The sequence below is a fragment of the Mycolicibacterium llatzerense genome (genome assembly GCF_025331195.1).
In the GTDB taxonomy this organism is placed as follows: Bacteria; Actinomycetota; Actinomycetes; order Mycobacteriales; family Mycobacteriaceae; genus Mycobacterium; species Mycobacterium llatzerense.
Genome location: NZ_LXOV01000013.1, coordinates 115343 through 228486, shown reverse-complemented (window position 1 = coordinate 228486; position 113144 = coordinate 115343). Strand labels below are relative to the sequence as shown.

Here is a 113144-nt window from a genome sequence, read left to right as displayed (position 1 = left end):
CCACACCGGTGAATCGGCTGTCAGCCAGCAGGATTCACTGATCCGCCGTTTCCTGGCGCCCCGCCACGGGTATCCCAGACCCATCCGACGGGCGGGTGGCGCCGAATCCCACTCGAAGCCGAATCGACTCGGAGGTTTCATGGGGATCGAGTACAGCAGTGTTGTCGACGCACCCCGCGACGACGTGTTCGCCTGGCACGCACGGCCGGGTGCCATCCACCGGATGCTGCCGCCGTGGCAGCCGATGAGCGTCGTCGCGGAAGCGGCGTCGCTGGCCGACGGGTGCGCGGTACTGGGCCTGCCCGGCGGGCTGCGCTGGCACGCGCAACACAATCCCGATCACTACGCCCCACCCGCCCGCTTCGTCGACGAATTGAGCCGGGGCGGATTGCGTTCGCTGCCAACGGGTCTGATCGGGCATTGGCGGCATGAACATCGTTTCGACACGGTCGGCGACGGGCGTACCCGAATCACCGATCGCGTCGACACACCGGTGCCCGGGCGGCTGCTGCGGCCGACGTTCCAGTATCGGCACCGCCAGCTGAGCGACGATCTGGCCGCCCACCGATGGGCGAGTGAGCACGGTGACCGACCCGGGTCGGTGGCGGTGACCGGGGCGTCGGGATTGATCGGCAGCGCGCTGACCGCCTTCCTGACGACTGGTGGCTACCGGGTGATAAGGCTGGTCCGCCATGAGCCGCGAGACGACACCGAACGTCGCTGGAATCCCGAGTCGCCCGCCGAGCAACTGCTCGACGGGATCGATGCCGTGGTGCACCTCGCCGGCGCGTCGATTGCCGGACGATTCACCGAAGGGCACAAGAAGACGGTGCGCGACAGCAGGATTGAGCCGACCCGGCGGCTGGCCGAGTGTGCCGCGCGGGCGACCGACGGACCGTCGGTCTTCGTCAGCGCGTCGGCGATCGGGTGGTACGGGCATGACCGGGCCGACGAGCAACTCGACGAGTCGGCACACCGGGGCGACGGATTCCTGGCCGACGTCGTCGCCGACTGGGAAGCGGCGACGGCCCCGGCGGTCGCTGCCGGACTGCGCGTGGTCACCGTCCGCACCGGGATCGTGCAGACGCCGCGCGGCGGCACGTTGCACCTGATGCGGCCGTTGTTCGCCGCGGGGCTGGGTGGACCCTTGGGGGACGGTCGGCAGTGGCTGTCGTGGATCGACATCGACGATCTGATCGACGTGTATCACCGTGCGCTCGTCGATGCGGGATTGTCCGGTGCGGTAAATGCGGTTGCGCCACAACCGGTCCGCAATGCCGACTACACGCGGTCGCTGGCCGGGGTGCTGCACCGTCCAGCCGTGCTGCCCGTGCCGGAGGCGGGCCCGGCGCTACTGCTCGGCAGTCAGGGCACCCGTGAGCTCGCCATGGCGAGCCAGCGGGTGGTTCCCGCCAAGCTCATCGATGCCGGGCACCACTTCCGGCGCCCGGACCTGGAACAGTGCCTGCGCCATCAGTTGGGAAAGGCGGCCTGATGATCGACGCACAGCGACAATTGGTGGTCGATGCGCCGGCCGACGCCGTCTTCGCGTACCTGGCGGACTTCACCACCACGCAGCAGTGGGACCCCGCCACCGTGCGCACTGAACGCATCGCCGGCGACGGCGGGGTGGGCACGCGCTACGTCAACACGTCGCGCTTCGCCGGCCGCACGTCGGAAATCACGTACGAGGTGACCAGCATGACGCCGGGGCGGTCGATCGAACTGCGCGGGGTCAACCAGTACCTGATCGCTCGGGACACCATCACCGTGACCCCGCATGCCGACGGAACTGAGGTCACCTACCGGATCAGGTTTGCGTTCCAAGGTTGGCTGCGGTGGCTCGAACCGCTGCTCCAACTGGCGGTGGCGCACCTACTCGACGACGGGGCGCGTGGCCTTCGCCGCGAACTCGCACGGATCTGATTGCGCGACAAGTCCTCACAGACCGATGGCGGCGGTGCAGTACCGCCACACCTCGTCCAGCTCCGCATCGGCGTGGTGCGTGGTGGGCAGATAGTGCGTGGGACGGATCCGGCGGTCGTGCCAGAACTGTCCCGACGGCGGCGTCGGGTCGGTCGCCGTCAGCCAGACCGCGGTGTCGGCGGCCTGCTCGGAGGTACGCAGGATCGGCCGCGTCAGCCGGCGGAACCCGGGCAGCGACTGAGCCACGCCTGGTGTGTCCGCCCAGCCGGGATGCATGGCGGCCACCATCACGCCGGACCAGCGCTGCGCCAACAGTGGAGTCAATGCGACCTGGATGCGCTTACTGCGGGCATAGGCCGTCGCGCCGCGGTAGTGCCCCTGCCGGTATTCGATGTCGTCGACCGCAAGCGGCTGGGTGTACATGCCGCCCGAGGACATCAGCACGGCGCGTGGGTCTGGCGCCGCGGCCAGCGCGGGTAGCAGGAGTTCGGTCAGCAACACCGGACCCAGCACATGGGTGGCCAACGAAAGCTCATGCCCCTCAGCGCTTTCGGTCCGGTGTTCCGGCATCACCCCGGCGTTGTGGATCACCGTGTCCAGGCGTGGACGCCGGCGCAACAGATCGCCGGCGAACGTGCGGACCGCGGCCAGGTGCGATACGTCGCACACCTCGACCACGATGTCGGCGTCCCGCACGGCGGCGAGTACGTCGCGTCGCGCGGCCTCCCCGCGGGCCCGGTCGCGCACCGTCATCAACACTGTCGCGCCGAGTCCCGCTAGTTGGGTGGAAATGGCTTTGCCGATGCCCGAATTCGCGCCGGTGACCAGCACTGTGCGGCCGGAGAGTGCGTCTGACGGCAGGCCGGGCGCCGGCCAGAACCGTTGCCGCACGGCCAAACCCACACGCGAATAGCCGAGCACCACGGTACGGTCCAGCAGCTGGTCGAACAATCCCTCAGCAGTCATGATCAGGTCAGCGAGACGACGACCACCGGTGTGCTCGTCGGTTGGCTCGATCCTGTTCCGGGCTCGACGGTCACGGCCACCTTGGCGGCCGAGTTCAGCGCCGGTATCACCTCGCCGCCGGGCGGCGGCATGGTGTCCGCGCTCATGGTGCCGGCGGACCGCGGTGCTCCGGACGCCGGGATGAACCACATCTGATAGACGTGACCTGCCGGTGGCGCAGGCACATTGGACATGGCCACGACGACGGCGTTCGCCTGTTGTGAGGCGCTGAGCGTGATGGTGCCGCCCGCGACCGCAGCGGAGAACGTGCGGATGTCGGGGTTGGCCAGCACCTGCGAAACCGTCTGCTGCGCCGGGTGATTCGTGAACCGTTCGGCGACCACCGTCGTGCCGATGACGATCGCGCAGACCGCGGCGGCGGCTGCCACCACCCGCAGGATCAGCCGCCGTTGTCGAACGCGCCTGAGCGCCAGTTCATCTGAACCGTCGCCTGCCGACTGGATACCGATCGCCTGCAGGATGCGCGTGCGCAGCTCGGGGGATGGCGGCAGGGCGTCGCCGGCGGTGACCAGTGCCATGGTCTCCTGGGCGTCGCCGACGATCCGGGCGAATTCCTGTGCGGTGTGTGGCGCGACCGCACCGAGGCGACCGGCGATATCCGAGCGTTCGGCTTCGGACACCGCATCGAGTGCGTACACGTAGGCCAGATCGAGCAATTGCTGTTCGTCGTCGGTGTAGCTGTCAGGCATCGGTGCCCACCCCCAGGCAATTCTTCAGGCGGATCAGTCCGTCGCGGATACGGGCCTTGATGGTGGGGAGCGTGACGTCGAGGTGTTCGGCGACCTCCCGGTAGGTGTTGCCGCTGTAGTACGCCAGGCCGATGGCTTCACGCTGGACGGTGGTCAGTCCATCGAGACAGTCGGCAACCTCTTGTTCGTCGAGTCGCTGTGCGACCTCGTCGGCGACGGCATCGTGTTCCCGGCCGAGGCTCGATACGCCGTAGACGTGATTGCGGTCCGCGGCCGACTGCTCGGAGCGCACCCGATCGACGCTGCGACGATGGGTCAAGGTCAGCAGCCAGCCCATCGGGCTGGCGAGCGCGGGATCGTATTGCCGCGCCGCCGTCGTCCACACCTGGAGGAACACCTCCTGTACGACGTCCTCGGCCAGCACCTGGTTACGTACGACGCGATAGGCAAGCCCATGAACGCGCGCAGAGGTCAGGTCGTAGAACTCGGTGAAAGCCGCGCCGTCGCCGTCGGCGATCGCGGCCAGGAGTGCGGCGCGGTCCGGCTCGGCCTCCATCTGGGCATCGTCGCACAGCCGCGCGGGAGTCGTGTCGGTCCTGCGCAACCTGTCGGATCCGGACGGCGTGCTCACGATCGTGCCTCCGGCTGCAGCACCAGCTGGTGCAGGTCCAGGTAACCGGAAGCGAAGCCGGCTTCGGAGTAGGCGAGGTAGAAGCGCCACATCCGCCGGAAAACCCGGTCGAACCCCAGTGCGTCGGCGCCGGCGCTGTTGGCCGTGAATCGCTGCAGCCACAGTCTCAGGGTGTGGGCGTAATGCGGCCCGAACGAATGGCGGTCGGTGATCCGGAGCGCGGTGTGCGCCGCGATCGAGCGTTCGATGAGCTTCACCGACGGCAGGAACCCGCCCGGGAAAATGTACTTGTGCACCCAGGTGTAGGTGTCGCGGGAAGCCAGCATGCGCTTGTGCGGCATGGTGATCAGCTGTAGGCCGATGCGTCCGTCGACATCGAGGAGGCTGTCGAGCGTGCGCAGGTAGGCGGGTAGGTAGCGATACCCGACGGCCTCGATCATCTCGATGGAGATGATCGCGTCATAGGTGCCGGTGATGTCGCGGTAATCGCACAACTCGACGGTGATCCGGTCCGACAGCCCTGCCGCGGCGATGCGCTCCCGGGCCAGCAGTTGTTGCTCGCGCGACAGTGTCACGGTGTGCACGTGTGCTCCACGCTGCGCGGCGCGGATCGCCAATTCGCCCCAGCCGGTGCCGATTTCGAGCAGGCGTGTGCCGAACCCGACGCCGGTGGCATCGAGCAGCCGGTCGATCTTGCGGTGCTGCGCGGACTTCAGATCGCGCCAGGCCGGCGGTGGGTCGACGGTGCCGAACAGCGCACACGAGTAGGTCAGCGTCGGATCGAGGAACATGCTGAAGAACTCGTTGGACAGGTCGTAGTGATGCGCGATGTTCGCGCGGGTGTCCGGGCGCGCCCCGCGGTGGTTGCGGGGTGTCCGGGGCAGGAGAACAGTACGCAGTCCCTGGAACATGGCCGGTACGACCGTGTCGATGCGCGACGCCAGCGCGGTCAGTACGGCGGTGAGCTCGGGCGCCGACCAGTCGCCGACCATGTACGCCTCGCCGAAGCCGATCAGACCACTGTTCGCGATCCGGCCGAAGAAATCATCGGGGCGGTGCAACAACATTCGCGGTGCAGCCGGGTCTGCCGCTCCGGCCGCACCCTGTACGGTGCCGTCCGGGTATTCGACGCGCAGCGGCAGGTCCCGTACGGCGCCCCGGAACAACGCGCGGGCGACGGGAGCACCCAGCCTGGTGCGCAGACCGCCTGGCACCTGGGCGATTTCGGTCCACCTGGCCGGCAGGAACGGATCGTACGCGGCACCGTCGTGGAGCTGATTCGTCATAGGGCGGCCTCCTGGGGGCGGGGATGCAGGGGCAGGCCGCGCGCCCAGAGGCGCAGGCCTTGCCAGCGGATGCGTGCGGCGACCAGCAGCGGCGCCAGCGGCGCTGCCAGTGCGGTGGTCAAAACGGTTGCTGGGCGGGCGGGGTGGATCGACCCTGCCCAGCTGGCGGTGAGGACGACCGCGCCGGACGTGTCGCGCAGCGTGATCGCGACGCTGAGCCGGTCATGCGAAGGCGCAGGCACCCGGAGCACGTACCGGCCACCCACCGGGTTGAACGGCGAGACGTAGAACGCCTTCGGCACGCTCGCCTCGCCGCGATGATCGACGCGCAGCAGGTACCGGTGCCGCCCGCCGTAGGTGTTGTGCACCTCGGCGACGACACAGACCAGCGCGCCGCCGGCATCGTGGCACCAGTAGAGGGTCAGCGGATTGAACACGAAGCCGAAAACCCTGGCGTTGGCCAGCATTCGGACCCGACCACCACCGAGTTCGATCCCGTGTCCGTCCAGATAGGAGTCGACGTTCTGGCGCAGTGTCCGGTGCGGATCGCCGACGTGGTCGGCGGCATGAAACCCGGCGAGCGGCCGCAGCAGCCGGGGTAGTTGGGGCACGGCGTCGAGGTCGACCAGCCAGCTGTAGCTGCGATAGGTGAACGCGTGGCGTACGGGGGCGGTGCGAGCGTGGTGGATGCTGGTCCGCACGATCTGCGGTGGGCTCATGCCACATTCCCCGCTGGACGGAGCAGCGGCGGCACCGGACCGCTCCACCTGCCGCCGAGTCGCTCCGCCGCGACGACGCCGGACACCGCGCCGTCCTCGTGAAAACCCCAGCCGTGATAGGCGCCGGCGAACGCCAGCCGATGATCGCCGAGCGTGTGCAGGCGCTGCTGTGCCGCGCGGAACGCGGGGGAGTACTGCGGATGGTCGTACAGCATGGTGGCGATGACCTGGCTCGGGTCGACCCGACTGCCGCCGCCCAGGGTCACCACGAAGCGGCGATCGGCGCTCCCGTCGAGTCGCTGCAAGCGGGTCAGGTCGTAGCTGACCAGGACCTGGTCTGCGGTCACGTCGCAGGCCGGCATCCGATAGTTCCACGACGCGCGGGCGCCGGGACGTCGGGGTAGCAGCGACGTATCGGTGTGCAGCGCAGTGTGATTGATCGAGTACCGCAGCGCGCCGAGTATCTCGATCTCGTTCGCCGTCGGTTGGTCCAGGACCGAGAGGGCCTGATTCGGATGCGTCGCGATCACTGCTGCGTCGAATTGCTCGACCCGGTCCGCGTCGTCACGCACCGTCACTCCATCCGCGTTGCGGGTGACGGTGCGCACGGGCACCCCGGAGCGCACCGACGGTAGCCGGGCGGTGATCGCCTCGACGTAGCGCGCCGACCCTCCGGTGACCGTGCGCCAGGTCGGCGAACCGAACACCGTCAACATCCCGTGGTGGTCGAGAAACGCCAGCAGGTAGCCGACCGGATAGTCGAGCGCGACGTCCGGTGGGCACGACCAGACCGCGGCCACCAACGGCACCATGAAATGCGCGATAAAATAGCTGGAAAACCCTGCTGCCGTGAGGAATTCACCGAGGGTCCGGCCGTCGGCCACCCCGGCCGCGAGTTCGGCGCGCGCGAGGCGGTGGAAGCGCGTCACCTCCGCCAGCATGCGCAGATAGCGCGGGGTGAACAGCGAGCCCGGCGCGGCGAAGAGACCGGTCAGCCCCTTTGCCCCGGCGTACTCCAGGCCGCATCCTTCGCAGCAGACCGACATCGACATGTCGGACTCCTGGGTGCGGACGCCGAGTTCGGCGAACAGGCGAAGCAGGGTCGGGTAGGTCCGGTCGTTGTGCACGATGAAGCCGGAGTCGACGCCGACGGTGCCGCTGCTGCCGTGACGAGCGGCCAATTCATGGGTGTGGGCGTGGCCACCGCATCGCGGTTGAGCCTCGAACAGCGTGACTTCGGCGTCCCGCGCGAGCACCCAGGCCGCGGTGAGCCCCGATATGCCGCTCCCGACCACTGCAATCCGCCGCACTGTGCCGTCCCTCCTGGTTGGTCACCAGGAATTCGGAGCGGGCTGCGGTGCGGATAGGTGGATTCCGGGAAAAATCTATTCGGCCGGTCCGGGACTGTTCGCCGACCACAATTCGGCGACGGACGCTCCGAGCTGGGCCAGCATCCGGCGCAGCAGCGGCAGGCTCAGCCCGATGACGTTGGAGGGATCACCGTCGATCCCGTCGATGAACCAGCTGCCCAGGCCGTCGAGTGTGAACGCGCCCGCCACCCACAGCGGTTCGCCGGTGCCGAGGTAGGCCTCCAGGTCGGCGGGGCTCGGCTCGCCGAAATGCACTGTGGTGGAACCGAGTTCACTGACCGTGGCGGTGACGTTGCCGTCGGTCAGGCGCAGCACGCAGTGACCGGTATGCAGGACGGCGCTGCGTCCGGCCATCGAATTCCATTGCTGCCGTGCCACATCGGGGGAGCCCGGCTTGCCGGTCAGTCGGCCGTCGAACTCGAGCATCGAATCGCAGCCGATCACAACGCAATCCGACGACAGCTCCGGGTCGAGTGATTCGGCGACCCGCTGTGCCTTGGCTGTGGCCAGGGCTTGCACGACGTCGCCGGGGCCGGCGTCGCCGAGAGACGCGATGATCGCGTCCTCGTCGACATCGGACACCAGCACGACCGGTTCGACACCGGCCTTGCGCAGCACGCTGAGCCGGCCGGCGGAGGCCGAGCCGAGGACGAGCCTCATCAGCGACGGATGAAGGTGCGCTCCACCAGGGTCACCAGCTGCCAGCTGGTGTACGCGTACCGCAGCTTGGAGACCGGGTGGCCCCAGTCGTTGCGGTCGCCTGCCTCGGCGGCACCGCCGCCGGAGGCCGAGGCCAGCACCGTCACCAGAGCAGCGAGCTCCTCGTCGGACGGGTTGCCCTTGACGACCTGGAACAGCGGCGCCACGGGTGCGTCTGCGGCTTCAGCTTCGGACACGTTGTCGGCGCTCACGTCTGCCAAATCGTTCGCCCCGCTCACAGTGGGATGTTCCCGTGCTTCTTCGGCGGCGTCTGGACGATCTTGCGCTCCAGCAGACGCAGCGAGTTGGCGATGTAGCCGCGGGTGTGCGACGGCGGGATGACCGCGTCGACGTAACCACGCTCGGCGGCGACGTACGGGTTCACCAGGGTGTCCTCGTACTGCTGCTGCAGCTGCAGGCGCAGGGCGTCAACATCGTCGCCGTTGGCCTCGGCGGCCTTGAGCTCGGAGCGGTAGACGAAGCCGACCGCACCGGAGGCACCCATGACGGCGATCTGGGCCGTCGGCCACGCCAGGTTGACGTCGCAACCCATGTCCTTGGAGCCCATGACGCAGTACGCGCCGCCGTAGGCCTTACGGGTGATGACGGTGATCTTGGCGACGGTGGCCTCACCGTAGGCGTACAGCAGCTTCGCGCCGCGGCGGATGATGCCGTTGTACTCCTGCTCGGTGCCCGGCAGGAAGCCCGGGACGTCCACCAGCATGATGATCGGGATGTTGAAGGCGTCGCAGGTGCGGATGAACCGCGCGGCCTTCTCCGAGGCGTTGATGTCCAGGCAGCCGGCGAACTGGGTCGGCTGGTTGGCCACGATGCCGACCGGACGGCCGTCGATGCGGCCGAAGCCGATGACGATGTTCTGCGCGTAGCCGGGCTGGACCTCGAGGAACTCGTCGTCGTCGAGGATGCGCGAGATGACCTCGTGCATGTCGTACGGCTGGTTCGGCGAATCCGGGATCAGGGTGTCGAGCTCGAGGTCCTCGTCGGTGAGGTTGTCCTCGATGGCGCCCGGGTGCGGCGGCGCGGGCAGCCGCGGCGGCTCGGCGTAGTTGTTCGGGGGCAGGTAGCTCAGCAGGTCGCGGACGTAGTCGAGGGCGTCCTGCTCGCCGGAGGCGACGTAGTGCACGGTGCCGGACTTGGCCTCATGGGTGTGGGCGCCGCCCAGCTCCTCCATGGTGACCTCTTCACCGGTGACGGTCTTGATGACGTCCGGTCCGGTGATGAACATCTGGCTGGTCTGGTCGACCATGATGATGAAGTCGGTGAGCGCGGGGGAGTAGACGTGGCCACCGGCCGCGGCACCCATGATGAGCGAAATCTGGGGGATGACACCCGACGCCAGGATGTTGTTGCGGAAGATGCGGCTGTACAGGCCGAGCGAGACCACACCCTCCTGGATGCGGGCGCCGGCGCCGTCGTTGATGCCGATCAGCGGGCGGCCGGTCTTGATGGCCAGCTCCTGGACCTTGACGATCTTCTCGCCGTAGACCTCGCCGAGGCTGCCGCCGAAGACGGTGGCGTCCTGGCTGAAGATGCAGACCTCGCGGCCGTCGATGGTGCCGTAGCCGGTCACCACGCCGTCGCCGAGCGGGTGCTTGTCGCCCAGGCCGAAGTTGGTGCTCCGGTGCTTGGCCAGCGCGTCGAGTTCGACGAACGAACCCTCGTCCAGCAGCGCCAGGATGCGCTCGCGGGCGGTGAGCTTGCCCTTCTGGTGGACCTTCTCCACGGCGGCCTCGCCGACGGGGTGCAGGGTCTCTTCGGTACGCCTACGCAGGTCTTCCAGCTTGCCTGCGGTGGTGTGGATGTCGATCGCCTTGTCCACCGTTGGCTCGGTCACGCTCGTCATGGCGACGATGTTAACGGTTCTCTAAGAAAGTTGTGAAGTTGGGGTGCCCACTCGGCGGGTCACGCCGGTTTGCGCAGGACCACTGCCGCGAAACTCGTGAGCGCCGGGACGGGGTGCTTAAGAAGGAAACGGCTCTTCGCGCGCTCGAGGGCGTCGAGCGGCGGCAGCACGCGGTAGTAGCCGTGGCCGTAGGCGCCGGACCAGGATTCGACCTCGAAGCCCACGCTTTCGTAGCGCTTGATGGCCTTCTGGGTGGGGCCGGTGGTCCAGCGGTAGTAGGCCGGGAACTTCTCGTGGTGCGGGTTCTGCAGGCGTCCCGGCTGCAGCTTGCTGATGACCGTGCGCGCCGCCTGCTCCGGGATCAGCAGGTTGACCACGAACGGGAACGCGAACAGCGTCGGGAAGAAATGCACCGAAAGTCCGCCCGGGCGAAGGAGTTTGAAGCAGTTCTCATGGAACGTCCGGGCGTCGGGCAGGTGCTCGCAGAGCATCTTGGAGAACACTAGATCGTATGCGTTCAACTCGTTGTCGATCGGTTTGCAGAGATCGGCGACGCGGGTGTGCACGCGACTGTTGGCCTTGGCCAGCTCGGTGGCCGAGATGTCGATGACGACGCGCTCGTCGGCGAAGTTCCAGTCGTCGCCGCCGATGATCGGGTTGGCGCCGCCACCGAGTTCGGCGACGGCCTTGACGCCTTCGCGCTCGGCCAGCGTGCGGACGGACTCGTCGTAGCCCTGCCACAGGGTGTCCAGGTCCTTGTAGTCGACGTCCACGTGTGTACCGCTCATCTGCGCACCGTTCATAGATTGTTCCGCCCCCGTGGCTGGCGCGTCCTGCGTCAGCAGTTTGCTGGTAGGTAAATATACACTCCGCGCGCGTGTCCCGCCCGTCACTTGGGTTGAATGCCGCTCGGGGCGCGATATTTGCTGAGCGGCCCCTGAGCGCAGCGCCGGCGGCTGCCCGCCATGGGGTGGGTAATGCCTGGTCGGGCCAGCGCGGTGTCCGCGTTGACCCGCCTGACCGTTACGCTCCGTCACCGTCCGTGAGCACTGGAATCGACTTAGCTGGACGGGTACGTCGGCTTTGCCGTAGGCACGTCCTGCGCAGGCGCGATGCATTTAGCTTGTCATTTGCGTAAGTTTGCGGTTCGATATGCGTGCCCGCTGTTTTCGGGTAGCTGACTTCACGACCGCGAAATGATCCGCCGATCGGCGCAAGGGGATATTCAACAGTGCATTCGACGCGCAAGTACGACGGAGTGGACGGGCCGAAGGTTGCGCTCGCCCACGACTATCTGACCCAGTTCGGCGGCGCGGAAAAAGTTGTGCTCTCGATGACCAAGGCGTTCCCGGACGCCCCGCTGTACACGATGCTGTACGACCCCGAGCTGACCTATCCGGAGTTTGCCGACCTGGATATCCGGGTTTCCGCGCTGAACAAGGTGGGTCTGGCCCGCAAGTACCACCGGGCCGCCCTGCCGATCTACCCGCGAGTCGCCGAGTCGATGTACATCGACGCCGACGTCGTGCTGGCGAGCTGCAGCGGCTGGTCGCACGGTTTCCGCACCAACGGCAAGAAGCTCGTCTACTGCTACAACCCGGCGCGCTGGCTGTACCAGACCGAGGCCTACCTCGGGGACCACGCGAACCCGATCAAGAGTCTGGGCCTCAAGCTCACCAAGAAGTGGTTGCTGGACTGGGACCGCCGGCAGGCGCTCGCCGCCGACAAGTACCTCGCGATCTCGACCATGATCAGCGGGTACGTCAAGAAGGCCTACGACATCGATGCCGAGGTGATGTTCGCTCCGGTGGCGATGTCGCGGTCGTACGCGGTCGAGCCCGTCGAAGAGCTCGAGGACAAGGTCGATCTGAGCGATCCGGACGGCAGCTTCTACCTGGTGGTGTGCCGACTGCTGCCGTACAAGAACGTCGACGTCATCGTGCGGGCGTTCGCGGGCAGCGACCGGCAGCTGGTGGTCGTCGGCAACGGGCCGGAGGCCGACCGCCTGCGGGCGATGAAGACCGACAACGTCACCATGCTCCACAACCTCACCGACGGTCAGATGGCCTGGCTCTACAAGAACTGCCGGGCGCTGATGTCGTCGAGTTTCGAGGACTACGGCCTGACCCCGATCGAGGCGGGGGTGTGGGGCCGGCCGAGCGTCGCCCTGCGCTTCGGCGGCTTCCTCGACACCATCGACGAGGGCGTCACCGGCCTGTATTTCGATGAACCGCAACCGGATTCGGTTCGCGAGGCGCTGGACCGATTCGAGTCGGCGACGTGGGACCAGGAGAAGATCAAGCACCACGTCTCCCAGTTCACCGAGGACGCGTTCAGCGCTCGGCTGCATGAAGCGGTCGACAAGCTGGCCGGGTACTGATGGCGCCAGACGCGACTCCGGTCGCCTCGCTGAAGGACTACCGCCTGGTGTACGTCGGGCCGGCGGACCACGAGACGGCGGTCGGCGACTACGCGGAGAACCTGACCCGCGCGCTGCGGCCACATGTCGGCGAGCTGGTCGAGCACCGCACACTGGGTCCGGGGTCGGACAGCGCGCGGGAAGTCCTGGAGCACCGGCGCGCGGTCGCGGGCCTGGTTGCGGCCGGCAAGCCGGGGCGGGTGTTGGTGCACGCGGAGCTGGCGGCCGGTGCGGTGTCGGCGTTCTGGTCGATCGCGGGGTTGCGTGGGGTGCCGGTGACGGCGACGGTTCATGATCCGCCGCAGGGCATCTGGTGGCCGGGCCGCACGAAGTTCGTGGCACGGCACAAGCTGGTGATGCATGGGCTGCACTACCCGTTGCGTCCGGTGTCACGGATGCTCGAGGGCATGGTCAATGGCGATCGGACGTTGTTCGCGCTGAGCCAGATCGGCGCGCAGTCCATTCGTGACACCTATCCGAAGACCGATGTGGCGTACGCCCCTTATCTCGTCTGCGAGCGGCCCAAGGTCCGCCCGGTGATCGAGCGGCCGAAGGCGGTCGGTTTCTTCGGGCATGTGTACCGGGGCAAGGGTTTTGAGCAGATCGCGCGGATTCGCCGGGAGTTGCCCGATGACATCGTGATCCGGGTGGCGGGCCGGGGGACCGAGGCGTTGCCGGGCGGCCCCGGCGTGGAGATCGTTGGTGCGGTCGACGGTGCGGCCGAGGATGCGTTCTTCGATTCGGTGCGGGCCGTGGTGATTCCGTACGGCAAGCGGCATTTCTACGCCGAGACCTACCCCGCGTCCTCTGTCGCGGCGCACGCCCTGGCCTACCGCACACCGGTGGTGTGTACCGACTATGGCTCCCTGGCCGAATTCGGCACCGAGACCGGCGCGGTCGTCGTGCCCATGGACTCCGACGACCCGAAGGCGCTGCCGGCCGGCTTCTCCGCGGCCATCGAAGCACTACTCAATGACGAAATCCGGCTCAAGCAACTGGAGGTGAACGCCGACCGGACCCGTCAGGAACGCTCGCCGGAGAACGTCGCCGCCGCCTACGCCGCAAAGTGGTCGGAGATGCTGGCGCGCCAGGGCCGACTGCACTGACGAGGCCGAAACACTGTGGTTAACTCGGAATCCGGGACGACGGGAGCGAACAACGTGATTGGCGAGCCGGCAACGGCAGACCCGGCAGATGTGGCACGTAAGAAAGCGGCCGCGCCGACTTTGAAATTGCCACCCGAGCCGGAATGGGAGCTCGGCGAGGACGGTCGCGTCACTTACTACAAGATGCAGGCCATGGACGTTCGCCGCAAGGCGCGCAACCGAATTGGTGAACTGCTGTTCAACATGTTCATCACGCACATCCCGTCGCACGCCATCCGCCAGGGCTTCCTGCGGCTGTTCGGCGCCACCATCGGTGAGTGGTCGACCATCATGCGCGGTACCACCATCCTCGACATCGAATTCCTGACGATCGGCAACGGCACCACCATCGGGTTCCGGTGCCTGCTCGACGCGCGCGCCGGCCTGTGGATCGGCGACAACGTCACCATCGCGAGCGATGTGCACCTGCTCGGCGGTGGTCACGACATCAATCACCCGGACTTCCTGCCGATCCCGATCCCGACGGTGATCGAGGACTACGTCTGGATCGCCAGCCGGGCCATGGTGCTGCCGGCCTTGATCGGCCGCGGCGCCGTCGTCGCCGCACAGGCGCTGGTGGTCAAAGATGTGGTCCCGCTCGACGTCGTCGGTGGTAACCCCGCCAAAGTGTTCGCCAAGCGAAATCCGGATGCCTTGGGCTACAGCGCAAAGTACCGGCCGCTGTTCTGCTGATGCCGGTCGATCTACGCGAGTACCGGTTGGTCTACATAGGGCCGGCCGAAGGCCAGACGGCCGTGGGTGACTACGCCGAGAACTTCGTCAACGCGGTACAGCCACTGTTCGGCGAGGTCGTGCAACGTCGCACCCTGGGACCCGGCGCCGAGACGGTGGCCCAGGTGCGGGGGCACCGGCGCGCGGTCGCCGAAATGGTGGCCGCCGGGAAGCCGGGGCGGGTGTTGGTGCACGCGGAGCTGGCGGCCGGTGCGGTGTCGGCGTTCTGGTCCGTTGCCGGGTTGCGTGGGGTGCCGGTGACGGCGACGGTTCATGATCCGCCGCAGGGCATCTGGTGGCCGGCGCGGACGCGGTTCGTGGCCCAACACCGGCTCGTCATGCACGGCTTGCACTACCCGTTGCGTCCGGTGTCGCGGATGGTCGAGGGTATGGTCAACGGTGATCGGACGATGATCGCGTTGAGTCAGATCGGCGCGGACTCCATCAAGGCCACGTACCCCGATTCCAACGTCGCCGCCGTGCCGCACATCATCTCCGAACGGCCGCAGTTGCGTCCGCTGACCGAGCGGCCGAAGGCGGTCGGTTTCTTCGGGCATGTGTACCGGGGCAAGGGTTTTGAGCAGATCGCCCGGATTCGCCGGCAGTTGCCCGATGACATCGTGATCCGGGTGGCGGGCCGGGGGACCGAGGCGCTGACCGGTGGCCCCGGGGTCGAGATCGTGGGCGCGGTCGACGGTGCGGCCGAGGACGGGTTCTTCGATTCGGTGCGGGCCGTGGTGATTCCGTACGGCAAGCGGCACTTCTACGCCGAGACCTACCCGGCCTCCGGCTCGGTGGCCCACTCGATGGCGTACCGCACGCCCGTGGTGTGCACCGACTACGGCGCACTGGCCGAACTGGACGAGCGCGCCGGTGCCCTCGTGGTCCCCATCGGCGACAAGGACGCCGAACAGGTCGCGGCCTCATTGGCCGAGGCCATCGTGTCCCTCGTCGACGACGATCAGCGGCTGGCCGAATTCGGCCGGCACGTCGAGGCATACCGTGCAGCCTGTTCCGGACCGCGCACCGCCGAAGCTTTCGGCCGGGTGTGGACCGACATGCTGTCCCGATCATCTGTGAGCGTGTGACCTGACTGCCACCGAAGCGCCCGGCCGTAATGTGGCGAAGACGCTCATCTCCCTGATCTGGATCTACGGCGGTCGCGGGGTGGGCCTGCTGTGGACGCTGATCATCGTCCAGCGGCTCGGCGTCTCCGAATACGGTTTGTACGCCATGGCGACGGTCCTCAACGGCATCGTCGGCAACACCATCGACAACGCCTTCGCGGTCCGGGCCATCCGGGAATCCGAAGAGCACTTCCTTCGCGAACGCACCATGCGCTACCTGCTCGCGCTGGGGCTGGTCACCGCCGGCGCGGTCACCTTCGACCTCAACTACGTCATCGGCTTCGGCCTGATGGTCGCCGGCGGTGAGATCGCCATGAACGTGGTGAAGAGCCAGTCCGCGCGAGATGGCCACCCGGACAAGGTGTATCGGCTCGACACGGCGCGGCAGTTCACCAGCGCCGGCATCGGCGCGGTGTACCTGTACACGGCGGCGCACCCGACGCTCACCCATGCGTCGCTGCTGTACTGCACGCCCTACGTGCTGGCGCTGTTGGTCGGGGCCAAGTTGGCCATCGGTCACCGACCGGCACCGCCCGGCCCGCCCCGGTTGATCGCGGCGCTCACCGGCGAAATGCTCGGCACCACCCTGTATCTGGGCGGCGACGTGCTGCTGCTCGGCACCCTCGTGGACACCAAGGCAGCCGGCTACTACCAGCTGGCGTGGGTGGTGGCGGCAGCCGTGGCAGCCGCCGGGCAGTCCTTCGGCATGACCTACCACGAGCCGCTGCGCGAGAGTGGTGGTGACCTGTCGGCGGCCCCGCCGCTGCGCAACATCCTGCGGATGGCAGCACTCGGCGGGTCGCTGCTGCTGATCATCGGCGCCTGCCTGTTCGCCTTCGGGGCGCCCACCCAGCTGGCCACGACCATGATGATCATGGGTGGCTTCGCCGCCCTGCGCATCTGCATCTTCGTGCTCCAGGTGATCCTGTACACCCAGCGTCGCGACGTCTTCCGGCTCACCATCGCGGTCGGACTGGTGCCGGTGAAGCTCGGCATGGTCGCCGCCCTGGCGACGTTGACGCCGCTCGGCGCGGTGGGCGCCGCCATCGCGGCCACCGTCGCCGACGCGATCATGCTGGCCGGGTTCACCTGGGCGGTGTACCGGCCGCGCGACGCAGTACCGACCGCCGAGCCGTCCGATCACACCCAGGAATCATGACCACACCGAAGGCCGCGTTCATCCTGTCGAAAGACCCGGTGCTCGAACACACCGGTGACGTCGCGCTGGCCCGCATGCTCATGCGGCTGGCAGCCGACTCCTTCGAGGTGTCGGCCATCGCCCTGTCGCCCGAACCCGGCACCGTCACCGCCGACCTGATTCCCGGCGGCCTGCCGCTGGAGCGGGTCCACAAGCCCGCCGTGCGCCCGCACCGGCTGCTCATCGACTCCCTGCGGCGCCGGCGCAGCTTGGTGCATGTCCGCTTCGACACCGACGAGCTGGTCCGCGCCATCGACCGCAGCGACGCCGACGTGTTCGTCGCCGAACACAGCTACATGGCCGAATCCTTCTTCCGCAGCAAGCATTTCGGCAAGAAGCGACTCGTCGTCAACACCAACGTGAGCGAGTCGCTGGTCTGGCGGGCCTCCCGCGGCGCGCTCGGGCGCATCGAGGAACCGCGGCTGATCCGCGACGAACTCCGCGTCGCGCGCGCGGCCGACGGCGTCAGCACCTACGACGCCGAGGAAGCCGGGTACTACCGCGACAACGGTGTCCGCGACGCCCGCTTCATGGACATCACGATGCCGCCGGGCACGCAGGTCGACGTCGCGGCGTCCCCGCCACGGCTGGTGTTCATGGGCACCCGCGACTGGCCACCCAACCAGGAGGGGTTCCTGCGGGCCCTCGAACTGTGGCCGCGGATTTCGGCCGGCATCGCCGGCGCCGAACTGTGCATCATCGGGGCGAAGAAGCCCGGTGCGGCCGACCCCGTCTACCCCGACGGGGTCCGCGACCTCGGATTCGTCGACGACCTCGGGGCGTTCCTCGGCACCTGCCGTGCCCTGATCGCACCGATCAGCACCGGCGGGGGAGTCCGGGTCAAGCTGCTGGACACCATCCGGATCGGGCTGCCTGCGGTGGCGACCACCGCTGCCATCGGATCACTCGGGCCGATCTTCGGGTTGCGCCCGTTGGACGACGACGCCGCGTTCATCGCCGAATGCCGCCGGCTGCTCACCGAGGTGCCGGCCGCGGTCGACCTGGGGAACCAGCTGTACGAGATCAATCGTCAGCGGTGGCAGGACCGGTTGCCGCACCGGGCGGTGGCCGACCTGCTGCGCGGCGAGAATCAGGTGTAGTAGACCTTCACGCCCACCCACGGCGCCCAGACCATGTAGCCGTGCTGGAAGTCGACGCGGTTGGTGCCGTTGACGTAGCGCTCGTCGATGGTGGCCAGCCCCAGTTGCGGCTTCCAGGCCTGTGCGAACGCGCTCGAGGCCCAGTGCGCACCGGTCTCGGGCGACCACCACACCCGGAACTGGCTGCCCCCGGAGAAGTCCTGTTGGCCGTTGGCGAACAGGCTCGCGGGCACTGAGTTGCGCGCCATCGCAATGTCGGCCACCGGGCGCGGCGACGACACGTAGCCGCTCGGCATCTCGTAGATGGTGTTGATCGTGCGTACCTGAGCCCACACCGTCTTGGTGGCCTTGAACACCGGGCTGAGGACCGAGCCGTGTGCCGGGTCGGTGATCTGCGAAAAGCGCTGGAATTCCGGTGATTTCGGCACGCCGGCGGCGATGGTCGCCGCCAGTTCTGCCGCCGCGGGCTTCGGCGTCCAGTCGCTGCGGTAGAGCCCGACGGTGGCGTCCGCCTGATTGCTTCCGGTCTTTCGGTCACGCGTGGTGTACACCATCAGCGGGCCGGTGTACGGCATCTCCTGCCACTTGGTGTAGATGTCCTTCAGGTAGGCGGCCTGGGTGGTTTCGTTGACCACCGAGGTGGGCTCGCCGTACTCGGTGGCCCAGATCCGCTTTTCCTCGTCGCCGTTGTCGATCATCACCTGGCGCATCTGAACCAATTGCAGGACAGGCGAATTCGCGATCAGCATGCCGTCGGAGAACTTCAGGTTGTAGTTGTACGGGTGAAACGACAACGCGTCGAAGTTCCCCTTGGCGCCTGCGGCGTACATCCCGGCGATGAAGCGCACGGGGTTGATCGCCCACGAGCCGAAATCCACCACCGCGCCGACGACCCCGCCGATCACCGTCGCGTCCGGATCGACGGCCTTGATCCGTGGGTAGGCCGACTTCAGCAGATCGGTGTAGCCGGCGGGATCCGGTGCGGGGCTGTAGAAGAACACCGCGTTCGGCTCGTTCCAGACCTCGTATGCGGAGATCTTCCCCTTGTAGCGGGTGGCCACCTTCGCGGTGAAATTGCCGTAGGCATCCGGGTTGGCAGGCCGGCTGCTCAGCGGCAGGCCCCCCTGCGACATGGCCCACGGTGGGGTGGCGTTGATGAACGCGATGATCGACATGTTCATGGCGGCAGCGGCATTCACCGTCTTGTCGACCAGGCTCCAGTCGAGTTGGCCGAGGACGGGCTCGACCCCGGCCCACGGAATCATCAACCTGATGGTGTTCACCCGGTTGTTGGCCATCAGGGTCAACGTCCGGTTCACGTCGTCCTGCGACAGGCCATAGATATCGGAGTCCGCGAAACCGATCGTGGTCGGCAGGGTGACGACGTTGGCCCGCTCGGCCACCCTGACCTGCTGCGGGGCGTCGCCCGGGATGCCGGTCAGGGCGATGAGGGTGCACACCATGGTGCCGGCGATCGTCGATGCCACGCTGGTGAAGCGGCGGGCAGATCCTGTGGGGCGCTTCCCGGGCATCATGCAACCGCCCTTCACCTATGAAGTGCGTCGCAGGGAGCAAACGCGCACTCAGTGTGCAGCAGTAATGGGCATTTGCTGTGAATCTGCTTGGGCGTGTCGCAGCCGTATCTCTTCTCGGCGTTGTCGGTCTATATGCACCAGGAATGCCAGCAAAATCGAGAATTTGAGGGTGGCCGGCGGGATACCGACCACCGGGTGATCGAGTTGGAGCGCGACAACGCAGAATCCGATGAAGATGCCGCCGTACACCGCCCACGGAAATGAATTGGAGCGGATGGCCCGGTAGCTCATGATGCAACCGATCAGCATGATCGCAAAGAACGCCAGGCCGGTGAAGATGCCGCCGCGGTAAATCGTCAGCAATGGCGCGTTCGACACGTGGTTCAGCACAAACGCGTAGTTGCCGTCCCGGAATTCGAGTCGGTTCCAGCCTTTTCCGAACAACCAGTAGCCGGCCATGGTATCGGGGAATTCGCGGATGGCATCAATTCGTGAAGTGGAGCCGACGTCGTCACTGCTGAAGGAATGCATGAACCTGGTGCGCACTTCGGGTATCGCCGCCGCGAGGCCCAGGGCGGCCACCATGGCGGCGATGGCGAGCGCGCGATCCTTCGACCGCATGGTGTGGAAGGCCAGCACCAGCAGCGTCCCGGCGACGACGGTGAACATGCCGGCCCGACTCAGCGTGAGCAGCAACGCGACCGCGAAGACGCCGGTGATCGCGATGCGCTGCCAGCCGGCAAATACGACCAGGGCGACGGCGATCGCGACCACGAGCGCGATGCCTTCGGCGTTGGGATCGACCGACGTGCCGCCGAGTCGCATGGAGCGGGCCATGCCGCCGTCGGTAAAGGCGAAACGGGTGGCGGTGTATTCCGCGGCATAGCCGAAGACTCGCAGGTATCGGAACGAGGTCTGATTGGGGTCGAAAGCCACGATGTACAAGCCGAATACGGCGTTGAACAACGTCCCGTAGACGAATATCCGGCCGAATTTCTCCAGATGCTCGGTGGTCAGGCTGCTCAGTGCGATCGCGACGAGGGTCACGACGGACCACCGGACGATCTGGATGACGTCGCCCATGCCGACGCCGGTTACCGCGACGGAGGCGATCGAGGTCAGCACCAGCGCGATGATCGACCATTCCATCGGGTGGATCGGTCGGGCCAGTCGGGGGTGCACGAACAAAGCGACCACTGCACCGAATGCGAACGGCAGATATAAGGGGACGTGAACGCCAGGGAAATACCCGAATGGCAGAGCGCCGGTGACGAGCGCCAATCCGTACAAGAACCACAGTGGATGTCGCAAACCGACATAGATGCCGGCGACCAGTGCGGCAATAGCGACAATGCCCAACAAAGTGAGCTGGCCGAAAGACGTCGCCAACCAGACCAAGCCCATGATCCCAGCCAGAATCCCGGCCGATGATTTAAGATTGCCGAGTTGACCCAAACGGGCGTTCATGCCGACTATGTTCTCAGCTCAACCAGCTAAGCTCAAGCAGGTTGCCCGGACCCGTGGCGAGTCTGAATGGTCGGTCCGGTTCCCAGCCGTTAATCTGTGAGCTGTCGCATTGCTGAAATAAGGGGCACGACCTTGGAGATCAAAGAGTACCTGCGGATATTCGGCCGGTACTGGTGGGCGATCGTGGCGCTCGCGGTTGTCGGGGGTGTCGCGGGCTGGTCGTGGTGGGAATTCGGCGATCGCGAGTACCAGTCCAGCGCGACGCTGTTCGTGGCGACCCAGAACGGCACCTCGGTCACCGAGGCCTACCAGAACAACCTGTTCTCCCAGGACCGCGTGAACTCCTACGCCACGCTCGCCATGAGCGAGCAGGTGGCCGCCCGTGCGGTGGACCAGCTCAAGGCCACCATCTCCGCCAACGAGCTGCGGGCCAAGATCACCGCCGTCCCGTTGCCGAAGACGGTGTTGCTGCAGGTCTCGGTGACTGACAAGGATCCGGGCCAGGCGCAGACCTATGCCAGCGCGGTTGCCGATCAGCTCGCCGGACTGGTCGGGGAGCTGGAGACCTCCCGCCGCGGAGGCAGCCCCGCCGCGGGCGCCATCGTGGTGGACGAGGCCGGTTATCCGACCAAGCCCCTTGGCTATTCGATGATCACCCGGATCGGGATGGGCATCGCAGGCGGCGCGGTTCTCGGTCTGCTGGCCGCGATCGCGCTCGGCATCATCGACCGCCGGGTGCGTGGCCGCGAGCGCGTGGCCGACGCCAGTGGTTCGCTGCTCATGGGCGCGTTGCCCGCGGACTCGGCGCGAAGCCACGCGCCGGTGGTCGACCTGGCCGCCGAGGGGGCCTACCCCGAGGCCCTGCGCGAGCTCCGGAACAATTTGCGGTTCGCCGTGCCGGCAAACCGGGACAAAGCCGCTCGGGTGATCGCGGTGGCCAGCCCGTCGCCGTCCGACGGACGTACGACCGTGGCGATCGACCTGGCCGCGGCACTCGCCGAGACCGGCAAGCGCGTCGTGCTGGTGGACGGTGACCTGCGCAACCCGGCGGTGGCGCAGCGATTGGACCTGACGCCGGCGGCCCGTCAAGGCGCAGCCGATCGCGGCCTGACCACCGTGCTGGTCGGCGAGAACACCCTCGCCGAAGGCCTGATCCCCGAGGTTCCCGTTGGCCAGCACCGGATCGCGGTGTTGCCGGCCGGCCCCGCCACCACCCGTCCGGGGGAGCTGTGGGCGGGCGACCACACCTCGAACCTGTTCGCCGAACTGTCCGCCCAGTTCGACTACGTCGTCGTCGATACCCCGCCCCTGGGCAAGTACAACGACGGTGCCGTCGCCGCCGCACTGTCTGACGGTGCGCTGCTGGTCGGCCGCATCCGGCACACCACGAGCAGCGCGCTCACCCGCGCCGTGCAGACCCTGAAGTCCGCCAACGCGGTGCTGATCGGCTCGGTCGCCACCGACGAACCGGTCGAGTTCAAGATCCACATCGGCGGGTCCGACGGCGCCAAGTCGGCTGGGACAAAGTCCGGCGGCGGCAAGAAGGCGGCCAAGCCCAAGGCCGCACCGAACGCGGCACCCGAGGCAGCGTCCCAGTCCGAGGCCAAGACGGCGGCGCACCAGAAGCCGTGATGCGACGTCGGGTTGAGCTGCGGCGCACCGTACTGGCACTGGCTGCGGTGCTGGTCACCGTCGCTGCGTGCGGCCAGTCGGGCCCGGTGCCGCCCCGATCGGGTGACGACGCGCGTCCCACCCGGGAGCTGACGCCGATGTTCCCGGGCGCCGAGGCTCTCCCGGCTCCCGACCTCACCGACGACGGCCCGGGCTCGCTGGTCGAGTTGAAGCCCGTCAAAGGTGACCGGAGCTTCGACGAGGCCGGCGCCACCGCGGCGCGCATCGTCTACCGCTCGACCAGCGGCGTGGACGGCCGTCCCATCCAGGTCAGCGCCCTGATCGCAGTGCCCGCGGGCCCGGCGCCGAAGGGCGGCTGGCCGATCATCTCGTTCGGACACGACACCACCGGGCTGCTGCCCAAGTGCGCGCCGACCCTCGCCCCGCAGTTCTGGGGCTATTCGACCGGGATGTCGGTCTATCTGCGGCGCGGCTTCGCCATCGCCCTGTCCGACTATCAGGGGCTGGGCATCGACCCGGGTGCCAGCGCCCGCCAGCACTCCATCCTGGATACGGCCAGCCTCGGGAACAGCATCATCGACGCCGCCCGCGCGATCCATCGCGCCGTACCGTCCACCAGCACCAACTGGGGCGCCCTCGGCGCCGGCGAAGGCGGCCTGGCCGCATGGGCCGCGGCAGAACGCAACGGGGCCTACGGCGCGGGCATGAACATGGTGGGCGCGGTGGCCGTCAACCCGATCGCCGATCTGGCGCCGCTGGCCGACCCGGACCGCACGGCCGCGCTGGCGACGGCCGACCAGTATCGGCTGCAGATTCGGATGCTGCAGAGCCTGGAAACCATGCAGCCCGATTTCGATCTCGACGCGCACCGCTCGGCGAAACTCAAAGACCAGTGGGACGTGTTGGTCGACTGCGCCCCGCGTGACGTCGCGTCCGCCCAGTTGGCGCTGAACCAGTTGACGCCCAACGATTTCCAGGCCAAGGATGCGGCCGCGGCCGCAGACCTCAAGCGCCGCCTCGGCGCCGTCGCACTGCCCGGTGCCGCTGCCGGACCCGCTGATCCGCCGGTGCTGGTGGCATTCGGCACGGCCGACACGGTCAATCCGCCGGCCGGCGTGCTGGCGGCCACCGGGGCCGCCTGCGCCCGCGGCCAGCAGATCGTGGTGATGCGCGGCGTCGGCGACAGCGGCCAGATCAACGATCAGACGATGCAGAACGCGCTGGCCTGGCTGCAGGCGCGGTTCGACGGCGAGCGCGTCGCCGACGTCTGCGTGGGGGCGACATGATCACCCCGGCCGCGGTGCCGCGGGTGCGCGACTACGTGCTGTTCGTCAAGAACAGTTGGGTGCTCGTGCTGATCACCACCATCGCCAGCGCGCTGGTGGGTTGGGTCGGCTGGGACAACGCCAAGCCCGAATACCAGTCGACCGCATCGGTGTTCGTCAGGACCGAGGGCAGTGCCTCGCCGCTGGACGCCTACTACGGCGACGCCGACATGCTCGGCCTGATGGAGACCTACCGGCAGTTGGCCACCAGCTCGCAGATCACCGCGCCGATCATCCAGAAGCTGGGCCTGATCGAGTCCGACAAGGAACTCGCCGCCCGGATCGTCATATTGCCCAGTGCCACAGCGATGTTGAACGTCACGGTCACCGGCGGTGACGCCGACCAGACCACGCAGATCGCGCACGAGGTCGTGAACGACATGGTCGCGGTGGGGACCCGGCTGGCCCTGGTCGCCGGTACCAGTGCGACGCTCGTCGTCATCGACGACGCGAGCCCCGCGGAGCGCGTGGGCGGGGTGTGGTCCTACGTGATGACCGGGACGGTGCTCGGTTTCGCGCTGTGCGTCCTCGCGGTGATCGCGCGGGCGCTGATCCTGGACCGGGTACAGAGTCGCCGGCACCTCGAACGAGTGGTCGGTGACGCGAGCGCCGGGACGCCGGGATGAACTCGCGGCGGCTGCGGCGCGCGGTCTCGGCGGGTCTGCTCGCCGTGGTGTGCCTGACCGCACCGGCCTGCCAGAGTGATTCATCCCCGAAAAAGGCCGGGCCCGTTACGGTTCCGGGGATCGATCTCAAACCGGACACCAAGGGCGCCGGTCAGGTACCCGGCGCACTGGTGTCGGCGTCGACGTTCCCCACGCTGGACCTGCGGCTGAAATCGGCGGTGTCGCTGGCGGCCCGCATCGCCTACACGTCGACGTCGGGCATCACCGGTGAGCGCACCGAGGTGTCGGGTTCGGTGTTCGTGCCGAACGGGACGCCGCCGCCGGGCGGCTGGCCGATCGTCGTCTTCGGCCACGCCACGTCCGGCATGCAACCGGAGTGCGGGCCGTCCGGGTCGTCGACGCTGCTCGGTCTCTCGCCGACGGTCACCGCGTTGGTCAAGGCCGGCTACCTGGTGAGCCTGCCGGACTATCAGGGCCTCGGGCCGGGCACCGCTGGCCATCCGTACGCCGACGCCACCACGGTGGGCTACAACGTCATCGACTCCGCGCGGGCGGCGCACCGGCTGGTGCCGGAATCCGCGGACCGCTGGCTGGCCGTCGGGGTATCCCAGGGCGGCCAAGCCACCTGGGCCGCAAACGAACTCGCCGCCCGCTACGGCACCGGGCTGACGCTCGTCGGCACCGTCAGCCTGTCGCCGGCCACCGATCTCACCGGCCTGGCCGCCGGGGCCGCGGCCGGCAGCCTGTCGAAAGAGCAGGGCGCCATCCTGCAGCTGATCCTCGCCGCCCTGGCCAAAGAGAATCCGTCGCTGAAACTGCAGGACTATCGCCGCGGCGACGTCGCCGAGCACTGGAACGTCCTCGCGTCGTGCCGCACCGAGGACGCCACCGCCCGGGCCGCGGCGATCGACAAGATCACGCCGGAGGACCTGCGGCCCGCGAGCCCGCAGGCCGAAGCGACCCTGCAGGACCTGCTGGCCAAGCGGAGCCTGCCCAAGGACCCGACATCCGCGCCGATGCTGGTGCTGTACGGGGGTCAGGACACGCTGCTGCTGCCGGACTGGACGAACAAGGCGCTCTCCGCCGCGTGCCGGCTCGGCGACGTCATCGACATCATGTTCCAGCCGACCAAGGGGCACGCCGACATCGACGTGGCCATGTCCTCCGACTGGATCAAGGACCGCTTCGACGGCGTCCCCGCGCCCAACAGTTGTCCGTCATTCGAATCCACCCAGGGAGCAGGACAGTGAACGCGCCGACATCGGCACCGGTCCGGACCCGGGCCCGCATCATCGGGCTGGACGGCGCCCGCGGGCTGTCGTGCCTCGGCGTCGCCGTCATGCACGTCACCGGCCACTACTCACCGCACACCGCGGCCCACTGGAAGACGAACCTGGTCGGGCTGTCGCTGATCTTCTTCTACGCGCTCAGCGGGTTCCTGCTGTTCCTGCCGTACGTGCGCAACCTGATCGAGCAGCGCGAACAGCCGAGCACCGCGAATTTCGCCGTCCACCGCATCGCCCGGATTCTGCCCGGCTACCTGGTGATCTTCCTGCTGTGCAACTACCTGCTGCAGATCGTCTACGTGCAGAACGCGTCGCTGCAGCCGACCCGTACCGAAGACGGCACCGGCATGATCACCGACCCGTGGCAGTTGATCGCCAACCTGACCCTGACCCAGTCGTACTTCCCGAAGTACTTCCAGACGGGCCTGAACCCGTCGTGGTCGCTGACGCTGGAATACGCCTTCTACCTGTCGATCCCGCTGCTGGGCATGCTGCTGTTCGCCCTCGGCCGGCGCTCGAACCTGCGGCCGTGGCTGATCGTGACGCTCGGGCCGGCGCTGCTGATCGCGCTCGGGTTCATCGGCCGGGCATTCGTGCCGTGGATGATCTCGGCGCTGCATCTGACCGACCCGACGCAGATCAACTGGGGCGCCAACTGGGTCGCGGTCTACACCAAGACCTTCCTGACCAACTCGGACACCTTCGCGTTCGGCATGGCGGCCGCGGTCCTGGTCGTGGCCATGGAGCACAAGGTGATTCGCGAGAAGCTCAGCCGCCGCGTCCGGCTGTACAGCTTCCTGGCGATGTTCCCGGTGGGCGTGGTCATGCTCGGGCTGATCGCGCTGGCCAACCCGTACGCCACCTCGGCCCTGGCCGTGCTGTGCGCGCTCGGCATCCTGGTGATCGTCGCGCCGCTGTTCCGCGGCGAGCGGTCCGGGCTGGCCGAGCTGCTCGACACCGCGCCGTTCCGGTTCGTCGGTAAGGTCTCGCTGTCGGCGTACCTCTGGCACTTCCCACTCATGCTGTTGATGGGACGCTGGGGTCTGATGGCCGGCGACTCCGTGCCCGGCATGCTGCGCAACGTCGCGCTCGTCCTGGCGGTGACACTGGTGGTCTCGGCCGTCACGTACTACGCGGTGGAAGAGCCCGTCATGAAATTCGCCAAGCGGTACCGGACCAGGTGGTCCTGAATGCGTCGTGCGATCCAGTGGGGTGCCGCGATCGCCGCAGTGCTCCTGATCGCGGCGTCGTTGCCGGTGATGTGGCAGGTCGGTAGCTGGGCGCTGGACAAGCTGCGGCACGGCGGCGTCGGTAACCCCGTGCCGATCCGCACCGCCGACCTCACGGCCTCCGGCCCGGGCAGCCTGATCAGTGCGATGACCATGCCCACGGTGACCAACTCGGTGGAAGGCAAGGACCTGCAGGCCGCCCGCGTGGTCTACCGGTCCACCTCCGGCGACACCGACGCGCCGACGGTGGTGTCGGGATCGGTGTTCACGCCCATGGGCAAGGCGCCCGACGGCGGCTGGCCGGTGATCGCGCTGGCGCACGGCACCACCGGCATCGACCAGCCCTGTGCGCCGTCGCTGTCGGCGAATCTGCTCGGCAACGTGGTGTTCGTGCAGGGCTTCGTCCACCTGGGTTTCGCCGTCGCCCTCGCCGACTACCAAGGGCTGGGTGCGCCCGGCGTCCATCCGTACACCGACAGCCGCACCGCGGGCCGCAACGTCATCGACTCCGTGCGGGCCCTGCGCCACACCTTCCGCGACATCTCCAACCGCTGGGCCGTGTTCGGCGGCTCGCAGGGCGGCGGTGCGGCGTGGGCCGCCGACGAACAGGCACGGACGTACGCGCCCGAACTCGACCTGATCGGCGCGGCGGCCAGCGTGCCGTCGGCCGATGTGGCGGGCATCGTCGACAAGGCCGGCATCTTCGACCAGGGCAGGGCCGGCACCATGACCAAGGACCAGCAAGCGGCGTTCCAGGCGATCGTCGAGTCGCTGGCCCGGCTGCATCCCGACCTGAACCGCGACGACTACCGCAGGGGCGCGGCGACCAGGTACTGGAAGGTGCTGTCGGCGTGCTCAGGTCCCGACGTCGCCTACCGCGCCGCCGCCATCGACGAGATCGGACCGGCCGACCTGGCGCCGGTCGACGCGGCGGCCGCCGACCGGCTGCGGCGCTACCTGCAGGACTGGGCGTTGCCGCAGCAGCCGTTGTCGGCACCCATGTCGGTGGTCTACGGCGGCAAGGACAGCTTCCTCGACCCGGCGTGGACGAAGGCCGCCATCTCCCGGGCGTGTTCGCTGGGCGGTACGGTGGTCTGGAATTTCCAGCCGGATGGCGGGCACGCGGACATCGACGGTCCGGGTCAATTGCGGTGGCTGGCAGAACGATTCAGGGGAGGCGAGGCGGTCAATGACTGTCCTGCGCAGGGAACCACGTAATCCCGACGGCGACAGCCCGATTCATCAGCAGTTGCTGATCGAGGCGAAGTGCATCGTGAAGCGACTGATCGCGCCGCGCGGCACCACCGTCGGCGCGACCGAACGGCCGTACCTGATCCTGCCCATCCTGGGGCAGTCCAACGCGTTCGGCATGGGGCTGCCCGTCGAGCCCGACGGGTTGGACCGGCCGCATCCGCTGGTGCACCAGTGGGCCATGTGCGGGCCGTCCAAAGGCACCGCGGTGTTGGCGACGCAGCCACTGCTGCACGAAATACCGTGCAAATACGTCGGTTTCGGCCCGACCTTCGCCAAACAACTCGCCGAGGCCACCGGGCGCCCGGTGCTGCTGATCCCCGGAGCGCGGGGCGACACCTCGTTCACCCCGAAGAACGGGCACACCTGGGATCCGGCCGACCGCAAGACCCGGGTGAACCTGTACCGCCGGGCGGTGGCGGCCATCGATGCGGCACTGGCGCGGTTTCCCGGCAGTGAGATCGCCACCGTGCTGTGGCACCAGGGCGAGACCGACGTGCCGCTGATCTCGGGCGCGCAGTACCAGACCAAGTTCGACTCGCTGATCGGCGACCTGCGCGCGCGGTACGGCGCCGACCTGCCGTTCGTCCTGGGGCAGATGGTGCCCGAGGAGATGGAGCTGAGCGGCAAGCCCTACGCGGCGATCGACGCCGTGCACGCCGACACCCCGAACCGGTGGCCGCTGAGCACCTTCGTGCCGGGACCGCGGGATTCGTACAACAGCCCGGACGACCGGCACTACAGCGCCGCCGGGCAGCGCGAGCTGGGTCGCCGCATGTGGCAGCAGTACCGCGAGATGTGTGGGGAACAACTTGCGGACCATGCCGCGCGCTGAACTCGGCCGGGTCATTCGTCGGGTCATCGCCGTGGTCACGGTCGTGGTGCTCGTCGATGTGGGGCTCGCCGGGGTGGCGCTGTTCGCCAACGCCAAATCCGATCAACTGCAGCGGGCCGACGCCATCATCGTGCTGGCCGGCGAACACGACGGTCGCGAACAGTACGGACTGAGCCTGGCCCGGCAGGGCTGGGCGCGCACCGTCGTGCTGTCCAATCCGTATCTGCCGGGCGACCCGCAGATGAAGAGCGCCTGCGCGCCGGCGACGGACATCGAGGTGATCTGCCGGAAGCCGGAGATCCTGACGACCCGCGGCGAGGCCATGATGATGCGCGAACTTTCCGAGGGCCGCGCCTGGCACCGGATCATCGTGGTCAGCTGGCGGTATCACCTGCCGCGTGCCCGCTTGGTCTTCCGGCAGTGCTATTCGACGAATCAGGGTTCAGTGGTTGCGGTGGCGCTGCCCAGGGACTATGACTTTTCGCCGATCGGGTGGGAATTGACGTTCTTCTATCAGTTTGCCGGGTTCGCTAAGGCTGCTCTGCAGGGACACTGTGGTTGACCTGCCTATTTTTCCGATCGGTGGTAATTTCGAGCAAACGATGCGATAGTAGTCGCAGTTCGCTGAGCGGGGGCTATAGCGAACTTCCAGCAAATGGGAGGGAGCAGGCGTCAGTGTCAGTGGCAGAAGAACTCTTCGTTCCAAAGGCTTCTCCCGCGCCTCCCGTACGGGCCGTCGCACCTTTAGCTGACCGGGCCTGGCAATCGCGCTACCGGTGGTGCCTGATCGCATTCGATCTGCTCGTCGTGGTGTTGGCCCTGGCGAGTGCCCAGTTCGTCAAGCTCGGTACACCGAATGCGTCACTGGAATTCACTTCGACGTACCTGCACGTCTTCTCGTACTACTCGGTGCTGTCCCTTTTCGTCGCCGTGATCTGGCTCGCCATGCTGGCCGCGTACCGGACCCGTTCGCCGCGCATCGTCGGCGCCGGTGTCGAGGAGTACCGCCGGGTCTTCTCCGCGACGCTGGCCACCGTCGGCATCATCGCCGTCGCACTGATGATCTTCCGCCCTGATTACGCCCGCGGCTACTTGGCCGTCGCGCTGCCGCTCGGCCTGGTCGGTCTGGTGGTCGGCCGGACCGTCTGCCGCCGGGTGCTGGCGCGGCTGCGCCGGCGCAACAAGTGCGTCTCCTCGGTGCTGGCGGTCGGTGACCCGCGCGCCGTGAGCAATCTGGTGCAGTCCCTGCACCGCGAGTGGTGGTACGGCTACTCCGTCGCCGGCGTCTGCCTCACCGGACGCCCGGCGGGTGGCACCTTCGAGGTGGCCGGGGTCGGCGAGTTGCCGGTGCTCGGCAACGAGTCCCAGGTCTCCGATGCCATCACCAAGGCCGCTTTCGACGCCGTCGCCCTGACCACGACCGATCATCTCGGGCCGGAAGGGATGCGCGAGCTGTCCTGGGAGCTGGACAAGCTGGGCATCGACATGGTCGTGTCGCCGAGCGTCATCGACGTCGCCGGCCCTCGGCTCACCATGCGTCCCGTCGCCGGACTGCCGCTGATCCACGTCGAGCGTCCGCAGTACAGCGGAACCAAGAAACTCCAGAAGCGCGCCTTCGACATCTTCGTCGCGCTGTTCGCGCTCACGGTGACCTCGCCGCTGATGGTGCTGTCGGCCATCGCCATCAAGCTCACCAGCCGCGGCCCCGTCTTCTACCGCTCCGAGCGAATCGGCCTGGACGGCAAGCCTTTCCAGATGACGAAGTTCCGCACCATGGTGCAGGGTGCCGACCGGATGGTCGACGACCTGATCAGCCTGGATCTCAACGAGAGCGGCAGCGGCGTGCTGTTCAAGATCCACGAGGACCCGCGGGTCACGCTCGTCGGAAAGTACCTGCGGCGCTACAGCATCGACGAGCTCCCGCAGTTCTTCAACGTCCTGTGCCGCGACATGAGCGTGGTCGGTCCGCGGCCGCCGCTGCGCCGGGAATTCGACACCTACAACGAGCAGGTGCGCCGCCGGCTGCTGGTGCTCCCCGGGATCACCGGGCTGTGGCAGGTGAGTGGCCGGGCCGATCTGTCGTGGGAGGACTCGGTGCGACTCGACTTGTCCTACGTCGAGAACTGGTCCATCACCAACGATCTGCTGATCGCGGCCAAGACGTTCCGCACGATCATCGGCGGTTCCGGCGCCTACTGAACCCGTTCGGGCGACCGCCGGTGAATAATCCCCTTTGATGCGTAAAGCCCTGCCGTGGATCGTGGTCGCCGTACTCGTCGTCGGTGGACTCACCGCCGCGACCTACCTGCGGCCACTGGTGCTGATCGGGACCTCGAAGGTCCTGGACATGTTCATCCCGCTGTCGGGCGCTCCGGAGTCGATCGGTTCGGCCGATCTCACCGGCTCCGGTCCGGGCAGCCTGCTGTCGGCGACCACCATGCCGGGGGTCACCAGCACCTTCAACGGCCAGGGGATTCGCGCCGCGCGGGTGGTGTACCGCTCCACCTCGGGTGACACCGGTGCGCAGACCGTCGTCTCGGGTGCGGTGCTCACCCCGCTGGGCCAGGCGCCCAAGGGCGGCTGGCCGGTGGTGGCCCTCGGCCACGGCACCCTGGGCATCGACAACAATTGCGGGCCGTCGCTGTCACCGACGCTGATGAACCTGCTGCCCATCGCGAAAGTGGTGATCAATCTCGGGTACGCCGTCGCGCTGCCCGACTACCAGGGCCTCGGCGTCAAGGGCATCCACCCGTACTCCGACGCCCGCACCGCCGGTCTCAACCTGATCGATGCGGTCCGTGCGGCGCGCCATGTGTTCGGTGACGTCGGGACGACGTGGGCGGCCTTCGGTGACTCGCAGGGCGGTGCCGCGGCATGGGCCGCCGACGAACAGGCCGAGCCCTACGCCCCGGAGCTCACGCTGGTCGGTGCCGTCGCCGTCGCTCCCGCCGCCGACGTCAGTGGCCTGGTGTCGAAATCGCAGACGGGCACGTTGACCAGCGAGCAGCGGCCGGTGCTGCAGGCGCTGATCGAATCGCTGGCCCGGCTGCACACCGACCTGAATCGGGACGACTACCGGCACGGCGGGGCGGCGCGCTACTGGAATGTGCTGACGGACTGCAGCGCGGACGCGGCCTACAAGCGCGCCGTCGCCTCCGGGCAGCTCGGGCCGCGCGACTTCCTCCCGGTCTCGCCGGATGCCGCCGAGCGGCTGCAGAATCTGTTGCAGGCGTGGGCGATTCCGCAGCGACGGCTGACGGCGCCGCTGTATGTCTGGTACGGCGGTCAGGACCCCTTCATCGATGCCGGCTGGACCAAGGCCGCGATCGGGCGGGCCTGCTCGCTCGGTGGCACGGTGACCGCACAGTTCGATCCGCGGGGTGGACACAACCCGCCCGCGGCGCAGGAGATGCTCGACTGGATGGCGGATCGGTTCGCCGGGAAGAAGGTAACCAATGACTGCTGACCGGCTGCCACTGGACGCGGCGGCGATCCAGGCGGAGTCCGGCGACCGCTGGCGCGTCGAGGTGGTGGCCGAAACCGGTTCCACCAACGCTGATCTCGCGGCCCGGGCGCAGGCCGGTGAGAAGGTCGCCGGGGTGGCCCTGTTCACCGAGGATCAGATCGCGGGCCGGGGACGCCAGGGCCGCACCTGGACGGCCGTGCCGCGCTCACAGATTCTGGTGTCGGTCGGCGTGGACGCCACCGACGTGCCGAGCGAAACCTGGGGACTGCTGTCGCTGGCGGCCGGTGTTGCCGTCGTCGAGGCGGTGGCCGAGGTGGCCGGTGTGCAGGCCGCACTCAAGTGGCCCAACGACGTCTTGGTTGGCACCGGAAAGCTGGCCGGGATCCTCGCCGAGGTCGCGGCACCGGGTGGCGGGTCGCCCGTCATCGTCGTCGGTATCGGCCTGAACGTGTCGCTCGCCGCTGACGAACTGCCCGACCCGGTGGCCGTGTCTTTGTTGAGTCTCGGTGTGGCGCAACCGGATCGGCAGCGGCTGGCCGTGGCGCTGCTGAATCGTCTGCACGCCAGGATCGCCGAATGGCGCGCGGGCGGAAACGTCGAGCTGCTGGCTGTCTACCGCGACCACAGCAGCACGCTGGGGCAGTCGGTGCGGGCCGAGCTGCCCGGCGGGCGCGAGGTGGTCGGACAGGCGACCGACATCGACGTCAACGGTTCATTGGTGATCGACTCGGCCGACGGTGTCGTCGCCGTCTCTGCCGGCGACGTCGTCCATTTGCGGCCCAGCACCACCTAGAGTCTGGGTATGGGTTACCCGGACAACGTGCTGGCCGCCGACGAACACGTCGTGCTGCATCGGCACCCGCACTGGAAACGGCTGATCGGCCCGGTTGTGGTGCTCCTGGCCGGGACGGCGCTGGCCGCGTTCGTCGCGGCGGTGGTCAACCACACCAACTGGGACAGCAATGCCAAGAACATCATCTTCGCGGTGATCGGGGTGATCTGGCTGGTGGTGGTCGGCTGGCTGACCGTCTGGCCGTTCCTGAACTGGCGCTCAACGCATTTCGTGATCACCGACCGCCGGGTGATGTTCCGGCGCGGGGTGCTGACCCGCTCGGGCATCGACATTCCGCTGGCCCGCATCAACAGTGTGGAGTTCCGGCACCAACTACTCGACCGGATACTGCGCACCGGCACCCTGATCATCGAGTCGGCATCGCAGGATCCGCTGGAATTCCATGACATTCCGCGAGTGGAGCAGGTCCACTCGCTGCTGTATCACGAAGTCTTCGACACCCTGGGGTCGGAGGAGTCGCCCAGCTGAGGATCGTCCGAGAGCCCGTCGTAGGCCTCGGCGAAACCGCCGGCGGTCATGGTCGCCTCGAGCGTCATGTCGGGTGCGTGCTGCGCCATCTCGTCGGGGAACACCCAGCGCCGGAACGCCCAGAACCGGAACGCCATCTGCAGCAGGTTGCCGATGATGTACGCCGACACGAAGTCCGCGATGTTCTCGACGGTCAGCGACACATTGGGCACGCGCAACTGCAGCATGTAGCTGGACACCCACAGCGGGGCCATGCTGAGCAGCACGCCGACGCCACTGACCGCGAAGAACAGCAGGGCCTCGTGATGACGCTCGCGCCCGCCGCGGTTCTGGAAGCTCCATTCGCGGTTCAGCACGTACGACGCGATCACCGCGACGATGCCGGCGATGATCTTCGCGGTCACCGGCTTGGGCTCGAGCACGGTGAGCTTGAGCGTGTAGAAGATGCCCGAGTCGATGACGAACGTGGTGGCGCCGACGATCGCGAACTTGATGAGCTCGTGATGCCGTTCGGCAAACGGCCTGATCACTCGCGGGAGCCGCGCGATTGTGGCCTCGGTGAACGACATAATCGGGCAGTTTACGGAAAGTACCTGCATTTCACGTACCCGTGCAGGTAGCGGGCGGTAGCTAGGCGGCATAGGCAGATTCGGGGGACATCCGTGGTGCGTGACAAACTAGGCGCCGTGACGCAACCCCCCGTCGTGGCAATGATCGGTGGCGGCCAGCTGGCCCGCATGACCCACCAGGCAGCCATCGCGCTCGGCCAGACCCTGCGGGTGCTGGCGGTCTCCGCCGACGAGCCGGCCGCCCAGGTGAGTCCGGCGGTGGTGCTGGGCTCGCACACAGACCTCGCCGCGCTGCGTGCGGTGGCGGCCGGTGCGTCGGCCCTGACGTTCGATCACGAGCACGTCCCCACCGAGCTGCTGGAGGCCCTCGTCGCGGACGGGGTCAATGTGGCCCCGCCGCCGTCGGCGCTGGTGCACGCGCAGGACAAGCTGGTGATGCGCCGCCGGCTGGCCGAACTCGGTGCGCCGGTGCCGCGCTACCGGGAGGTGGCGTCGGCCGCCGATCTCGATGCCATCGACGAACTCGCCGCTGAGGTCGGCGGCGGGCTCGTCGTCAAGGCCAGCCGTGGTGGCTACGACGGCAAGGGCGTCACCCTGACCGACGACGTGGCGCAGGCCCGCGCCGCCGCCGAGGGCTACCTGGCCGACGGCGTCGCCGTCCTGGTCGAGGAGAAGGTCGCCATGCGCCGCGAGCTGGCCGCGCTGGTTGCGCGCTCGCCGTTCGGACAGGGCGCGGCCTGGCCCGTGGTGCACACAGTCCAGGAGGACGGCATCTGCGTCGAGGTGATCGCGCCTGCGGCGCGGTTGGATGCCGGAGTGGCCACCGCGGCCGAACAGCTCGCCCTGCGGATCGCCGACGAGCTCGGTGTGGTCGGCGTGCTGGCGGTCGAGCTCTTCGAGACCGTCGACGGGGCGTTGGTGGTCAACGAGCTGGCCATGCGGCCGCACAACTCCGGGCACTGGACCATGGACGGCGCGACGACCAGCCAGTTCGAGCAGCACCTGCGGGCAGTGCTGGACTACCCGCTGGGGTCGACGGCACCGCTGGCCCCGGTGACGGTGATGGCCAACGTGCTGGGCGCGCCGACGCAGCCGGAGATGACCATGGACGAGCGGCTGCATCACCTGTTCGGCCGGCTGCCCGAGGCCCGGGTGCACCTATACGGCAAGGGGGAGCGGCCCGGCCGCAAGATCGGGCACGTCAACATCGTCGGCGCGCCGGGCGGCTCGCTCGACGACGAGGACTACGTGGCAGACGTGCGCGAGCGGGCAGTACGGGCCGCGCATTGGTTGTCGCACGCTGAGTGGACGGACGGATGGAGTGGACATGAGTGAGCACGTGGCCGGACAGGCTGGACCGCGGGTCGGCCTGATCATGGGCAGTGACAGCGACTGGTCGGTGATGGAGGACGCCGCCACCGCGCTCGCCGAGTTCGAGGTGCCGTTCGAGGTCGGCGTGGTGTCGGCGCACCGCACCCCGCAGCGCATGCTCGACTACGCCAAGTCCGCCGCGGACCGGGGCGTCGAGGTGATCATCGCCGGCGCCGGCGGTGCCGCGCACCTGCCCGGGATGGTGGCGTCGGCCACCCCGCTGCCGGTGATCGGCGTGCCGGTGCCGCTGGCCCGGCTCGACGGCATGGACTCGTTGCTGTCGATCGTGCAGATGCCCGCCGGTGTGCCGGTGGCCACGGTGTCGATCGGTGGCGCGCGCAACGCGGGCCTGCTGGCGGTACGCATCCTGGGGTCGGCCGATGCCGGATTGCGTGCCCGGATGCAGCGCTTCCAGGCGGACCTGGAGCAGATGGTGCTCGCCAAGGACGAGGCGCTACGGAATCGGTTGCTGGGCAAGTAAGCTCACGATCGATGAAATCTTCATTCGCGCGGTACCGCAGCGTCGGCCACAAGCTCGTCACGGGATTCATGGAGCCAGAGGTGCTCCTGGTCGCGGGGGCGCTGGACGAGGCCCAGCGGGCCAGGTCCGTCGCCGGCGCGGTCGCAGAGATCGGCGTGCACCACGGCAAGCTGTTCATCGGCCTGAACCTGTTGCAGCGAGACGACGAAAAGTCCGTTGCCATCGACATTTTCGGCGACCAGGACCTCAACATCGACGGTTCCGGGGCCGGTGACCTGGCGAAGTTCACCAGCAACGTCGACGTGTGGTCGTCGATGGACGGCGTGGTGATCCACCAGGGCGACTCCACCAAGCTGGCACCCGAGGTGCTGCTGGAGGAGGCGGGTGGGCCGATCCGGTTCTTCAGCGTCGACGGTGGGCACACCGAGGAGATCGTCTACAGCGACATGCAGCTGGCCGAGGCCACGCTGGCCGACGGCGGCGTCGTCATCGCCGACGACGTCTTCAACGAATTCTGGCCCGGCGTCGCGGTCGGCACACTCAAGTACCTCGACGACGGAGCCGGGCTGGCCCCGTTCGCGATCGGGTTCAACAAGGTGTTCTTCACCCAGCCGGAGTACTGCGACTACTACCAGGCCGAATTGGAGTCGGCGGCGCACCGCTCCGCCCGCATGCAGCACACCACCTCGGTTTTCGCCGGGCATCCGGTGCTGCTGCTCGGCCCGGTGACGGCCGTCGACGTGCTGCGCCGTAGCGAGACGCTGCGCACCGTCTATCACCGCACCTACCGCGAGTTGGTCCGTGGTCTGCAGAAGGTGTCGGGCCAGGGGCGGTAAAGTTACCGGCGAGTAGCAACAACCCGTATCTCGCCACATGGGCAGGCAAGGAGCCATCAATGTCTCTCGGTAACCCGTCATTCGATCTGTTTCAGCTGCCGGAAGAGCATCAGGAACTTCGGGCCGCGATCCGGGCCCTGGCCGAGAAGGAAATCGCTCCGTACGCCGCCGACGTCGACGAGCACGCCCGCTTCCCGCAGGAGGCCAGTGACGCGCTGACCGCGTCGGGCTTCAACGCCGTCCACGTGCCGGAGGAGTTCGGCGGCCAGGGCGCCGACTCGGTCGCCGCGTGCATCGTCATCGAGGAAGTGGCCCGGGTCGACGTCTCGGCGTCGCTGATCCCCGCGGTCAACAAGCTCGGCACCATGGGCCTGATTCTGAGCGGCTCCGACGACCTCAAGCGCAAGGTGCTGCCCGACCTCGTCGACGGCAAGCTGGCGTCGTACGCGCTGTCCGAGCGCGAGGCCGGTAGCGACGCCGCCGCCATGCGCACCCGCGCCAAGGCCGACGGCGACGACTGGATCCTCAACGGCGCCAAGGCGTGGATCACCAACGGTGGCAAGTCGACCTGGTACACCGTGATGGCCGTGACCGACCCCGACAAGGGCGCCAACGGCATCTCGGCGTTCATGGTGCACCTCGACGACGAGGGCTTCACCATCGGCCCGAAGGAGCGCAAGCTCGGCATCAAGGGCTCGCCGACCGTCGAGCTGTACTTCGAGAACTGCCGCATCCCCGGCGACCGGATCATCGGCGAGCCGGGCACCGGCTTCAAGACCGCCCTGGCGACGCTCGACCACACCCGTCCCACGATCGGTGCGCAGGCCGTCGGGGTGGCGCAGGGTGCGCTGGACGCGGCCATCGCCTACACCAAGGACCGCAAGCAGTTCGGCAAGTCGATCAGCCAGTTCCAGGGCGTCGAGTTCATGATCGCGGACATGGCGATGAAGACCGAGGCGGCCCGGCTGATGGTCTACAGCGCCGCGGCCCGCGCCGAGCGTGGTGAAGGCAACCTGGGCTTCATCTCGGCGGCGTCGAAGTGTTTCGCCTCGGATGTCGCGATGGAGGTCACCACCAACGCCGTGCAGCTGTTCGGTGGCGCCGGCTACACCGTCGACTTCCCGGTGGAGCGCATGATGCGCGACGCCAAGATCACCCAGATCTACGAGGGCACCAACCAGATTCAGCGGGTCGTCATGTCCCGCGCTCTGCTGCGCTGACGCGTCGGGCTAGAGGTCTTGGGTGACCTTCTCCGTCGCGCGGCGCCGCTCCAGTGCGCCCGCGTCGGGGTTGGCCACCTGCACCAGGGAGGCGCCGCCGGCGAAGACTGCCAGCAGGTTGGCCACGAGTTCGTCGGCGGTACCCCAGGCGGCGGTCGACAGCAGCCGGGTGCCTGCGGTGAATCCCTTTGCCGCAGCACCGTTCTGGGCTTCTGCGAGCACGTCGTCGACCGAGCGGCCGGCCAGTGCCGGACCGGGCGCGCGTTCGGGCACGATCTGATCGCCGTGCACCCGCACGGCGGTCGCGTAGTCGGTGACCCCGATCGGCAGGTCGCGGACGGACTTGCCGAACGGGTCGAGTGACAGCACCACGACCTCGGCGGCGCCGGTCTCGTCGGCCGCGTCGAGGAGGTCGGCCGTGCACAGCGCGACATCACAGTCCGTCGGAAGTGATTCGCCGGCAACAACTTCCGCGCCGATGTACCAGATTCCGAACAACACGCCGGCCGTCTGCCAGTGCGCGGGCAGCAGCACCGCGACCCGGCTGCCCGGCCCGGCGCCCAGTTCGTCGCGCAGCAGGTTGGCGGTCTTGGCGGCCCAGTTGCCCAGCGTCACCGCAGACAGCTCGATGCGCTCGCCGGTGGCGTCGTCGTAGTAGGTGATGCGCGGCCCGACCGGGTCGGCGCGCAGCAACGGGTCGAGGATCGCGCTGGACAGATTGGTCACGGTCAGTCGACGCACTTCGGATCGGAGGTACCCGCCGTGATGATCGGGGACGGCGGCACCGGCGTGGCCGCGCCGGAATCGGTGGTGTCGGCGGCGGATTGCGTCACGGTGTGTGTTCCGCCCTCCAGGCCGGAGCCGGGGCCCGCGTAGTCGTGCGCCAGCACCACCCGCACCGCACCGCTCGGCACCGAGGCGTTCTCCACCACGGGCAGATTGCCCAGTTGCTGGGCGATGGCCTGCGCCCCGAGGTCGTCCGACTTCGCGGCCTGGATCTGGCTCGATGTCACGTGGTCGGCCTCGTTGTTGCCGATCTTGCCTGCGACGAAGCCCTTTGCGGTGAGTGCCTCCGACACCGCCGCGGCCAGTCCGTTGATGTCACTGTCGTTGACCACGTCGACGGTGGTGTTGCCGGGCGTGTAGGCCAGCTTCTCGGTCTTGCCGTCGGCCTGGTCCTTGAGCAGACCGGCCACCCACTCCTGCACCTCCGAGGGATCGACCCGCACGACGCTCTGGGTGCCGTCGTCGCTCCAGCCGTCCTCGGCCAGCACCGGGATGGTGGCGAATGCCACGTTGCCGCCCGCCAGCTTCTGCATCTGCTGGACGAAATCCATGATGTCCCAACCGTCGGACAGCACCACGGACCGCTGCACGGCCTGGCGCAGCCGGCTCAGGGTGCTGGGGCTGGACAGGGTCTGCCCGGAGATGATGTCGTGTGCCAGCGACGCCATGAACACCTGCTGACGGGTCACCCGGTCCAGGTCGCCGCGGGGCAGATCGTGGCGCTGCCGCACGAAGCTCAGGGCCTGAGGGCCGTTGAGCTTCTGCCAGCCGGCCGGGAAGTTGGCCCCCGACAACGGTTCGTCGACGGCGTTCTTGAGACACACGTTGACGCCGCCGAGCGCGTCGGTGATCAAGGCGAAGCCCAGCAACCCGACCTCGGCGTAGTGATCGACGGTGACGCCTGTGAGCTTTGCCACGGTTTTGATCAGCGCTTCGCGTCCGGCCTCGACGGCCTTCGGTTCCGCGGTGGCCGCGTCCTCGCCCTGCTGCTCGACGAGTTCCTTCATCTTCTCGAGCTTCACCTGACCGAAGACGCCGTTGATCTTGGTCTTGCCCAGACCCGGCGACTGCACATAGGAGTCGCGCGGGATGGAGATGGCGGTGGCCGAGCGCCCGTTGTTGGGGATGCGCACCAGGATGATGGTGTCGGTGTTGGTGGACACGTCGTCGCCGGCCCGCAGCGTCGCGAGTTCGTCCTCTGACAAGGGGTTTCCGTGCGCGTCGGTGCGGCTGTCCATGCCCACCAGCAGGATGTCGACGGCACCGTCGTCGCCCCCACCGCCGAGGGCCGCGGCACTGATGCGGTTGATGCCCGATTCCAGCGAACGCAGGCTGCTCCAGGCCAAGCCGGTGCCCACCGTCACGAGCACCGTCATCATGACGGCGAGGATGCGGAACAGTCGACCTGGCACCAGGACAGGCTACTGGTGAGCGGTTGCCGTGGCCGGTAGCCCGGGGTTCGGCGGGTCACACCGTGGTGCGGGTACGGCCGTCGGCCCGCTAACCTCTAGCCCGTGATCGAGGAGCCTTCCGGACCGCCGAGGACGCAGTCCGACAGATCACCTGTGCCGGACCGCCCGCTGCTCGTGGTGACGGTGACCTATTCACCCGGCCCGCATCTGGACCGTTTCCTGAAGACGCTGGCGCACGCAACCGAACGCAAGCTGCTGGTGGTGATGGCCGACAACGGATCGACCGACGGTGCCCCCGAGGCGGCCCTGCACCGGTATGCCGATGTCGAGTTGTTCCGTACCGGCGGCAACCTCGGCTACGGCACCGCGGTGAACCGCGCGGTGGCGGCCTACCTGGACACGCCCGACAGCGTCGTCGACCAGGAGTTCTTCGTGGTGGTCAACCCGGACGTGCAATGGGGCCCGCACAGCATCGACGAGCTGTTCGCCGGTGCGGCGCGATGGCCGGCAGCCGGCTCGGTGGGACCGCTGATCCGCGACCCCGACGGCTCGGTCTACCCATCGGCCCGGCATCAGCCGAGCCTGATCCGCGGCGGCATGCATGCCGTGGTCGGTCCGTTCTGGAAATCCAACCCGTGGACGGCGGCCTACCGCCAGGACCGGCTGGAGCCGAGCGAACGCGCGGTCGGCTGGTTGTCGGGTTCGTGTCTGTTGTTGCGCACCAAGGCGTTCCGGCAGATCGGCGGATTCGACGAGAACTACTTCATGTACATGGAGGACGTCGACCTGGGCGACCGGCTGGCACGTGGGGGCTGGCAGAACGTGTACGTCCCGGCCGCCGAAATCCTGCACGACAAGGGACATTCCACCGGACGTGACCCGGCCCGCAACCTGGCCGCGCACCACCGCAGCACCTATACATTCCTGGCCGACCGGCATCCGCGCTGGTGGCAGGCCCCGCTGCGATGGACCATCAAATCGGCCCTCGGTGCCCGCGAACGCGCAGTGGTGGGCAATTCCAGGCGTAAGCGCCGTCGGGCAAACTAGGCTACCTGCGACGACCGATGGTGGCGGGGGCTTGCATCGGCGCAAACATCTTCAGTCATGGTGAAAGGACGCGAGTTGAGTGACGCGGTGAATCCGGTTGACGTCGACGCGGTCATCCTGGTGGGTGGGCAGGGCACCCGGCTGCGCCCGCTGACCCTCTCGGCGCCCAAGCCGATGCTGCCGACCGCTGGTGTGCCGTTCCTGTCCCACCTGCTCGCGCGGATCGCTGCCGCGGGCATCCGCCACGTGGTGCTGGGCACCTCCTACAAGGCGGAGGTGTTCGAGGAGGAATTCGGCGACGGTTCCAAGCTGGGCCTCGAGATCGAGTACGTGGTGGAGGAGGAGGCCCGGGGCACCGGTGGCGGTATCGCCAACGTCGCGCCCAAGCTGCGCCACCGGACCGCCATGGTGTTCAACGGTGACGTGCTCTCCGGCCTGGACCTCCGCGCGATGCTGACCAGCCACCTCGAGCGGCAGGCCGATGTCACGCTGCACCTGGTGCGGGTGAGTGACCCGCGGGCGTTCGGTTGTGTGCCAACCGATTCCGACGGTGTGGTGACGGCGTTCCTGGAGAAGACGCAGGACCCGCCGACCGACCAGATCAACGCGGGCTGCTACCTGTTCCAGCGTGAGGTGATCGACGAGATCCCCACCGGCCGTGAGGTGTCGGTGGAACGTGAGGTGTTCCCCAAGCTGCTGTCCGACGGTTTCAAGGTGTGCGGTTACGTCGACGCCAGCTACTGGCGTGACATGGGTACGCCCGACGACTTCGTCCGTGGCTCAGCGGATCTGGTGCGCGGTATCGCGCCGTCGCCGGTGCTCGACGGGCACCGCGGCGAGAGCCTGGTGCACGAGGGTGCCGCGGTGGCGCCCGGTGCGTTGTTGATCGGCGGGACCGTGGTGGGCCGCGGCGCCGAGATCGGCGCCGGTGCCCGGCTGGACGGTGCGGTGATCTTCGACGGCGTCAAGATCGAGGCCGGGTCGGTGATTGAGCGGTCCATCATCGGGTTCGGCGCCCGGATCGGCCCGCGGGCGCTGATCCGCGACGGCGTGATCGGTGACGGTGCCAACATCGGCGCCCGGTGCGAGCTGCTGCGCGGTGCGCGGGTGTGGCCGGGGGTCACCATCCCCGACGGCGGTATTCGTTACTCGACGGACGTCTGAGCGGCCCGCGCGAGCCGTTCCAGGCCGGGGTCGGGGTCCGGGAGCGCGTCCAGGGGCCACCACCGCAGATCCAGTGATTCGTCACTGCAATGAATTTCGGCGTGCTCTGGCGCGACGGCCAGGTACTGCACGTCGAGATGCCGGGTCGGGACGCCCAGTGAGCAGGTCAGCGCATGCACGTGCAGCGCGGCGGGCAACTCGGCGATCGCCAATCCGGTGATGCCGGACTCTTCGGTGGCCTCACGCAGTGCGGCGGCCCGGATGTCGGTGTCGACGTCCTCGCAATGGCCGCCGAGTTGCACCCAGCGGCCCAACCGCGGGTGCAGGGTGAGCAGGGCCTTGGTCCGGGTGTGATCGAGCACCAGCGCCGACGCGGTGATGTGCCCGGGCTCGCAGGCCCGCCGGCAGGCGTCGGGCCGGGCTGCGACGAACGCCGCGACAGCGTGCCGCAACGTGTCCTGGTCAGCATCCGGGGCCGGCCAGTCGCGCAGCGCTGCCACAACGGAGGCGCGCAGGGTGTCGCTCATCGGCGGATCAAGAGCTCGTCGGTGGATACCGGCTCCCGCGGTGCCCGTGGCTCGTCGGTCTCCGGCAGATGGCCGATGGCGATGGCGCCAAGCGGTTCCCAGTCGGCCGGCAGGTCGAGCTCGGCGCGCACCAGGTCGGCGGCGAAGATCGTCGACCCGATCCAGCAGCTGCCGACATCCCGCGCGGCCAGGGCCACCAGCAGCCCCTGCACCGCGGCGCCCACCGCGACGGTGAACATGGTGTGCTCGGCGTCGGTGCGGGCCGCGTCCGGATAGCTGTGTGCGCCATCGGGAACCAGGAACGGGATGACGAGTTCCGGTGCGTCGTAGAGGATCTGGCCGCGTCCCACGCGCCGGTCGACCGAATCGGCGGGCCGGCCATCGCCGGTCAGGTCGGTACGCCACTTGTCCTTCATGCGGTCCAGCAACCGGATCCGCGTGTCGTGGTCCTGCACCCAGACGAAGCGGACCGGGCGGGTGTGGTGCGGTGCGGGCGCGGTCAGGGCCTCGGCGACGGATTCCTCGATGAGTTCCGGTGCGACCGGCTCGGCGCTGAACGTGCGCACCGAACGACGCATCAGCTGAGCCTGCCTGCGGCCCAACGCCAGTGCTTCCTCGGTGCCCAGCCAGAACAGGTCGTCCTGACCGGCGCGCACCAGGGTCCGGCCGTTCGAGCCGTCGTCGCGCGGCGACAGGCCCCGCACGACGGCGACGGGGATACCGGTGAGCTTGCCCTTGACCAGGTCGGCGGCGGCCGCGATCTCGTCCGCGATGGCGACCTCCGTCACCAGTAATTCGTTGCCATGGGTGTCCTGGACACCGGAATAGCCGTGCAGCACAGCCAGTCCCGCCGCGCCGATGGCGGCATCGATCTGACCGTTGCGCCAGGCCCGGCCCATGGTGTCGGTGACGACGACGGCGACGGTGACGCCGAGCCGCTCGGCCAGGCCGGTGCGCAGCCGGGCCGCGCTGCCGTCCGGGTCGACCGGCAGCAGGGCCAATTCGGTTGTGCTGACATTGGATCCGTCGACACCGGCGGCGGCCTGGACCAGGCCGATGGCGTTCTCGGTGATCAGGGTGCGGCCCTTGCGGGCCAGTACGCGCACGGCCTCGTCGTCGATCAGCCTGCGCCGCAGGGCGTCCCGCTCGTCGGGGTCGGTCGGTGCGGCGACGATGCGGCCCTCGGACTTGGAGAGCACCTTGCTGGTGACGACCAGCACGTCGTCGTCGCGCAGCCAGGGGGCGGCGGCGGCGATGACGGCGGCCACATCGTCACCCGGGCGGAATTCGGGCAGCCCTGGCACGGGCAGGATTTCGATGGCGGCCGCGGCGCCGTGTTCACTCACTTCGGCGCGTTCGGTCACAGCTGGATTCCGGCGAGTTGCAGTCCGGCCCGGACCATCTCGGCCGTGGCCGACGGGTCGGTCATCAACAGCGGCACGGCTTTGACGTTGACGCCTTCGATCTCGGCGTGGTCGCCCTCGTCGATCAGCCAGCCGTCGAGGATGCCGGTCGTACCGCGGGCGCCGTAGTGCGTGCCCACGGCTTCCGAGGTGCTGTCGACGCCGATCACCTTGAGGCAGTCATCGGCCATCCCGCGCAACGGTTTTCCGGCCACGATCGGGGAGTACCCGATCACCTGTGCGGGCGTGGACCGCAGCGCGCGGCGCAGGCCGGGCACGGCGAGGATCGAACCGATGCTGACGACCGGATTCGAGGGGGCCAGCAGCACCACGTCGGCACCGGCGATGGCGTCGGCGACTCCCGGTGCGGCGGTGGCCTTCTCGGTGCCGATGAACGCGAAGCTGTGGGTGGGGATTTGGGCGCGGTAGCGAACCCACCACTCCTGGAAGTGGATGGCGCGCTGGTTGCCGGTTTCGGGATCGGTTACCACCACGTGGGTTTCGCTGCGGTCGTCGCTGGCCGGCAGCAGCCGGGCGCCGGGCTGCCAGCGGTCGCACAAGGCCTCGGTCACCTGGGACAGCGGATAGCCGGCCCGCAACATCTGGGTGCGCACCAGGTGGGTGGCCAGGTCGCGGTCGCCGAGCCCGAACCAGTCCGGCTGCACGCCGTACGCGGCGAGCTCTTCCTTGGCGTGCCAGGTCTCGTCGCGGTGGCCCCAGCCGCGTTCGGGGTCGATGCCGCCGCCGAGGGTGTACATGCACGTGTCGAGGTCGGGGCAGATGCGGACGCCGTACATCCAGGCGTCGTCACCGACGTTGACGATCGCGGTGAGCTCGTGGGGCGAGGGGTCCGAGGAGTTTGTGCCGGGTTCGGCGAATTGACCCAACCCCAGAAGTTTCTGGACGCCGAGCAGAAAACGAGCGCCGCCGACGCCACCGACCAGAACCGTCACCTTCACGTCGACTCACCCTAGGCGATGACGGCCGGGTGGAATGACGCGCCCGGAAAGGCAATTTGGCGCGCAGCAAACTTTAAACCTCAGTATTCACTTGAGTAACAGGCGTATCGGCTATCGCAATTTTCAAGTGCGTTGTGCGGCAGCGTGTTATTGGTCACTATCGCGACACGCCGCGATAACGACGCGCCGTAAACAGGTCACAAGATGGTAGGAAATGCGCTTCATCCGCTTGACCATGGCAGCTAACCCGTGTGTAATCACACCAGTGTCATTCCCGGTTTGTTTACCGGTTCCGGTGCAGCAGACTGAGATTCGACCGTATGTTCGAATTTTGAGCGCCACTGACGGCACGCAGGGCAAGTAGTTGGACTCCGTTTTGAAAACTACGTAAAGCAGGGGAGGAGGCGGCAAATGTCTTACGAACACGCTGATTTCGATCATGTCGTTCAATTCGATGGGCGGATGCTCGGCTCTGTTGGGACCGCACCGCACACGAACACCGGACCTGTCCAGCACGTCGTCGCCGGACGGCCGCAGCTGAGTCTGGTGCCCGAACACATCGACAACGAGCCCGAGCTCACGGAAGACCAGTGGCAGGAGCGTGCCCTGTGCGCGCAAACTGACCCTGAAGCGTTCTTCCCCGAGAAGGGTGGCTCGACCCGGGAAGCCAAGCGCATCTGCCTGGGCTGCGAGGTGCGCGACGCGTGCCTCGAGTACGCCCTGGCGCATGACGAGCGCTTCGGCATCTGGGGCGGTCTGTCGGAGCGCGAGCGCCGGCGGATCAAGCGCGGCGTCATCTGACGCACCGCGCTCGCGGGTAGGTCGACCGGCCTGTCAGTCGTCCAGCATGGTCGGGTCGATCACCGATGGTTCAACGCCGAGATACGTGGCTACCTGCGCCACGAGAATTTCGTGCAACAGGTCGGCGAGGTCAACGGAGTCCTTCGCCCTCCGCTCAATGGGCTTGCGGAACAACACAACTCGCGCCCGTGTCGAATTCCCCCGAACATCCACCCCGGCCGGGATGAGCCGCGCCAGCGCCACCGGCCCGTCGGCGATCACCTCGGGCGGCCACTGGATGGCATCGGGATCCTTGGGGGAGATCCGCGGAATCTCATCGACTGCGACATCGAGCCCGGACACCCGGCTGCTCCAGCGGCGCTCGATGGGTTCGTAGGCCTCCAGCACCGCCATGTCGAATCGTTCGGCGCGACTGCGCCATCCGGGAACGGTCGGGGGGAGTAGCGGGCCGCGCATGCCGCGACGGCGGCGCACACGCGAGTGGGCCATCGGCCGATAGTAACGGTTGGAGATCGACGTACCCACGACGCGCGTGTCCGGCAGTGGGCGCGTCGGCGGCGCGATAATCTCGCCGAGTGAATGTTCCCCGTCGCTGCTGCCGGCCAGGTTGCCCGCACTACGCCGTGGCGACGCTGACATTTGTCTATTCGGATTCCACGGCAGTCGTAGGTCCGTTGGCGACCGTGTCGGAGCCGCATTCGTGGGACCTGTGTGTGTCGCACGCCAGCCGCATCACCGCGCCCCGCGGGTGGGAGTTGGTCCGCCATGCGGGTCCGCTGCCCACGCCTTCGGACGATGACGACCTCGTCGCGCTCGCCGACGCGGTGCGCGAAGGTCGCGACTCGCCGTCTCGCGGCGGTATCCCAACAGGTTTCAGCGATCCGCCCCCCGGCAGCCACGCCGGAGCGCAGGGTGGCGCGGTCATGGCACCGCCCGCCCCGCGCACGCAGCACGGCGGGCAACCCAATGGACGACGCCGCGGCCATCTGCGAGTGTTGCCGGACCCTCCTGAGGGTTAGCGCCCCAACTCCTGCCGAACCCCACCGACCGTCCCCGGGCAGATGCGCCAGCCGATAGGCTGACTGTCACAGACCCTCGGTATGCAGTGGTCTGCAAACGATGAGATCGGGAGGGCTATGTCTCGGCCTGCTGCCTCTGTACAGCGCGTTATCAAGGCATATGACGTACGCGGGCTGGTCGGCGAGGAGATCGACGAGTCGTTTGTCGCCGACGTCGGCGGTGCGTTCGCCCGGCTGATGCGTGCCGAGGGCGCCACCCGCGTGGCGGTCGGTTACGACATGCGGCCCAGCTCACCGTCATTGGCCGCGGCGTTCGCCAGCGGGGTCACCGCGCAGGGTCTGGACGTGGTCCGGATCGGGTTGGCGTCGACCGATCAGCTCTACTTCGCCTCGGGCCTGCTCGACTGCCCGGGCGCCATGTTCACGGCCAGCCACAACCCGGCGGCCTACAACGGCATCAAGCTGTGCCGCGCCGGGGCGAAGCCCGTCGGCAAGGACACTGGTCTGACGGACATCAGCGATGAGGTCATCGGCGGCGTGCCCGGTCACGACGGCGCCGCCGGCACGGTTGAGGATCGCGACGTGCTCGCCGAGTACGGCACCTTCTTGCGTTCGCTGGTCGACGTCTCGGGGCTGCGTCCGCTGCGGGTCTCGGTCGACGCCGGAAACGGCATGGGCGGGCACACCACTCCGGAGGTGCTGGGCACCGTCGCGTCGATCGCCTTGTTGCCGTTGTACTTCGAACTCGACGGCACGTTCCCCAACCACGAGGCCAACCCGCTGGACCCGGCCAACCTGGTGGACCTGCAGAAGCACGTCATCGACAACGGCGCCGACATCGGTCTGGCCTTCGACGGTGACGCCGACCGCTGCTTCGTCGTCGACGAGAAGGGCGACCCGGTGTCGCCGTCGGCCGTGACGGCGCTGGTCGCCGATCGCGAGCTGACCCGCGAGGCCGGCGCGACCGTCATCCACAACCTCATCACCTCGCGTGCGGTGCCCGAACTGATCGCCGAGCGCGGCGGTAAGGCAGTGCGCTCGCGCGTCGGCCACTCGTACATCAAGGCCCTGATGGCCGAGAGCAACGCGATCTTCGGCGGCGAGCATTCGGCGCACTACTACTTCCGCGATTTCTGGGGTGCCGACTCCGGCATGCTCGCCGCACTGCACGTGCTGGCCGCCCTCGGGGAGCAGGACCGTCCGCTGTCCGAGCTGATGGCCAAGTACCAGCGGTACGAGGCGTCCGGCGAGATCAACTTCACCGTCGCCGACGCACCGGCGTGCGTCCAGGCGGTCATCACCTCGTACGGCAGCGAGATCGTGTCGACCGACGAACTCGACGGCGTGACCGTCGACCTCGGCGACGGGCGCTGGTTCAACCTGCGCACCTCCAACACCGAACCGCTGCTGCGGCTCAACGTCGAATCCCGCACCGGCGCGGAGGTCGACCAGATCGTCGAGCACATCGCGGCACAGATCAAGGCGGTCAGCGGGCGCACCGGCGAGTCGACGCCATGAGTGCCGCCCCGGCGACCCTGGACCTCGACGATGTCGACGGCCTGATCGCGGCCGACCGCGACGGCCTGCTGCGGGCGGCGTCGATGGCCGGCGCGCAGACCCGCGCGGTCGCCGCGGCACTCACTGAAGGCGAACTCGACGAGCTGCGCTCCGATCAACGTCCGCGCACCGTCACCTGGGTGTGCGGACGCGGTGCGTCCGGAGCACCCGGCGCGGCCGGGGCCGTGCTGGCCGCGGCACTGGGGGCGACGTCGTCGATCCCGCTGGTGGTCACCCCGGATGTGCCGCCATGGATCGGCGCACTCGACGTCGTGATCGTGGCGGGCGACGATGCGGCCGACCCGGCGCTGGTGACCGCAGTCGCGACCGGCGTGCGCCGCGGTGCCCGCGTGATCGTGGTGGCGCCCAACGACGGTCCGTTGCGCGACGCCGCCGCCGGCCGTGCGGTGGTGCTGCCGCCGCGGCTGTCGGTGCCCGACGACTTCGGCCTCACCCGGTACCTGGCCGCGGGGCTCGCGACCATGATGGTCGTCGACCCGGCACTGCGCATCGATCTGGATGCCCTGGCCGACGAGTTGGACGCCGAGGCCCTGCGCAACAGCGCGGCCCGCGAGATCTTCACCAACCCGGCCAAGAACCTGGCCGAGCGGATGTCCGGCCGGCAGGTGGTGCTGGCCGGGGAGGGCGCGGCCATGCTGGCGCTGGTCCGCCATGCCGCGACGGTGCTGCTGCGGGTCGCCCATCAACTGGTGACCGCGACCGGCGGCGCCGACGCGCTGGTGGCGTTGCACGGCGGGCTCGGCCGGCAGACCGTCGAAATGTCTTACGAGGACTCGCTTTTCCACGATCCCGAGATCGACGGGCCCGTGCCGGCCCGGGTCCGCACCGTGGTGCTGTGTGCCGACGAGGAGCGCCCCGGCGTGATCGCCCGGATGGACGCCCTCGGTGGTGACGTCGACGTGCTCAGCGCCGACGACGTGCCCGACGCGGGGCTGCAGGTGCCGGGTAGCCGCTTGGAACAACAGATCGCGATGCTGGCGGTACGGCTCGAGATGACGGCCGTGTACCTGAAACTGGTTCGAGGTTAGACATAGTGCATCTGCTACGAGGCGCGGTCAGGAACTACGCCTGGGGGTCGCGTACCGCCTTGGCCGATTTCGCTGGAAGGCCCAGTCCCACAGCGCATCCCGAGGCTGAACTGTGGTTGGGTGCGAACCCGGGGGACCCGGCGCGGCTGGAGACCGCCGACGGCGAGGTGTCGCTGCTCGACGTCATCCGGGCCGATCCCGGCGGCGAGCTGGGGCCTGAGGTCCGGGCCCGGTTCGGTGAGGTGTTGCCGTTCCTGGCGAAGGTGCTGGCCGCAGACGAACCGCTGTCGCTGCAAGCGCACCCCAGTGCCGAGCAGGCCGCCGAGGGCTTCAATCGTGAAGAGCGCCAAGGTATTGCCGTCAACGCGCGTAATCGCAACTACCGGGACCGCAGCCACAAACCCGAGTTGATCGTGGCCCTTGGCCCGTTCGAGGCGCTCGCCGGATTCCGGCCGGTGGTCCGCACCGTCGAGTTGATGCGGGCACTGGCGGTGTCGGACCTCGATCCGTACATCAACCTGCTGGCCGGCCAGTCGGACGGGGCCGGGCTGCGGGCCGTGTTCACCACCTGGATCACCTTGCCACAGCCCGATCTCGACGTGCTGGTGCCGGCCGTGCTCGACGGCGCGGTGAACTACATCCGTTCGGGGGCAACGGAATTCGCGGCCGAGGCCAAGACCGTACTCGAACTCGGCGAGCGGTACCCGGGCGATGCCGGAGTGCTGGCCGCCATGCTGCTCAACCGCATCAGCCTGGTCGAGGGGGAGGGCATCTATCTGCCTGCCGGCAATCTGCACGCCTATCTGCACGGCCTGGGGTTCGAGGTCATGGCCAACTCCGACAACGTGTTACGCGGTGGCCTGACACCCAAGCACGTGGATGTGCCCGAACTTCTTCGCGTACTCGACTTCACCCCGACCGATGGTCGGCCGATCCGCCCGCGGCCGGCCGAGCATGGCTCGACCGCCGGCGTCGAGGAGGTGTTCGACACGCCCGCACCGGAGTTCGCGGTGTCGATCCTGCGGATCGGCGACGACCGGGTGGGCAGTGCGGTCGAGGTGCCCAAGGAGCACGCCGGCCCGCAGATTCTGCTGGGCACGCAGGGCCGGGTGCAGGTGCATTCCGCGGGTGGTGAGCTGACCCTGAACCAGGGGGCCGCCGCCTGGATCGCCGCCGGGGAGGGACCTGTGCGGCTGGTGGCCGAAGAGCCGTCGACGGTGTTCCGTGCGACGGTAGGGATCTAAAAAACCTACGAAAGGGCAGGTCATGTCGGCCTCGGGGAGTGCGCGCGCGATTGTCGCGGCGCTGTTGGCCAATGCCGGGATCGCGGCGGCGAAGTTCGTCGGCTTTCTGATCACCGGTAGTTCGTCGATGCTCGCGGAGTCGGTGCACTCGCTGGCGGACACGTCCAACCAGGGGCTGCTGCTGTGGGGGCAGCGGCAGGCGCGCAAGGATGCCGACCATCTGCATCCGTTCGGTTATGGCCGCAGCCGCTACTTCTATTCGTTCGTGGTGGCGCTGGTGCTGTTCAGCCTCGGTGCCATGTTCGCGCTGTACGAGGGCTATCACAAGATCAGCCACCCCGAGCCGCTGTCCTCGCCGATCGTCGCCGTCGCCATCCTGGTCGTCGCGATCGGGCTCGAGGGTTTCAGCTTCTACACGGCGGTGAAGGAATCGCGTCCGCTCAAGGGGTCCGGCAGCTGGTGGCGGTTCATCCGGACCTCGCGTAACCCGGAGCTGCCGGTGGTGCTGCTGGAGGACACCGGCGCGCTGATTGGTCTGGTGCTGGCCCTGGGCGGCGTCGGCTTGTCGATGCTGACGGGCGACCCGGTGTGGGACGGCATCGGCACGGCGGCCATCGGTGTGCTGCTCGGCATCATCGCGGTGGTGCTGATGGTCGAGATGAAGAGCCTGCTGATCGGTGAAGGCGCGACCGTCGACGAGACCGGCAGCATCCGCAGCGCGCTGGAGCAGACGGCGCACATCGACCGCGTCATCCACCTGCGGACCCAGTACCTGGGGCCGGAGGAGATGCTCGTCGGTGTGAAGGTCGCGCTGGCCCCGGAGACCGACCTGGAGACCGTCGCCACGACGATCGACGCCGCCGAGGTCGCGATCCGCGCTGCGGTCCCCAACGCTCGCATAATCTACATCGAGCCCGACCTGTACCGCGGCTGACGCCGACAAAACCCGCAGTCACCTGCAGCGGTGACGGCTGCCACAAGTCGTTTTACAAAATCGCCTCTAATGTCTAGACCGGCGACAAACTGCGGTCTATAGTCAAGATCACAAGTTGTCGGCAAACCAATGGAGGTGGACCCGTGTCAGTCGAGGTATCCGACGTCAACGTTGAGCAGTGGCGTGATCGCAAGCGTCATCTGTGGCTCATGGGCCTGATCGCGCCCACGGCGCTGTTCGTGATGCTCCCGCTGATCTGGGCACTGAACCAGGCGGGATGGCACGCGTTGGCGCAGGTGCCGCTGTGGATCGGCCCCGGCCTGCTCTATGTGCTGCTGCCGATCCTCGACCTGAAGTTCGGGCCCGACGGGGAGAACCCGCCCGACGAGATGATGGACCAGCTGGCGAACGACAAGTACTACCGCTACTGCACTTACGTCTACATCCCGTTCCAGTACGCCAGCGTCATCATGGGCGCGTACCTGTTCACCGCCAAGGACCTGAGCTGGCTCGGCTTCGAAGGCGGGCTGGCCTGGTGGGCCAAGCTCGGCGTCGCACTGTCGGTCGGCGTGCTCGGTGGCGTCGGTATCAACACCGCGCACGAGATGGGGCACAAGAAGGAGAACCTGGAGCGCTGGCTGGCCAAGATCACCCTGGCCCAGACGTTCTACGGCCACTTCTACATCGAGCACAACCGCGGTCACCACGTCCGCGTCGCCACCCCGGAAGACCCCGCGTCGGCCCGCTTCGGTGAGACCTTCTGGGAGTTCCTGCCGCGCACGGTGTGGGGTGCCCTGAAGTCCTCGGTCGAGCTGGAGGCCCAGCGCATCCGTCGCCTCGGACGCAGCCCGTGGGATCCCCGCACCTACCTCAAGAACGACGTCCTCAACGCGTGGCTCATGTCGCTGGTGTTCTTCGGCGTCCTGATCGCGGTGTTCGGCCCGGCGCTCATCCCGTTCGTCCTGATCCAGGGCATCTACGGATTCAGCCTGCTGGAGTCGGTCAACTACCTGGAGCACTACGGCCTGCTGCGGCAGAAGACCGAGAGCGGACGCTACGAGCGCTGCGCGCCGGTGCACAGCTGGAACTCCGACCACATCGTCACCAACCTGTTCCTGTACCACCTGCAGCGGCACAGTGACCACCACGCCAACCCGACGCGTCGCTACCAGACGCTGCGCAGCATCGACGGCGCCCCGAACCTGCCCAGTGGCTACGCCACTCTGATCGGCCTGACCTACATCCCGCCGCTGTGGCGCCGGATGATGGACCACCGGGTCATCGAGCACTACGACGGCGACATCACCAAGGTCAACGTCCACCCGCGGGTGCGGAACAAGGTGATGGCCAAGTACGGGGTGGCCTGAGTATGAGTTCATACGCTTGCCCGGGCTGTGGTTATGTCTATGACGAGGCCAAAGGGGCTCCGCGTGAAGGGTTTCCGGCCGGCACGGCGTGGGATGATGTCCCCGACGAGTGGTGCTGCCCCGACTGTGCGGTCCGCGAGAAGGTCGATTTCGAACAGGTGGGAGTGAACCAATGAGTGAGCCGTTCAAGAAGTTCGTCTGCCTGCAGTGCGGCTTCGAGTACGACGAGGAGAAGGGCTGGCCGGAGGACGGCATCGCGCCCGGCACCCGCTGGGCCGACATCCCCGAAGACTGGAGCTGCCCGGACTGCGGCGCCGCCAAGGCCGATTTCGACATGGTGGAGGTCGTGGCGTCGTGACCGCCGCCGCCGCAGTACCCGACGGACCCGAGGTGCCGCGCCCCGCGGCACCTCGCGTGCCGTACGCCGAGGCCTCGCGGGTCCTGCTGCGGCACTCGATCCTGGACGGCATGCGAGAGCTGTTGCTGGCCAAGGACTGGTCGTCCATCACGCTCTCCGACGTCGCCCGCGCCGCCGGCATCAGTCGGCAGACCATCTACAACGAGTTCGGCTCGCGTCAGGGCCTGGCCGAGGGTTACGCGATGCGCCTCGCCGACCGCCTGGTCGACGCTGTCGAGCACTCCATCTACGCCAACGTCGGTGACATCCACGCGGCGTTCCTGCAGGGCTTCCGGATGTTTTTCACCGAGTCGGCGTCCGACCCGCTGGTCATCTCGTTGCTGACCGGCGTCGCCAAGCCGGACCTGCTGCAGATCATCACCACCGACAGCGCGCCGATCATTTCGCATTGTTCTGCGCGCCTGACCGAGATTTTCCGCAGTAGCTGGGTGCGGACTTCCGACGAAGACGCCGGGGTGCTGGCCCGGGCGATCGTCCGGCTGGCGATCAGTTACGTGTCAATGCCGCCGGAAGCGGACCACGATGTGGCCGCTGACCTGGCCCGGCTCATGACGCCGTTCGCCGACCGTTACGGTAGTACGGATACTCCGTAGCCGTCAGCGCGCCATGCGAGCAGTTTTCTTGGTGCCTGTCCCGCGAGCCCGCAGGCCATGGGGTCACTCCGGTGCGCTTTGGCGCACGCACAGGCAACTGACGAATGAATGGGGCTCTAATCCATGACGGAATTGAAGGCAGACGTCCGTAACGGCATCGACTACAAGGTCGCCGACCTGTCCGAAGCCGAGTTCGGCCGCAAGGAGATTCGCCTCGCCGAGCACGAGATGCCCGGCTTGATGGCGCTGCGTCGCGAGTACCACGACGTGCAGCCGCTCAAGGGCGCACGCATCTCCGGCTCGCTGCACATGACCGTGCAGACCGCGGTGCTCATCGAGACGCTGACCGCGCTCGGCGCAGAGGTCCGCTGGGCGTCGTGCAACATCTTCTCCACCCAGGACCATGCCGCCGCGGCCATCGTCGTCGGCCCGCACGGCACCCCCGAGGAGCCCCAGGGCACCCCGGTCTTCGCCTGGAAGGGCGAGACGCTGGAGGAGTACTGGTGGTGCGCCGAGCAGATGCTCACCTGGGACGGCGAGCCCTGCAACATGATCCTGGACGACGGCGGCGACGCCACCATGCTGGTGCTGCGCGGTGCGCAGTACGAGAAGGCCGGCGTCGTGCCGCCCGCTGAAGAAGACGACTCGGCCGAGTGGAAGGTCTTCCTCGAGCTGGTGCGCAACGGCTTCGAGAACGACAAGACCAAGTGGACCAAGATCGCCGAGTCGGTCAAGGGTGTCACCGAGGAGACCACCACCGGCGTGCTGCGCCTGTACCAGTTCGCCGCCGCGGGTGAGCTGGTCTTCCCGGCCATCAACGTCAACGACTCGGTCACCAAGAGCAAGTTCGACAACAAGTACGGCACCCGCCACTCGCTGATCGACGGCATCAACCGCGGCACCGACGTGCTGATCGGTGGCAAGAAGGTGCTGATCTGTGGCTACGGCGACGTCGGCAAGGGCTGTGCGGAGTCGATGGCCGGACAGGGCGCGCGCGTCGCGGTCACCGAGATCGACCCGATCAACGCGCTGCAGGCGCTGATGGACGGCTTCGACGTCGTCACCGTCGAGCAGGGCATCGCCCAGGCCGACATCGTCATCACCGCGACGGGCAACTACGACATCATCCTGCTCGACCACATGAAGGCCATGAAGAACCAGGCCATCCTGGGCAACATCGGCCACTTCGACAACGAGATCGACATGGCAGCGCTCGAGAAGTCCGGCGCCACCAAGCTGAACATCAAGCCGCAGGTCGACCTGTGGACCTTCGGTGAGACCGGCAAGTCGATCATCGTGCTGTCCGAGGGGCGTCTGCTGAACCTGGGCAACGCGACCGGCCACCCGTCGTTCGTGATGTCGAACTCGTTCTCCAACCAGGTCATCGCCCAGATCGAGCTGTGGACCAAGAACGACGAGTACGACAACGAGGTCTACCGCCTGGCCAAGCACCTCGACGAGAAGGTCGCGCGCATCCACGTCGAGGCTCTCGGCGGCACGCTGACCAAGCTGTCGAAGGACCAGGCCGAGTACATCGGCGTGGACGTCGAAGGCCCGTACAAGCCGGAGCACTACCGCTACTAAGTAGCCTTCGCGGCACGAGCAAACGCGAAAGCCCCCAATTCTCAAGGGAATTGGGGGCTTTTGCGTGCCCGCGAAAGGTGTGACGTAATCGCCTGGGGGCGGATGGGTGTGAGATTAGCTGAGGCGTGCGCCTGCGGTGGCGGCTTATATTGCAATGCGCGATAATTACGATTCCGGCGACGCGCTGAAGTGTTTGCTGAAGAACTGCTGATCAGCGGGTTTCAGAGTTAGAATTTCCGCACATCAGGGCACCCTCGTGATGGGAGGTCGAGGCATGCGATACAACCCGGTGGGAAGGCTCGTCGCGTTGCTGGCCCTGGTCGGGGTGGCGTTGACCGGCTGCGACGGCGTGAATCTGGGCAGCCTCGACTTCTTCGGCGGCACGTCGCAGCCCGTCAAGGGCCCGCCGGTACCGCCGGGGATGGTCCGGCACGACGTCCAGCAATTGGTCTGGCAGTTCCCGCAACTGCACAAGCCCGACGAAGCTGTGTGGGTCACCTGGAACAACAGCGGCGATCCCAGCCTGACCGGCAAGGTGAACTGGATCGACGCGGTGGTCAAACTGTCGCCTGCGGAGACCACCCGGCTGTTGGCGGAGTACCACCCGGTCGCCACCGACCGGCAACCGATGGTGCAGAAGATTCTGCAGTCGGAGCTGCCCGATGGTCCGTACCTGTCGGGCCCCGAGCTGAACAAGCTCTTCTCCAGCCCCACCATGGCGACCCAGGCGTTCCTGGACCGGGACCAGAACGTCCTGGTGCTGACGACGACGTCGGGCGGCCGCGGGCTTCCGTAACCGTCCGCGCACACGCGATTTCGGCGACGCACTAGCGTGGGAGCGTGCGCGCTTTGATCCGCGGTGCGGTGTTCGCGATGATGCTGGTGCTGTTGGCCGCCTGTGGTGCGGACCGCCCGCCGGGCTCGCTGTTTCCTGCTGCCGCGGGCCGAGGGCCGTGCGCGGTCGATACGCAACGCGACGTCGGCGCCACCATGCGCGACGGCGTCGTCCTGCGCGCTGACGTCTACCGCCCGAAGACCGCTGACCCCGTACCGGTGCTGCTCATGCGCACGCAGTACGGAAAGGCGGGGGCGCAGACCTCGCCGGAGCGCTACCAGCCGCCGGACTGGTTCGCCTCGCACTGCTATCTCGTTGTCATTCAAGATGTTCGGGGTCAGGGCAGTTCCGGCGGTGTGTTCAGTGAGTTCACCAACGACATGGCCGACGGCTACGACACCGTCGAATGGGCAGCCGGACTGCCCGGGGCCAACGGCAAGGTCGCCATGTACGGGTCGTCGTATGTCGGTGCGACGCAGTGGCTTGCGGCGGTGACGGCGCCGCCGCATCTGGTGACCATCGCGCCGGCCAACACGGCGTCCGACTACTACGACGGCTGGACCTACGAGGGCGGCGAGTTCCGGCTGGGGTTCGTGCAGCCGTGGGCCATCGATTCGATCGCCCTCGGGGCCGCGCAGAACCGCCGGGACACCGAGGCGGAGCGGCTGTTGCGGGATGCTGCAGCCGACCCGACCCGCTGGCTGAATTTCCTTCCGCAACAAGACCTTCCGCCGATGCAGCCGCACAACCCGGCGGTGGCGCCGTGGTATTTCGACTGGGTCCGGCACAACACGCGTGACGCCTTCTGGCAGCAGCTCAGCATCCGCGACCGGTATCCGGCAGTGCGCATTCCGGTGCTGCACTTCGAGGGTTGGTACGACGCCTTCCTGGCCGGGGGAGTGGAGAACTTCGCCGGGATGGTCGCCCACGGTGGCAATGACGTTGCGCGTGCGAACCAGCGCTTGGTGATCGGGCCGTGGGACCACGTGGCCTGGGGCCGCCCCGATTCCGAACCTGCACCGATGCTCAAAGACATTGGGGCAGTGGGCAACAGCCCGATCAATGAGCTGATGTTGGCCTGGTTCGACCACTTCCTCAAGGGAGTCGACAATGGTGTGGCCGGCAAGCCGCGCGTCGACTACTTCACCATGGGCTCCAACACCTGGCAGACGGCCACCAATTGGCCACTGCCACAGACCCAATGGATCAACTACTTCCTATCCGGCGCCGGCGGAATCGCCGACCGCGAGGGGAAGCTGCAGCCCGTCCTGCCCGGACCGCAGCCGCCCGACACCTACACCTACGACCCGCTGAACCCGGCTCCGAGCCTGGGCGGGCACTCGTGCTGCGGTGCGCGTTCCGGTCCGCAAGGACCCTATGATCAGACACCCGTGGAGCAGCGCTCCGACGTTCTCGTCTATACCGGCGACCCGGTGCCTCACGCCACCGAGATCACCGGGGCGGCCACCGTCACGCTGTGGGCCCAATCATCTGCGGTGGACACCGATTTCACGGCCAAGCTGGTGGTGGTCAAGCCCGACGGGACGGCCGTCAATCTGAACAACGGGATTCTGCGGGCGTCGTTCCGGGACTCGCTGTCAGCGCCGACGCCCATCGTGCCCGGCCAGCCGTACCAGTACCGCATCCAAATCTGGCCCACCAGTTACCAACTCAGCGCCGGGGACCGGGTGCGGGTGGAGATTTCCAGCAGCGACTACCCGCAGTTCGCACCGAACCCCAACACTGGGGCGCCATTCGGGCGCGACGCGGCGACCGTCGTGGCGACGCAGACCATCCTGCACGACCCGGCGCATCCGTCGTCGATCACGTTGCCGGTCATCGCGCACTGAGCCCGCGCTACTTGCTGCAATCCAGCGACACGGTGATGGTCCGGCGGACCACCACGCGGATGACCTGATCCCGGTTGCCGGGACCGTCCACCCGAATGAGCCTGGTCTGCTCCTGCGGGTTGCGGACGCTGGTCACCACACACTGATCGAGCGGCCCGCTGCCGACCCGGTCGACGTTGACGTGGAATCCTTCGGCCTCCAACTGGCCGATCGTGACGATGGCTGACTCGGCCGCTGCCGGCGCGGCGGGGGCAAGAACGGCGGCAGTGGCGGCGAGAGTAATGAGAGTTATTAGTGCAGTACGCATCTCAGGGTCCTTCCGGTCCTATACCCGTTGACACGTAGGGCGCGCGGAAATCGTTCAATGCGGTGTAGGGGCTGCCCGCCGGACTATTTTTATAGTATCGTTCAGTTATGAGTGAGGCTACAAAAATGGTACTGGCGGCTGCCGTCCAGACCGAGGCGAAGGTCGGTGACATCGACTACAACCTCGAGGACTGCGAGCGTCTCGTGAACCGGGCCGCCGGTGACGGCGCGAGCTGGGTGGTACTGCCCGAGTTCTTCGCCACCGGCGTCGGTTTTCTTCCTGAGTTGACCGAGAACGCGCCACCGGCCGACGGCGAGCCGACCAAACTCCTTGCGCGCCTTGCACAGTCACACGGCATCCATGTCGGCGGCTCCGTCATTGTTCGCGACAGCGATGGCGAGACCCGCAACGCGTTCTTCCTCTACGGTCCCGGCGGCGACCTCGTCGGCCGCCATGACAAGGACCTCCCCACGATGTGGGAGAGCGCTCTCTACACCGGCGGCACCGACCCCGGCCGCTTCGAGGCCGGTGAACATTCCATCGGCGTGGCCATGTGTTGGGAACTCATGCGCTCGCAGACCGTCGCCCGACTCGGCGGGCAGATCGACCTGGTCGTCGGCGGTTCGGGCTGGTGGAGCCTGCCGACCAACTGGCCGTTGCTCACCCGTCTCGAAGCCGGCAACCAGGTTCGTGCGACCCGGGCGCCCGCGACCTTCGCCCGCCACGTCGGCGCAGCGGTCATCCACGCCGCCCACGCCGGAACCGTTGAGTGCCGCTTCCTCGGAACCCCGTTCACGTATCGAGGCCACTTCGAGGGCGGCGCTCAGATCGTCGACAAGACCGGCCGCGTCCTCGCCCGTCGAAGCCGTGAGCAAGGTGAAGGCATCGCCATGGCTCAGGTCGAGTTGGGCCGCACGACCGAGACGTATGCCAGCGACCGGTTCTGGCTCCAGCAGCGCGGAACCATCGCCGCCGCGGCGTGGAGCTACCAGAACCTGGTCGGTCGCCGCTTCTACGACCGCGCGCAGGCCGCGCGGCGCAAGGAGGTCAACGCGTGAGCGCGCGTCCCTCCGGGCTCGTCACCTCCGGTGTCGTCGAGCTCGCCGCCGCAGCCCTGTCCGGGTGGGTCTACACCCTCGCGATGACCGACAAAGAAAAGGCCGAGCGCCTGGGCATCGTCAGTGCCGAGCGCGTGCGGCAATGGCACCTTGATCTGGTCATGCTCGGGACCTGCACCGTGGCTCTCGGGCTTGCGGTCCCTGACGCCCCGAAGATCGTCCAGCGCTCGCTGGCCACCGGTGCGTGGAGCAACGCGATGTTGTTCCTGCCGCTGGCGTTCGAGCCAAAGCTCTTTCAGGACAAGAAGTATCAGGCAGCGGCGGGGGTTTCGTTCGTGTCGACGACCGTCGGGTTCGTCGGGATCGCTGTTACGGCCGTGCGCCGTCGACGCGCAGCGCGTCACTGAGGAGTCGCAGGCCCACGTTGAGGGTCTGTTCGAGCTCGGCGTCGTCAACGCGTAGGCGATCCTGACGCAACGCCAAAGCGATGACGCCGTTCCATGCACCCCAGACGAAGCGCATCACGCGGGCGAGGTCCAGATCGTCGCGGATCTCGCCCGCCTTCGCTGCCAGCACCAGGTCGGCATGTACGGCACCGACAAGGGCTTCGACGCGATCGGCAATGCGACTCTCCACCTCCGGGTCGTCCTGGCCCGAGCCCGGCTCGAGGACGCGCAACGCAATCATCTGGAACGCCCCCGGCTCCTCGAGGTGGAACCGCAGATACGCCTCACCCGCCGCAAGGACCCGCTCGAGCGGGCTTGCGATGTTCTGCTCGGCAACACGAGCCATCGCCTTCTCGTTCAAGTCCAAGGCCCGTTCGACCAGTGCCAAATACAGGCCTGACTTGTTCTTGAAGTGCACGTAGACAGACCCGACCGAGACGTCGGCCTGTTCGGCCACGTCGTCAATCGTGGTGGCCCGAACGCCACGCTCACGAAAGAGCACCTCGGCGGCATCCAGGATCGCGGCATAGGTTCGCGCTTTTTTCCGCGAACCCCGCGACTCCTCGACCCCGGTCATGCGCGCCAACCTACCGTCTGGTGTGCCCCCGATTCAGGCAGCGTGGATTCTGACGACGTGGATGTCGCTGGTGAGTACCCGGGCACCGGTGGGGGTCGGTGGCGCGGTGCTGCGGTAGGTCCGGCCGGTAGGTGTGATGACCTCGGTCGTGTGCCGGCCGTATTGGTCATAGATGGTTCTGGTCTGCCACCCGGGCTGTTCCTTGGTGTAGTTGCACCTCTCGCAGAGTCCTTGGCCATTGTGGGCACTGGTGGCGCCATGGGCGGCGTGTGGGTTGACGTGGTCGATGTGGCGGATGGGGGCGTCGCAGTAAGGGGTGCGGCAGGTTTGGTCGCGCAGTTTGATGAGCCACTTGAGGCCCTTCGGGAATGCGCGCGCCCGTGATTCCATCGCGACGAGGTTGCCGGTGGCCGGGTTGGCGTACAGCCTGCGCACCGCGGCGTCGGTATCCGGGTCGACCACCGTGGCCCAGATCATCTGGCGCGCCACGGCCGCTGGGATGGGGCCGTAGCCGTCGAGGATCGCGGGTTCGGTGCCCTGGGCCAGCAGGCTTTCGTCGGACAGCACCAGATTGATGGTGATGGGGACGGCGGCGCCGACGTCGCGACCGGTGGTGCGGCGGTAGAACGCGTCGGCCAACAGCTGTCCGCGGCTGCCGAGTCCGCCGCCGCTGGCGATAGATTCGGCGGCTGCGTCGGCCGCATCCTGTTGCAGTGCCTGCTGCACGGCACAGGCTTCGGCGGCGGTGAGTAGTGCGGTGACATATGCCATGCCGTGCGGCGCGGGACGCACGGTGACGGCGCGGTCGCATTGGTGGCGACTCATGGCGGCCAGGACGGCCTCGCTGTCGAGCCGGAAGGCGATGCGCCCGGCGTCGGCGTGGATCTTCTTGTCGCCCTTGCCTTCTAGCTTGGCCGGGTCGGCGCACAGTTCGGCGTCGAGTGCCCGCCGGTTCTCGGGTGACAGGCACTCCGCGTGGCCGGCGATGATCATGGCCCGGTGCTCGGTGAGCATTCCGCGGGCCAGTGCGGCCATCGTGTGAGGCATGTCGTCGACCAGGATGCGGGACATCTTCAGGTACCTGGCGCCGTGCCACGGCGAGGCTTGGCGAGCCAGCCCGATTTCGGTGGCGAGGCCCTTGCCGCGCTGAGACACCGGCACGTGCTCGGCGTCTTCGCGTGCTTTGCGCTTGGCTTGCAGCAGTGCGGTCACTTGGGCCTGGGCTGCCGCGATGCTGGAGGTGGCGCGGCTCATCGCGGCGAGTTGATCGACCAACGCCGCCTCGGTGGCGTCGGGATCGATCGCGAACACCGCCTCGCACATATGTTCGATACTACTCGCGTCGCGAGGTGTGGCGCAACCCTGAAATCGCGTGAACTATCCTATGGTGCAACATGATTCGGGCCATCGGCGCAGCATTCAGCGACCGGCCTCCGCCCACGTTCATGACGGTACCGCCTGCCACCGACAAAGAAATTCGTGTCAGGAGCCCTCCGGTTTCGCCCTTACGTTGGATGGCGTGGATGAAGCGTCGTTGGTACCCCCGACAATCGGTAAGGGCAAGTTCGAGGCCGCGGTGGTTGCGGCACGGATCATCACGCTCGCCGAAATCCTGTACATCCCCGGCTTCACCGAGCTGACCCCCGAGCAGATGTCTCGAGTGGCCTACACGCCGTTCAACATGCAGTGGGTATCGCGTCCGGTGTACTGGATGCAGAGCGGCCGCAGCGCTCAGTGGCTGCGTGGCGTCGACCGCGACTATCAAGCCAATCAGATGGCGCTGGAGGAAGGCGTGCGCGCCAAGTTGCACCACGTGGTGTCCACGGCGGCTGCCGGGGACACCACTGCGCTCGACCAACTCGATTACGGGGTGCCGTCGACGGTCACCGGGCCGCGCAAGCTGGCGGAGCTGTGTGCCGCCGACGAGGTGGCGGTGTTCGAGTCCCCGGTCCCGGACATGGCGGGTCCGTTCGGGGCGATCGCGTTATCTGGCGATCCTGCCGAGCGTGTGCAGCTGGCACTGGCCCGGTGGAATGCCGATTTCCTGGCCATGGTGCCGGGTTTCGCCGACGCACTGCGAACGCGGCTGCGCGACGTGCGCGTCAGCTTCTGGCGTGAGGATGGCGTCGCGCTGCTGTACTACTTCGAAGGAGCCGACGGTGATCCGCTCATCTGGGTGGGTTGGGATCCGCGGTTCAACACCGGACCGACGCCGCCGTATTGGGAATCCCTGCCAGCTGCGGTGCGCACGTTCCTCACCGACGTGCACCCCGGTTTCACGATGCTCGACGGTGAGTCCTACGGACTGGCGCAGCCGTCGTACATGTCCACATTCGCCGCGTGGGCGGGCTTTCCCGATTTTCCCGACGGCATCCCGGACTGGAACACCGAGGACCGCATTGCGTCGACGCAGATGCTGTGGCTGACCACCAACGGCGGCGACACCGCCTGGTGCACCTCACCGGAACTGGAGGTCGGCCAGGTGGCGGTGAACTTCGAAGGGGACTTCAGCGTTTCAGAACTCGGCCCGGAGCTCGATCAGCTGATGCTGCGGCCGTTGGGGTTGTGACCGTGGGCGCCAGGGCATACGCCCGGGCGCCAATTACGCTCCTACCGTGCTGATCGCAATCGAAGGCGTCGATGGTGCGGGGAAGAACACCCTGACCCAGGGGCTGCGGGCGCAGTTCGAATCCCGCGGCAAGTCGGTGACCACCGTGGCGTTCCCGCGGTACGGCCGCTCCGTCGAGGCGGACATCGCCGCTGAGGCGCTCCATGGTCAGCACGGCGACCTCGCCGAGTCGGTGTATGCCATGGCGATGCTGTTCGCGCTCGACCGCGCGGGCGCCAAAGCCGAGATCGCAGCGATGAACGACGCGCACGATGTTGTGATCCTCGATCGGTACGTCGCCTCCAACGCCGCGTACAGCGCGGCCCGGCTGCACCAGGACGCGGACGGGGACGTCGTCGCCTGGGTGCGGCAGCTGGAGTTCGAGCGATTGGCGCTGCCGGTGCCGGACTGGCAGCTTTATCTGAATGTGCCGACGGAGTTGGCCGCTGAGCGGGCGGCGCGCCGGGAGGCCCAGGACTCTGCCCGGACCCGCGACGCCTACGAGCGCGACGGGGGCCTGCAGGGTCGCACGGGCGCGGTGTACACCGCGCTGGCGGCCGAAAATTGGGTCGGGCGTTGGGCTTTGGTCGCGCCCGACGTCGACCCGGGGGAGTTGGCCGGCCGACTCCTGGGCTGACCCGGCTGCGCCGTTTACCAGCAAGTTGTCAGGTAAGAAGCAAAACACCCATCGGAGATCACAGCTTTATCGCGATCTGGTGACACCATGGACGCCATGAGGCAACGCATTCTGGTCGTCGACGACGACCCATCTCTGGCCGAGATGCTCACCATCGTGCTGCGCGGTGAAGGCTTCGACACCGCCGTCATCGGTGACGGCAGCCAGGCGCTGACTGCGGTCCGCGAGCTGCGCCCTGATCTGGTGCTGTTGGACCTCATGCTGCCTGGAATGAACGGCATCGACGTGTGCCGTGTGCTGCGCGCCGACTCGGGCGTGCCCATCGTCATGCTGACCGCCAAGACCGACACGGTCGACGTGGTGCTTGGCCTGGAGTCCGGCGCCGACGACTACGTCATGAAGCCGTTCAAGCCGAAGGAGCTCGTGGCGCGGGTGCGGGCGCGGTTGCGCCGCAACGACGACGAGCCGGCAGAGATGCTGTCCATCGCCGATGTCGACATCGACGTGCCGGCCCACAAGGTGACCCGTCAGGGTGAGCAGATTTCGCTGACTCCGTTGGAGTTCGACCTGCTCGTCGCCCTCGCGCGGAAGCCTCGCCAGGTGTTTACTCGTGACGTGCTGCTCGAACAGGTGTGGGGCTACCGCCACCCGGCAGACACCCGTCTGGTGAACGTCCACGTGCAGCGGCTGCGGGCCAAGGTCGAGAAGGACCCGGAGAACCCGCAGGTGGTGCTGACCGTTCGAGGAGTGGGATACAAGGCCGGACCGCCGTGATCGGTCGGCTCGTCAAGCCCGAGCCTGAGACCGTAGGGCGCCGGTGATCTGGGGATCCCGACGGCGTATCCGTGGCGGTTTCGGCTCGGGCGCTTTCGTGCGTGGGTTGGGTGCTGTCGGCCGGGTGGTCGGGTACGCCTGGCGCCGCTCGTTGCAACTGCGCGTGGTGTCCCTGACTCTGGGGTTGTCCCTGGCTGTCATCCTCGTGCTGGGTTTTGTGCTGACCAGTCAGATCACCGACCGCATCCTGGAAGCCAAGGTCCGCGCCGGCACCGAAGAGGTCGAGCACGCCCGAACCACCGTTAGTGGCATCGTCGGCGGCGAGGAGACGCGCTCGCTGGGCAGCAGCCTGCAGTTGGCGCGCAACACCCTCATCGACCGCAAGGTCGATTCGGGCTCCCGCCTGGCCGGTGCCTTCGACGCGGTTCTGGTGGTCCCCGGCGACGGTCCGCGCGCGGCCACGTCGGCCGGCCCGGTGGGGGAAATCCCGAATTCCTTGCGCGACTTCGTCAAAGCAGGACAGGTCAGCTACCAGTACGCCACCGTCCACACCGACGGCTTCTCCGGTCCCGCGCTGATCGTCGGTAGCCCGACGTCGTCGCAGGTCACCAATCTCGAGCTGTACCTGATCTTTCCGCTGAGCAACGAAGAGAGCACGATCGCGCTGGTGCGCGGCACCATGGCCACCGGTGGCATCGTGCTGCTGGGTCTGCTCGCGGCCATCGCGCTGCTGGTGGCCCGGCAGATCGTGCTGCCGGTGCGGTCAGCGTCGCGCATCGCCGAGCGGTTCGCCGAGGGCCACCTCACCGAGCGCATGCCCGTGCGCGGCGAGGACGACATGGCGCGCTTGGCGGTGTCGTTCAACGACATGGCCGAAAGCCTGCACAAGCAGATCACCCAGCTCGAAGAGTTCGGAAACCTGCAGCGCCGCTTCACCTCTGACGTCAGTCACGAACTGCGGACGCCGTTGACCACCGTGCGCATGGCGGCGGACCTGATCTACGACCACAGCGAGGACCTCGAGCCGGCGCTGCGGCGCTCGACCGAGTTGATGGTCAACGAGCTCGACCGCTTCGAGACGCTGCTGGCCGATCTGCTGGAAATCTCCCGGCACGACGCCGGTGTGGCTGAACTGTCGGTGGAGTCGGTCGACTTGCGCGACACCGTGCAGAGCGCGCTCGACAACGTCGGGCACCTGGCCGACGACGCGAATATCAAACTCGCCGTGCATCTTCCGGACGAGGCCGTCATCGCTGAGGTGGATCCCCGCCGCGTCGAGCGCATCCTGCGCAACCTCATCGCCAACGCGATCGACCATGCCGAGAAGAAGCCAGTGCAGATCAAGATGGCGGCCGACGTGGATACCGTGGCAGTGACGGTCCGCGATTTCGGCGTGGGTTTGCGACCGGGCGAGGAGAAGATGGTGTTCAGCCGGTTCTGGCGGTCCGACCCCTCGCGGGTGCGCCGCTCCGGTGGCACCGGCCTCGGCCTGGCCATCAGCATCGAGGATGCCCGCCTGCACCAGGGCCGGTTGGAGGCCTGGGGCGAACCCGGCCACGGCGCTTGCTTCCGGCTCACGCTGCCGCTGGTGCGGGGCCACAAGGTGACCACCAGCCCGCTGCCGCTCAAACCTGCTGGGCCCAAATCGGTTACGGCCCTGTCTGCCGGGGAACTGCCCGCCGTGGAGACCTCGTGAAAGGGGCATTGGCGGTCTGCGCCGTGCTGCTGCTGGTGTTGACGGGGTGCGCTGGGGTGCCCAGTTCGTCCGCGCCGCAGGCTGTGGGTACGGTCGACCGGCCGGCGCCGCGCAATCTGCCGACACCGTCGCCGGGCATGGACCCGGACCTGCTGCTGCGCGAATTCCTCAAGGCCACCGCCGATCCCGCGAATCGGCACCTGGCCGCGCGTCAGTTCCTCACCGAATCTGCGTCCCGCTCCTGGGATGACGCCGGCAGCGCCCTGTTGATCGACCGCGTCGTGTTCGTGGAAACCCGTGGCACGGACAAGGTTTCGGTGACCATGCACGCCGACATCCTGGGCTCGCTGTCGGACGTCGGGGTGTTCGAGACGGGGGAGGGCGCGCTGCCCGACCCCGGCCCCATCGACCTGGTGAAGACGCCGCGGGGCTGGCGCATCGACAAGCTGCCCAACGGGGTTTTCCTGGATTGGCAACAGTTCCAGTCCACCTACAAGCGGGACACGCTCTACTTCGTCGACCCGACCGGCAAGACCGTCGTGCCGGACCCGCGCTACGTCGCAGTGTCCGACCCTGACCAGTTGGCCACCGAACTGGTCACCAAGCTGCTGTCCGGACCGCGGCCCGAGATGGCCAGCAGCGTCCGGAATCTGATGGCCGCACCGCTGCGGCTGCGTGGTCCGGTGACCCGGGCCGACGGGGGCAAGACCGGTGTCGGGCGCGGGTATGGCGGCGCCAGGATCGACCTCGAGAGCCTGTCGACCACCGACCCGCACAGCCGGCAATTGCTTGCGGCGCAGATCATCTGGACGCTGTTCCGGGCCGGGGTCAACGGCCCGTACGTGATCAACGCCGACGGCGCTGCCCTCGACGACCGGTTCGCCGAAGGCTGGAACACCTCCGATGTCGCGGCCACCGATCCGGGTGCCGACCCCGGCGCCGCGGCGGGGCTGCATGCCCTGGCCGGAGGATCGCTGGTGTCCCTGGAAGGCGACAACGCGCCGCGGGTGGGCGGGGCCTTCGGGCAGCTGCCGGGCCAGACCTCGGCCGCGCTGTCGCGCAGCGGGCAGGAAGTCGCCTCGGTGGTGACGTTGCGGCCCGGTGCCCCGGACATGGCGCAGTCGTTGTGGGTGGGCCCGGTCAACGGCGACGCCGCGCAGGCGCTCGATGCGCACACCCTGTCGCGTCCCAGTTGGTCGCTCGATGACGCAATCTGGATCGTGGTCGACGGCACCAATGTCGTGCGGGCGATCCAGGAGGCGGCGTCGGGCCAACCCGCCCGCATCCCCGTCGACTCGTCGGCCGTGGCCACCAAGTTCCCCGGCCCGATCAGCGGGCTGCAGTTGTCCCGGGACGCCACGCGAGCCGCAATGGTGATCAACGGCCAGGTGATCCTGGCCAGTGTCGAGCAGGGCCAGGGCGGTCAACTCGCGCTCACCTACCCGCGCCGACTCGGTTACGGCCTGGGCAACACGGCGCTGTCGCTGTCCTGGCGCACCGGCGACGACATCGTGGTGACCCGTACCGACGGCGCGCATCCCGTCTCCTACGTCAACCTCGACGGCGTGAATTCCGATGGGCCAACACGGAATCTGGTGGTTCCGGTGTCCACCGTGGCGGCCAACACCTCGACGGTGTACATCGCCGACCAGCGCGGCGTCCTGCAGCTGTCTGGCTCAGCAGCGGACAACAACCTGATGTGGACCGATGTCCGGCCGCTGATGGTCGCCGGCGCGCTACCCGTGCTTCCTGGCTAGCAAGTTGCTTTGAACCTTCTGTGACGCTGCTCCGTTGTTCCGGTTGAGTCGGCCAATCGTTAACTGGAATTGGCCGAATATCTCACCGAATCTGATGAACGGGTGTCCCAACGGGTGGATCATTGTTGCCATCGGGTTCACAGCCGATGAGGAGCAAACATGAAGGTAACCGGTCCACTCGTCACCCTGGGCGCGGTCGCCGCCCTCGGCGTCGGGATCTACGCGGTGAATGTTTCCAAGGAGTCAGGGCCCGCGGCACCGACCACCGCTCCGGCGACATCGACCAGTCAGGCCGCACCGGCCACGTCGGCCGCGGCGCCGCCGAGCACCGCGCCCGCCGCGGTGCCGTTCCCGGCGGCCGCTGACTATCAGGGCAAGGTCGAGACGAAAACCGGCGTCATCACGCTGGACATTTCGGTCAAGGGTGCGACAGCCCGCGCCTACGCGTGCGATGGCAAGGCCATCGAAACCTGGCTGAGTGGACCGGCAGAGGCCGGCACCGTCACCCTGACGAGCAAGGACAAGACCAGCCGCCTCGAGGGCCGACATGACGGCAAGAATGTGGCCGGCACGCTGTCGATCGGCGAACAGAGTTGGCCCTTCACGGCTTCCGCCGTTCAGCCCCCGGCCGGCCTGTACGTGAGCCAGGACAACGGTGTGCGCAACAGCTGGATCGTCGGCGAGGACAAGTCGGTGACGGGCGTGCAGCGCGCGGCCGACGGTGCGACATCGCCAGCCCCTCCGCTGACCCCGGACGCCAAGCGCGTGGAAGGCGACAGCGATGGCGTTTGATCCGTCGGCCGACGCCCCTACGCAGCGCGCGCCAATCCCTTCGGGCGGCGCGGGTTTCGTCGTCGTCACCCTGATGGTCGGGGCACTGGTTGCGGTCGGCCTCGGGGTGTTCGGGTCGGTCCACGAGCCGAAGTTCTTCTCGGTCAACTTCGCCGGCTTCTCCAGCGGGCTGTATGCGAAGGCGTGGCTGGCCACGTTGTCCGCCAGTCTTGGGCTGTTCCAAGTTTTCTCGGCCCTGGTGCTGTACGGCAAGGTACCGGTGAAGGCGCCGACGTGGATCGGTGCCGCGCATGTGTGGTCGGGTCGGCTGGCCGTCTTGGCCAGTGTCCCGGTCGCGGTGCACTGCCTGTATGCCGTGGGGTTCCAGACCGCCGATCTCCGGGTGCTCACCCATTCACTGCTGGGTTGCTTCTTCTACGGTGCGTTCGTCGCGAAGATGCTGATGTTGACGCGCAAGGGTGTTCCAGGCTGGGCGCTTCCGGTGCTCGGCGGTGCCGTGTTCACCAGCCTGGTCTACCTCTGGCTGACCTCGGCGTTGTGGCTCTTCGTCGGAGAGGGGTTGAAGTTCTGATGTCCGAAAACCTGGGCCGGCGGGATGTGCTCGCCTACACGGGAATCGCCTTGGGCGTCACCGCGGTAGCGGGTTGCCAGACCTACGGCAAGCCGCCCGCCGCAGCCAGTCAGGCGCCGCCCCCGGCGCCTGACGGCGGGGCCAAGACAGATGGTGGGCCGGCCAAAACTGACGGCGGGCTGGTCAAGACGTCCGCGGTGCCGGTGGGCTCGGGGGTGATCGTCGGCGAAGTGGTGGTGACGCAGCCGACGGCGGGCGTGTTCAAGGGATTCTCGACGACCTGCACGCATCAGGGCTGCGCGGTGACCACGGTCGCGGACGGCACCATCAACTGCCCGTGCCACGGCAGCAAGTTCAACCTCGACGGCACGGTGGTGCAGGGGCCGGCCAAGAAGCCGCTGGCGGTCAAAGCTGTTCAGGTGCAGGGGGACTCGATCGTCCTGGGCTGAGTGTCGGTGCCCGCGGCCATGATGGCTTCATGCTCGACCTGGTCCTGCCTGTCGAATGCGGTGGCTGCGGTGCACCGTCGATCCGCTGGTGTGCCGCCTGCGCGGCGGAACTGACCGTCCGCCCCGACGAGCCGCACGTGGTCACGCCGCGCGCGGACCCGGGGGTGCCGGTCTTCGCGCTCGGTCGCTACGCCGGGGCCAGAAGACGCGCGATCGTGGGACTCAAAGAGCACGGCCGCACCGATCTCGTCCCGCCACTGGCGGATGCGGTCGGCGCGGCCCTGCGGACGCTGATCGCGTGGGGCCTGATCGTGCCGCCGCTCACGGTGGTGCCTGCACCGACCCGGAGCCTGGCCGCCCGGCGCCGCGGCGGCGACCCCGTCGCGAAGATCGCGCGCGGCGCGGCAGCGGGTCTGCCGGGTGTCGCGGTCGAGCCGGCGCTGGCCATGCGGGCCTTTACGCGCGACTCGGTCGGCTTGTCCAGCGCACAGCGCCAACGCAACATCAGCGGCCGGGTCCGGCAGCGGACTCCGGTGGCGGGTGAGGCCGTCGTGTTCGACGATGTGGTGACGACGGGCGCGACTGCGGCTGAGGCGGTTCGGGTCCTGCAAATTTCCGGAGCGCAGGTGTCAGCGGTGCTGGCCATGGCACACGCCTGAGGATCGTATATATACACCGGTACAGCGCCGTAGCCCGCGATTAACGGCCAGGCAACGAGTGCGCCCTAACTTCGGCGGATGACGACGACCATCGACCCGCCGAAGAGCGAGATGATTCGGCTGGCCAACAAACCGCCTTGGTATACCTCACTTTTCGTCCAGCTTCTCGTCGCGATTGTCGCCGGCATTCTGGTGGGCTGGGTGTGGCCCGATATCGGCGCTGGCTGCAAACCGTTGGCCGACGGCTTCATCAAGCTGATCAAGATGCTGATCGCACCGATCATCTTTTGCACCGTTGTGCTGGGCATCGCCCATGTCGGTGACCTGAAATCGGTGGGCCGGATCGGTGTCAAGGCACTGGTCTATTTCGAGGCCGTGACCACCTTCGCGCTGATATTCGGACTCATCATCGGGAACCTCGTCAAGCCCGGTGCCGGGTTCCACATCGACCCGCAGACCCTGGCGACGGGCGCGGACGCGATCGCGAAGAAAACGAATAAGGGCGAGTTGCCGCACACCGTCGAATTCCTGATGAACATCATCCCGCACTCCGTCATTTCGGCGTTTGCGGAGAACGCGCTGCTGCAGGTGTTGTTCTTCGCCGTGCTCTTCGGCCTGGCGTTGGCCAAGTTCGGGGAGACGGGCCCGCCGGTGATCCTCGAATTCGTCGACCACATGAGCCACGTCTTCTTCACGATCATCGGCTGGATCATGCGGCTGGCGCCGTTCGGCGCGTTCGGCGCGATGGCCTACATCATCGGCCAATACGGGATTTCGTCGCTGGGCAGCTTCGGCAAGCTGATCTTGTGCTGTTACTTGGCCGCCGCGCGGTTCATCCTGATCTTGGGGGCCGTCACGAAGGTCTTCGCCGGGGTCAACCTGTGGAAATTCGTCGTCTACATCAAGGATGAGCTGTTCCTGGCGCTGGGCACGGCGTCCACCGAGGTGGTACTGCCCCGGATCATGGTCAAGCTGACCAATGCCGGCTGCTCGCGGACCACCACCGGTCTGGTGGTCCCGACCGGGTACTCATTCAACCTCGACGGCGCCACCCTCTACCTGTCGATCTGCATGCTGTTCCTGGCGCAGGCCCTCGGTGTCGACCTCACCCTGGGTGAGCAGATCACCGCCGTCCTGATCCTGATGCTGACCTCGAAGGGCATGGCCGGAGTACCTGGGTCGTCCTTCCTGGCGTTGTCGGCGACCGTCGCGGCGATCGGCCACGGTGCCATCCCGGTGGCCGCGGTGGCGCTGCTGCTGGGTGCGGACCGCATCATGGACTCGATGCGGGTTTCGGTGAACCTGCTCGGCAACTGCGTGGCCACGTTCGTCGTCGCCAACTGGGAGGGTCAGCTCGACAAGGACCGGATGCAGAAGGTGCTCGACGGCGACGAAGTGCCCCCGCTGGAGGACTCCGATCCGATGAGCGGGGCAACCGTTGCCGCGCCCGAACAGGATGCGGTGGCCATCGGGCTGCGCGAGTAAGCGAGCACCCGCGCACGGACGCGATCAGCGCGACATCAACTCGATATGAAGTTCTCAAAACCGGTATGCGAAATCGGTGGCACGACTAGGTGAACTCGGACTACCGTCGGCTGCAACGACCCGTGAAGCCTCACGGCGGTACCGGCATATTCACTCGGTACCAAAATCGCTGACAGCGGTAGGAGGTGAGTACTTCAACACCTCGCGCCGGGCTGCGGCGACTTGCAGACCCGCTCGGCGCGTAGTTCAGACCGTGTGCAAGAAGCGCACACGCACACTGCGAGAGAGAAGCGAGTTGCCAAGCATGTCAACCCAATCCGTGGATTCTGCCCGCTCGACCATGTTTGCCGACGACACAGAGCCTGCGCCCGAACCGCACGCCGACGTTGTCGTCAAGGGCCGTAACGTCGAAGTCCCCGAACATTTCCGCATCTACGTTTCCGAGAAACTCTCCCGATTGGAGCGTTTCGATCGCACCATCTATCTGTTCGACGTCGAACTCGACCACGAGAAGAACCGACGCCAGCGCAAGAACTGCCAGCACGTGGAGATCACCGCCCGTGGCCGTGGACCGGTCGTACGTGGCGAAGGGTGCGCGGACAGCTTCTACGCGGCGCTCGAATCGGCCGTCGGCAAACTCGAGAACCGGCTCAGGCGCAGCAAGGACCGCCGCAAGATTCACTACGGCGACAAGACCCCGGTAGGGCTGGCGGAGGCGACGTCCATCGTCCCGCCCGAGGACCTGCCCGAAACGCCGAGCCAGGCCGCCTCCGCCGACCTCGATGACCACGTTCCGGGTCAGGTGGTCCGCGTCAAGGAGCACCCGGCGAACCCGATGACGGTCGACGACGCGCTCTACGAGATGGAGCTGGTCGGACACGACTTCTTCCTGTTCCACGACAAGGAGAGCGATCGGCCGACGGTGGTCTACCGCCGACACGCCTACGACTACGGATTGATCCGACTGGGTCAGTAGCCCGACTAGTGCGCCCCCGGCCGAACCGCCGGGGGCGCACTCTTATCTGCGGATTCCCCCGGTCACCTACGATGGTCACGTCTAACCCGCTGACGTATATCCGTTCCAGACCCACAGGGGAAATAGCGTGCTGTCGAAGTTGCTCCGCATCGGTGAAGGTCGCATGGTCAAGCGCCTGCAAAAGGTCGCCGCCTATGTCAACACCTTGTCCGATGACGTCGAGAAGCTGTCGGACGACGAGCTGCGCGGCAAGACCGACGAGTTCAAGAAGCGCATCGCCGACGGCGAGTCGCTCGACGACCTGCTGCCCGAAGCCTTCGCCGTCGCCCGCGAGGCGGCCTGGCGCGTGCTGGACCAGCGCCACTTCGACGTCCAGGTGATGGGCGGCGCCGCGCTGCACTACGGGAATGTCGCCGAGATGAAGACCGGTGAGGGCAAGACCCTGACCTGTGTGTTGCCGGCCTACCTCAACGCGCTCGCCGGCAAGGGCGTGCACGTCGTCACCGTCAACGACTACCTGGCCAAGCGTGACAGCGAGTGGATGGGCCGCGTGCACCGCTTCCTCGGCCTGGAGGTCGGGGTGATCCTGTCGCAGATGACGCCGGAGGAGCGCCGCGCCGCGTACAACGCCGACATCACGTACGGCACCAACAACGAGTTCGGCTTCGACTACCTGCGCGACAACATGGCGCACTCGACCGACGACATGGTGCAGCGGGGCCACAACTTCGCCATCGTCGACGAGGTCGACTCGATCCTCATCGATGAGGCCCGTACCCCGCTGATCATCTCGGGCCCGGCCGACGGTGCGTCGAACTGGTACACCGAGTTCGCGCGTATCGCGCCGCTCATGGAGAAGGACGTCCACTACGAGGTCGACATCCGCAAGCGCACCATCGGTGTGCACGAGGCCGGTGTCGAGTTCGTCGAGAACCAGCTGGGCATCGACAACCTCTACGAGGCCGCCAACTCGCCGTTGGTCAGTTACCTGAACAACGCCGTCAAGGCCAAGGAACTGTTCCAGCGCGACAAGGACTACATCGTCCGTGACGGCGAGGTCGTCATCGTCGACGAGTTCACCGGCCGCGTGCTGGTCGGTCGCCGCTACAACGAAGGCATGCACCAGGCCATCGAGGCCAAGGAGCACGTCGAGATCAAGGCCGAGAACCAGACGCTGGCCACCATCACGCTGCAGAACTACTTCCGCCTCTACGACAAGTTGTCCGGCATGACCGGTACCGCCGAGACCGAGGCCGCCGAGCTGCACGAGATCTACAAGCTCGGTGTGGTGCAGATTCCGACCAACCGCGAGATGGTGCGGCAGGACCAGTCCGACCTCATCTACAAGACCGAAGAGGCCAAGTACATCGCCGTCGTCGACGACGTGCAGGAGCGCTACGAGAAGGGCCAGCCGGTCCTGATCGGTACCACCAGCGTGGAGCGGTCCGAGTACCTGTCCAAGCAGTTCACCAAGCGCCGCATCCCGCACAACGTGCTCAACGCTAAGTACCACGAGCAGGAAGCGAGCATCATCGCCGAGGCCGGCCGGCTGAAGGCCATCACCGTCGCCACCAACATGGCCGGTCGCGGTACCGACATCGTGTTGGGCGGCAACGTCGACTTCATCGCCGACGCGCGCCTGCGCAAGCGCGGTCTGGACCCCGTCGAAACCCCCGAAGAGTACGAAGCGGCCTGGCACGAGGAGCTGCCGAAGGTCAAGGAGCTGGTCGAGGAAGAGGCCAAGAAGGTCCGCGAGGTCGGCGGCCTGTACGTGCTGGGCACCGAGCGCCACGAGTCCCGTCGTATCGACAACCAGCTGCGCGGTCGCTCCGGCCGTCAGGGCGACCCGGGCGAGTCTCGGTTCTTCCTGTCGCTGTCCGACGAGCTGATGCGCCGCTTCAACGGTGCCACCCTCGAGGCGCTGCTGACCCGGCTGAACCTGCCGGACGATGTGCCGATCGAGGCCAAGATGGTGACCCGCGCGATCAAGAGCGCGCAGACCCAGGTCGAGGGGCAGAACTTCGAGGTCCGCAAGAACGTCCTCAAGTACGACGAGGTGATGAACCAGCAGCGCAAGGTCATCTACCGCGAGCGCAAGATGATCCTGGAGGGCGACGACCTTTCCGGCGAGGCGCACCAGATGCTGGTCGACGTCATCACCGCGTACGTCGACGGCGCCACCGCCGAGGGCTACGCCGAGGATTGGGACCTGGCCAAGCTGTGGGAAGCGCTCAAGACGCTGTACCCGGTCGGCCTGGACCACCACGACCTGGTCGACTCCGACGCGATCGGCGAGCCGGGCGAGCTGACCCAGGACGAGCTGCGCGACGCCCTGATCGCCGACGCCGAAAATGCTTACGCCAAGCGCGAAGCCGACCTGGAGGCCATCGCCGGACCGGGTGCCATGCGCCAGCTCGAGCGCAGCGTCCTGCTCAACGTCATCGACCGCAAGTGGCGTGAGCACCTCTACGAGATGGACTACCTCAAGGAAGGCATCGGCCTGCGTGCCATGGCGCAGCGCGACCCGCTGGTCGAGTACCAGCGCGAGGGCTTCGACATGTTCACCGGCATGCTCGACGGGCTGAAAGAAGAGTCGGTCGGGTTCCTGTTCAACGTGCAGGTCGAGGCACAGCAATCGCCGCAGGTGGCCCCGGTCGCCGCGCCGCAGGGGCTGGCGCAGTTCGCCGCCGAGGCCGAGCAGAGCGCTGCTGAAGAGCAGGCTGCACCGGCTGCGTTGCGCGCCAAGGGAATCGAGAACAAGGCGCCGGCCATGACGTACACCGGTCCGGGTGAGGACGGGTCCGCCGAGGTCCGCCGTGAGGGCGGCCGGCACGCGGCCGGTCCGGGTTCGCGTCGGGAGCGCCGGGATGCCGCGCGCAAGCAGAAGCGCCGCTGACCAACCGGCTAACCCAGCTGCAGGGCCACGAATTGCCAACGCCCGCCGACGATTTCGATGCGGCCGGCGGCGGCGTGCAGTCGTGGCCCGCGGCTGAAGGTGGCGAACACTTCGACCGCCGTGGCCAGCCCGTCCTGTTCGCGGGCGGTGCGTAGCCGTACCCGTCGCAGCACTGCCACGCCGTCGGTCCGGGTGTGGCGGGGCCAGGACGACATGGCGTCGAACAGCGTCGCGGTGACCAGTGGCCGCAGCTGCGCCATCGGCCGGCGCCGGTCGCTGACCTCCAGGACCCGGCGCAGCACGGTATCGGCGAACACCAGCGCGGCTGCGGGCGGCGCTGCCTCGAGCTGACATTCGACGACGGATTCGGCAGTGCAGTCCGGTCCTCGACCGGACACCACACGCAGCCGGTTGACGGCACGATCCGTCGAGCCCGTCTCGATCGGCGCTGGCTCGTAATCGACGATCGGCGCCGTCGGATCGATGTCGATGCGGGTCGATGCGGTCATGACGATCTCTCCAGCGATAGGTCCGGTGTGTGCGGCGCATCTGCTGGAGAGTTGCAGACCGCTAAATCATCGCACCGGTTTCACCTGGCGCTCGACGCCAATTCGCCAGTCCGGTGCTGCGCGGGACAGGCCCCGGGGATACCGTGACGGAGTCCTGCCGGAGGTGTGAGGAGGAGCGGGCTGCATGGTGACCCGGTTGTCGGCGTCAGACGCGTCGTTCTACGGGCTAGAAGACTCATCGACACCCATGTATGTCGGGACGCTGTCCATCCTGCGGCGGCCGCGGGCCGGCCTGAGCTACGAGACCCTGCTGGCGAACGTCGAGGCCAGACTCCCGCAGATCCCGCGCTACCGGCAGAAGGTCCGCGAGGTCACGCTCGGACTGGCCCGGCCGGTCTGGGTCGACGACCGAGACTTCGACATCACCTACCACATCCGGCGTTCGGCGCTGCCGTCTCCGGGCAGCGATGCCCAGCTCCACGACCTGGTGGCCCGGCTGGGGTCGCGGCCGCTGGACAAGACCCGGCCGCTATGGGAGATGTGCCTGGTCGAGGGGCTCTCCGACAACCGCCTCGCGATCTACACCAAGACCCACCAGGCCCTCGTCAACGGCATGACGGCGCTGGAGGTCGGGCACGTCATCGCCGACCGGACCCAGAAGCCGCCCGAGTTCGGCGAGGACATCTGGATCCCGGGACGCGAGCCCAGCGACGTCTCGCTCCTGCTGGGCGCCATTGGTGAGTGGATCACCCGGCCGACAGCCCAGTTGGCCGCGGTGCAGTCCGCAGCGGCGGACATGATCTCCAGCACCGAACAGTTCGTCGAGGCCGGCCGGCGGGTCATCGACATGGCCCGCACGATGGTGCGGGGCACCGCCCCGAGCAGCCCGTTGAACGCCACCGTCTCCCGCAACCGGCGGTTCACCGTCGCCAAGCACGAGCTGGAGGAGTATCGCCAGCTGCGGACCCGCTTCGACTGCGACGTCAACGACGTGGTGCTGTCGGTGGTGACCGGCGCGCTGCGCAACTGGTTGATGTCCCGCGGTCAATCGGTATCGACGGGTCTGACGGTGCGGGCCATGGCGCCGATGTCGGTGTACCCCGAGACCGACCACCTGGAGTCCGCAGGCCCGGGCCAGGCGATCAGCGAGGTGACGCCCTTCCTGGTGGACCTGCCGGTGGGGGAGAACAACGCGCTGGTCCGGCTGTCCCAGATCGCGCACGCCACCGAGACCCAGGCCACCACGACCACCCCGGTCGACGCGCGCACCATCGTCACGCTGTCGGGTTTCGCGCCGCCGACACTGCACGCCATGGGCACCCGCGTCGCGACGAGCTTCCCGGCGCGCCAGTTCAACCTGTTGATCACCAACGTGCCGGGCGCACAGAAGCAGATGTACGTCGCGGGCACCAAGCTGCTGGACACCTACGCGGTGCCGCCGCTGCTGAACAATCAGGTGCTGGCGCTCGGCATCACGTCCTACAACGGCAGCCTCTACTACGGCATCAACGCCGACCGCGAGGCCATGAGCGACGTCGACGTGTTCCCCAGTCTGCTGCGCGAAGCACTCGACGAGCTGCGGGAAACCGCGCGCTGATTCCACGAAGGGGGTAGGGGTGGCCAAGGAAGGCAAGGACCGGAAGCGCGCCAAGAAGGCCCGCAAGATCCCGAATGACGTCTACGAAGCCGAGATTTTCCGGCTGCAGACCGAGTTGGTGAAGCTGCAGGAGTGGGTGCGCGCCACCGGCGCGCGCGTCGTGATCGTCTTCGAAGGCCGCGACGCCGCGGGCAAGGGCGGCACGATCAAGCGCGCCACCGAATACCTCAGTCCCCGCATCGCACGGGTCGCGGCGCTGCCGGCGCCCAGTGACCGGGAACGCGGCGAGTGGTATTACCAGCGCTACATCGCGCACCTACCGGCCAAAGGCGAGATCGTGCTGTTCGACCGGTCCTGGTACAACCGGGCCGGCGTGGAAAAGGTCATGGGGTTCTGCACCCCGCAGGAACACGCGCTGTTCCTGCGGCAGACCCCGATCTTCGAGCAGATGCTGATCGACGACGGGATCATGCTGCGCAAGTACTGGTTCTCGGTGTCGGACGGGGAGCAGCTCAAGCGGTTCCGGTCGCGCATGAACGACCCGGTGCGGCAGTGGAAGCTGTCGCCGATGGACCTGGAGTCGGTGTACCGCTGGGAGGACTACTCGCGGGCGAAGGACGAGATGATGGTCCATTGCGACACCCCGCAGAGTCCGTGGTTCGTCGTCGAATCGGATATCAAGAAGCACGCGCGGCTGAACATGATCGCGCATCTGCTGTCCACGATCCCGTACACCGCGGTCGACCACGCGAAGGTGGAGCTGCCCGAGCGGCCGGTGGTGACGGGCACGTACGTCCGGCCGTCGCGTGAGCTCACCACCTATGTGCCAGATCACGTGGCCGAGCTGATGGGCGATCCCGAGAGATCCCTTTAGAGTGCCCTGGTGCGCGTCTACATTCCGGCGACCCTGGCCATGCTCTCGCAACTCGTGGCCGACGGGGCGATGCCGGCCCGCAGCGGCACCGCGTTCGCGGTGACGCCGACCCTGCGTGAGGCGTACTCGCACGGAGACGAGGACGAGCTCGGCGAGATCGCGCTGCAGGAAGCGGCGCTGGCATCGCTACGGCTGCTCGCCGGCGAGGGCGTGGGCGAGGCCGGTGGGGAAGACGAGGAAGGCGGGTTGCCGCCGCGGCGCGCGGTGCTGGTGGCCGAGGCCGACGGGGCCACCGTGCGCCCCGATCTGGACGACGCGGTGGTACGGCTGGCCGGGCCGATCGCGCTGGCCGACGTGATCGCGGTGTACGTCGACAACTCGACGGCCGAGCCGGCGGTGCTTGCTGCGGTGGCCGCTGTCGACGCTGCCGACCTTGGTGACGAGGACGCCGAGCTCACTGTCGGAGATGCTCAGGATCATGATCTGGCGTGGTACGCCGCTCAAGAGTTACCGTTCTTGTTGGAGCTGCTGTAGCCCTCGGATGTGGCCGGCAGGGGTAGCTACTTGCGCGTAGGTTACGGTACCGTAGGTTAGGACGAGCTGGTCGGGACGCGACCAGTGGTGACCACCTGAGCGGGAGTGAACGTGGCCAAGAACGACATCAAGATCTCGGCCAACGTCGTCAATACGGTGCGGCCCACGGTGGCGGGCGCCAAGGAACGGCCGGGCTGGCACGCACTGCGCACCATCGTCGCGCGCATCACCACACCGCTGCTGCCGGACGACTATCTCAAGCTGGTCAATCCGCTGTGGTCGGCGCGCGAGCTGCGCGGCAAGGTCGTCGACGTCCGGCAGGAAACCGAGGATTCGGCGACCCTGGTGATCAAGCCGGGCTGGGGCTTCTCGTTCGACTACCACCCGGGCCAGTACATCGGCATCGGCCTGCTCATGGACGGCCGGTGGCGCTGGCGTTCGTACTCGCTGACCTCGAGCCCGGTGGAGTCGCACAGCGACCACACCATCACCATCACGGTGAAGGCCATGCCCGAGGGGTTCCTGTCGACCCACCTGGTCGGTGGCGTGGCGCCCGGGACCATCGTGCGGCTGGCGGCGCCGCAGGGCGAGTTCGTCATGCCGGACCCCGCGCCCGGCAAGGTGCTGTTCCTGACCGCCGGCTCGGGCATCACCCCGGTGATGTCGATGCTGCGCACCCTGGCGCGCCGGGACCAGATCACCGACATCGTCCACCTGCACTCGGCCCCGACCGAGGCCGACGTCATCTTCGCCGACGAATTGGCGCAGCTGGCCAAGGATCACCCGAGCTACCAGCTGCGGGTGCGGGCCACGCGTACCGAGGGGCGCCTGGACCTGACCAAGCTGGACGACGAGGTTGCCGATTGGCGGACGCGGGAAGCGTGGGCGTGTGGTCCGGAGGCCATGCTCCACGACGCCGAGCGTGAGTTCGAAGCGGCGGGGCTCGGGGTGCGGCTGCACCTGGAGCGTTTCGCGGCGTCGCGCGCTGCGGTCGACGGCACCGGCGGTTCGGTGACGTTCGAGCGCAGCGGCAAGACCGTCGTCGCCGATGCGGCGACGTCGCTGATGGAGGCCGGTGAACAGGCCGGCGTTCGGATGCCCTTTGGCTGCCGGATGGGCATCTGCCAGTCGTGTGTGGTGAGTTTGCTGGACGGTCACGCGCGCGATCTGCGCACGGGTGAGGAACGAGAGCCCGGAAGTCGAGTCCAGACCTGCATTTCGGCTGCGGCCGGCGACTGTGTGTTGGATATTTAACCCAGCAGCAGAATTGGGAAATCTAGAGTTAGCTGGCTAGAAACCTACTGTGCCGTAGGTTACGCTAGCGTAGGTATTTGGGAAGGAGGTCGACAATGGCAGTGACTGATGTACCGGAATTCGTGCACCTGACCGAAGCTGATATCGAGGCTTTGGGCAATGAGCTCGACGCGATCCGCCAAGATATCGAGGAATCCCGCGGCGTCCGCGACGCGCGATACATCCGCCGCACCATCGCGGCACAGCGTGCTCTCGAGGTAGCCGGGCGCCTGCTGTTGTTGCGCAGCTCGAAGCGGTCGTTCTGGTGGGCCGGGGCGAGCACGCTGGGCGTGGCCAAGATCGTCGAGAACATGGAGATCGGCCACAACGTCATGCACGGCCAGTGGGACTGGATGAACGATCCCGAGATTCACTCCTCGACGTGGGAGTGGGACATGAGCGGCGCGTCCAAGCACTGGCGGTTCACCCATAACTTCATGCACCACAAGTACACAAACATCTTGGGCATGGACGACGATGTGGGCTACGGCGTCATCCGGGTCACCCGCGATGCGAAGTGGCGGCCGTTCAATCTCTACGGCAACCTGCTCTTCAACACGCTGCTGGCGATCGGTTTCGAGTGGGGCGTCGGCCTGCAGCACCTGGAGCTCGGCAAGATCTTCAAGGGCCGCGACGACCGCAAGGCCACGATGGTTCGGGTGCGGGAATTCGGCGTCAAGGCTGCGCAGCAGCTGACCAAGGACTACGTCGCGTACCCCGCGATCACGTCACTGTCGCCGGGTGCCACGTTCAAGTCGACGCTCAGGGCCAACGCGGTGGCCAACGTCATCCGCAACGTGTGGTCGAACGCGGTGATCTTCTGCGGTCATTTCCCGGACGGCGCAGAGAAATTCACCAAGACCGACATGGTGGGTGAATCGCGCGGCCAGTGGTACCTGCGCCAGATGCTGGGCAGTGCCAACTTCAACTCCGGTCCGGTGCTGCGCTTCATGAGCGGCAACCTGAGCCACCAGATCGAGCATCACCTGTTTCCGGATCTGCCGAGCAATCGGTACGCCGAGATCTCGATCCGGGTGCGGGCGCTGTGCGAGAAGTACGACCTGCCCTACACCACCGGGCCGTTCCTGGTGCAGTACGCCAAGACCTGGCGCACCATCGCCAAGCTGTCGTTGCCGGACAAGTTCCTGCAGGACACCTCGGACGATGCGCCGGAGACCCGCAGCGAGCGGATGTTCGTCGAGCTCGACGAGAGCTTCGGCGCCGTCGACCCGGCGACCGGCAACAAGCGCGGTCTGAAGACGGCCATCCGCACCGTGCGCAGCCGTCGTGCGGCCAAGCGCATGGCTGCGGCCTAGCAACGCGAGTGAAAACCCCCAAAACCACCCGGTTTTGGGGGTTTTCGCGTTTCCTCGTGGTGGTGCTCGGGGCGGTGCTCGCCGTCGGCTGCTCGCCAGGACAAGCGCGGCCCGACACGGCATCCGCGCAACTCGGCCATGAGTTCGTCCTCGGCGGTGGGCAGGAAGCGGTGCTCGACGGCGCCGGACTGCGGCTGAAATTCGATCGGGTGCTTGATGATTCGCGCTGCCCCAAGCGGGTGTCGTGTGTGTGGACGGGCGCGGCCCGCATCGCGATGATCGTCACGCCCGACGGTCAGCCGCCGACCACGCTGGAGTTCAACACGAACCCGGCACCGGGCCAGACTCACCTGACCGAGACGGTCGGCGGGTACACCGTCGAATTGCGTTCGCTGGACCCGTATCCCGAGATCCCGGGGACCATACCGCTGCCGGATTACCGAGCGAAGATGCTGGTGGTCCGCTGAGCTAGTACGTCGGTTCGTTGAGTACGGCGAGCAGGCTCCGGGCGGCGACGACGCGGTCGACGGCCGGGCCGGTGAGCGCGTCCAGTGCGCATTCCGGATCGGCGGGCGGGCCCATGTGCCCGCAGCCGCGCGGGCAGTCCTCGATGGCCTCGGCGAGGTCGGAGAACGCCAGCAGCACGTCGTCGGGCTTGATGTGCGCGAGGCCGAAGGACCGGATGCCCGGGGTGTCGACTACCCAGCCGTCATCGAGCGGCAGCGCCACCGACTGCGTCGAGGTGTGCTTGCCCTTGCCGACGCCCGACACCTCACCGATGGCCCGATCTGCGTGTGGCACAAGGCGGTTCACCAATGTGGACTTGCCGACGCCGGAATGTCCGAGCAGCACCGTGACGTGGCCTTCGAGCATCGGTGCCACCACATCGAGGGGGTCGTCGCGCCCGGCGGTGATGATCGTCAGGTCCAGGCCGGCGAACTCGGCGGCGAACGGTTCGGCCGGCGCCAGATCGTTCTTGGTCAGGCACAGGATCGGCCGCAGCCCGCCGGTGTAGGCGGCGATCAGGGCGCGCTGCACGAGCCCGGCGCGCGGCGGCGGATCGGCCAGGGCGACCACCATCAACAACTGGTCGGCGTTGGCGACCACCACGCGTTCGGTCGGGTCGGTGTCATCGGCGGTGCGGCGCAACACGGTTCGGCGTTCGTCGCGGCGGACGATGCGGGCCAGGGTGTCGGGCTTGCCCGACAGGTCGCCGACGATGCCCACCGAGTCGCCGACGACGATCGGCGTGCGGCCCAGTTCGCGGGCGCGCATCGCGGTGACGATGTGGTCGGGATTGCCGTCGAGCGCACAGCCCCAGCGGCCGCGGTCGACGGTGACGACCATGGCCGCTTCGGCGTCGGCGTGCGTCGGCCGGTTCTTGGTGCGGGGACGCGAACCTTTGCCCGAGCGCACCCGGACATCTGATTCGTCGTACTCCCGCAAGCTATTTCCCGGCCAGCAGGTCTGCCCACATACCCGGGAAGTCGGGCAGCGTCTTGGCTGTGGTGCCGATGTCCTCCACCTGCACACCGGGTACGCGCAGCCCGATGATCGCGCCGGCGGTGGCCATGCGGTGGTCGGCGTAGGACCGCCAAAGGCCTTCGTGCAGTGGCACGGCCGTGATCACCAGACCGTCGTCGGTCTCGCGGCACTGGCCGCCCAGTCCGTTGATCTCGTTGGTCAGCGCGGCCAGCCGGTCGGTCTCGTGCCCGCGCAGATGCGCGATGCCCGAGAGCGTCGACACCGAACCCGGGCTGGCGAGCGCGGCCAGCGCGGCCATCGACGGCGCCAGCTCGCCAACGGCCTTCAGGTTGGCCTCGAAGCCCGGGTAGCTCCGCGCACCCCGGACCTCCAGATGCGAATCGACAACCTGGACAACGGTATTCAGCTTGCCGAGGAGCTCCAGGATGTCGCCGGACGGCTGCACGCTCTGGGTCGGCCAGTGGGCCAGCCGCACCGTGCCACCCGTCACTGCGGCGGCGGCCAGGAATGGCACCGAGTTCGACAGATCGGGCTCGATGGCCCAGGTCCGCGCCGCGATCGGGCCGGCCGACACATGCCAGCGGTTCGGCTCGCTGTCGTCGACCTCGACACCCGCGTCGCGCAGCATCGTGATGGTCATTTCGATGTGCGGCTGCGACGGCACCGTCTCACCGGTGTGGATGACCGTCAGTCCCGAGCGGAAAGTGGCTCCCGACAACAAGAGTCCGGACACGAACTGCGACGACGACGATGCGTCGATCCGCACCTCGCCGCCGGCCACCGATCCGGTGCCGGACACCGTGAACGGCATGCCGTCGCCGTCGATGTCGACGCCGAGACCGCGCATCGCGTCCAGTAGCGGGGTGATGGGGCGGGTCTTGGCCTGCTCGTCGCCGTCAAAGACAACGTGTCCCGTGCCCTGCGCCGCCACCGGCGGGACGAACCGCAGCACGGTGCCGGCCAGCCCGCAGTCGATGCGCACGTCCCCGGCGGGGGCGATGGCACCGCCGACGGTCAGCTCGGTGCCGTCTCCGGTGATCGTCACGCCCAGCGCCTGCAGCGCCCCGATCATCAGGTTGGTGTCGCGGCTGCGCAGTGCGCCGCTGATGGTCGAGGTGCCCTGCGGGGTGGCCAGGGCCGCCAGGATCAGCGCCCGGTTGGTCTGCGACTTCGATCCCGGCACGGTGACAGTGGCCTGCACCGGACCGGTCACCGACGGTGCGGGCCAGGTTTCCATGCCCCTATCCTGCCTGGTATGTGCGGGCGATTTGCAGTCACCACCGACCCGGCGCTGCTGGCGGCGAAAATCCAGGCTTTGGACGAGAGCGTCGCCAAGGTGTCCGAACCGGCGAAAGACGGCGGTGAGCAGGGCAGCACCCTGCCTTCGGCCAACTACAACGTGGCGCCCACCACGACCATCAGCAGCGTCGTGCGGCGGCATTCCGAGCCCGACGATGAGCCCACCCGGCGGGTCCGGTCGATGCGCTGGGGCCTGATCCCGCCGTGGGTCAAGACCACGGCCGATGGTTCGCCCGACACCAAGGGGCCGCTGTTGATCAACGCGCGCGCCGAGACGCTGACCACGTCGCCGGCGTTCCGCGGTTCGGCGAAATCGAAGCGCTGCCTCATCCCGATGGATGGCTGGTACGAATGGCGGCCCAACCCCGCGGCCGAGGGCAAGAAAGCCACGAAGACGCCGTTCTACATGCACGCTGCCGACGACGAGCTGCTGTTCATGGGCGGACTGTGGACGACGTGGCGGCCGGCCGGGGCATCCCGGGAGGACGCGCCACTGGTCAGCTGCACCATCATCACGACGGAGTCGGTCGGGCCGCTGGCCGGCATCCACGACCGCATGCCGCTGACCATCAGCGCCGGCGATTGGGACCGCTGGCTCGATCCCGACGCGCCCATCGACGAAGGGCTGCTGCGCGGGCATGGCGACCTGGACCGCATCGTCACCCGGGAGGTGTCCAAGCTGGTCAACAGCATTCGCAACAATGGCCCGGAACTGATCGAGCCCGCCGACTCCGAACCCGAAGGAACGCTGTTTTGACCGCCCTGGATCCCTTGCTCGTGGAAGCTCTCGGCGCTGACCTGCGCTCTGCCGGGTACACCACCGACGGGGTGGCCGAACTGCTCGGTGACGACGCCAATGCGGCCCTCGGCCGGGGTGCGTGGTGGCCGGCGCTGCGTGCCACCGCGGACGGCGGCCGGCTGGCCACGCTGATCCGGCTGTTCCTGCTCGGCTCCGACGAACCGGCCGAGCAGGTGCAGGCTGCGTTCCCCTCGACCAGCCTGGCCGAGCTGGCGGCAGCCGGCGTGCTGGAGGTGACGGACACGGTCCGGGCTGCCCTCGACATTCGTCCGCACTCAGACGGGGAACGCGACTTCTACGTCGTCTCCGACCAGGACGCCGCCCTCCGTGGGGGACCCGTGGAGCACGAGCATGTCCTCGGCATCGGGGGCGCGTCGATGTCGTTGGCGCGGGCCGTGATTCGGACTCCGGTGCAGCGGGCACTCGATCTGGGCACCGGCTGCGGCATCCAGGCGCTGCATCTGAACGGTCACTGCGCCGACATCGTGGGCACCGACACCAACCCGCGCGCGTTGGTGCTGGCGCAGGCCACTGCCGGGCTCAACGGGATGTCCTGGGATCTGCGGCCCGGCAGTCTCTTCGATCCCGTGGCGGGGGAGCGCTTCGACCTCATCGTGTCCAACCCGCCCTTCGTGGTGGGCGCGGGCGCCCAGGACTACATCTACCGCGATTCGGGCGTCGCCGGCGATGGGTTGTGCCGCACCATCATCGAGAACGTCGGCAGTTACCTGACTCCCGGCGGCACCGCCCAGATCATGGCCAATTGGATTGTCCGGGAAGATGACTGGCGGACCCGGGTGCAGGACTGGCTGGCCGGCACCGGGCTGCACGCCTGGGTGGTGCAGCGGGAACTGGCCGACCCGGTCAGCTATGTGTCGTTGTGGCTGGCCGACGCCGGCGAGTCTGCGGAACAGATCGCGCAGCGCGGGGCGGCCTGGCTGGACTGGTTCGACGCCGAAGGCATCACCGGAATCGGCATGGGTCTGATCTCACTGCGCGTGCCGCGCCCCGGCGAAGAGCCCGAGCAGATCCTCGAGGAGATCACCGACGAACCCATCACGGGCGCCGAGGTGGAAGCGTTCTTCGCCCGCCGGGCCTACCTGCGCGACACCTCGGACGACGAGCTGCTCGCTGCCCGCCTCTCCACCGCGCCGGTGCTGCTGGAGCAGCATTCGCTGCCCGGACCGGACGGCTGGCAGGAGATCGGTTGTGCGGTCCGTCGTCCCGGCGGTGCGGGTGCGGTGCTCGGTGTGGACGAAGTGCTGACGGCCCTGCTGGCCGGGTGCCGGGGCGAGGTGCCGTTGGGCACGCTCATCGGGCTGCTGGCCACCCATCACGGTGTTGACGCCGACGCTCTTGCCGAGGCGGCGATGCCGGAAATCCGTGAAGCGATCGGCCGCGGAATCCTCTACCAGGCCAACTGAGTTCAGCGGCAGCCCTCAACGGCGATGCGCCGTGATCACCGCGTACGGCGCGTCGAAAGCGACCGTCCCATCGGGTGCTTCGTGGGCCGTGAACGCCGCGGCGAACGCGTCGACGAGCCGGGCGCGGGTGGCGTCGTCGAGGTGGCTGAAGATGTTGACATGAACCGGGGACTCGTCGGTGACGAACCGCAGCCCGTCGGCCAATGATCCGAATCGCCAAATGAGTGTTCGGTTTTCGATGTCCACATCGGCGAAGTCGGTATCCAACCGGGCGTGGACCAGCTCGGGCACGCCCCACTGATCGGGCGAGTGCGGGCCGGGTTCCGGCTGGCCCAGCACCCCGACGATCGGGGTGAAGAATGGATTGTCCACGGCCTTGACCCAGGTCGAAAATCCCAGCACGCCACCGGGTTTGAGCAGCCGGGCCAGCTCGGCGACCATAGTGGACGGTTCGACGAAGATGGTGCCCATGTTCGACACCGCGGCGTCGAAGGCCGCGTCGGGCAGTCCCGTCGCGGACGCGTCGGCGGCCACCCATTCGACCGCATCGCCGCCGGGCTTGGCAGCGGCGAAGGCCAGCAACTCCGGCGTGATGTCGACACCGGTGACGTGTGCGCCCAGGCCGGCGGCGTGCAGCGCGGCACTGCCGGTCCCGCAGGCCAGATCGACCAGCGCGGTGCCGGGCCCGGCGGACACCGCGGCGACGACCTCGATGGCGATGGGCGCGATGAATTCGGCGACGGCCTCGTACCGTCCGACTGACCAGGTCGACATGCGGCCACTGTAGGCCTCCCGAAGCGGCTTTCCGGCTGTTGCCATGCGGGTTACGGTGAAATCAACATGACCGACAACGACGAGCCCGCCCGCGGCATTTTCAGTTTCGAGATGACGATCGCCGAGTGGCTGGGCACCGCCGCCATGCTGGCGGCGCCGTATCTGGTGCTCGGCGTCCTATGGGCGGTTACCCACACCGGCTCGTTCGAGGCGGCGCACGGCGTGGACCGCGTGCTGGTCTTCGTGCGAACCGTGGTGTTCTGGCCGATGCTGCTGCTGACGAGCATGTGCCTGCCATGACCGGCGAAACCCCGGCATTGGCCCTCGCGGACTGCCGCATCCAGATTCGGCGCCGCACCGCACGGTGGGACGAGTACCCGGTGACGATTGCCGATGCCGCCGATTTCTGGGGTGCGGCGGCCAGCGCAGCCAACGTCATCATGCAGTTGTCGTGGCCGGGTGTCGGGTACGGCGTGGTGGAGAGCAAGGTCGATTCGGGGAACCTGCTCAAGCATCCGTGGAAGCGGGCCCGCACCACATTTCAGTACCTGGCGGTGGCCATCCTCGGTACTGACGAGGACCGTGCGGCCATGCGCAAGGCCGTCGACTCGGCGCACCGCCAGGTGCAGTCCGGCCCGGACAGCCCGGTGCGCTACAACGCTTTTGACCGCGATCTGCAGATGTGGGTCGCCGCATGCCTGTTCGTCGGCATGGAGGACGTCTATCAACTGTTGCGCGGCGAGCTGACACCTGAGCTGGCCGAACAATTCTACCGGTCCGCCGCGCCGCTGGGCACCACGCTGCAGGTCACCGCCGACCAGTGGCCCGCCGGCCGCGCCGAGTTCGACGATTACTGGACCGCGGCCTGCGCCAAGGTGGCCATCGATGACACCGTCCGTGGGTACCTCACCGAACTGGTGCGGTTGCGGATGATCAATCCCGTTCTGGCCCTGCCGTTTCGGCCCCTGTTGGCGTTCCTGACCGCAGGTTTCCTGGCGCCGGTCTTCCGGGACGCGATGGGCATGTCGTGGGGCGCCGGCCGTCAGTATCTGTTCGAAACGCTGTTCCGGCTGGTCGCTTTCGTCAACCGGTTCCTGCCGCTGTTCATCCGGCAGGCCGGCAGCTACGTGCTGTTGGCCTACGTGCGCAGGCAGATTCGCCGCGATGGGGAGTTGATCTGATGCGCCGGTTGCTGAGCCGCCGGGTCAGCGTCGGCGCGATGGCCGAATTCCTGCTGTGGTTGGCGCTGCCGTACCTGCTGGTGGGGATGGCGTGGACGTTTATGCACCCGCATGCGGTGGAACAGGTGCAGAAGCAGTGGGACCGGGCGTTTCCCGCTGTCGCGCCGCTGGCCGCACTCGTGGAGGTGACGGTGGCGTGGCCACCGATGGTCACGGGTGTGGAGATCTGCCCGGCGGCTGATTAGCGCCGGGCAGATCGGCCGACCGGACTACGGGCCGGTGTATCCCGGCGGGTTGGGGGTGTCGACCCAGAGATCGACGCCGAGGTCGGCGTTGGGGGTGCAGTTGTACACCGACAGGTCGGTGACGCCGGACTCGAGCAGCACGTCCTCGCACAGCAGGCTCTGCCCGGTGTATTCGCGGGCGGGCTTGTTGAAGATCGCGTAGGCGGCGTCGGAGTACACCTCGGGGCGGCGGGCCTTGGCCATCGCCTCGTCACCGCCGAGCAGGTTCTGCACCGCGGCGGTGGCGACCAGGGTGCGCGGCCACAGCGTGTTCGAGGCGATACCGGCCTCGCGCATCTCCTCGGCGATGCCCAACGCGCACAACGTCATTCCGTACTTCGCCATCATGTAGGCGGTCGGCTTCAGCCACTCGGATTCCATCCGGATCGGCGGCGACAGGGTCAGGATGTGCGGGTTCTCGCGGCCCTTCATATGGGGGATACAGGCCTGCGAGACGGCGTAGGTGCCGCGGATCTGGATGCCGTTCATCAGGTCGAAGCGCTTCATCGGCACTTCCTCGATGGAGCCGAGGTTGATGGCCGAGGCGTTGTTGACGCAGATGTCGATGGCACCGAACTGCTCGACGGCCTGGGCCACCGCCGCGGTGACCGAGTCGGGGTCGCGGACGTCGCCGACGATCGGCAGCGCCTGGCCGCCGGCCTCTTCGATCTCCTTGGCCGCCGTGTAGACGGTGCCGTCGAGCTTGGGATGGGGCTCGGCGGTCTTTGCGAGCAGCGCGACGTTGGCGCCGTCGGCCGCGAACTTCTTCGCGATGGCCAAACCGATGCCACGGCTGGCACCGGAGATGAACATGGTCTTCCCGGACAGTGTCATGCGCACACCCTATGCCGCCGGAGTTACCGCGGAGTACATATCTCGGCGGTCACCGCTGAAGTGGCGGTCACCAGGTCGGCCGGGGCCAGCACGATGTCCAGCCCGCGCTTGCCCGCACTGCACAGCACCCGGTCCCAGTCCAGCGCCGACTCGTCGACGACTGTCGGCAGCGACTTGCGTTGTCCCAGTGGGGAAATGCCGCCCACGACGTATCCCGTGGTGCGTTGTGCCGCTGCCTGCTCGGCCATCTCCGCCTTCGGCACGCCGAGCGCCGCCGCCGCGGCCTTGAACGACAGCTTGTCGGGCACCGGGAGCACCGCGATGGCCAGGCCGCCGGGGACCGCCAGCACCAGCGTCTTGAAAATCTGCGCCGCGACGAACCCTTCTGCCGCGAGTTCGTTGACGGCCTCGTCGCCGAACGACGTCGCCCGCGGGTCGTGCCGGAACTGCCGAATTTCGTAGCTGATCCCGGCGGCCTGCAGGGCCTTGATCGCCGGGGTTGCCGCGCTCGCCATGGCAGGCAAGCCTAGAGGCCGGGAACAAGTGCACGGTGCAGCGCTGTTACTCCCGTCAGCATGGTCAATTAATGGCTGGCGAACTTGTCGGTCGCAGCCTCTAGGATCGGACGGAAGGGGACACAGGTGCCAACGGCATGTCTGGAACGTCCGGTCGAGTTGCCGGACCTGTTGCGTGGCGCCGCGACAGAAGGGACGGTCTCGACCACGATGACCGACATCGACGGACTGGGTTCCGCAGTGACGGAGCATGAGTCCGGGGGACAGGCGCACGAGAGCGATGCGGAACTGACGGCGCGCTTCGAGCGCGACGCGATTCCGCTGCTGGATCAGCTCTACGGCGGCGCGCTGCGCATGACGCGCAATCCCGCGGACGCCGAGGATTTGGTGCAGGAAACCATGGTCAAGGCCTATTCGGCCTTCCATTCGTTCCGCGAGGGCACCAACCTCAAAGCGTGGCTGTACCGGATCATGACCAACACGTACATCAACAGCTACCGCAAGAAGCAGCGGCAGCCGGCTGAATACCCGACCGACGAGATCACCGACTGGCAGCTGGCGGCCAACGCCGAGCACTCGTCGACCGGTCTGCGTTCGGCCGAGGTTGAGGCGCTCGAGGCGCTGCCGGACACTGAAATCAAGGCGGCGCTGCAAGCGCTGCCGGAGGAGTTCCGGATGGCGGTGTACTACGCCGACGTCGAGGGCTTCCCGTACAAGGAGATCGCCGAAATCATGGATACCCCGATCGGGACGGTGATGTCCCGCCTGCACCGTGGTCGCAAGCAGCTGCGTGAACTGTTGAGCGGCGTCGCCCGGGACCGAGGATTCCTCCGTGGCGAGAGCCTCGACACCCAGGAGGTGTCCTGATGGGCGAGGAGTTCACCCGTCCCGACGGGCACACGTTCGAGCCGCCGCTCGGCCCGATCGACCCTGATCATCCCGAATGCGCCGCGGTGATCGCCGAGGTATGGACCCTGCTCGACGGGGAATGCACCACGGAGACGCGCGACAAGTTGCGGTTCCACTTGGAGGAATGCCCCACCTGCCTACGTCAGTACGGTGTGGAGGAGCGGGTGAAGGCGTTGATCGCCACCAAGTGCAGCGGCGAGAAGGCCCCTGAGGGCCTCCGTGCCAGGCTCAAGCTCGAGATCAGCCGCACCACCATCGTTCGCGGCTGAACGCCCGTCCTGGGCGCTTCCGGACAGACGAAAACCGCCCGGTTCCGTTACGGAGCCGGGCGGTCAGGAAGGCAGCAGGTCAGGCGTTGGGACGCCGACCGTGGTTCGCCTTCGAGTGCTTACGGTCACGCTTCTTGCGGCCACGCTTGGCCATGATGGTCCTCCAAAGGTTCGATTGCTCGCCCTACAGTGTCGCACGGCCACGCCACCCAATTGCAAACCGTGGTGCTGTGGTGCAATAGAGGCCGCAGGCACCGCCTGCGCAAAGACACGGAGACGAGTGGGGTGAAGATGGCCGAGGACGTTCGCGCTGAAATCGTGGCCAGTGTGCTCGAGGTCGTGGTTCGCGAGGGCGACCAGATCGGTGAGGGTGACACGGTGGTGCTCCTCGAGTCGATGAAGATGGAGATTCCGGTGCTGGCCGAGGTTGGCGGCACGGTGACTTCCGTCAACGTGGCCGTCGGCGACGTCATCCAGGCCGGCGATCTGATTGCCGTCATCGGCTAGGTGACCTCCTACCGGATAGCGCGCCATGTCCACCCTCGGTGATCTGCTCGCCGAGCACACTGTCCTACCCGGCAATGCCGTCGACCACCTGCATGCCGTGGTCGGAGAATGGCAGTTGCTCGCCGACTTGTCGTTCGCCGACTACCTCATGTGGGTCCGTCGCGATGACGGTGCGCTCGTGTGCGTCGCCCAGATCCGGCCCAACACCGCGCTGACGGTGCTGTTCACCGATGCGGTCGGGACGATCAATTCCGCTGCGGACATGCCGGCCGTCTCGGCGGCCTTCGAGACCGGGCTCATTGGTCGCGGCAAGGAAAACACTGCGGCACAAGGTGATTCGCGGCTGAACCTGGAGGCCGTGCCGGTCCGCTACGGCAACCACGTGGTCGCGGTCCTCACCCACCAGACCGCACTTGCCGACCGTCGTAAGGTGGCGCCGCTCGAGCGGGCCTATCTGGACTGCGCCCGGGACCTGCTCCGCATGCTGGCCGAGGGCACGTTCCCGAACGTCGGCGATGTGCCGATGTCGCGGTCCAGCCCCCGCGTCGGCGACGGCTTGATCCGGCTCGACGTCGACGGGGTGGTGGCCTTCGCCAGCCCCAACGCCATCTCGGCGTATCACCGGATGGGGCTGGCCACCGAGCTCGACGGCCAGAACCTGATCAGCGTCACCCGTCCGCTGATCTCCGATCCCTTCGACGCGCAGGAGCTGGCGAACCACGTCCGCGACCTACTGGCGGGCGGCTCCAGCATGCGCATGGAGATCGACGCCGGCGGCGCCGCGGTGCTGCTGCGGACCATCCCGCTGTCCGTGGGGGGTCAGGCAGTCGGGGCGGCGGTTCTGGTCCGCGACGTCACCGAGATCAAGCGCCGGGACCGCGCGCTGCTGTCCAAGGACGCCACGATCCGCGAGATTCACCACCGGGTGAAGAACAACCTGCAGACGGTGGCGGCGCTGCTGCGGCTGCAGTCCCGCCGGATGAACAATGCCGAGGCGCGAGAGGCGCTGCTGGATTCGGTGCGCCGGGTGTCGTCGATCGCGCTGGTGCACGACGCGCTGTCGCTGTCGGTGGACGAGGAAGTCAACCTCGATGAGGTGATCGACCGCATCCTGCCGATGATGAACGACCTGGCGTCGCTGGGCGCACCGATCCGGGTGCGCCGGGAGGGCGATCTGGGCGTGCTGGACGCCGACCGGGCGCATGCGCTGATCATGGTCATCACCGAGCTGGTGCAGAACGCGATCGAGCACGCTTTCGATCCGACCACCGCGCAGGGCAGCGTGACCATCAAGTCCGACCGGTCTGCGCGCTGGCTCGACGTCGTGGTGCACGACGACGGACACGGACTGCCCGATGGGTTCACTCTCGAGAACTCGGACCGGCTGGGGCTGCAGATCGTGCAGACGCAGGTGTCGTCGGTGCTGGACGGCACGCTGGCGATGGAAGCCGCGCCGGGCGGCGGTACCGATGTGGTGCTGCGTGTGCCGATCGGCCGCCGCGGCCGAGCCGCGTACTAGGCCTGAGCGGCCGAGCCGCACAACATCTTTCGCCGCTCAGTGGCCACTTGTGGCACGACCTTGCGTGATTTCCGTGCGGTAGCCGGCCACTCGGCCTGGCTGCTCGGCACAAAAAATGACCCCGGCGAATCGCCGGGGTCATTTTTGAATGCCGTGGTGGCTAGACGCCGGTGCGAGCCTTGGTGCGCGCGTTGCGGCGCTTCAGCGCGCGACGCTCGTCTTCGCTCATACCGCCCCAGACGCCGGCGTCCTGGCCGGACTCCAACGCCCAGCTCAGGCACTCGGTGGTCACCGGGCAGCGGTTGCACACGAGCTTCGCGTCAGCAATCTGGGCGATGGCCGGGCCGCTGTTTCCCACCGGGAAGAACAGTTCCGGATCCTCGTCGCGACAGACCGCCTTGTGGCGCCAATCCATGGTCAACACTCCTCACTGGGCGCGCAGCAAAGCGCGCAAGGTTTTTTCACTTCGGCTGTTAACTGGTGCACACGAAATGTTTCTGCACTGTTGCATCTGATGTTTTCACAGGCTGGACAGATGTCAATAGCGACGCGTTAACTCGTGGGCAATGTCACTGCGGACCCAGGTTGGCAGGCCCCTAAACCAGTTGTACTACACTTGGGCCACCTGCGCCCTAAATTTGGCAAACTGTAATCAAGATCGCTGGTCACTGAGTTTTTGCTGGGGGCGCGACCACGTTGAGTGCCTCCGGGACCGCGGTGAACGTCACACTTTCGCGCAGGCCAACGAAATCCCCGTCGATCTGGCACGCGACAGGTGTGTCACTTGTCACCCGCAGCCAGGGCAGATCGTCGTCGCGGATCAGATGCGGCCCCTCGATCTGTGGTGTGCGCGACAGCATCCGCCGCAGCAATCGAAGGTTGGCCCCGATGCCCATGCTGGTGGTTGCGAAGACGCCCAGTCCGGTCTCGAACGTCGTCGTGGGGTTCGTCCAGACCGGACGGCTGTTGGCGTAGGTCCACGGGCTGGCGTTCGAGACGAAAGCGAAGTGCACGCCGGAGATCGGCTCGTGGTCCGGTAGGTGCAACGTCAACCGCGGGGGTTTCCGGGCGCTGCCGACAGCCTCGCGGATGGCCACCCGGATGTACCGCGACGCGGTCACCTTGCGGCCCTTGGCCCGCTGCGCCTCGACGGCAGCCACCACCTCACCGTCGAGCCCCAGGCCGGCGGTGAACACCGACCAGCGGTCGCCGCAGTCCATCAGCCCAATCCGCCGCCAGGGCACGCCCCTGCGGTATTCGCTGAGCTGGTCGACGAGCTGATTGGTTGCCTGCAGCGGGTCCGGGCTGATGCCGAGGGCCCTGGCGAAGACGTTCGCCGAGCCGCCCGGCACCACGCCGACAGCGGTGCTGGACGCCCCCGGCACGCCGTTGGCATGCCCCAAGATGCCGTTGACCACCTCGTTCACCGTGCCGTCGCCGCCGTGCACGATCACCACATCGGTGCCGTCAGCGGCGGCCTGGTGCCCGATCTCGATGGCGTGGCCCCGGTGGTCGGTATGTGCGACGGTCAGGTCGACGCGGCTTTCCAGCGCATGGGCCAGTAGGTCCCGGCCTGCCGGGGTTGTCGAGGTCGCGTTCGGATTCACGATCAGCACGGCACGCACGGGTCCCGAGCCTATCTGCGCCACGACCGTCGGCAACTCGATCGCCCGGCGGCCGGGATGGTGGGCGGCGGGCCGGCGGCGCTAGTCCACGAAATCGCCGTCGACGTACAGCCATCGGCCGTCGCGGTCGCGGGTGAAGCGGCTGCGCTCGTGCAGGATGTGCCGGCCGCCGTCGCGCACGTACTGGGCGCGGAACTGCACCACGCCGGTCGGCTCGTGTTCGCCGCCGGCCTCGGTGTCGACGATCTGCAGCCGGCGCCAGAGCACCTCGGCGTCGAGATCGAGGTCTGCCGGGCGGGTGCTCGGATGCCACGTCGCCAGCAGGTAATCGACGTCGCCGAGGGCGAACGCGGTGAACCGCGAACGCATCAGCGCGACGGCGGTGGCGGCGGGCCGCTCGCCGCGGTGCAGGGGGCCGCAGCAGGCGGCGAACTCCATCCCGGTATCGCAGCGACACGGTTGACTGTTGGTCGGCACCGGACAATTCTGCCTGTTCGCAGCCGGTACCGTGGTCGGGTGACCGATCGCCGCCTGCTCCTCGTCAACGGGCCCAACCTGAATCTGTTGGGGACTCGCCAGCCGGAAATCTACGGCTCGACCACCCTGGCGCAGATCGAGCAGGCCGTCACCGACCTGGCGGCACAGCTCGGCTTCTCCGTGCGTGCGGTGCAGAGCAACCACGAAGGTGAACTGGTCGACGCGATTCAGGCGGCGCGCACCGACTGCGTCGGCATCGTGATCAACCCGGCCGCCTACAGCCACACGTCGGTGGCCATCGCGGACGCACTCACCGCGGCCGAATTGCCGGTTGCCGAAGTGCATTTGAGCAACATCCACAAACGCGAGGCCTTCCGGCACCACTCCTACGTGTCGGCGGTGGCCGAGACCGTGATCGCCGGCGCGGGACCCATCGGCTACGAGCTGGCGGTGCGGTACCTGGCAGATCGGTTGTCGCGGTGAGTGATCCGACCATCCATCCGCCGGCCGTCCGCCGGGCCGGGTTCCTGGTGGCCGCCGAAGGTGTGCTCGGTTTGATCGGGGCAGCGGTGTACGTGGTGCGCGGGCTGGCCGGCGCCGATCAGCACATCGTCAGCGGATACGGCAACGCGCTCTGGCTGGTGTGCATCTGCGGTGGTGTGCTTGCCGGCGGCTGGGCGCTGATCACCGGGCGACGCTGGGGCCGCGGTATCGGCGTGTTCGCCAATCTGCTGCTGCTCGGAGTCGCGTGGTACGTCTTCCAGTCCGGCCAGTTGCAGTACGCCATCGTCGTCGGGCTGGTGGCGATCGTCACGCTCGGGTTGTTGTTCAGCCCGTCGACCGTGCACTGGATCTCGAAGCAGGACTGAAGGTTTCAGTCGGCGCTCAGCGCGCGCTGGGCGTGGGCCCGGCGGTCTTCGATGACACGACCGAATTCCTGTAGCAGCACCGGATTTCGCTGCACCACCGTCTCGATGCAGTCTCGTTCGACATGCACCAGGGTCACTTCGTCGAGCGCCTGCGCGCTGCCGATGACCGGCTGGCGCGTCAGCGTGCTCTGACCGAGATAGCCGCCCTCGTCGAGGATTCCGATCACCGCGCCCGGCTCGTCCGCGGTGCCGGTGGTCAGCTGGATGCGACCGGACACGATGAATCTCATCCCCTCCGGCACCTCGCCGGCGCGCTGGATCGTCTCGCCGATTGCGTAGCGTTGCAACGTTGCGGCCGGGGCCAGGTCGGTCTGCTGCTCGGCGCTCAGCTGCAACGTCGGCGCGATGACCCGGCTGACGGCCTCCGCGAGCCGTTCGGGCGTCGAGAACTCGTCCTCGGCTTCGTCCAGGTGCAGGCCCATCCGCCGGGAGGCGTACCAGACCCATTGCAGGAACAGTGTTTTCGCCTCGCCGTCGTCGGCGGGGGAGTGCAGCGGAATGGTGGTCTGATACTCGAGTCCTCCCGCGGGCGTTGCCGACGCGGTGCCTTCCCGGCGCCGCATCGGTAGGTCGCCGGCCAGCCGGGTCAGCATCGCGCACACCTGGTTCGGTGGGTCGTCGAGCGAGAAGATCGTGGTCACGGTGATCGAATGTGCGCTGGCCGGCCGGCTCAGATTGGTGAACGACGCCCCGGCCAGGACCGAGTTCGGCGTGATCCGCAACCCGGAGCCGGTCTCCAGATGTACTGCGCGCCAGTTGACTTCGACCACCCGCCCTCGTGCGGCGGTGGTATCCAGCCAGTCGCCGATCTGAAACGGCTGCTCGAACAACATCAGCAGGCCCGAGATGATCTGGCCCACCGAGTTCTGCAGCGTCAGGCCGATGACGATCGAGGTGATCCCCAGCGCGGTGAACAGGCCACGGACGTTCGCGCCCCAGATGTACGAGAAGATCACCGCGAGCCCGACCGCGATGAGCACGAACCGGGCGACGTCGACGAAGATCGTCGGCACCCGCTTGCGCCAGGTCCCGGCCGGGGCGCCCTGGAACAGTGCGGCGTTCACCCCGGACAGCAGCAGGACCAGCACGACGAACGCGAAAAGCGTTGCGACGGTGCGCACCGAGGTGGATCCCGCCGGGACCTGCCGGGCCTCGGTCAGCAGGAGCAGCAGTGCACCGATCGGCAGCAGGTAGTTGCGCAATACGGTCACCGGCCGGAGCAGGAAGCTCTGCTTGCGACGCAGCGCGTGCTGCCATTCGGTGAGCGCGACCAGCCCGATCGGCAATCCGATTGCGATGCCAACGGCCCAGTAGAACCAGGCCGAGGTGAACACGTCGGCGATCACCGCGGTTCCACCAGTCGCCAGATCGGCTCGTCGTGTCCGTCAACCGATATCGTGCCGACGGACGTGAAGGTCATGGTGGCCTGCAGCGCCTGATACACCCGGTCGGTGACGTCGATTCCCGGTTGCGGTGAACCGCTCTTGACCTGGTACGCGACGTTGACCGCCGCGCCCCACATGTCGTAGACCACCGAGTGCTGACCGCCGAGGCCACTGCTGACGGTGCCCGTGTCGATGCCGGCCCGCAGGCTCAGGTGATTGCCCGTTTCACTGTTGAACCGGTCGATGATCCGTTCGCATTCCAGGGCGAAGTCGACGGTCCGCCGGACGTTGTCCAGTCTCGGTACGTTGAGACCGCAGCTGCCCAGGTAGCCGTTGCGGATCGGGCGGCCGCGCTCGATGCCGAGACTGTCTGCGGCCGCGTCGAATTGGCGCTCGATCTCGTTGACCACCGAGAGCGAGCCCTGTGACGTCAGCTGCGCCTGCAGCCGGTCCAGCCCCATGATCTCGGTGAAGATCACCGTGACGTTCTGGTGCTCCTCGGCGACGATCTCCTCGCCCTGCTGGTAGCGCTCGGCGACCGGTTCGGGCATCAGCAGCGCCAAGAGCTTCGCGTTCTCCTTGCGCTGCTCGACGAGGAGCTCTTCCTTGACGGTCAGGCTTCGGCTCATCTCGTTGAAAGCCTCTGTCAGCTCGCCGATTTCGTCTCGCGTCTCGACGGGGACGGTGACGTCGTAGTCGCCCGCGCTGATCCGCTGCGCGCCCGCTTCGAGCCGCCGGAGTGGCCGGACGAAAAGCTGGGCCAGGAACATCGCCGCGATGCAGACGGCGAAGATGATCCCGACGGTCGTCAACACCATGGTCCTGGTGAATGCGGTCTCCCGCTGGAAGGCCTCCGAGGTGTCGATCTTGCCGATGATGGTCCAGTGCAGTTCGGCGTCGGGAATCACAATGGGCGCGTAGGCCAGTAACACCTCGTGGCCCAGGTAGTCGGTGGCCAGTCGGGTTCCCGATTCACCCCGCAGGGCCTGCCGGTTGGTGTCCGGCGGCACGGGCTGCACCAGGGTGGTGCCGCCCAATTGGATTGCCCGAGCGGCGACGTCGGCCGGCGTGCCCGCCGCGACGACGTCGCGCTTGTAGGCCTGCGGATCCTGCAGGAACATCCGGGAGTCCGAACGCATCAGATCGTCAGGACCGACCAGGAAGACCTCGCCGGTATTGCCCAGGCCAGATTCGTTCCAGCGCTTGTCGAACGTCATCAGGCGGTTGATCTTCGAAACGGGGAACTGCAGGGCCAGCACGCCCATCGCGCGCCCCGCGGCCACGATCGGCGTGACCATCCAGGCGGTGGGTTCGTTCTCCGCCGGCTGGTACACCTCGAAATCGGTGATGCCGACGTAGTCGACGGCGTTGGCGGACATCGCTTTCTCGTATGCGCCACGGAGTTTGGAGCCGCTGTACGGTCCGGTCAGGATGTTGGTGCCCAGGTCGACGTCCTTGTACGCGGTGTAGACCATGTTGCCGCGGTTGTCGAGCAGGATGGCGTCCTGAAATTCGAAGCGGTTGACGATCTCCCGGAAGAAGTCCTGATACCGGGCATTGGCCGCCGACCAGGTGCTGCCGTCGCGGGCGTCGTCGACCTTGATTGCCGTGTCGTCGTTCTTCCGGACGGCGGTGTAGTTCGCCTGCAGATACCGCTGGGGGTTCTCTCGCGGGAGCAGTTGATCGACGTTCAGCTTGGCGCCGCTGGACTGCTGCACCTGGTTGAGAAAGGTGTTGGTGTAGTAGTCGGTGATCGCCTGGGACTGGGCCGGACTGATGGGCTTGTCGGCCAGTGCGTCGAAGCCCGCGGTGAAGTCCGCCAGCGCGGCTTGGGTGTGGGTGCCGCGCGCGTAGATGATCATCGAGTTCCTCAGATCAGTCAGCTGATCCTTGAGCTCGCGGGACTGGGACTGCCGAAGTTCGGTGAGCCGGTTCAAGACCGAGTCCCGCAGCGAGGCGCGGCCGGCCCAGAACCCGATGACGCCGACGACGGTCGCTGCCACGATGGTGCACAGCACCAGCATCACGACGAGCTTGGACTGGATGCTCACCTTGGACAGCAGTTGCCGACGCTGGAATCGCATTGCCGTCCCTCCGGTTGACCCGGGCGCAGATTAACACCGTTGTGGCGGGTGTGACCCTGGTGTTTGAAAGGTCAGCCCTGGGCCAATGCGGTCAGCTCCGGGCCGGACACCCGGTAGGTCGTCCACTCGGACTGCGGTTTGCCGCCGACCTCGTCGTACAGGGCGATGGCGTTGACATTCCAGTTCAGCACCGCCCACTGCAGCCGCGTGTACCCGCGCTCGACGCATTCGGCCGCCAGCGTCGACAGCAGCTTGCGGGCCAGGCCGCGGCGCCGGAAGTCGGGGCGCACGAACAGGTCTTCGAGGTAGATGCCGGAGACGCCGTCCCACGTGGAGAAGTTCAGGAACCACAGGGCGAATGCCGCCGGCCGGCCGTCGACCTCGACGAAATGACCCGAAACGGCGGCCTGCCCCGACTCGGCGCCGCCGAACAACGCGGTCCGAATCTGGGCTTCGGTCACCGTGCACTGATCGGCGGCCTTCTCGAAGGCGGCCAGTTCGTGGATCATCGCGGTGATCTCGACTTCGTCGCCCGGTTGGACTGGGCGGATGATCGTTGTCATAGCGGTACTCCCAACGCGGTCAGCATCGTCCTGAATTTTGTTGTGGTCTCGGTGACTTCGTCATCGGGGTCGGACTCGGCGACGATACCGCCGCCGGCGCGGGCGTCGATGGACAGCCGGTCCGCGGCCAGCTGGCCGCACCGGATCGACACCACCCACCGGCCGTCGCCGGCACTGTCGCACCAGCCGACCGCGCCGGCGTAGAACCCGCGGTCGCCCTCCAACTCGGTGATCAGCCGGGCCGCCGCCGCGGTGGGGACCCCGCCGACAGCCGGTGTCGGGTGCAGCGCGATAGCCAAATCCAGTGCGGTGGTGGAGGGTTCGCGCAGACGTCCCACGATGGGTGTGCTCAGATGCCAGACGGCCGTGGTGGCGCTGACCTGTGGCTCGGCGGCGATGTCGAGTTCACTGCACAGCGGTTCGAGCGCCTCGCGCATGATGTCGACCACCAGCTGATGCTCATGCCGGTTCTTGGCCGACGCCGCGAGCGCGGCGCCGTTGGCGGCGTCAGTCTCGGGGTCGGGGGACCGCGGCGCCGACCCGGCGAACGGCTTGCACGTCACCACGTCGCCGCGGCGGGCCACCAACAGCTCCGGGCTCGCGCCGAGCAGCGCGGTGCCGGAGTACGGCGGACCGGCCGCGCTGAGATCGGTGAAAAATGCTGTGGCGCTGCGATCTTCGGCGAGACGGGCCAGCACCGCATACGGATCCAGCGCGTCCTCGGCGACCAATTGCAGCGCCCGGGCCAGCACCACCTTGTGCAGGCCTGTCGACGGATCGCGCAGGGCCTGCACCGCGGCGGCCACGCGGGCCCGGTGCTCATCGGGCGACGGCAGGCTGGCCGCGATCCGGACCGCCGGCAGCCGGTCGGCGGTGAAGGGCAGGGCATCGGCATAGGTGACGGCGGCCGGCGCCATCAACGCGGCCGGGGCACCCAGGTCAAACGGCAAGGCGCCCACCAGAATCGGCACGTCGTCGTCGGCCAGCGCCTGCCGTGCGTCGTCCAGATCCGAGAGCGCCTCGGCAGGCCCCTCGGCCAGCATGACCCCATCGGGACCCGCCAGTACAAAGACCGGGTTCACTCGGGCAGGCACGGGTTGGGGTGGCCGGTCAGACCGAGCGCGACGAGCTGGCGCACGCCATGCTCGAAGCCGCACACCGAGATCGAGGCCGCCGCCATGGAGATCCGGATGCCGTCCGTGATCGGAAGCTCCATCCAGCGGGTCATCACCGCGCGCGAGAAGTGACCGTGCCCGACGAACACGACGTCGCGCGTCGCCAGGTGTTCCAGGGCCAGCGCCACAGCACGGTCGGCGCGGGCGCTGACGTCGGCCAGGCTCTCACCGCCGGGGCAGCCGTGCGTCCACACCAGCCAGTCGGGGACCTGCTCGCGAATCTGCGGGGTGGTGAGGCCCTCGTAGTCGCCGTAGTCCCACTCGGCCAGTAGTTCGGTGGTCTCGGCGACGTCCAGCCCGGCCAGTTCGGCGGTGACGACGGCGCGTTGGCGCGGGCTGCTGATCACCAGCGGATCGTCGAGCTTCAGCTCGGCCAGTGCCGAGGCGGCGCTGCGGGCCTGCTGCCGGCCTTCCTCGGTCAGCTCCAGGTCGGTGCGTCCGGTGTGCCGGCCGCTGCGCGACCATTCGGTCTGCCCGTGGCGAAGCAGGAGCAGCCGGTGTTTTGACGGGTCGGCTGCGGTACTCACGCCCGAGATTCTGCCCCACGGTGAGCGGCGCCACATGGCCGCGTGTCAGGATGGGCACCGTGACGCGGGTACTTGCGGTCGCCAACCAAAAGGGTGGCGTCGCAAAAACGACAACAGTGGCTTCTCTGGGTGCAGCGCTGACCGAGGAAGGCCAGCGGGTTCTGCTTGTCGACCTCGATCCGCAGGGCTGTCTGACCTTCTCCCTCGGCCAGGATCCGGACAAGCTGCCGGTATCGGTGCACGAGGTGCTGCTCGGTGACGTGGAACCCGACACTGCGCTGGTCTCGACCGCCGAAGGCATGACGCTGCTGCCGGCCAACATCGACCTGGCCGGCGCCGAGGCCATGCTGCTGATGCGGGCCGGCCGGGAGTACGCGCTCAAACGCGCGCTGGCGAAGATCGCCGACCAGTTCGATGTGGTCATCATCGACTGCCCGCCGTCGCTGGGCGTGCTGACCCTGAACGGTCTGACCGCCGCCAACGACGTCGTCGTGCCGCTGCAGTGCGAGACGCTGGCCCACCGCGGTGTCGGCCAGTTCCTGCGGACCGTCACCGACGTGCAGCAGATCACCAACCCCGACCTGCGGCTGCTGGGCGCGCTGCCGACGCTGTACGACGCCCGCACCACGCACAGCCGGGACGTCCTGCTCGACGTGGCCGACCGCTACAGCCTCGTGGTGCTCGCCCCGCCGATCCCGCGAACGGTGCGGTTCGCCGAGGCCAGTGCCTCGGGTTCGTCGGTGCTCGCGGGCCGAAAGAACAAGGGCGCCATCGCTTATCGCGAGCTGGCGTCAGCTCTGCTGAAGCACTGGAAGAAGAACAAGGCGCTGCCCGTCTTCACCCCTGACGTGTGATCGGTCGGGTCACTGACCCAACGCGACCAACTGGCTGCCGCGCTGCTCCAGCAGCGTCGGACCCGCCATGGCCGGAATGACCGCGGTGTTGACCGGTTGCCGCGCCAACGCGATGTGCGTCTGGCCGGCGCCGCTCAGCGCGTCGAACGTGTCGTAGCCGCTGGTCACCGGGACCAGCAGATGCCCGGCCAGCATGGTGGCCGGGCCGATCGGTGCCTGCCCGCCCTGCGCGCTGACGGTGTACCGGTAGCGCAGCCCGTTGGCGTCGAAGACCAGCACCGAATCGCCCGTGTACCAGGTGACGACGTCACCGACGCGAGTCGTCGCGGTCACCGGCGTCGGGGGATGCGGCAGCAGGGTGCTGGCGATGGTGTTGCCGGTTTCGTCGATGATGTTCACGCACGGCTGCGGCGTCGGCACATAGATCGCCGCCTTGGTCTCTGACACCGCGATCACCTGCGCGTCGGAGTCCACGCTGACGCCGGGCAGCGCCACGCGCTTGACGTCCGGCTGGTCCTCTTCCTTGGCTGCCTTGAGCAGCGTCAGCCGCAGGTCGTTCTGCTTGGGGCAGGCCTCCATCACTGCCACCGACGACGGGCTGGCCGCGGCGGACGTCAGTCGGCACAGGGGAGAGGCCGGGACGCCGGGTTTGACGACCGCGTCGAGGTAGCCGTAGCTGATCATCCGCACCAGGTCGGAGCGCCACTGCTCGAGCCGGCTGTCGCCGTACGACAGGATCGTCGTGCTGTCGGTGGACAGCTTCACCTCGGTGTCGGCCAGGCTGCTGCGGGCGGGGCCGCGTCGCCCGGTGCTCGCATCGATGGCGCTGGCCTGTCCGCAGCCGCGCCCGTCGGGATACACCGCCACCGCGAATTGGTAGACGGTGGTGACGCCGCACAGCTCGCGGTCGCGCGAGTAGCTCCACAGGGTGTTGCCGGTGACCGGGTCGCGACCCTGCATCTCATCGCCGTTGCCCGTGACCACGACACCGCTGACGACAGCAGGCTGGGTGGTCTTGCCGCTGGCCGCGGTCCACAGTTCATGCAGCGTCGTGGGCACCGTCTTCGCAGCATGCAACGCCGGGATGGGACGGTCTGCGGGCCTGCTGACCGTGGCCCGCGCGTCGCTGTTCCACCAGATCACCGCTGCGCCGACGGCGACCACCACCACGATGGCCGCGGCGGCGATCAGATCAGCTTTGGTACGTCGTTCCGGTTTGACCATAGGGCGCCGACGACCTGCGGCTACTCGGCTGCAGGCGCTGCGACGGCCGGGGCGTCAATGGCTGCCCCCGCTGTGGCCTTGCTCGGACGACGACGCCGGCGGCGGCGACCCGTGTGGGTCGACTCGGCGGGGCTGTCGCCTTCCGGTGCACTGCCTTCGGCGGTCTCGCCGTCGGCGGCTCCGGATGCCTCGACGTGGCCGGTGGCCGACTCGCCGGCGCGGGTGCGGCGGCGGGACCGGCTGCGGCCACGGGCCGGGCGGTCCTTGTCGGTGCTGGACTCGCGCTTGAGCTCGGGGTCGGACGCCGACTTCTTCGCGGGCTTGGCCCGCGAAGAGCCGACCGAGCCGGTGATGTCGGTCGGGATGTCCAGCTCTTCGTACAGGTGCGGCGAGCGGGAGTAGGTCTCGGCCGGGTCCGGGCAGTCCAGGTTCAGGGCCTTGTCGATGAGCGACCACCGGGTCAGCTCGTCCCAGTCCACCAGCGTGACCGCGATACCGGTCTTGCCGGCGCGGCCGGTACGGCCGATGCGGTGCACGTAGGACATTTCGTCCTCGGGGATCTGATAGTTGATGACGTGCGTGATGTCGTCGATGTCGATGCCGCGGGCTGCGACGTCGGTCGCGACCAGGACGTCGATCTCCCCGTTGCGGAACGACTTGAGGGCCTTCTCGCGGGCGATCTGGCCCAGGTCACCGTGGACGGCGCCGACCTTGAAGCCGCGCTCGGCGAGCTCGTCGGACACCTTCTGGGCGGTGCGCTTGGTGCGGGTGAAGATCATGGTCGCGCCGCGGCCGTTGGCCTGCAGGATGCGGCTGACCATCTCCACCTTGTCCAGCGCGTGGGCGCGGTAGACGTACTGCTTGGTGGAGTCGTGGGTGGCCGCCGAGTGCGGGGCCTCGGCCCGGATGTGCGTCGGCTGGTTCATGAAGGTGCGGGCCAGCGTGATGATCGGGTCCGGCATGGTGGCCGAGAACAGCATCGCCTGCCGGGAATCCGGGGTCAGGCGCAGGATGCGCTCGATGTCGGGCAGGAAGCCCAGGTCCAGCATCTCGTCGGCCTCGTCGAGGACCAGGACGCTCAGGCCGCCGAGCTGCAGGTGGCCCTGCTGAGCCAGGTCCAGGAGCCGGCCCGGGGTGCCGACGATGACGTCGACGCCCTGCTGCAGGGCTTCGATCTGCGGCTCGTAGGGACGGCCACCGTAGATGGCTTCGACGCGGAGTTTGCGTTCCCCGGACTCGCCGGCCTTGAGGTGTTTGCCTGCCATCGTCAGGTCGCCGTACACCTGGATGCAGAGCTCGCGGGTGGGGACCACGACGAGGGCGCGGGGGGTGCCGGTCAGCGGCAGCGTCGGATCGGAGGCGACGCGGTGCAGCAGCGGCACGCCGAACGCCAGGGTCTTGCCCATACCGGTGCGGGCCTGGCCGATGAGGTCGTCGCCGGCCAGCGCCAAGGGGAGGGTCAGCTCCTGGATGGCGAACGGGTGGTGCTTGCCGTCCTCGGTGAGTGCCTGGACGATTTCGTCCCGAACACCGAGGTCAGCGAAGGTTTTTTCTTCTGTGATCGTTGCAGTTAAAGCGGTCATGAGGTGGCGTGGATGCCTTCCAGTGTCATCGGAGTCAGTGCTCGCTGTTGTTCCACGCGCGCACGAGTCTGACGACAAACACTTGGGGCCCTCGGGGCGATTCTGCCGAATTCAGCCGGGTTTCCGGCGAGCTGGAGAACCGCCTACCGCGTAGGTCGCGGATGGAGGCGGGCCAACACGTGCACGCACATTTCCTTGGTCGCAGCCTGTCTCGCTCTACGGAAACGGCTACAGCCGAGACTATTGTAGCTGGTCGCGTCGCCGGTCGGCTGTGACGCGAGTCGCGGTCTAGAGTTGGGGCCATGCCTTCGACGTCCCAGGCGCAGCCCGAGCAGACGGCAACTCCGGTGCAGCCGGCGGTGTCAGGTGATCATCCCGGTATCAACGAGTTGTTCGCGTTGTTGGCCTACGGGGAGGTCGCCGCGTTCTACCGGTTGACCGAGGAGGCGCGGATGGCGCCGAACCTGGCCGGCCGCATCAACCTGGCGCGGATGGCCGCTGCCGAGATGGGCCACTTCGACGTCTTGCGCGAGGCCTTGCTGAGTCGTGGCGTCGACGTCGTCCCCGCGATGACGAAATACGCTCCGGCACTGGAGAATTACCATCGGCTGACGACTCCGAGCACCTGGCTGGAGGCGTTGGTCAAGACCTATGTCGGCGACGCCCTGGCGGCGGACTTCTACCTGGAGATCGCCGGTTCGCTGCCCGCAGAGGCAGCCGACGTGGTGCGTGCGGTGCTGTCGGAAACCGGCCACTCCCAGTTCGTGGTGGCCGAGGTGCGGGCCGCGGTCGGCGCCAGCGACCGGCAGCGGCACCGGCTGGCGTTGTGGTCGCGGCGGTTGCTGGGGGAGGCGATCACCCAGGCGCAGTTCGTGATGGCCGAGCACGACGAGCTCGTCGACCTGGTGCTGTCCAGCGGCGAGGGCCTGACCCAGATGACCGAGTTCTTCGAGCGCCTGCAGGAGACACACAAAAACCGGGTACGCGAACTCGGCCTCGGCTGAGCTCACGCACCCGGTTCTGTGGTGCCGTGGTGACTACTTCGTGCAGGTGGTGATCAATGTGTTGTTGTTCTGCGCGGCGACCGCTGCGCCCGACCCATCGCTGATCGAGCAGTTCAGCTGACCGGTGACGCTGGTGGCGGTCACCGAGCTCAGCGAGACGCCCGGGTTCAGGGTGACCGTCTTGGCCCACGGCAGGGACACGTTGACGTCCGTCTGCAGCGCGCCCTGGCCGTCTGTGTAGATGACCGTGACCAGGTCCAACAGCGATTTGTTGCCGGTGATCCGGTACGTCACCGTGTTCGGGACGGGCGCCGCGGGTACGGCCGCCGGATCGACCGGCGGGACGGCCTCGGCCGTCGGGGCCGGTGCGGTCGGGGTGACGGTCGTGACGGTCTCGGGTGCCAGCGACGCCGACGGCGGCGCGGCGGTCACCCGGGGGCGCGGAGCCGCTGACGGTGCTGCCGAGGCCGACGGCGCGGCGGACTGGCTGGTGCTGGGCGGGGTGATCGGCGCGGTGACCGGGCCGCTGTCGCCGCCGCCGAGGATCACGACGGTGCAGATGACCGCGACCAGCAGGATGGCGCCGGCGACGCCGGCCACCCAGACCCAGCGCCGATCGATGGCGTCGTCGTACTCGTAGATCTCGTCGTCGTCGTAATCGTCGTACGCCGCGTCGGCATCACTGCCGGCGTAATCGGCGTCTGCTGCCGTGAACCGGTCGGTGTCGCCGTAGGTGCTGGTGTACTCGCCGGTGGGGCGGTCAGCCAGATCGGTGGCCGAACTGTACGAGCCGTACCCGGTGCTGGAGCCGTAGCTGTAGTTGGCACTGCCGTAGCTGTAGCCGCGGTCGTAACCCTGGTAGCTCGGGGTGTCCCCGTAGCCGTCGGTGGACGCCCCCGACGGTGCTGAATATCGCGAATATGTCCTGCTCATGGCGACTTTCCCCGGTCGAGTTTCACTTACCTCGTCGATGCTAGTGGTGTGAAAGTTACGGATGAGGTTGGCTCGCTTGCCATCGGATAACGGTCGGGACTCGGTTGGGTCCACCGCGCCGAGACAACCCGTCGCGACCTCGCAAGGTGGTGCCGGCGGGCGAGGATTTCCGGGCGGCAACTGTGACGACGTCGTGACCTCGACGGCGCGTCCCACCGGTCCGCCACCGGCACCGCCGTACATGGTTCGCCTACGGCGGCCTCTGCACGTGGTTCGCCTACGGCGAACGTGCCCGCGGGTACCGCGGCCATCGTCGTCCACTAGCCTCCTGAGGAGAGTTCTATTGCAGCTCGAATGAAGTCTTGAAACGAATGAAAGGGGTCAGCGTGGAGGTCAAGATCGGGGTCACCGACAGCCCGCGCGAACTGTTCCTCAACAGCGCGCAGACTCCGGAGGAAGTGGAGGCGTTGGTCACCGACGCGCTCGCCAAGGAGTCGGGCGTCCTGGCGCTGACTGACGAGAAGGGTCGCCGGTTCCTGGTGCAGACCGCCAGGATCGCCTACGTCGAGATCGGTGCGGCCGACGTCCGCCGGGTCGGCTTCGGCGTCACCGGCAAGGACTGACTACCGCCGCAAGCAAAAACTGCCCCTCTCCATTCGGAGAGGGGCAGTTTTGTTTGGTTCGAGCCGCGTCAGCGGGTGAGTGGAACGTGTGACAGACCGCCCCAGGCGAACTGCACCGTGCCATCGACGGCCGCGTCCTTCGAGATCGGGCGGTCGTTGTTGAGCCAGTAGCGGGCGCAGTCGACGCTGATCGCGACCAGGCCGACGGCGATCATCCGAGCGCGATGCGCTTCCAGGCCCGAATCGCTGCTGACCAGGTCGAACACCGCGTCGGTGCACGAGTCGGTGGCCACCTTGACCTGCGCCGAGACCTGCGGCTCGGTGACGTAGTCGTTCTCGAAGATCAGCCGGTAGCCCTGGCTGTCGTGCTCGATGAAGTCGAAGAACGCCTCGACGGCGGCACGCAGGCGCAGCCGGTTGTCGGTGGTGGTGGTCAAGGCCCCGCGGACACCCTGCAGCAGGTTGTCGACGTGCCGCTGCAGCACCGCCAGGTACAGCTCCAGCTTCGACGAAAAGTGTTGGTACAGGACCGGTTTGCTCACACCGGCGCGCTCGGCGATCTCATCCATGCCGGCGGCGTGGTAGCCGCGGTCCACGAAGACGTCACTGGCCGCGATCAGCAGCTGGCCGCGTCGTTCGTCCCGGGGCAGCCGGTTGCCCCGCCGATTGGTGGTCGGGCCGCCCTGCGTGCCGTCAGTTCCGGCTTGCGTGCCTCTGGCGTCAGAGGTGTTGGCAACCTCGCTCATCACGTCCTCAATCTGGCATTGTCCGGCACACATGTCCGTGACCAACTGTTCAGGGACCGGTCCGGACCCTGGTGTTCATGGCCGCCCAACCTGTTGTTCAGGTTGACCGACCCGGCAGTTTATCGCCACGACACTACTACCGTTAGTTCGCGGCATTCGCGTGCTACCAGCGGTTCGGCGATTGTGTCTGCCGCACTTGAACGCCCGGTGGCGTGCCATGTCCGGCGTTCGCCCAGCTCTATGCCATCCTGGTTCCGTGACCTACGACCCGGGCCGAGGCACCGGTCGCGTCCCTGTGGTGCGCAACGAGTGGCATGAGCCTTTGCGCGCGCAGCGGGATCCGGTGGCGGAGGACTCAGGGCGGCTCCGATCGAATCGGGACGACCGGCAGCAGTGGCGCAAGCAGTCCTGGCTGGGTCGTTTCGTGTCCACGTACGGGTGGCGCGCATACGCCCTGCCGGCGCTGGCCATCGTCACCGGAATGGTGGTCTACCAGGGCATCTCCGGTCCCAAGCCGATCACCCCGGCGCACCCGCACGTACCGCTGGTCGGTCAGCCCACCATCAATTCGGCGAGCACCGCGATCGTCGGCGCACCGCCCAAGGGCCTGACCCAGTTCGACGTCAACCTGCCCACCGGCATCCTCCCGGACGGCGGGCCGTTCACCGAGGCCGGCGCCAAGGCCTGGCATGTCGTGCCGGGCACCACCCCCAAGATCGGTCAGGGCGCCACCAAGTCGGTGACCTACACCGTCGAGGTGGAGGACGGCGTCGACACCACCAGCTTCGGCGGCGACGAGGCGTTTGCCCGGATGGTCGCCGAAACCCTCGCCAATCCGAAGAGCTGGACGCATGACGGGAAGTTCGCTTTCACGCGGCTCGACGCGTCGTCGCCGGAGAACCCCGACTTCCGGGTGTCCCTGACGTCGCCGATGACGGTGCGTGAGGGCTGCGGCTACGACATCCCGCTGGAGTCGTCGTGCTTCAACCCGGCGTACTTCCCGGCCGACGGCGGCAAGGCCCAGTCCCGCGTGTTCATCAACGAGGCGCGCTGGGTGCGCGGTGCCGTGCCGTTCCAGGGCGACATCGGCTCCTACCGCCAGTACCTGATCAACCACGAGGTCGGGCACGCCCTCGGCTTCCGGATGCACGAGCCGTGCGGCGACAACGGCGGGCTGGCGCCGATCATGATGCAGCAAACCTTCTCGACCAACAACAACGACGACGCCAAGTTCGACCCGGAGTCCGTCAAGGCCGACGGCAAGACCTGCCACGTCAACTCCTGGCCGTACCCCATTCCCTGACCAACGCTCGTCGCCGTCGAGCGGCCCCGAAATGTCCGGCGAAGCGGCTCACTACTGTTGAAGGCATGGCGACCCCGTTGCCGCCGCTGGTGCAGCCGGCGGCCGAACTCACCCGTGACGAGGTGGCGCGGTACAGCCGCCACCTGATCATCCCGGACCTCGGGGTCGACGGGCAGAAGCGGCTGAAGAACGCCCGGGTGCTCGTGATCGGTGCCGGGGGACTGGGTTCCCCGACACTGCTCTATCTCGCGGCCGCCGGCGTCGGCACCATCGGCATCGTCGAGTTCGACGTCGTCGACGAATCGAACCTGCAGCGCCAGATCATCCACGGCCAATCCGACGTCGGCCGGCCCAAGGCCCAGAGCGCCCGCGAGTCGATCCTGGAGATCAACCCGCTGGTCACGGTCAATCTCCACGAGTTCCGGCTCGACACCGACAACGCGGTGCCGCTGTTCGAGCAGTACGACCTGATCCTCGACGGCACCGACAACTTCGCCACCCGCTACCTCGTCAACGACGCCGCGGTGTTGGCCCACAAGCCCTACGTCTGGGGCTCGATCTACCGGTTCTCCGGCCAGGTGTCGGTGTTCTGGGAGGACGCCCCCGACGGCCGCGGGCTCAATTACCGCGACCTCTACCCGGAGCCACCGGCCCCGGGCACGGTGCCGTCGTGCGCCGAGGGCGGAGTGCTGGGAATTCTCTGCGCCTCCGTCGCCTCGGTGATGGGTACCGAGGCCATCAAGCTCATCACCGGCATCGGCGAGTCGTTGTTGGGCCGGCTGATGATCTACGACGCGCTGGACATGACCTACCGCACCATCGGGATTCGCAAGGATCCGGCGACGCCGAAGATCACCGAGCTCATCGACTACGACGCGTTCTGCGGTGTGGTCTCCGACGAAGCAGCCGAAGCGGCGGCCGATTCGTCCGTCACCCCGGCAGAGCTGCGGCAGCTGCTCGACTCCGGCAAGCCCGTCGCGCTGATCGACGTGCGGGAACCCGTGGAGTGGGCCATCAACCACATCGAGGGTGCCGAACTGATTCCCAAGTCGACCCTCGACTCCGGGGCCGGGTTGGCCCGTGTGCCGCAGGACCGAATTGCGGTGCTGTACTGCAAGACCGGGATCCGGTCGGCAGAGGCCCTGCTCGCCCTGAAACAGGCCGGATTTTCCGACGCGCTGCACCTGCAGGGCGGAATCGTGGCCTGGGCCAGGCAACTCGAACCCGACATGGTCATGTACTGACGTCAGGTCCGGCCGGGCACACCTTAGTCTGATCGGGTGACCGTCGACCGTCCTCCCGAACATGTGCTTACGGCGTTCGGCCTGACCGGTCTCCGGCCGGTCCCACTCGGCTCGAGCTGGGAGGGCGGCTGGCGCTGCGGCGAGGTGGTGCTGTCCATGGTCGCCGACAATGCCCGGGCGTCCTGGTCGGCGAAAGTGCGCGAGACGCTGTTCGTCGACGGCGTCCGGCTGGCCCGTCCCGTGCGCGCGACGGACGGGCGCTACGTCGTCGCCGGCTGGCGCGCCGATACGTTCGTCACCGGCACCCCTGAACCGCGTCACGACG

Annotated in this window: 118 protein-coding genes (2 of these 118 running past the window's edge); 77 read left to right on the top strand and 41 right to left on the bottom strand. The window is 67.6% G+C overall.

What is annotated here, in order from left to right; all coding sequences use genetic code 11:
* The 3 genes from A7G45_RS21020 to A7G45_RS21010 all read left to right on the top strand — a co-directional run.
* A protein-coding gene (locus A7G45_RS21020) for a DUF6199 family natural product biosynthesis protein (RefSeq protein WP_260940086.1) crosses the window boundary here: on the top strand, positions 1 to 12 show its 3' end. The gene continues 717 nt to the left of window position 1, outside the view; only the last 12 of its 729 coding nucleotides appear in the window; its start codon lies beyond the left edge, outside the window; its stop codon occupies positions 10 to 12.
* Between the two features lie 127 nt (positions 13 to 139).
* Complete coding sequence (locus A7G45_RS21015; RefSeq protein WP_260940085.1) at positions 140 to 1495, top strand: TIGR01777 family oxidoreductase; 1356 nt, start codon at positions 140 to 142, stop codon at positions 1493 to 1495.
* On the top strand, positions 1495 to 1926 hold the full coding sequence (locus A7G45_RS21010; RefSeq protein ID WP_260940084.1) for an SRPBCC family protein: 432 nt from the start codon (positions 1495 to 1497) through the stop codon (positions 1924 to 1926). Before A7G45_RS21015 ends, A7G45_RS21010 begins: the two co-directional genes overlap by 1 nt.
* Before the next feature lie 15 nt (positions 1927 to 1941).
* Here A7G45_RS21010 and A7G45_RS21005 read toward each other — a convergent pair whose 3' ends face one another.
* From A7G45_RS21005 to A7G45_RS20960, 10 genes are all read right to left on the bottom strand, one after another.
* Positions 1942 to 2892, bottom strand: coding sequence for an SDR family NAD(P)-dependent oxidoreductase (locus tag A7G45_RS21005; RefSeq protein WP_260940083.1), 951 nt, complete (start codon positions 2890 to 2892; stop codon positions 1942 to 1944).
* 2 nt (positions 2893 to 2894) lie between these two features.
* Positions 2895 to 3641, bottom strand: a complete 747-nt coding sequence (locus A7G45_RS21000) for an anti-sigma factor (protein ID WP_260940082.1) — start codon at positions 3639 to 3641, stop codon at positions 2895 to 2897.
* On the bottom strand, positions 3634 to 4272 hold the full coding sequence (gene sigK / locus A7G45_RS20995) for an ECF RNA polymerase sigma factor SigK (RefSeq protein WP_260940081.1): 639 nt from the start codon (positions 4270 to 4272) through the stop codon (positions 3634 to 3636). Before sigK ends, A7G45_RS21000 begins: the two co-directional genes overlap by 8 nt.
* Complete coding sequence (locus tag A7G45_RS20990; RefSeq protein ID WP_260940080.1) at positions 4269 to 5558, bottom strand: SAM-dependent methyltransferase; 1290 nt, start codon at positions 5556 to 5558, stop codon at positions 4269 to 4271. The genes sigK and A7G45_RS20990 overlap by 4 nt, the downstream gene beginning before the upstream one ends.
* Complete coding sequence (locus A7G45_RS20985; RefSeq protein WP_260940079.1) at positions 5555 to 6277, bottom strand: DUF1365 domain-containing protein; 723 nt, start codon at positions 6275 to 6277, stop codon at positions 5555 to 5557. The genes A7G45_RS20990 and A7G45_RS20985 overlap by 4 nt, the downstream gene beginning before the upstream one ends.
* Positions 6274 to 7587, bottom strand: coding sequence for an NAD(P)/FAD-dependent oxidoreductase (locus tag A7G45_RS20980; protein WP_425561504.1), 1314 nt, complete (start codon positions 7585 to 7587; stop codon positions 6274 to 6276). Before A7G45_RS20980 ends, A7G45_RS20985 begins: the two co-directional genes overlap by 4 nt.
* A gap of 75 nt (positions 7588 to 7662) precedes the next feature.
* Positions 7663 to 8307 carry a Maf family protein gene (locus A7G45_RS20975; protein WP_260940078.1) on the bottom strand — a complete coding sequence of 215 codons (645 nt, stop codon included), beginning with the start codon at positions 8305 to 8307 and terminating at the stop codon, positions 7663 to 7665.
* Positions 8307 to 8558: an acyl-CoA carboxylase subunit epsilon gene (locus tag A7G45_RS20970; RefSeq protein ID WP_260940077.1), complete on the bottom strand. Its 252-nt coding sequence runs from the start codon at positions 8556 to 8558 to the stop codon at positions 8307 to 8309. Before A7G45_RS20970 ends, A7G45_RS20975 begins: the two co-directional genes overlap by 1 nt.
* Before the next feature lie 23 nt (positions 8559 to 8581).
* Positions 8582 to 10210: an acyl-CoA carboxylase subunit beta gene (locus A7G45_RS20965; protein WP_260940076.1), complete on the bottom strand. Its 1629-nt coding sequence runs from the start codon at positions 10208 to 10210 to the stop codon at positions 8582 to 8584.
* 59 nt (positions 10211 to 10269) lie between these two features.
* A complete protein-coding gene (locus tag A7G45_RS20960; RefSeq protein WP_231575506.1) occupies positions 10270 to 10998 on the bottom strand; it encodes a class I SAM-dependent methyltransferase in 729 nt (242 codons plus the stop codon).
* A 443-nt stretch (positions 10999 to 11441) separates the two neighbouring features.
* On the opposite strand from A7G45_RS20960, the gene A7G45_RS20955 reads away from it, so the two are divergent.
* The 6 genes from A7G45_RS20955 to A7G45_RS20930 are packed head-to-tail and all read left to right on the top strand — an operon-like array spanning position 11442 to position 17931.
* Positions 11442 to 12590 (top strand): glycosyltransferase, encoded by a 1149-nt coding sequence (locus tag A7G45_RS20955; protein WP_260940075.1) that lies wholly within the window; start codon positions 11442 to 11444, stop codon positions 12588 to 12590.
* Positions 12590 to 13735, top strand: a complete 1146-nt coding sequence (locus A7G45_RS20950; RefSeq protein WP_260940074.1) for a glycosyltransferase — start codon at positions 12590 to 12592, stop codon at positions 13733 to 13735. The genes A7G45_RS20955 and A7G45_RS20950 overlap by 1 nt, the downstream gene beginning before the upstream one ends.
* A 54-nt stretch (positions 13736 to 13789) precedes the next feature.
* The gene (locus A7G45_RS20945; protein WP_260940073.1) at positions 13790 to 14467 is read left to right on the top strand and encodes an acyltransferase; all 678 of its coding nucleotides are present in this window, start codon (positions 13790 to 13792) and stop codon (positions 14465 to 14467) included.
* Positions 14467 to 15594: a glycosyltransferase family 4 protein gene (locus tag A7G45_RS20940; RefSeq protein WP_260940072.1), complete on the top strand. Its 1128-nt coding sequence runs from the start codon at positions 14467 to 14469 to the stop codon at positions 15592 to 15594. Before A7G45_RS20945 ends, A7G45_RS20940 begins: the two co-directional genes overlap by 1 nt.
* A 31-nt stretch (positions 15595 to 15625) precedes the next feature.
* Positions 15626 to 16792 (top strand): polysaccharide biosynthesis protein, encoded by a 1167-nt coding sequence (locus A7G45_RS20935; RefSeq protein ID WP_260940071.1) that lies wholly within the window; start codon positions 15626 to 15628, stop codon positions 16790 to 16792.
* Positions 16789 to 17931, top strand: a complete 1143-nt coding sequence (locus A7G45_RS20930; RefSeq protein WP_260940070.1) for a glycosyltransferase — start codon at positions 16789 to 16791, stop codon at positions 17929 to 17931. Before A7G45_RS20935 ends, A7G45_RS20930 begins: the two co-directional genes overlap by 4 nt.
* Here A7G45_RS20930 and A7G45_RS20925 read toward each other — a convergent pair.
* On the bottom strand, positions 17922 to 19463 hold the full coding sequence (locus A7G45_RS20925) for a beta-galactosidase (protein WP_260940069.1): 1542 nt from the start codon (positions 19461 to 19463) through the stop codon (positions 17922 to 17924). The two genes, A7G45_RS20930 and A7G45_RS20925, sit on opposite strands and share 10 nt — an antisense overlap.
* A 51-nt stretch (positions 19464 to 19514) precedes the next feature.
* Positions 19515 to 20933 (bottom strand): O-antigen ligase family protein, encoded by a 1419-nt coding sequence (locus tag A7G45_RS20920; protein ID WP_260940068.1) that lies wholly within the window; start codon positions 20931 to 20933, stop codon positions 19515 to 19517.
* Positions 20934 to 21065: 132 nt separating this feature from the next.
* On the opposite strand from A7G45_RS20920, the gene A7G45_RS20915 reads away from it, so the two are divergent.
* The 12 genes from A7G45_RS20915 to A7G45_RS20860 all read left to right on the top strand — a co-directional run bounded on the left by A7G45_RS20915 (position 21066) and on the right by A7G45_RS20860 (position 33904).
* On the top strand, positions 21066 to 22565 hold the full coding sequence (locus A7G45_RS20915; RefSeq protein WP_260940067.1) for a tyrosine-protein kinase domain-containing protein: 1500 nt from the start codon (positions 21066 to 21068) through the stop codon (positions 22563 to 22565).
* The gene (locus A7G45_RS20910; RefSeq protein ID WP_260940066.1) at positions 22565 to 23851 is read left to right on the top strand and encodes a lipase family protein; all 1287 of its coding nucleotides are present in this window, start codon (positions 22565 to 22567) and stop codon (positions 23849 to 23851) included. The genes A7G45_RS20915 and A7G45_RS20910 overlap by 1 nt, the downstream gene beginning before the upstream one ends.
* Entirely contained in the window at positions 23848 to 24516 is a 669-nt protein-coding gene (locus tag A7G45_RS20905) for a YveK family protein (RefSeq protein ID WP_260940065.1), read from the top strand. Before A7G45_RS20910 ends, A7G45_RS20905 begins: the two co-directional genes overlap by 4 nt.
* The gene (locus A7G45_RS20900) at positions 24513 to 25766 is read left to right on the top strand and encodes a lipase family protein (protein ID WP_260940064.1); all 1254 of its coding nucleotides are present in this window, start codon (positions 24513 to 24515) and stop codon (positions 25764 to 25766) included. Before A7G45_RS20905 ends, A7G45_RS20900 begins: the two co-directional genes overlap by 4 nt.
* Complete coding sequence (locus A7G45_RS20895; protein WP_260940063.1) at positions 25763 to 26992, top strand: acyltransferase family protein; 1230 nt, start codon at positions 25763 to 25765, stop codon at positions 26990 to 26992. Before A7G45_RS20900 ends, A7G45_RS20895 begins: the two co-directional genes overlap by 4 nt.
* Positions 26993 to 28249 carry a lipase family protein gene (locus tag A7G45_RS20890; protein ID WP_260940062.1) on the top strand — a complete coding sequence of 419 codons (1257 nt, stop codon included), beginning with the start codon at positions 26993 to 26995 and terminating at the stop codon, positions 28247 to 28249.
* On the top strand, positions 28221 to 29117 hold the full coding sequence (locus tag A7G45_RS20885) for a sialate O-acetylesterase (RefSeq protein WP_260940061.1): 897 nt from the start codon (positions 28221 to 28223) through the stop codon (positions 29115 to 29117). The genes A7G45_RS20890 and A7G45_RS20885 overlap by 29 nt, the downstream gene beginning before the upstream one ends.
* On the top strand, positions 29104 to 29679 hold the full coding sequence (locus A7G45_RS20880) for a YdcF family protein (protein ID WP_260940060.1): 576 nt from the start codon (positions 29104 to 29106) through the stop codon (positions 29677 to 29679). Before A7G45_RS20885 ends, A7G45_RS20880 begins: the two co-directional genes overlap by 14 nt.
* 119 nt (positions 29680 to 29798) lie before the next feature.
* Positions 29799 to 31316, top strand: a complete 1518-nt coding sequence (locus tag A7G45_RS20875) for a sugar transferase (RefSeq protein ID WP_377042049.1) — start codon at positions 29799 to 29801, stop codon at positions 31314 to 31316.
* Between the two features lie 37 nt (positions 31317 to 31353).
* Positions 31354 to 32583 (top strand): lipase family protein, encoded by a 1230-nt coding sequence (locus A7G45_RS20870; protein ID WP_260940058.1) that lies wholly within the window; start codon positions 31354 to 31356, stop codon positions 32581 to 32583.
* Positions 32573 to 33376 carry a biotin--[acetyl-CoA-carboxylase] ligase gene (locus tag A7G45_RS20865; protein ID WP_260940057.1) on the top strand — a complete coding sequence of 268 codons (804 nt, stop codon included), beginning with the start codon at positions 32573 to 32575 and terminating at the stop codon, positions 33374 to 33376. Before A7G45_RS20870 ends, A7G45_RS20865 begins: the two co-directional genes overlap by 11 nt.
* Positions 33377 to 33385: 9 nt before the next feature.
* The gene (locus A7G45_RS20860) at positions 33386 to 33904 is read left to right on the top strand and encodes a PH domain-containing protein (protein ID WP_043392315.1); all 519 of its coding nucleotides are present in this window, start codon (positions 33386 to 33388) and stop codon (positions 33902 to 33904) included.
* Here A7G45_RS20860 and A7G45_RS20855 read toward each other — a convergent pair.
* Positions 33859 to 34473, bottom strand: a complete 615-nt coding sequence (locus tag A7G45_RS20855) for a GtrA family protein (protein ID WP_071285855.1) — start codon at positions 34471 to 34473, stop codon at positions 33859 to 33861. The genes A7G45_RS20860 and A7G45_RS20855 overlap by 46 nt on opposite strands.
* Before the next feature lie 117 nt (positions 34474 to 34590).
* On the opposite strand from A7G45_RS20855, the gene A7G45_RS20850 reads away from it, so the two are divergent.
* The 4 genes from A7G45_RS20850 to A7G45_RS20835 are packed head-to-tail and all read left to right on the top strand — an operon-like array spanning position 34591 to position 38381.
* Positions 34591 to 35808, top strand: coding sequence for a 5-(carboxyamino)imidazole ribonucleotide synthase (locus A7G45_RS20850; RefSeq protein ID WP_260940056.1), 1218 nt, complete (start codon positions 34591 to 34593; stop codon positions 35806 to 35808).
* The gene (purE, locus tag A7G45_RS20845) at positions 35801 to 36325 is read left to right on the top strand and encodes a 5-(carboxyamino)imidazole ribonucleotide mutase (protein WP_260940055.1); all 525 of its coding nucleotides are present in this window, start codon (positions 35801 to 35803) and stop codon (positions 36323 to 36325) included. Before A7G45_RS20850 ends, purE begins: the two co-directional genes overlap by 8 nt.
* A gap of 11 nt (positions 36326 to 36336) precedes the next feature.
* The gene (locus tag A7G45_RS20840) at positions 36337 to 37161 is read left to right on the top strand and encodes a class I SAM-dependent methyltransferase (protein ID WP_071285849.1); all 825 of its coding nucleotides are present in this window, start codon (positions 36337 to 36339) and stop codon (positions 37159 to 37161) included.
* A 59-nt stretch (positions 37162 to 37220) separates the two neighbouring features.
* Complete coding sequence (locus tag A7G45_RS20835) at positions 37221 to 38381, top strand: acyl-CoA dehydrogenase (RefSeq protein ID WP_260940054.1); 1161 nt, start codon at positions 37221 to 37223, stop codon at positions 38379 to 38381.
* Positions 38382 to 38390: 9 nt separating this feature from the next.
* Here A7G45_RS20835 and A7G45_RS20830 read toward each other — a convergent pair whose 3' ends face one another.
* Positions 38391 to 39107, bottom strand: a complete 717-nt coding sequence (locus A7G45_RS20830) for a TIGR03089 family protein (RefSeq protein WP_260940053.1) — start codon at positions 39105 to 39107, stop codon at positions 38391 to 38393.
* A 2-nt stretch (positions 39108 to 39109) separates the two neighbouring features.
* Positions 39110 to 40546: an LCP family protein gene (locus tag A7G45_RS20825; protein ID WP_260940112.1), complete on the bottom strand. Its 1437-nt coding sequence runs from the start codon at positions 40544 to 40546 to the stop codon at positions 39110 to 39112.
* A gap of 186 nt (positions 40547 to 40732) precedes the next feature.
* On the opposite strand from A7G45_RS20825, the gene A7G45_RS20820 reads away from it, so the two are divergent.
* On the top strand, positions 40733 to 41626 hold the full coding sequence (locus tag A7G45_RS20820; RefSeq protein WP_071285847.1) for a glycosyltransferase family 2 protein: 894 nt from the start codon (positions 40733 to 40735) through the stop codon (positions 41624 to 41626).
* Positions 41627 to 41713: 87 nt separating this feature from the next.
* On the top strand, positions 41714 to 42790 hold the full coding sequence (manB, locus tag A7G45_RS20815; protein WP_043392895.1) for a mannose-1-phosphate guanylyltransferase ManB: 1077 nt from the start codon (positions 41714 to 41716) through the stop codon (positions 42788 to 42790).
* Here manB and A7G45_RS20810 read toward each other — a convergent pair.
* Genes A7G45_RS20810 through cofD form a run of 3 tightly spaced genes read right to left on the bottom strand, consistent with a single transcriptional unit; the run spans position 42772 to position 45679 of the window.
* Positions 42772 to 43317 (bottom strand): NUDIX hydrolase, encoded by a 546-nt coding sequence (locus A7G45_RS20810; RefSeq protein WP_260940052.1) that lies wholly within the window; start codon positions 43315 to 43317, stop codon positions 42772 to 42774. The two genes, manB and A7G45_RS20810, sit on opposite strands and share 19 nt — an antisense overlap.
* Complete coding sequence (locus A7G45_RS20805; protein ID WP_260940111.1) at positions 43314 to 44663, bottom strand: coenzyme F420-0:L-glutamate ligase; 1350 nt, start codon at positions 44661 to 44663, stop codon at positions 43314 to 43316. The genes A7G45_RS20810 and A7G45_RS20805 overlap by 4 nt, the downstream gene beginning before the upstream one ends.
* 14 nt (positions 44664 to 44677) lie before the next feature.
* Complete coding sequence (cofD, locus tag A7G45_RS20800) at positions 44678 to 45679, bottom strand: 2-phospho-L-lactate transferase (RefSeq protein ID WP_260940051.1); 1002 nt, start codon at positions 45677 to 45679, stop codon at positions 44678 to 44680.
* A 537-nt stretch (positions 45680 to 46216) separates the two neighbouring features.
* On the opposite strand from cofD, the gene A7G45_RS20795 reads away from it, so the two are divergent.
* Entirely contained in the window at positions 46217 to 46480 is a 264-nt protein-coding gene (locus A7G45_RS20795; protein ID WP_260940110.1) for a WhiB family transcriptional regulator, read from the top strand.
* A gap of 33 nt (positions 46481 to 46513) precedes the next feature.
* On the opposite strand, the gene A7G45_RS20790 is transcribed toward A7G45_RS20795, so the two are convergent.
* The gene (locus A7G45_RS20790) at positions 46514 to 46936 is read right to left on the bottom strand and encodes a metallopeptidase family protein (RefSeq protein ID WP_260940109.1); all 423 of its coding nucleotides are present in this window, start codon (positions 46934 to 46936) and stop codon (positions 46514 to 46516) included.
* 119 nt (positions 46937 to 47055) lie between these two features.
* On the opposite strand from A7G45_RS20790, the gene A7G45_RS20785 reads away from it, so the two are divergent.
* The 12 genes from A7G45_RS20785 to A7G45_RS20730 all read left to right on the top strand — a co-directional run bounded on the left by A7G45_RS20785 (position 47056) and on the right by A7G45_RS20730 (position 58930).
* Positions 47056 to 47499 (top strand): DUF3499 domain-containing protein, encoded by a 444-nt coding sequence (locus A7G45_RS20785; protein WP_260940050.1) that lies wholly within the window; start codon positions 47056 to 47058, stop codon positions 47497 to 47499.
* A gap of 117 nt (positions 47500 to 47616) precedes the next feature.
* Entirely contained in the window at positions 47617 to 49017 is a 1401-nt protein-coding gene (locus tag A7G45_RS20780) for a phosphomannomutase/phosphoglucomutase (protein ID WP_260940049.1), read from the top strand.
* The gene (locus tag A7G45_RS20775) at positions 49014 to 50105 is read left to right on the top strand and encodes a TobH protein (protein WP_260940048.1); all 1092 of its coding nucleotides are present in this window, start codon (positions 49014 to 49016) and stop codon (positions 50103 to 50105) included. Before A7G45_RS20780 ends, A7G45_RS20775 begins: the two co-directional genes overlap by 4 nt.
* 5 nt (positions 50106 to 50110) lie before the next feature.
* Positions 50111 to 51349 (top strand): mannose-6-phosphate isomerase, class I, encoded by a 1239-nt coding sequence (gene manA, locus A7G45_RS20770; protein ID WP_260940047.1) that lies wholly within the window; start codon positions 50111 to 50113, stop codon positions 51347 to 51349.
* Between the two features lie 22 nt (positions 51350 to 51371).
* A complete protein-coding gene (locus tag A7G45_RS20765) occupies positions 51372 to 52283 on the top strand; it encodes a cation diffusion facilitator family transporter (protein ID WP_260940046.1) in 912 nt (303 codons plus the stop codon).
* A gap of 107 nt (positions 52284 to 52390) precedes the next feature.
* Positions 52391 to 53650: an alkane 1-monooxygenase gene (locus A7G45_RS20760; RefSeq protein ID WP_377042048.1), complete on the top strand. Its 1260-nt coding sequence runs from the start codon at positions 52391 to 52393 to the stop codon at positions 53648 to 53650.
* A gap of 2 nt (positions 53651 to 53652) precedes the next feature.
* Positions 53653 to 53826: a rubredoxin gene (locus tag A7G45_RS20755; protein WP_260940042.1), complete on the top strand. Its 174-nt coding sequence runs from the start codon at positions 53653 to 53655 to the stop codon at positions 53824 to 53826.
* The gene (locus A7G45_RS20750) at positions 53823 to 54008 is read left to right on the top strand and encodes a rubredoxin (protein WP_138231750.1); all 186 of its coding nucleotides are present in this window, start codon (positions 53823 to 53825) and stop codon (positions 54006 to 54008) included. Before A7G45_RS20755 ends, A7G45_RS20750 begins: the two co-directional genes overlap by 4 nt.
* Positions 54005 to 54661 (top strand): TetR family transcriptional regulator AlkX, encoded by a 657-nt coding sequence (alkX, locus tag A7G45_RS20745; protein ID WP_260940038.1) that lies wholly within the window; start codon positions 54005 to 54007, stop codon positions 54659 to 54661. Before A7G45_RS20750 ends, alkX begins: the two co-directional genes overlap by 4 nt.
* Before the next feature lie 123 nt (positions 54662 to 54784).
* Positions 54785 to 56245: an adenosylhomocysteinase gene (ahcY, locus tag A7G45_RS20740; protein ID WP_260940036.1), complete on the top strand. Its 1461-nt coding sequence runs from the start codon at positions 54785 to 54787 to the stop codon at positions 56243 to 56245.
* A gap of 274 nt (positions 56246 to 56519) precedes the next feature.
* The gene (locus A7G45_RS20735; RefSeq protein ID WP_260940034.1) at positions 56520 to 57041 is read left to right on the top strand and encodes a hypothetical protein; all 522 of its coding nucleotides are present in this window, start codon (positions 56520 to 56522) and stop codon (positions 57039 to 57041) included.
* Positions 57042 to 57109: 68 nt separating this feature from the next.
* Positions 57110 to 58930, top strand: a complete 1821-nt coding sequence (locus A7G45_RS20730) for a CocE/NonD family hydrolase (protein WP_377042047.1) — start codon at positions 57110 to 57112, stop codon at positions 58928 to 58930.
* A 7-nt stretch (positions 58931 to 58937) separates the two neighbouring features.
* Here A7G45_RS20730 and A7G45_RS20725 read toward each other — a convergent pair whose 3' ends face one another.
* On the bottom strand, positions 58938 to 59237 hold the full coding sequence (locus A7G45_RS20725) for a hypothetical protein (RefSeq protein WP_043392380.1): 300 nt from the start codon (positions 59235 to 59237) through the stop codon (positions 58938 to 58940).
* A 107-nt stretch (positions 59238 to 59344) separates the two neighbouring features.
* On the opposite strand from A7G45_RS20725, the gene A7G45_RS20720 reads away from it, so the two are divergent.
* Together A7G45_RS20720 and A7G45_RS20715 are read left to right on the top strand one after the other, a co-directional pair.
* Positions 59345 to 60295 carry a carbon-nitrogen hydrolase family protein gene (locus tag A7G45_RS20720; protein ID WP_260940032.1) on the top strand — a complete coding sequence of 317 codons (951 nt, stop codon included), beginning with the start codon at positions 59345 to 59347 and terminating at the stop codon, positions 60293 to 60295.
* Positions 60292 to 60702, top strand: a complete 411-nt coding sequence (locus A7G45_RS20715; RefSeq protein WP_260940031.1) for a hypothetical protein — start codon at positions 60292 to 60294, stop codon at positions 60700 to 60702. Before A7G45_RS20720 ends, A7G45_RS20715 begins: the two co-directional genes overlap by 4 nt.
* On the opposite strand, the gene A7G45_RS20710 is transcribed toward A7G45_RS20715, so the two are convergent.
* Together A7G45_RS20710 and A7G45_RS20705 are read right to left on the bottom strand one after the other, a co-directional pair.
* Positions 60665 to 61318 carry a TetR/AcrR family transcriptional regulator gene (locus A7G45_RS20710; protein WP_260940030.1) on the bottom strand — a complete coding sequence of 218 codons (654 nt, stop codon included), beginning with the start codon at positions 61316 to 61318 and terminating at the stop codon, positions 60665 to 60667. The genes A7G45_RS20715 and A7G45_RS20710 overlap by 38 nt on opposite strands.
* 33 nt (positions 61319 to 61351) lie before the next feature.
* Positions 61352 to 62641 (bottom strand): HNH endonuclease signature motif containing protein, encoded by a 1290-nt coding sequence (locus tag A7G45_RS20705; RefSeq protein ID WP_260940026.1) that lies wholly within the window; start codon positions 62639 to 62641, stop codon positions 61352 to 61354.
* A 196-nt stretch (positions 62642 to 62837) separates the two neighbouring features.
* Between A7G45_RS20705 and A7G45_RS20700 the strand changes: the two genes are divergently transcribed.
* The 12 genes from A7G45_RS20700 to secA all read left to right on the top strand — a co-directional run bounded on the left by A7G45_RS20700 (position 62838) and on the right by secA (position 76618).
* Positions 62838 to 63887 carry a hypothetical protein gene (locus A7G45_RS20700; RefSeq protein WP_260940024.1) on the top strand — a complete coding sequence of 350 codons (1050 nt, stop codon included), beginning with the start codon at positions 62838 to 62840 and terminating at the stop codon, positions 63885 to 63887.
* Between the two features lie 46 nt (positions 63888 to 63933).
* A complete protein-coding gene (locus tag A7G45_RS20695; RefSeq protein WP_260940022.1) occupies positions 63934 to 64563 on the top strand; it encodes a dTMP kinase in 630 nt (209 codons plus the stop codon).
* Positions 64564 to 64650: 87 nt separating this feature from the next.
* Entirely contained in the window at positions 64651 to 65337 is a 687-nt protein-coding gene (gene mtrA / locus A7G45_RS20690; protein ID WP_020102929.1) for a two-component system response regulator MtrA, read from the top strand.
* A 43-nt stretch (positions 65338 to 65380) separates the two neighbouring features.
* Positions 65381 to 67033 carry an MtrAB system histidine kinase MtrB gene (gene mtrB / locus A7G45_RS20685; protein WP_260940009.1) on the top strand — a complete coding sequence of 551 codons (1653 nt, stop codon included), beginning with the start codon at positions 65381 to 65383 and terminating at the stop codon, positions 67031 to 67033.
* Positions 67030 to 68790: an MtrAB system accessory lipoprotein LpqB gene (gene lpqB / locus A7G45_RS20680; protein ID WP_043392397.1), complete on the top strand. Its 1761-nt coding sequence runs from the start codon at positions 67030 to 67032 to the stop codon at positions 68788 to 68790. Before mtrB ends, lpqB begins: the two co-directional genes overlap by 4 nt.
* Before the next feature lie 159 nt (positions 68791 to 68949).
* Positions 68950 to 69582 (top strand): hypothetical protein, encoded by a 633-nt coding sequence (locus tag A7G45_RS20675; protein ID WP_260940004.1) that lies wholly within the window; start codon positions 68950 to 68952, stop codon positions 69580 to 69582.
* Positions 69572 to 70153: a DUF6529 family protein gene (locus tag A7G45_RS20670; protein ID WP_260940003.1), complete on the top strand. Its 582-nt coding sequence runs from the start codon at positions 69572 to 69574 to the stop codon at positions 70151 to 70153. The genes A7G45_RS20675 and A7G45_RS20670 overlap by 11 nt, the downstream gene beginning before the upstream one ends.
* Positions 70153 to 70602, top strand: a complete 450-nt coding sequence (locus tag A7G45_RS20665) for a QcrA and Rieske domain-containing protein (RefSeq protein ID WP_260940000.1) — start codon at positions 70153 to 70155, stop codon at positions 70600 to 70602. Before A7G45_RS20670 ends, A7G45_RS20665 begins: the two co-directional genes overlap by 1 nt.
* Positions 70603 to 70631: 29 nt before the next feature.
* Positions 70632 to 71261, top strand: coding sequence for a ComF family protein (locus tag A7G45_RS20660; RefSeq protein ID WP_260939998.1), 630 nt, complete (start codon positions 70632 to 70634; stop codon positions 71259 to 71261).
* 78 nt (positions 71262 to 71339) lie between these two features.
* Positions 71340 to 72746: a C4-dicarboxylate transporter DctA gene (gene dctA, locus A7G45_RS20655; RefSeq protein ID WP_260939996.1), complete on the top strand. Its 1407-nt coding sequence runs from the start codon at positions 71340 to 71342 to the stop codon at positions 72744 to 72746.
* Positions 72747 to 73086: 340 nt separating this feature from the next.
* A complete protein-coding gene (gene hpf, locus A7G45_RS20650; protein ID WP_377042046.1) occupies positions 73087 to 73722 on the top strand; it encodes a ribosome hibernation-promoting factor, HPF/YfiA family in 636 nt (211 codons plus the stop codon).
* 127 nt (positions 73723 to 73849) lie between these two features.
* On the top strand, positions 73850 to 76618 hold the full coding sequence (gene secA / locus A7G45_RS20645) for a preprotein translocase subunit SecA (RefSeq protein ID WP_260939994.1): 2769 nt from the start codon (positions 73850 to 73852) through the stop codon (positions 76616 to 76618).
* A gap of 8 nt (positions 76619 to 76626) precedes the next feature.
* Here secA and A7G45_RS20640 read toward each other — a convergent pair whose 3' ends face one another.
* Positions 76627 to 77127 (bottom strand): Rv3235 family protein, encoded by a 501-nt coding sequence (locus A7G45_RS20640; RefSeq protein WP_260939989.1) that lies wholly within the window; start codon positions 77125 to 77127, stop codon positions 76627 to 76629.
* Between the two features lie 184 nt (positions 77128 to 77311).
* On the opposite strand from A7G45_RS20640, the gene A7G45_RS20635 reads away from it, so the two are divergent.
* From A7G45_RS20635 to A7G45_RS20610, 6 genes are all read left to right on the top strand, one after another.
* Entirely contained in the window at positions 77312 to 78724 is a 1413-nt protein-coding gene (locus tag A7G45_RS20635; RefSeq protein WP_260939988.1) for a WS/DGAT/MGAT family O-acyltransferase, read from the top strand.
* A 19-nt stretch (positions 78725 to 78743) separates the two neighbouring features.
* On the top strand, positions 78744 to 79598 hold the full coding sequence (gene ppk2, locus A7G45_RS20630) for a polyphosphate kinase 2 (protein ID WP_260939987.1): 855 nt from the start codon (positions 78744 to 78746) through the stop codon (positions 79596 to 79598).
* 6 nt (positions 79599 to 79604) lie between these two features.
* Positions 79605 to 80132, top strand: coding sequence for a DUF6912 family protein (locus A7G45_RS20625; RefSeq protein ID WP_260940107.1), 528 nt, complete (start codon positions 79605 to 79607; stop codon positions 80130 to 80132).
* Between the two features lie 111 nt (positions 80133 to 80243).
* Positions 80244 to 81386 (top strand): ferredoxin reductase, encoded by a 1143-nt coding sequence (locus tag A7G45_RS20620; protein WP_133761557.1) that lies wholly within the window; start codon positions 80244 to 80246, stop codon positions 81384 to 81386.
* Between the two features lie 95 nt (positions 81387 to 81481).
* Complete coding sequence (locus A7G45_RS20615) at positions 81482 to 82741, top strand: fatty acid desaturase family protein (protein WP_043392420.1); 1260 nt, start codon at positions 81482 to 81484, stop codon at positions 82739 to 82741.
* An 8-nt stretch (positions 82742 to 82749) separates the two neighbouring features.
* Entirely contained in the window at positions 82750 to 83208 is a 459-nt protein-coding gene (locus A7G45_RS20610) for a hypothetical protein (protein WP_260939986.1), read from the top strand.
* Between the two features lies 1 nt (position 83209).
* Here A7G45_RS20610 and rsgA read toward each other — a convergent pair whose 3' ends face one another.
* Together rsgA and aroA are read right to left on the bottom strand one after the other, a co-directional pair.
* The gene (gene rsgA / locus A7G45_RS20605; RefSeq protein WP_260939985.1) at positions 83210 to 84187 is read right to left on the bottom strand and encodes a ribosome small subunit-dependent GTPase A; all 978 of its coding nucleotides are present in this window, start codon (positions 84185 to 84187) and stop codon (positions 83210 to 83212) included.
* A gap of 1 nt (position 84188) precedes the next feature.
* Complete coding sequence (gene aroA, locus A7G45_RS20600; RefSeq protein WP_260939984.1) at positions 84189 to 85463, bottom strand: 3-phosphoshikimate 1-carboxyvinyltransferase; 1275 nt, start codon at positions 85461 to 85463, stop codon at positions 84189 to 84191.
* A gap of 18 nt (positions 85464 to 85481) precedes the next feature.
* Here aroA and A7G45_RS20595 point away from each other — a divergent pair, with 18 nt between their 5' ends.
* Both A7G45_RS20595 and A7G45_RS20590 read left to right on the top strand, forming a co-directional pair.
* A complete protein-coding gene (locus A7G45_RS20595; RefSeq protein ID WP_260939982.1) occupies positions 85482 to 86282 on the top strand; it encodes an SOS response-associated peptidase in 801 nt (266 codons plus the stop codon).
* Entirely contained in the window at positions 86279 to 87748 is a 1470-nt protein-coding gene (locus A7G45_RS20590; RefSeq protein ID WP_260939981.1) for a DUF7059 domain-containing protein, read from the top strand. Before A7G45_RS20595 ends, A7G45_RS20590 begins: the two co-directional genes overlap by 4 nt.
* 15 nt (positions 87749 to 87763) lie before the next feature.
* On the opposite strand, the gene A7G45_RS20585 is transcribed toward A7G45_RS20590, so the two are convergent.
* On the bottom strand, positions 87764 to 88522 hold the full coding sequence (locus A7G45_RS20585; RefSeq protein ID WP_260939980.1) for a class I SAM-dependent methyltransferase: 759 nt from the start codon (positions 88520 to 88522) through the stop codon (positions 87764 to 87766).
* Between the two features lie 66 nt (positions 88523 to 88588).
* Here A7G45_RS20585 and A7G45_RS20580 point away from each other — a divergent pair, with 66 nt between their 5' ends.
* The 3 genes from A7G45_RS20580 to A7G45_RS20570 are packed head-to-tail and all read left to right on the top strand — an operon-like array spanning position 88589 to position 89948.
* Positions 88589 to 88822: a hypothetical protein gene (locus A7G45_RS20580; protein ID WP_260939979.1), complete on the top strand. Its 234-nt coding sequence runs from the start codon at positions 88589 to 88591 to the stop codon at positions 88820 to 88822.
* Positions 88819 to 89703 (top strand): oxygenase MpaB family protein, encoded by an 885-nt coding sequence (locus A7G45_RS20575; RefSeq protein WP_260939978.1) that lies wholly within the window; start codon positions 88819 to 88821, stop codon positions 89701 to 89703. Before A7G45_RS20580 ends, A7G45_RS20575 begins: the two co-directional genes overlap by 4 nt.
* Positions 89703 to 89948, top strand: coding sequence for a hypothetical protein (locus tag A7G45_RS20570; RefSeq protein ID WP_043392435.1), 246 nt, complete (start codon positions 89703 to 89705; stop codon positions 89946 to 89948). The genes A7G45_RS20575 and A7G45_RS20570 overlap by 1 nt, the downstream gene beginning before the upstream one ends.
* 24 nt (positions 89949 to 89972) lie before the next feature.
* Here A7G45_RS20570 and A7G45_RS20565 read toward each other — a convergent pair whose 3' ends face one another.
* Both A7G45_RS20565 and A7G45_RS20560 read right to left on the bottom strand, forming a co-directional pair.
* Positions 89973 to 90821 carry an SDR family oxidoreductase gene (locus A7G45_RS20565; protein ID WP_043392437.1) on the bottom strand — a complete coding sequence of 283 codons (849 nt, stop codon included), beginning with the start codon at positions 90819 to 90821 and terminating at the stop codon, positions 89973 to 89975.
* A 23-nt stretch (positions 90822 to 90844) separates the two neighbouring features.
* Positions 90845 to 91336 (bottom strand): aminoacyl-tRNA deacylase, encoded by a 492-nt coding sequence (locus A7G45_RS20560; protein ID WP_260939970.1) that lies wholly within the window; start codon positions 91334 to 91336, stop codon positions 90845 to 90847.
* A gap of 210 nt (positions 91337 to 91546) precedes the next feature.
* Between A7G45_RS20560 and A7G45_RS20555 the strand changes: the two genes are divergently transcribed.
* Positions 91547 to 92203 carry a sigma-70 family RNA polymerase sigma factor gene (locus tag A7G45_RS20555; protein WP_260940106.1) on the top strand — a complete coding sequence of 219 codons (657 nt, stop codon included), beginning with the start codon at positions 91547 to 91549 and terminating at the stop codon, positions 92201 to 92203.
* Positions 92203 to 92514 (top strand): mycothiol system anti-sigma-R factor, encoded by a 312-nt coding sequence (gene rsrA, locus A7G45_RS20550; protein WP_260939969.1) that lies wholly within the window; start codon positions 92203 to 92205, stop codon positions 92512 to 92514. The genes A7G45_RS20555 and rsrA overlap by 1 nt, the downstream gene beginning before the upstream one ends.
* A gap of 79 nt (positions 92515 to 92593) precedes the next feature.
* Here the strand turns inward: rsrA and A7G45_RS32745 are convergent, their stop codons facing one another.
* The gene (locus A7G45_RS32745) at positions 92594 to 92668 is read right to left on the bottom strand and encodes a 50S ribosomal protein bL37 (RefSeq protein ID WP_085976028.1); all 75 of its coding nucleotides are present in this window, start codon (positions 92666 to 92668) and stop codon (positions 92594 to 92596) included.
* Positions 92669 to 92805: 137 nt separating this feature from the next.
* On the opposite strand from A7G45_RS32745, the gene A7G45_RS20545 reads away from it, so the two are divergent.
* Entirely contained in the window at positions 92806 to 93021 is a 216-nt protein-coding gene (locus tag A7G45_RS20545; RefSeq protein WP_043392924.1) for a biotin/lipoyl-binding carrier protein, read from the top strand.
* Positions 93022 to 93046: 25 nt separating this feature from the next.
* Positions 93047 to 94540 carry a two-component system sensor histidine kinase PdtaS gene (locus A7G45_RS20540; RefSeq protein ID WP_260939968.1) on the top strand — a complete coding sequence of 498 codons (1494 nt, stop codon included), beginning with the start codon at positions 93047 to 93049 and terminating at the stop codon, positions 94538 to 94540.
* 160 nt (positions 94541 to 94700) lie between these two features.
* Here the strand turns inward: A7G45_RS20540 and whiB1 are convergent, their stop codons facing one another.
* From whiB1 to A7G45_RS20525, 3 genes are all read right to left on the bottom strand, one after another.
* Complete coding sequence (gene whiB1 / locus A7G45_RS20535; protein ID WP_043392449.1) at positions 94701 to 94955, bottom strand: transcriptional regulator WhiB1; 255 nt, start codon at positions 94953 to 94955, stop codon at positions 94701 to 94703.
* Between the two features lie 250 nt (positions 94956 to 95205).
* Entirely contained in the window at positions 95206 to 96165 is a 960-nt protein-coding gene (locus A7G45_RS20530) for a diacylglycerol/lipid kinase family protein (RefSeq protein WP_260939966.1), read from the bottom strand.
* 81 nt (positions 96166 to 96246) lie between these two features.
* Positions 96247 to 96603, bottom strand: coding sequence for a YchJ family protein (locus tag A7G45_RS20525; protein WP_260939953.1), 357 nt, complete (start codon positions 96601 to 96603; stop codon positions 96247 to 96249).
* 78 nt (positions 96604 to 96681) lie between these two features.
* Between A7G45_RS20525 and aroQ the strand changes: the two genes are divergently transcribed.
* Together aroQ and A7G45_RS20515 are read left to right on the top strand one after the other, a co-directional pair.
* Positions 96682 to 97125 (top strand): type II 3-dehydroquinate dehydratase, encoded by a 444-nt coding sequence (aroQ, locus tag A7G45_RS20520; protein WP_043392452.1) that lies wholly within the window; start codon positions 96682 to 96684, stop codon positions 97123 to 97125.
* Entirely contained in the window at positions 97122 to 97511 is a 390-nt protein-coding gene (locus A7G45_RS20515) for a hypothetical protein (RefSeq protein ID WP_043985253.1), read from the top strand. Before aroQ ends, A7G45_RS20515 begins: the two co-directional genes overlap by 4 nt.
* 5 nt (positions 97512 to 97516) lie before the next feature.
* Here A7G45_RS20515 and A7G45_RS20510 read toward each other — a convergent pair whose 3' ends face one another.
* The 5 genes from A7G45_RS20510 to A7G45_RS20490 all read right to left on the bottom strand — a co-directional run bounded on the left by A7G45_RS20510 (position 97517) and on the right by A7G45_RS20490 (position 103341).
* Complete coding sequence (locus A7G45_RS20510) at positions 97517 to 98914, bottom strand: mechanosensitive ion channel family protein (RefSeq protein ID WP_260940105.1); 1398 nt, start codon at positions 98912 to 98914, stop codon at positions 97517 to 97519.
* Positions 98914 to 101040 carry an adenylate/guanylate cyclase domain-containing protein gene (locus A7G45_RS20505; RefSeq protein WP_260939950.1) on the bottom strand — a complete coding sequence of 709 codons (2127 nt, stop codon included), beginning with the start codon at positions 101038 to 101040 and terminating at the stop codon, positions 98914 to 98916. The genes A7G45_RS20510 and A7G45_RS20505 overlap by 1 nt, the downstream gene beginning before the upstream one ends.
* Before the next feature lie 71 nt (positions 101041 to 101111).
* Positions 101112 to 101603: a GNAT family N-acetyltransferase gene (locus tag A7G45_RS20500; RefSeq protein ID WP_260939949.1), complete on the bottom strand. Its 492-nt coding sequence runs from the start codon at positions 101601 to 101603 to the stop codon at positions 101112 to 101114.
* Positions 101600 to 102646 carry an isochorismate synthase gene (locus A7G45_RS20495; RefSeq protein WP_260940104.1) on the bottom strand — a complete coding sequence of 349 codons (1047 nt, stop codon included), beginning with the start codon at positions 102644 to 102646 and terminating at the stop codon, positions 101600 to 101602. Before A7G45_RS20495 ends, A7G45_RS20500 begins: the two co-directional genes overlap by 4 nt.
* Positions 102647 to 102681: 35 nt before the next feature.
* Entirely contained in the window at positions 102682 to 103341 is a 660-nt protein-coding gene (locus A7G45_RS20490) for an acid phosphatase (RefSeq protein WP_377042012.1), read from the bottom strand.
* A gap of 14 nt (positions 103342 to 103355) precedes the next feature.
* On the opposite strand from A7G45_RS20490, the gene A7G45_RS20485 reads away from it, so the two are divergent.
* A complete protein-coding gene (locus tag A7G45_RS20485; RefSeq protein WP_043392459.1) occupies positions 103356 to 104159 on the top strand; it encodes a ParA family protein in 804 nt (267 codons plus the stop codon).
* A 9-nt stretch (positions 104160 to 104168) separates the two neighbouring features.
* Here the strand turns inward: A7G45_RS20485 and A7G45_RS20480 are convergent, their stop codons facing one another.
* The gene (locus tag A7G45_RS20480; protein ID WP_260939948.1) at positions 104169 to 105383 is read right to left on the bottom strand and encodes an Rv3212 family protein; all 1215 of its coding nucleotides are present in this window, start codon (positions 105381 to 105383) and stop codon (positions 104169 to 104171) included.
* Between the two features lie 20 nt (positions 105384 to 105403).
* On the bottom strand, positions 105404 to 106966 hold the full coding sequence (locus tag A7G45_RS20475; RefSeq protein ID WP_260939947.1) for a DEAD/DEAH box helicase: 1563 nt from the start codon (positions 106964 to 106966) through the stop codon (positions 105404 to 105406).
* Between the two features lie 302 nt (positions 106967 to 107268).
* On the opposite strand from A7G45_RS20475, the gene A7G45_RS20470 reads away from it, so the two are divergent.
* Positions 107269 to 107970 carry a ferritin-like fold-containing protein gene (locus A7G45_RS20470; protein ID WP_260939937.1) on the top strand — a complete coding sequence of 234 codons (702 nt, stop codon included), beginning with the start codon at positions 107269 to 107271 and terminating at the stop codon, positions 107968 to 107970.
* Between the two features lie 33 nt (positions 107971 to 108003).
* Here the strand turns inward: A7G45_RS20470 and A7G45_RS20465 are convergent, their stop codons facing one another.
* Complete coding sequence (locus tag A7G45_RS20465; RefSeq protein WP_260939935.1) at positions 108004 to 108903, bottom strand: hypothetical protein; 900 nt, start codon at positions 108901 to 108903, stop codon at positions 108004 to 108006.
* A 386-nt stretch (positions 108904 to 109289) separates the two neighbouring features.
* Here A7G45_RS20465 and A7G45_RS20460 point away from each other — a divergent pair, with 386 nt between their 5' ends.
* Complete coding sequence (locus tag A7G45_RS20460; RefSeq protein WP_043392935.1) at positions 109290 to 109526, top strand: DUF3107 domain-containing protein; 237 nt, start codon at positions 109290 to 109292, stop codon at positions 109524 to 109526.
* 68 nt (positions 109527 to 109594) lie between these two features.
* On the opposite strand, the gene A7G45_RS20455 is transcribed toward A7G45_RS20460, so the two are convergent.
* Positions 109595 to 110272 (bottom strand): HTH-type transcriptional activator FasR, encoded by a 678-nt coding sequence (locus tag A7G45_RS20455; protein WP_260939933.1) that lies wholly within the window; start codon positions 110270 to 110272, stop codon positions 109595 to 109597.
* A 256-nt stretch (positions 110273 to 110528) separates the two neighbouring features.
* Between A7G45_RS20455 and A7G45_RS20450 the strand changes: the two genes are divergently transcribed.
* The 3 genes from A7G45_RS20450 to A7G45_RS20440 form a co-directional block, all read left to right on the top strand.
* A complete protein-coding gene (locus A7G45_RS20450; protein ID WP_260939932.1) occupies positions 110529 to 111575 on the top strand; it encodes a DUF3152 domain-containing protein in 1047 nt (348 codons plus the stop codon).
* A 65-nt stretch (positions 111576 to 111640) separates the two neighbouring features.
* Complete coding sequence (gene moeZ / locus A7G45_RS20445; protein WP_260939929.1) at positions 111641 to 112819, top strand: adenylyltransferase/sulfurtransferase MoeZ; 1179 nt, start codon at positions 111641 to 111643, stop codon at positions 112817 to 112819.
* 36 nt (positions 112820 to 112855) lie between these two features.
* On the top strand, positions 112856 to 113144 hold the 5' end (the start) of the coding sequence (locus tag A7G45_RS20440) for a TIGR02569 family protein (protein WP_043392475.1). The gene runs 566 nt beyond the window's last position; only the first 289 of its 855 coding nucleotides appear in the window; it begins with the start codon at positions 112856 to 112858; the stop codon falls past the right edge of the window.

Coding starts and splice junctions, on each gene's coding strand:
- A7G45_RS21015 (WP_260940085.1), top strand. CDS start 140: ATGGGGATCGAGTACAGCAGTGTTGTCGACGCACCCCGCGACGACGTG.
- A7G45_RS21010 (WP_260940084.1), top strand. CDS start 1,495: ATGATCGACGCACAGCGACAATTGGTGGTCGATGCGCCGGCCGACGCC.
- A7G45_RS21005 (WP_260940083.1), bottom strand. CDS start 2,892: ATGACTGCTGAGGGATTGTTCGACCAGCTGCTGGACCGTACCGTGGTG.
- A7G45_RS21000 (WP_260940082.1), bottom strand. CDS start 3,641: ATGCCTGACAGCTACACCGACGACGAACAGCAATTGCTCGATCTGGCC.
- A7G45_RS20990 (WP_260940080.1), bottom strand. CDS start 5,558: ATGACGAATCAGCTCCACGACGGTGCCGCGTACGATCCGTTCCTGCCG.
- A7G45_RS20985 (WP_260940079.1), bottom strand. CDS start 6,277: ATGAGCCCACCGCAGATCGTGCGGACCAGCATCCACCACGCTCGCACC.
- A7G45_RS20975 (WP_260940078.1), bottom strand. CDS start 8,307: ATGAGGCTCGTCCTCGGCTCGGCCTCCGCCGGCCGGCTCAGCGTGCTG.
- A7G45_RS20965 (WP_260940076.1), bottom strand. CDS start 10,210: ATGACGAGCGTGACCGAGCCAACGGTGGACAAGGCGATCGACATCCAC.
- A7G45_RS20960 (WP_231575506.1), bottom strand. CDS start 10,998: ATGAGCGGTACACACGTGGACGTCGACTACAAGGACCTGGACACCCTG.
- A7G45_RS20950 (WP_260940074.1), top strand. CDS start 12,590: ATGGCGCCAGACGCGACTCCGGTCGCCTCGCTGAAGGACTACCGCCTG.
- A7G45_RS20940 (WP_260940072.1), top strand. CDS start 14,467: ATGCCGGTCGATCTACGCGAGTACCGGTTGGTCTACATAGGGCCGGCC.
- A7G45_RS20930 (WP_260940070.1), top strand. CDS start 16,789: ATGACCACACCGAAGGCCGCGTTCATCCTGTCGAAAGACCCGGTGCTC.
- A7G45_RS20925 (WP_260940069.1), bottom strand. CDS start 19,463: ATGCCCGGGAAGCGCCCCACAGGATCTGCCCGCCGCTTCACCAGCGTG.
- A7G45_RS20920 (WP_260940068.1), bottom strand. CDS start 20,933: ATGAACGCCCGTTTGGGTCAACTCGGCAATCTTAAATCATCGGCCGGG.
- A7G45_RS20910 (WP_260940066.1), top strand. CDS start 22,565: ATGCGACGTCGGGTTGAGCTGCGGCGCACCGTACTGGCACTGGCTGCG.
- A7G45_RS20905 (WP_260940065.1), top strand. CDS start 23,848: ATGATCACCCCGGCCGCGGTGCCGCGGGTGCGCGACTACGTGCTGTTC.
- A7G45_RS20900 (WP_260940064.1), top strand. CDS start 24,513: ATGAACTCGCGGCGGCTGCGGCGCGCGGTCTCGGCGGGTCTGCTCGCC.
- A7G45_RS20890 (WP_260940062.1), top strand. CDS start 26,993: ATGCGTCGTGCGATCCAGTGGGGTGCCGCGATCGCCGCAGTGCTCCTG.
- A7G45_RS20885 (WP_260940061.1), top strand. CDS start 28,221: ATGACTGTCCTGCGCAGGGAACCACGTAATCCCGACGGCGACAGCCCG.
- A7G45_RS20880 (WP_260940060.1), top strand. CDS start 29,104: ATGCCGCGCGCTGAACTCGGCCGGGTCATTCGTCGGGTCATCGCCGTG.
- A7G45_RS20870 (WP_260940058.1), top strand. CDS start 31,354: ATGCGTAAAGCCCTGCCGTGGATCGTGGTCGCCGTACTCGTCGTCGGT.
- A7G45_RS20865 (WP_260940057.1), top strand. CDS start 32,573: ATGACTGCTGACCGGCTGCCACTGGACGCGGCGGCGATCCAGGCGGAG.
- A7G45_RS20860 (WP_043392315.1), top strand. CDS start 33,386: ATGGGTTACCCGGACAACGTGCTGGCCGCCGACGAACACGTCGTGCTG.
- A7G45_RS20855 (WP_071285855.1), bottom strand. CDS start 34,473: ATGTCGTTCACCGAGGCCACAATCGCGCGGCTCCCGCGAGTGATCAGG.
- purE (WP_260940055.1), top strand. CDS start 35,801: ATGAGTGAGCACGTGGCCGGACAGGCTGGACCGCGGGTCGGCCTGATC.
- A7G45_RS20840 (WP_071285849.1), top strand. CDS start 36,337: ATGAAATCTTCATTCGCGCGGTACCGCAGCGTCGGCCACAAGCTCGTC.
- A7G45_RS20835 (WP_260940054.1), top strand. CDS start 37,221: ATGTCTCTCGGTAACCCGTCATTCGATCTGTTTCAGCTGCCGGAAGAG.
- A7G45_RS20825 (WP_260940112.1), bottom strand. CDS start 40,546: ATGATGACGGTGCTCGTGACGGTGGGCACCGGCTTGGCCTGGAGCAGC.
- A7G45_RS20810 (WP_260940052.1), bottom strand. CDS start 43,317: ATGAGCGACACCCTGCGCGCCTCCGTTGTGGCAGCGCTGCGCGACTGG.
- A7G45_RS20790 (WP_260940109.1), bottom strand. CDS start 46,936: ATGCGCGGCCCGCTACTCCCCCCGACCGTTCCCGGATGGCGCAGTCGC.
- A7G45_RS20780 (WP_260940049.1), top strand. CDS start 47,617: ATGTCTCGGCCTGCTGCCTCTGTACAGCGCGTTATCAAGGCATATGAC.
- A7G45_RS20775 (WP_260940048.1), top strand. CDS start 49,014: ATGAGTGCCGCCCCGGCGACCCTGGACCTCGACGATGTCGACGGCCTG.
- A7G45_RS20765 (WP_260940046.1), top strand. CDS start 51,372: ATGTCGGCCTCGGGGAGTGCGCGCGCGATTGTCGCGGCGCTGTTGGCC.
- A7G45_RS20755 (WP_260940042.1), top strand. CDS start 53,653: ATGAGTTCATACGCTTGCCCGGGCTGTGGTTATGTCTATGACGAGGCC.
- A7G45_RS20750 (WP_138231750.1), top strand. CDS start 53,823: ATGAGTGAGCCGTTCAAGAAGTTCGTCTGCCTGCAGTGCGGCTTCGAG.
- ahcY (WP_260940036.1), top strand. CDS start 54,785: ATGACGGAATTGAAGGCAGACGTCCGTAACGGCATCGACTACAAGGTC.
- A7G45_RS20735 (WP_260940034.1), top strand. CDS start 56,520: ATGCGATACAACCCGGTGGGAAGGCTCGTCGCGTTGCTGGCCCTGGTC.
- A7G45_RS20725 (WP_043392380.1), bottom strand. CDS start 59,237: ATGCGTACTGCACTAATAACTCTCATTACTCTCGCCGCCACTGCCGCC.
- A7G45_RS20720 (WP_260940032.1), top strand. CDS start 59,345: ATGAGTGAGGCTACAAAAATGGTACTGGCGGCTGCCGTCCAGACCGAG.
- A7G45_RS20710 (WP_260940030.1), bottom strand. CDS start 61,318: ATGACCGGGGTCGAGGAGTCGCGGGGTTCGCGGAAAAAAGCGCGAACC.
- A7G45_RS20705 (WP_260940026.1), bottom strand. CDS start 62,641: ATGTGCGAGGCGGTGTTCGCGATCGATCCCGACGCCACCGAGGCGGCG.
- mtrA (WP_020102929.1), top strand. CDS start 64,651: ATGGACGCCATGAGGCAACGCATTCTGGTCGTCGACGACGACCCATCT.
- A7G45_RS20675 (WP_260940004.1), top strand. CDS start 68,950: ATGAAGGTAACCGGTCCACTCGTCACCCTGGGCGCGGTCGCCGCCCTC.
- A7G45_RS20670 (WP_260940003.1), top strand. CDS start 69,572: ATGGCGTTTGATCCGTCGGCCGACGCCCCTACGCAGCGCGCGCCAATC.
- A7G45_RS20665 (WP_260940000.1), top strand. CDS start 70,153: ATGTCCGAAAACCTGGGCCGGCGGGATGTGCTCGCCTACACGGGAATC.
- A7G45_RS20660 (WP_260939998.1), top strand. CDS start 70,632: ATGCTCGACCTGGTCCTGCCTGTCGAATGCGGTGGCTGCGGTGCACCG.
- dctA (WP_260939996.1), top strand. CDS start 71,340: ATGACGACGACCATCGACCCGCCGAAGAGCGAGATGATTCGGCTGGCC.
- hpf (WP_377042046.1), top strand. CDS start 73,087: ATGTTTGCCGACGACACAGAGCCTGCGCCCGAACCGCACGCCGACGTT.
- A7G45_RS20640 (WP_260939989.1), bottom strand. CDS start 77,127: ATGACCGCATCGACCCGCATCGACATCGATCCGACGGCGCCGATCGTC.
- A7G45_RS20635 (WP_260939988.1), top strand. CDS start 77,312: ATGGTGACCCGGTTGTCGGCGTCAGACGCGTCGTTCTACGGGCTAGAA.
- A7G45_RS20615 (WP_043392420.1), top strand. CDS start 81,482: ATGGCAGTGACTGATGTACCGGAATTCGTGCACCTGACCGAAGCTGAT.
- aroA (WP_260939984.1), bottom strand. CDS start 85,463: ATGGAAACCTGGCCCGCACCGTCGGTGACCGGTCCGGTGCAGGCCACT.
- A7G45_RS20595 (WP_260939982.1), top strand. CDS start 85,482: ATGTGCGGGCGATTTGCAGTCACCACCGACCCGGCGCTGCTGGCGGCG.
- A7G45_RS20585 (WP_260939980.1), bottom strand. CDS start 88,522: ATGTCGACCTGGTCAGTCGGACGGTACGAGGCCGTCGCCGAATTCATC.
- A7G45_RS20580 (WP_260939979.1), top strand. CDS start 88,589: ATGACCGACAACGACGAGCCCGCCCGCGGCATTTTCAGTTTCGAGATG.
- A7G45_RS20575 (WP_260939978.1), top strand. CDS start 88,819: ATGACCGGCGAAACCCCGGCATTGGCCCTCGCGGACTGCCGCATCCAG.
- A7G45_RS20570 (WP_043392435.1), top strand. CDS start 89,703: ATGCGCCGGTTGCTGAGCCGCCGGGTCAGCGTCGGCGCGATGGCCGAA.
- A7G45_RS20565 (WP_043392437.1), bottom strand. CDS start 90,821: ATGACACTGTCCGGGAAGACCATGTTCATCTCCGGTGCCAGCCGTGGC.
- A7G45_RS20560 (WP_260939970.1), bottom strand. CDS start 91,336: ATGGCGAGCGCGGCAACCCCGGCGATCAAGGCCCTGCAGGCCGCCGGG.
- A7G45_RS20555 (WP_260940106.1), top strand. CDS start 91,547: ATGACCGACATCGACGGACTGGGTTCCGCAGTGACGGAGCATGAGTCC.
- rsrA (WP_260939969.1), top strand. CDS start 92,203: ATGGGCGAGGAGTTCACCCGTCCCGACGGGCACACGTTCGAGCCGCCG.
- A7G45_RS20545 (WP_043392924.1), top strand. CDS start 92,806: ATGGCCGAGGACGTTCGCGCTGAAATCGTGGCCAGTGTGCTCGAGGTC.
- A7G45_RS20540 (WP_260939968.1), top strand. CDS start 93,047: ATGTCCACCCTCGGTGATCTGCTCGCCGAGCACACTGTCCTACCCGGC.
- whiB1 (WP_043392449.1), bottom strand. CDS start 94,955: ATGGATTGGCGCCACAAGGCGGTCTGTCGCGACGAGGATCCGGAACTG.
- A7G45_RS20525 (WP_260939953.1), bottom strand. CDS start 96,603: ATGGAGTTCGCCGCCTGCTGCGGCCCCCTGCACCGCGGCGAGCGGCCC.
- A7G45_RS20505 (WP_260939950.1), bottom strand. CDS start 101,040: ATGCGATTCCAGCGTCGGCAACTGCTGTCCAAGGTGAGCATCCAGTCC.
- A7G45_RS20500 (WP_260939949.1), bottom strand. CDS start 101,603: ATGACAACGATCATCCGCCCAGTCCAACCGGGCGACGAAGTCGAGATC.
- A7G45_RS20495 (WP_260940104.1), bottom strand. CDS start 102,646: ATGCTGGCCGAGGGGCCTGCCGAGGCGCTCTCGGATCTGGACGACGCA.
- A7G45_RS20490 (WP_377042012.1), bottom strand. CDS start 103,341: ATGTGGCGCCGCTCACCGTGGGGCAGAATCTCGGGCGTGAGTACCGCA.
- A7G45_RS20485 (WP_043392459.1), top strand. CDS start 103,356: ATGGGCACCGTGACGCGGGTACTTGCGGTCGCCAACCAAAAGGGTGGC.
- A7G45_RS20480 (WP_260939948.1), bottom strand. CDS start 105,383: ATGGTCAAACCGGAACGACGTACCAAAGCTGATCTGATCGCCGCCGCG.
- A7G45_RS20475 (WP_260939947.1), bottom strand. CDS start 106,966: ATGACCGCTTTAACTGCAACGATCACAGAAGAAAAAACCTTCGCTGAC.
- A7G45_RS20470 (WP_260939937.1), top strand. CDS start 107,269: ATGCCTTCGACGTCCCAGGCGCAGCCCGAGCAGACGGCAACTCCGGTG.
- A7G45_RS20465 (WP_260939935.1), bottom strand. CDS start 108,903: ATGAGCAGGACATATTCGCGATATTCAGCACCGTCGGGGGCGTCCACC.
- A7G45_RS20455 (WP_260939933.1), bottom strand. CDS start 110,272: ATGAGCGAGGTTGCCAACACCTCTGACGCCAGAGGCACGCAAGCCGGA.
- moeZ (WP_260939929.1), top strand. CDS start 111,641: ATGGCGACCCCGTTGCCGCCGCTGGTGCAGCCGGCGGCCGAACTCACC.